This window comes from Anatilimnocola aggregata (genome assembly GCF_007747655.1).
Taxonomy (GTDB): Bacteria; Planctomycetota; Planctomycetia; order Pirellulales; family Pirellulaceae; genus Anatilimnocola; species Anatilimnocola aggregata.
Window position 1 is genome coordinate 7,034,346 of record NZ_CP036274.1, and the last position, 115,343, is coordinate 7,149,688.

General features: G+C 57.0%; 97 protein-coding genes and 4 tRNA genes (2 of these 101 cut by a window edge). 35 read left to right on the forward strand and 66 right to left on the reverse strand.

All coding sequences use genetic code 11. The features are described 5' to 3' along the window. On the reverse strand, positions 1-816 hold the start of the coding sequence (locus ETAA8_RS26505) for a PQQ-dependent sugar dehydrogenase (RefSeq protein WP_202921290.1). Its footprint begins 2,166 nt before the window's first position; only the first 816 of its 2,982 coding nucleotides appear in the window; its start codon is at positions 814-816; its stop codon lies beyond the left edge, outside the window. Positions 817-1,066: 250 nt separating this feature from the next. Between ETAA8_RS26505 and ETAA8_RS26510 the strand changes: the two genes are divergently transcribed. Together ETAA8_RS26510 and ETAA8_RS26515 are read left to right on the forward strand one after the other, a co-directional pair. After that, on the forward strand, positions 1,067-2,251 hold the full coding sequence (locus ETAA8_RS26510; RefSeq protein ID WP_145095794.1) for an aminotransferase class V-fold PLP-dependent enzyme: 1,185 nt from the start codon (positions 1,067-1,069) through the stop codon (positions 2,249-2,251). A gap of 10 nt (positions 2,252-2,261) precedes the next feature. Continuing rightward, positions 2,262-3,155 carry a carbon-nitrogen hydrolase family protein gene (locus ETAA8_RS26515; protein ID WP_145095797.1) on the forward strand — a complete coding sequence of 298 codons (894 nt, stop codon included), beginning with the start codon at positions 2,262-2,264 and terminating at the stop codon, positions 3,153-3,155. A gap of 190 nt (positions 3,156-3,345) precedes the next feature. Here the strand turns inward: ETAA8_RS26515 and ETAA8_RS26520 are convergent, their stop codons facing one another. The 5 genes from ETAA8_RS26520 to ETAA8_RS26540 all read right to left on the reverse strand — a co-directional run bounded on the left by ETAA8_RS26520 (position 3,346) and on the right by ETAA8_RS26540 (position 16,024). Then, positions 3,346-3,969 carry a response regulator transcription factor gene (locus ETAA8_RS26520; RefSeq protein ID WP_145095800.1) on the reverse strand — a complete coding sequence of 208 codons (624 nt, stop codon included), beginning with the start codon at positions 3,967-3,969 and terminating at the stop codon, positions 3,346-3,348. 2 nt (positions 3,970-3,971) lie between these two features. After that, on the reverse strand, positions 3,972-9,041 hold the full coding sequence (locus ETAA8_RS26525) for a PAS domain S-box protein (RefSeq protein WP_145095803.1): 5,070 nt from the start codon (positions 9,039-9,041) through the stop codon (positions 3,972-3,974). Between the two features lie 36 nt (positions 9,042-9,077). After that, positions 9,078-10,676: an NAD(P)/FAD-dependent oxidoreductase gene (locus tag ETAA8_RS26530; protein WP_145095806.1), complete on the reverse strand. Its 1,599-nt coding sequence runs from the start codon at positions 10,674-10,676 to the stop codon at positions 9,078-9,080. Between the two features lie 165 nt (positions 10,677-10,841). Continuing rightward, on the reverse strand, positions 10,842-14,681 hold the full coding sequence (locus ETAA8_RS26535) for a hypothetical protein (protein ID WP_145095810.1): 3,840 nt from the start codon (positions 14,679-14,681) through the stop codon (positions 10,842-10,844). Positions 14,682-14,935: 254 nt separating this feature from the next. Beyond that, positions 14,936-16,024 carry an alpha/beta hydrolase family protein gene (locus ETAA8_RS26540; protein ID WP_145095813.1) on the reverse strand — a complete coding sequence of 363 codons (1,089 nt, stop codon included), beginning with the start codon at positions 16,022-16,024 and terminating at the stop codon, positions 14,936-14,938. Between the two features lie 178 nt (positions 16,025-16,202). On the opposite strand from ETAA8_RS26540, the gene ETAA8_RS26545 reads away from it, so the two are divergent. Then, on the forward strand, positions 16,203-17,048 hold the full coding sequence (locus ETAA8_RS26545; RefSeq protein ID WP_145095816.1) for a tetratricopeptide repeat protein: 846 nt from the start codon (positions 16,203-16,205) through the stop codon (positions 17,046-17,048). 44 nt (positions 17,049-17,092) lie between these two features. Here the strand turns inward: ETAA8_RS26545 and ETAA8_RS26550 are convergent, their stop codons facing one another. The 4 genes from ETAA8_RS26550 to ETAA8_RS26565 all read right to left on the reverse strand — a co-directional run bounded on the left by ETAA8_RS26550 (position 17,093) and on the right by ETAA8_RS26565 (position 20,592). Next, positions 17,093-17,500 (reverse strand): hypothetical protein, encoded by a 408-nt coding sequence (locus ETAA8_RS26550; RefSeq protein ID WP_145095819.1) that lies wholly within the window; start codon positions 17,498-17,500, stop codon positions 17,093-17,095. A 23-nt stretch (positions 17,501-17,523) separates the two neighbouring features. Continuing rightward, positions 17,524-18,402 (reverse strand): hypothetical protein, encoded by an 879-nt coding sequence (locus ETAA8_RS26555; RefSeq protein WP_145095822.1) that lies wholly within the window; start codon positions 18,400-18,402, stop codon positions 17,524-17,526. Further along, positions 18,399-19,085 (reverse strand): metal-dependent hydrolase, encoded by a 687-nt coding sequence (locus ETAA8_RS26560; RefSeq protein ID WP_145095826.1) that lies wholly within the window; start codon positions 19,083-19,085, stop codon positions 18,399-18,401. Before ETAA8_RS26560 ends, ETAA8_RS26555 begins: the two co-directional genes overlap by 4 nt. An 82-nt stretch (positions 19,086-19,167) precedes the next feature. Beyond that, complete coding sequence (locus ETAA8_RS26565) at positions 19,168-20,592, reverse strand: glucose-6-phosphate isomerase (RefSeq protein WP_238397574.1); 1,425 nt, start codon at positions 20,590-20,592, stop codon at positions 19,168-19,170. A gap of 173 nt (positions 20,593-20,765) precedes the next feature. Here ETAA8_RS26565 and ETAA8_RS26570 point away from each other — a divergent pair, with 173 nt between their 5' ends. Beyond that, a complete protein-coding gene (locus ETAA8_RS26570) occupies positions 20,766-21,971 on the forward strand; it encodes a 2,3-bisphosphoglycerate-independent phosphoglycerate mutase (protein WP_145095829.1) in 1,206 nt (401 codons plus the stop codon). A 63-nt stretch (positions 21,972-22,034) separates the two neighbouring features. Here the strand turns inward: ETAA8_RS26570 and ETAA8_RS26575 are convergent, their stop codons facing one another. Continuing rightward, on the reverse strand, positions 22,035-23,108 hold the full coding sequence (locus tag ETAA8_RS26575; protein WP_238397575.1) for a DUF1207 domain-containing protein: 1,074 nt from the start codon (positions 23,106-23,108) through the stop codon (positions 22,035-22,037). A gap of 379 nt (positions 23,109-23,487) precedes the next feature. Here ETAA8_RS26575 and ETAA8_RS26580 point away from each other — a divergent pair, with 379 nt between their 5' ends. Next, positions 23,488-23,805, forward strand: coding sequence for an MTH1187 family thiamine-binding protein (locus tag ETAA8_RS26580; RefSeq protein WP_145095832.1), 318 nt, complete (start codon positions 23,488-23,490; stop codon positions 23,803-23,805). Between the two features lie 56 nt (positions 23,806-23,861). Continuing rightward, on the forward strand, positions 23,862-25,058 hold the full coding sequence (gene lhgO, locus ETAA8_RS26585) for an L-2-hydroxyglutarate oxidase (protein ID WP_145095835.1): 1,197 nt from the start codon (positions 23,862-23,864) through the stop codon (positions 25,056-25,058). A gap of 108 nt (positions 25,059-25,166) precedes the next feature. On the opposite strand, the gene mtnA is transcribed toward lhgO, so the two are convergent. The 3 genes from mtnA to ETAA8_RS26600 all read right to left on the reverse strand — a co-directional run bounded on the left by mtnA (position 25,167) and on the right by ETAA8_RS26600 (position 28,167). Beyond that, positions 25,167-26,228 (reverse strand): S-methyl-5-thioribose-1-phosphate isomerase, encoded by a 1,062-nt coding sequence (gene mtnA / locus ETAA8_RS26590; RefSeq protein WP_145095838.1) that lies wholly within the window; start codon positions 26,226-26,228, stop codon positions 25,167-25,169. Between the two features lie 101 nt (positions 26,229-26,329). After that, positions 26,330-27,427, reverse strand: coding sequence for an alanine dehydrogenase (gene ald / locus ETAA8_RS26595; RefSeq protein WP_145095842.1), 1,098 nt, complete (start codon positions 27,425-27,427; stop codon positions 26,330-26,332). A gap of 149 nt (positions 27,428-27,576) precedes the next feature. Continuing rightward, positions 27,577-28,167: a ClpP family protease gene (locus ETAA8_RS26600; RefSeq protein ID WP_238397576.1), complete on the reverse strand. Its 591-nt coding sequence runs from the start codon at positions 28,165-28,167 to the stop codon at positions 27,577-27,579. A 183-nt stretch (positions 28,168-28,350) separates the two neighbouring features. Between ETAA8_RS26600 and ETAA8_RS26605 the strand changes: the two genes are divergently transcribed. From ETAA8_RS26605 to ETAA8_RS26635, 7 genes are all read left to right on the forward strand, one after another. After that, positions 28,351-29,241 (forward strand): DUF4339 domain-containing protein, encoded by an 891-nt coding sequence (locus ETAA8_RS26605; RefSeq protein ID WP_145095845.1) that lies wholly within the window; start codon positions 28,351-28,353, stop codon positions 29,239-29,241. Between the two features lie 68 nt (positions 29,242-29,309). Next, positions 29,310-29,870, forward strand: coding sequence for a hypothetical protein (locus tag ETAA8_RS26610; protein WP_145095848.1), 561 nt, complete (start codon positions 29,310-29,312; stop codon positions 29,868-29,870). A 266-nt stretch (positions 29,871-30,136) separates the two neighbouring features. Then, the gene (tssE, locus tag ETAA8_RS26615; protein ID WP_145095851.1) at positions 30,137-30,616 is read left to right on the forward strand and encodes a type VI secretion system baseplate subunit TssE; all 480 of its coding nucleotides are present in this window, start codon (positions 30,137-30,139) and stop codon (positions 30,614-30,616) included. 13 nt (positions 30,617-30,629) lie between these two features. Further along, positions 30,630-32,486, forward strand: a complete 1,857-nt coding sequence (gene tssF / locus ETAA8_RS26620) for a type VI secretion system baseplate subunit TssF (RefSeq protein WP_145095854.1) — start codon at positions 30,630-30,632, stop codon at positions 32,484-32,486. After that, positions 32,450-33,721 (forward strand): type VI secretion system baseplate subunit TssG, encoded by a 1,272-nt coding sequence (gene tssG, locus ETAA8_RS26625; protein ID WP_145095857.1) that lies wholly within the window; start codon positions 32,450-32,452, stop codon positions 33,719-33,721. Before tssF ends, tssG begins: the two co-directional genes overlap by 37 nt. Before the next feature lie 136 nt (positions 33,722-33,857). After that, positions 33,858-36,671, forward strand: coding sequence for a type VI secretion system ATPase TssH (gene tssH / locus ETAA8_RS26630; RefSeq protein ID WP_145095860.1), 2,814 nt, complete (start codon positions 33,858-33,860; stop codon positions 36,669-36,671). A gap of 282 nt (positions 36,672-36,953) precedes the next feature. Continuing rightward, positions 36,954-38,981, forward strand: coding sequence for a type VI secretion system Vgr family protein (locus ETAA8_RS26635; protein ID WP_145095863.1), 2,028 nt, complete (start codon positions 36,954-36,956; stop codon positions 38,979-38,981). 23 nt (positions 38,982-39,004) lie between these two features. Here ETAA8_RS26635 and ETAA8_RS26640 read toward each other — a convergent pair whose 3' ends face one another. Both ETAA8_RS26640 and ETAA8_RS26645 read right to left on the reverse strand, forming a co-directional pair. Next, the gene (locus tag ETAA8_RS26640) at positions 39,005-42,088 is read right to left on the reverse strand and encodes a DEAD/DEAH box helicase family protein (RefSeq protein WP_145095865.1); all 3,084 of its coding nucleotides are present in this window, start codon (positions 42,086-42,088) and stop codon (positions 39,005-39,007) included. Between the two features lie 8 nt (positions 42,089-42,096). Continuing rightward, positions 42,097-43,149 carry an acyl-CoA desaturase gene (locus ETAA8_RS26645; protein ID WP_202921292.1) on the reverse strand — a complete coding sequence of 351 codons (1,053 nt, stop codon included), beginning with the start codon at positions 43,147-43,149 and terminating at the stop codon, positions 42,097-42,099. A 1,222-nt stretch (positions 43,150-44,371) separates the two neighbouring features. Here ETAA8_RS26645 and ETAA8_RS26650 point away from each other — a divergent pair. Then, on the forward strand, positions 44,372-45,838 hold the full coding sequence (locus ETAA8_RS26650; RefSeq protein ID WP_145095870.1) for a DUF1501 domain-containing protein: 1,467 nt from the start codon (positions 44,372-44,374) through the stop codon (positions 45,836-45,838). 135 nt (positions 45,839-45,973) lie between these two features. On the opposite strand, the gene ETAA8_RS26655 is transcribed toward ETAA8_RS26650, so the two are convergent. Further along, positions 45,974-46,453: a hemerythrin domain-containing protein gene (locus ETAA8_RS26655; RefSeq protein WP_145095873.1), complete on the reverse strand. Its 480-nt coding sequence runs from the start codon at positions 46,451-46,453 to the stop codon at positions 45,974-45,976. A gap of 488 nt (positions 46,454-46,941) precedes the next feature. Here ETAA8_RS26655 and ETAA8_RS26660 point away from each other — a divergent pair, with 488 nt between their 5' ends. Together ETAA8_RS26660 and ETAA8_RS26665 are read left to right on the forward strand one after the other, a co-directional pair. Next, positions 46,942-47,580 (forward strand): hypothetical protein, encoded by a 639-nt coding sequence (locus ETAA8_RS26660; RefSeq protein WP_145095878.1) that lies wholly within the window; start codon positions 46,942-46,944, stop codon positions 47,578-47,580. A 36-nt stretch (positions 47,581-47,616) separates the two neighbouring features. After that, entirely contained in the window at positions 47,617-49,413 is a 1,797-nt protein-coding gene (locus ETAA8_RS26665) for a hypothetical protein (RefSeq protein ID WP_145095881.1), read from the forward strand. Between the two features lie 11 nt (positions 49,414-49,424). On the opposite strand, the gene ETAA8_RS26670 is transcribed toward ETAA8_RS26665, so the two are convergent. The 7 genes from ETAA8_RS26670 to ETAA8_RS26700 all read right to left on the reverse strand — a co-directional run bounded on the left by ETAA8_RS26670 (position 49,425) and on the right by ETAA8_RS26700 (position 61,098). Continuing rightward, complete coding sequence (locus ETAA8_RS26670; protein ID WP_145095884.1) at positions 49,425-50,345, reverse strand: bestrophin family protein; 921 nt, start codon at positions 50,343-50,345, stop codon at positions 49,425-49,427. Between the two features lie 622 nt (positions 50,346-50,967). Continuing rightward, positions 50,968-53,931: a DUF1549 domain-containing protein gene (locus ETAA8_RS26675; RefSeq protein ID WP_145095887.1), complete on the reverse strand. Its 2,964-nt coding sequence runs from the start codon at positions 53,929-53,931 to the stop codon at positions 50,968-50,970. A gap of 11 nt (positions 53,932-53,942) precedes the next feature. Next, positions 53,943-54,434, reverse strand: coding sequence for a 2,4'-dihydroxyacetophenone dioxygenase family protein (locus tag ETAA8_RS26680; protein ID WP_145095890.1), 492 nt, complete (start codon positions 54,432-54,434; stop codon positions 53,943-53,945). Positions 54,435-54,479: 45 nt separating this feature from the next. Continuing rightward, a complete protein-coding gene (locus ETAA8_RS26685) occupies positions 54,480-55,817 on the reverse strand; it encodes a sigma-54-dependent transcriptional regulator (protein ID WP_145095892.1) in 1,338 nt (445 codons plus the stop codon). Between the two features lie 14 nt (positions 55,818-55,831). Then, complete coding sequence (locus ETAA8_RS26690; RefSeq protein WP_145095895.1) at positions 55,832-57,301, reverse strand: sensor histidine kinase; 1,470 nt, start codon at positions 57,299-57,301, stop codon at positions 55,832-55,834. Positions 57,302-57,370: 69 nt separating this feature from the next. Next, positions 57,371-58,726: a DUF1552 domain-containing protein gene (locus ETAA8_RS26695; protein WP_145095898.1), complete on the reverse strand. Its 1,356-nt coding sequence runs from the start codon at positions 58,724-58,726 to the stop codon at positions 57,371-57,373. Next, positions 58,723-61,098 (reverse strand): DUF1592 domain-containing protein, encoded by a 2,376-nt coding sequence (locus tag ETAA8_RS26700; RefSeq protein ID WP_202921293.1) that lies wholly within the window; start codon positions 61,096-61,098, stop codon positions 58,723-58,725. The genes ETAA8_RS26695 and ETAA8_RS26700 overlap by 4 nt, the downstream gene beginning before the upstream one ends. A 199-nt stretch (positions 61,099-61,297) precedes the next feature. On the opposite strand from ETAA8_RS26700, the gene ETAA8_RS26705 reads away from it, so the two are divergent. Genes ETAA8_RS26705 through ETAA8_RS26715 form a run of 3 tightly spaced genes read left to right on the forward strand, consistent with a single transcriptional unit; the run spans position 61,298 to position 64,918 of the window. After that, positions 61,298-62,704, forward strand: a complete 1,407-nt coding sequence (locus ETAA8_RS26705; protein WP_145095904.1) for a sensor histidine kinase — start codon at positions 61,298-61,300, stop codon at positions 62,702-62,704. After that, positions 62,682-64,094, forward strand: a complete 1,413-nt coding sequence (locus ETAA8_RS26710; protein WP_145095907.1) for a sigma-54-dependent transcriptional regulator — start codon at positions 62,682-62,684, stop codon at positions 64,092-64,094. The genes ETAA8_RS26705 and ETAA8_RS26710 overlap by 23 nt, the downstream gene beginning before the upstream one ends. A 59-nt stretch (positions 64,095-64,153) precedes the next feature. Then, positions 64,154-64,918: a TIGR02117 family protein gene (locus ETAA8_RS26715; protein WP_145095910.1), complete on the forward strand. Its 765-nt coding sequence runs from the start codon at positions 64,154-64,156 to the stop codon at positions 64,916-64,918. Here ETAA8_RS26715 and ETAA8_RS26720 read toward each other — a convergent pair. The 7 genes from ETAA8_RS26720 to ETAA8_RS26750 all read right to left on the reverse strand — a co-directional run bounded on the left by ETAA8_RS26720 (position 64,894) and on the right by ETAA8_RS26750 (position 72,903). Further along, positions 64,894-65,487 (reverse strand): DUF447 domain-containing protein, encoded by a 594-nt coding sequence (locus ETAA8_RS26720; RefSeq protein WP_145095913.1) that lies wholly within the window; start codon positions 65,485-65,487, stop codon positions 64,894-64,896. The genes ETAA8_RS26715 and ETAA8_RS26720 overlap by 25 nt on opposite strands. A gap of 9 nt (positions 65,488-65,496) precedes the next feature. Next, positions 65,497-66,153, reverse strand: coding sequence for an anthranilate synthase component II (locus ETAA8_RS26725; protein ID WP_145095916.1), 657 nt, complete (start codon positions 66,151-66,153; stop codon positions 65,497-65,499). A gap of 2 nt (positions 66,154-66,155) precedes the next feature. Continuing rightward, complete coding sequence (locus tag ETAA8_RS26730; protein WP_238397577.1) at positions 66,156-67,574, reverse strand: anthranilate synthase component I family protein; 1,419 nt, start codon at positions 67,572-67,574, stop codon at positions 66,156-66,158. Further along, complete coding sequence (locus tag ETAA8_RS26735) at positions 67,571-69,010, reverse strand: DUF6513 domain-containing protein (protein ID WP_145095919.1); 1,440 nt, start codon at positions 69,008-69,010, stop codon at positions 67,571-67,573. The genes ETAA8_RS26730 and ETAA8_RS26735 overlap by 4 nt, the downstream gene beginning before the upstream one ends. A 77-nt stretch (positions 69,011-69,087) precedes the next feature. Continuing rightward, positions 69,088-69,873, reverse strand: a complete 786-nt coding sequence (locus tag ETAA8_RS26740) for an SDR family NAD(P)-dependent oxidoreductase (protein WP_145095922.1) — start codon at positions 69,871-69,873, stop codon at positions 69,088-69,090. Between the two features lie 24 nt (positions 69,874-69,897). Next, positions 69,898-71,601 carry a PQQ-binding-like beta-propeller repeat protein gene (locus ETAA8_RS26745; protein ID WP_145095925.1) on the reverse strand — a complete coding sequence of 568 codons (1,704 nt, stop codon included), beginning with the start codon at positions 71,599-71,601 and terminating at the stop codon, positions 69,898-69,900. 624 nt (positions 71,602-72,225) lie between these two features. Further along, positions 72,226-72,903: a glycine zipper domain-containing protein gene (locus tag ETAA8_RS26750; protein ID WP_145095928.1), complete on the reverse strand. Its 678-nt coding sequence runs from the start codon at positions 72,901-72,903 to the stop codon at positions 72,226-72,228. 419 nt (positions 72,904-73,322) lie between these two features. Here ETAA8_RS26750 and ETAA8_RS26755 point away from each other — a divergent pair, with 419 nt between their 5' ends. The 3 genes from ETAA8_RS26755 to ETAA8_RS26765 all read left to right on the forward strand — a co-directional run bounded on the left by ETAA8_RS26755 (position 73,323) and on the right by ETAA8_RS26765 (position 76,743). Beyond that, complete coding sequence (locus ETAA8_RS26755; protein WP_238397578.1) at positions 73,323-74,087, forward strand: endonuclease NucS domain-containing protein; 765 nt, start codon at positions 73,323-73,325, stop codon at positions 74,085-74,087. A gap of 257 nt (positions 74,088-74,344) precedes the next feature. Continuing rightward, positions 74,345-74,761: a BlaI/MecI/CopY family transcriptional regulator gene (locus tag ETAA8_RS26760; protein ID WP_145095934.1), complete on the forward strand. Its 417-nt coding sequence runs from the start codon at positions 74,345-74,347 to the stop codon at positions 74,759-74,761. Next, the gene (locus tag ETAA8_RS26765) at positions 74,758-76,743 is read left to right on the forward strand and encodes a M56 family metallopeptidase (protein WP_145095937.1); all 1,986 of its coding nucleotides are present in this window, start codon (positions 74,758-74,760) and stop codon (positions 76,741-76,743) included. The genes ETAA8_RS26760 and ETAA8_RS26765 overlap by 4 nt, the downstream gene beginning before the upstream one ends. Positions 76,744-76,845: 102 nt before the next feature. Here the strand turns inward: ETAA8_RS26765 and ETAA8_RS26770 are convergent, their stop codons facing one another. The 26 genes from ETAA8_RS26770 to ETAA8_RS26895 all read right to left on the reverse strand — a co-directional run bounded on the left by ETAA8_RS26770 (position 76,846) and on the right by ETAA8_RS26895 (position 92,816). Then, on the reverse strand, positions 76,846-77,442 hold the full coding sequence (locus ETAA8_RS26770) for a hypothetical protein (RefSeq protein ID WP_145095940.1): 597 nt from the start codon (positions 77,440-77,442) through the stop codon (positions 76,846-76,848). A 75-nt stretch (positions 77,443-77,517) separates the two neighbouring features. Then, positions 77,518-78,927, reverse strand: coding sequence for a HEAT repeat domain-containing protein (locus ETAA8_RS26775; protein WP_145095943.1), 1,410 nt, complete (start codon positions 78,925-78,927; stop codon positions 77,518-77,520). Between the two features lie 202 nt (positions 78,928-79,129). Further along, a complete protein-coding gene (locus tag ETAA8_RS26780; protein ID WP_145095946.1) occupies positions 79,130-79,732 on the reverse strand; it encodes an adenylate kinase in 603 nt (200 codons plus the stop codon). Positions 79,733-79,832: 100 nt separating this feature from the next. After that, the gene (gene secY, locus ETAA8_RS26785; protein ID WP_145095949.1) at positions 79,833-81,230 is read right to left on the reverse strand and encodes a preprotein translocase subunit SecY; all 1,398 of its coding nucleotides are present in this window, start codon (positions 81,228-81,230) and stop codon (positions 79,833-79,835) included. Between the two features lie 175 nt (positions 81,231-81,405). After that, a complete protein-coding gene (rplO, locus tag ETAA8_RS26790) occupies positions 81,406-81,948 on the reverse strand; it encodes a 50S ribosomal protein L15 (RefSeq protein ID WP_145095952.1) in 543 nt (180 codons plus the stop codon). Beyond that, complete coding sequence (rpsE, locus tag ETAA8_RS26795) at positions 81,945-82,472, reverse strand: 30S ribosomal protein S5 (protein ID WP_145095955.1); 528 nt, start codon at positions 82,470-82,472, stop codon at positions 81,945-81,947. Before rpsE ends, rplO begins: the two co-directional genes overlap by 4 nt. Positions 82,473-82,514: 42 nt before the next feature. Further along, complete coding sequence (rplR, locus tag ETAA8_RS26800) at positions 82,515-82,883, reverse strand: 50S ribosomal protein L18 (protein WP_145095958.1); 369 nt, start codon at positions 82,881-82,883, stop codon at positions 82,515-82,517. Positions 82,884-82,991: 108 nt separating this feature from the next. Then, entirely contained in the window at positions 82,992-83,537 is a 546-nt protein-coding gene (gene rplF, locus ETAA8_RS26805; RefSeq protein WP_145095961.1) for a 50S ribosomal protein L6, read from the reverse strand. 116 nt (positions 83,538-83,653) lie between these two features. Then, entirely contained in the window at positions 83,654-84,049 is a 396-nt protein-coding gene (rpsH, locus tag ETAA8_RS26810) for a 30S ribosomal protein S8 (protein ID WP_145095964.1), read from the reverse strand. An 18-nt stretch (positions 84,050-84,067) separates the two neighbouring features. Then, positions 84,068-84,253: a type Z 30S ribosomal protein S14 gene (locus tag ETAA8_RS26815; RefSeq protein ID WP_145095967.1), complete on the reverse strand. Its 186-nt coding sequence runs from the start codon at positions 84,251-84,253 to the stop codon at positions 84,068-84,070. Positions 84,254-84,343: 90 nt separating this feature from the next. Beyond that, a complete protein-coding gene (rplE, locus tag ETAA8_RS26820) occupies positions 84,344-84,892 on the reverse strand; it encodes a 50S ribosomal protein L5 (RefSeq protein WP_145100998.1) in 549 nt (182 codons plus the stop codon). A 108-nt stretch (positions 84,893-85,000) separates the two neighbouring features. Beyond that, positions 85,001-85,348, reverse strand: coding sequence for a 50S ribosomal protein L24 (gene rplX, locus ETAA8_RS26825; RefSeq protein WP_145095970.1), 348 nt, complete (start codon positions 85,346-85,348; stop codon positions 85,001-85,003). Beyond that, positions 85,348-85,716, reverse strand: coding sequence for a 50S ribosomal protein L14 (gene rplN / locus ETAA8_RS26830; RefSeq protein WP_145095973.1), 369 nt, complete (start codon positions 85,714-85,716; stop codon positions 85,348-85,350). Before rplN ends, rplX begins: the two co-directional genes overlap by 1 nt. A 66-nt stretch (positions 85,717-85,782) precedes the next feature. After that, positions 85,783-86,067: a 30S ribosomal protein S17 gene (gene rpsQ, locus ETAA8_RS26835; RefSeq protein WP_145095976.1), complete on the reverse strand. Its 285-nt coding sequence runs from the start codon at positions 86,065-86,067 to the stop codon at positions 85,783-85,785. 61 nt (positions 86,068-86,128) lie between these two features. After that, complete coding sequence (rpmC, locus tag ETAA8_RS26840; RefSeq protein WP_145095979.1) at positions 86,129-86,332, reverse strand: 50S ribosomal protein L29; 204 nt, start codon at positions 86,330-86,332, stop codon at positions 86,129-86,131. 85 nt (positions 86,333-86,417) lie between these two features. Further along, positions 86,418-86,834 carry a 50S ribosomal protein L16 gene (gene rplP, locus ETAA8_RS26845; RefSeq protein WP_145095982.1) on the reverse strand — a complete coding sequence of 139 codons (417 nt, stop codon included), beginning with the start codon at positions 86,832-86,834 and terminating at the stop codon, positions 86,418-86,420. After that, positions 86,773-87,483, reverse strand: coding sequence for a 30S ribosomal protein S3 (gene rpsC, locus ETAA8_RS26850; RefSeq protein ID WP_145095987.1), 711 nt, complete (start codon positions 87,481-87,483; stop codon positions 86,773-86,775). The genes rplP and rpsC overlap by 62 nt, the downstream gene beginning before the upstream one ends. A 51-nt stretch (positions 87,484-87,534) precedes the next feature. Next, a complete protein-coding gene (gene rplV / locus ETAA8_RS26855) occupies positions 87,535-87,891 on the reverse strand; it encodes a 50S ribosomal protein L22 (protein ID WP_145095990.1) in 357 nt (118 codons plus the stop codon). A 69-nt stretch (positions 87,892-87,960) separates the two neighbouring features. Beyond that, a complete protein-coding gene (rpsS, locus tag ETAA8_RS26860) occupies positions 87,961-88,230 on the reverse strand; it encodes a 30S ribosomal protein S19 (RefSeq protein ID WP_145095993.1) in 270 nt (89 codons plus the stop codon). A gap of 50 nt (positions 88,231-88,280) precedes the next feature. Further along, positions 88,281-89,138, reverse strand: a complete 858-nt coding sequence (gene rplB / locus ETAA8_RS26865) for a 50S ribosomal protein L2 (RefSeq protein ID WP_145095996.1) — start codon at positions 89,136-89,138, stop codon at positions 88,281-88,283. A gap of 69 nt (positions 89,139-89,207) precedes the next feature. Further along, complete coding sequence (gene rplW, locus ETAA8_RS26870) at positions 89,208-89,525, reverse strand: 50S ribosomal protein L23 (protein ID WP_145095998.1); 318 nt, start codon at positions 89,523-89,525, stop codon at positions 89,208-89,210. A 64-nt stretch (positions 89,526-89,589) separates the two neighbouring features. Further along, the gene (gene rplD / locus ETAA8_RS26875; protein ID WP_145096001.1) at positions 89,590-90,225 is read right to left on the reverse strand and encodes a 50S ribosomal protein L4; all 636 of its coding nucleotides are present in this window, start codon (positions 90,223-90,225) and stop codon (positions 89,590-89,592) included. A gap of 57 nt (positions 90,226-90,282) precedes the next feature. After that, positions 90,283-90,981 (reverse strand): 50S ribosomal protein L3, encoded by a 699-nt coding sequence (gene rplC, locus ETAA8_RS26880; RefSeq protein WP_145096004.1) that lies wholly within the window; start codon positions 90,979-90,981, stop codon positions 90,283-90,285. A gap of 172 nt (positions 90,982-91,153) precedes the next feature. Beyond that, positions 91,154-91,477: a 30S ribosomal protein S10 gene (gene rpsJ / locus ETAA8_RS26885; RefSeq protein WP_145096007.1), complete on the reverse strand. Its 324-nt coding sequence runs from the start codon at positions 91,475-91,477 to the stop codon at positions 91,154-91,156. A 325-nt stretch (positions 91,478-91,802) separates the two neighbouring features. Further along, the gene (locus ETAA8_RS26890) at positions 91,803-92,231 is read right to left on the reverse strand and encodes a universal stress protein (protein ID WP_145096010.1); all 429 of its coding nucleotides are present in this window, start codon (positions 92,229-92,231) and stop codon (positions 91,803-91,805) included. Between the two features lie 66 nt (positions 92,232-92,297). Continuing rightward, a complete protein-coding gene (locus ETAA8_RS26895; RefSeq protein WP_145096013.1) occupies positions 92,298-92,816 on the reverse strand; it encodes a hypothetical protein in 519 nt (172 codons plus the stop codon). Positions 92,817-93,228: 412 nt separating this feature from the next. Between ETAA8_RS26895 and ETAA8_RS26900 the strand changes: the two genes are divergently transcribed. Next, on the forward strand, positions 93,229-95,400 hold the full coding sequence (locus tag ETAA8_RS26900) for a CARDB domain-containing protein (protein ID WP_145096016.1): 2,172 nt from the start codon (positions 93,229-93,231) through the stop codon (positions 95,398-95,400). Positions 95,401-95,412: 12 nt separating this feature from the next. On the opposite strand, the gene ETAA8_RS26905 is transcribed toward ETAA8_RS26900, so the two are convergent. The 4 genes from ETAA8_RS26905 to ETAA8_RS26920 form a co-directional block, all read right to left on the reverse strand. After that, on the reverse strand, positions 95,413-96,129 hold the full coding sequence (locus ETAA8_RS26905) for a hypothetical protein (protein ID WP_145096019.1): 717 nt from the start codon (positions 96,127-96,129) through the stop codon (positions 95,413-95,415). A gap of 233 nt (positions 96,130-96,362) precedes the next feature. After that, positions 96,363-96,806 carry a peptidylprolyl isomerase gene (locus ETAA8_RS26910; protein WP_145096022.1) on the reverse strand — a complete coding sequence of 148 codons (444 nt, stop codon included), beginning with the start codon at positions 96,804-96,806 and terminating at the stop codon, positions 96,363-96,365. A gap of 214 nt (positions 96,807-97,020) precedes the next feature. Then, positions 97,021-98,979, reverse strand: coding sequence for a S9 family peptidase (locus ETAA8_RS26915; RefSeq protein ID WP_145096025.1), 1,959 nt, complete (start codon positions 98,977-98,979; stop codon positions 97,021-97,023). Then, positions 98,976-100,349 carry an amidase gene (locus ETAA8_RS26920; protein ID WP_145096028.1) on the reverse strand — a complete coding sequence of 458 codons (1,374 nt, stop codon included), beginning with the start codon at positions 100,347-100,349 and terminating at the stop codon, positions 98,976-98,978. Before ETAA8_RS26920 ends, ETAA8_RS26915 begins: the two co-directional genes overlap by 4 nt. 178 nt (positions 100,350-100,527) lie before the next feature. Between ETAA8_RS26920 and ETAA8_RS26925 the strand changes: the two genes are divergently transcribed. Next, a complete protein-coding gene (locus ETAA8_RS26925; RefSeq protein ID WP_145096031.1) occupies positions 100,528-101,037 on the forward strand; it encodes a gamma carbonic anhydrase family protein in 510 nt (169 codons plus the stop codon). A 2-nt stretch (positions 101,038-101,039) separates the two neighbouring features. On the opposite strand, the gene ETAA8_RS26930 is transcribed toward ETAA8_RS26925, so the two are convergent. The 3 genes from ETAA8_RS26930 to ETAA8_RS26940 form a co-directional block, all read right to left on the reverse strand. Beyond that, on the reverse strand, positions 101,040-102,569 hold the full coding sequence (locus ETAA8_RS26930) for an FAD-dependent oxidoreductase (protein ID WP_145096034.1): 1,530 nt from the start codon (positions 102,567-102,569) through the stop codon (positions 101,040-101,042). A gap of 99 nt (positions 102,570-102,668) precedes the next feature. Then, positions 102,669-103,112, reverse strand: a complete 444-nt coding sequence (locus ETAA8_RS26935) for a DUF2383 domain-containing protein (protein ID WP_202921295.1) — start codon at positions 103,110-103,112, stop codon at positions 102,669-102,671. Between the two features lie 226 nt (positions 103,113-103,338). After that, complete coding sequence (locus ETAA8_RS26940; protein ID WP_145096040.1) at positions 103,339-104,820, reverse strand: twin-arginine translocation signal domain-containing protein; 1,482 nt, start codon at positions 104,818-104,820, stop codon at positions 103,339-103,341. A 675-nt stretch (positions 104,821-105,495) separates the two neighbouring features. Between ETAA8_RS26940 and ETAA8_RS26945 the strand changes: the two genes are divergently transcribed. The 3 genes from ETAA8_RS26945 (at position 105,496) to ETAA8_RS26955 (ending at position 108,869) form a co-directional block, all read left to right on the forward strand. Next, positions 105,496-107,163, forward strand: coding sequence for a sigma-70 family RNA polymerase sigma factor (locus ETAA8_RS26945; RefSeq protein ID WP_145096043.1), 1,668 nt, complete (start codon positions 105,496-105,498; stop codon positions 107,161-107,163). 260 nt (positions 107,164-107,423) lie between these two features. Continuing rightward, the gene (locus ETAA8_RS26950) at positions 107,424-107,942 is read left to right on the forward strand and encodes a hypothetical protein (RefSeq protein ID WP_145096046.1); all 519 of its coding nucleotides are present in this window, start codon (positions 107,424-107,426) and stop codon (positions 107,940-107,942) included. A gap of 39 nt (positions 107,943-107,981) precedes the next feature. Further along, positions 107,982-108,869, forward strand: a complete 888-nt coding sequence (locus ETAA8_RS26955) for a hypothetical protein (protein ID WP_145096049.1) — start codon at positions 107,982-107,984, stop codon at positions 108,867-108,869. A gap of 392 nt (positions 108,870-109,261) precedes the next feature. Here ETAA8_RS26955 and ETAA8_RS26960 read toward each other — a convergent pair whose 3' ends face one another. Both ETAA8_RS26960 and ETAA8_RS26965 read right to left on the reverse strand, forming a co-directional pair. After that, positions 109,262-110,698: a tetratricopeptide repeat protein gene (locus ETAA8_RS26960; RefSeq protein ID WP_145096052.1), complete on the reverse strand. Its 1,437-nt coding sequence runs from the start codon at positions 110,696-110,698 to the stop codon at positions 109,262-109,264. 13 nt (positions 110,699-110,711) lie between these two features. Continuing rightward, entirely contained in the window at positions 110,712-111,647 is a 936-nt protein-coding gene (locus ETAA8_RS26965; protein ID WP_145096055.1) for a YybH family protein, read from the reverse strand. Positions 111,648-111,817: 170 nt separating this feature from the next. Between ETAA8_RS26965 and ETAA8_RS26970 the strand changes: the two genes are divergently transcribed. The 8 genes from ETAA8_RS26970 to tuf all read left to right on the forward strand — a co-directional run. Beyond that, complete coding sequence (locus ETAA8_RS26970) at positions 111,818-112,237, forward strand: hypothetical protein (protein WP_145096058.1); 420 nt, start codon at positions 111,818-111,820, stop codon at positions 112,235-112,237. Between the two features lie 3 nt (positions 112,238-112,240). Then, complete coding sequence (locus ETAA8_RS26975; protein ID WP_145096061.1) at positions 112,241-112,846, forward strand: hypothetical protein; 606 nt, start codon at positions 112,241-112,243, stop codon at positions 112,844-112,846. A 54-nt stretch (positions 112,847-112,900) separates the two neighbouring features. Next, on the forward strand, positions 112,901-114,133 hold the full coding sequence (locus tag ETAA8_RS26980; RefSeq protein ID WP_145096064.1) for an NAD(P)/FAD-dependent oxidoreductase: 1,233 nt from the start codon (positions 112,901-112,903) through the stop codon (positions 114,131-114,133). Between the two features lie 264 nt (positions 114,134-114,397). Continuing rightward, a tRNA-Thr gene (locus tag ETAA8_RS26985) sits at positions 114,398-114,470 on the forward strand. Between the two features lie 96 nt (positions 114,471-114,566). Beyond that, a tRNA-Tyr gene (locus ETAA8_RS26990) sits at positions 114,567-114,649 on the forward strand. A gap of 128 nt (positions 114,650-114,777) precedes the next feature. Beyond that, a tRNA-Gly gene (locus tag ETAA8_RS26995) sits at positions 114,778-114,848 on the forward strand. A gap of 79 nt (positions 114,849-114,927) precedes the next feature. Then, positions 114,928-115,000: transfer RNA gene (locus ETAA8_RS27000), tRNA-Thr, on the forward strand. Positions 115,001-115,084: 84 nt separating this feature from the next. Continuing rightward, positions 115,085-115,343, forward strand: partial view of an elongation factor Tu gene (tuf, locus tag ETAA8_RS27005; RefSeq protein WP_145096067.1) — the beginning only. It continues 938 nt past the right edge of the window; only the first 259 of its 1,197 coding nucleotides appear in the window; its start codon is at positions 115,085-115,087; its stop codon lies off the right edge, out of view.

Consider the following 115,343-nt stretch of genomic DNA (forward strand, 5'->3'; position numbering starts at 1 on the left):
ATCGAAACACATTTTCCACGGATTGCGCACGCCATACGCCCAAATCTCACCACGGGCATTGGGTGTGTTCACCAGCGGATTGTCTGCGGGAATGCGATAAGCCTTCCCTTCGTCCGCCTGATCGACGTCGATTCGCAAAATCGAAGCGAGCAGGTCGCTCACATCCTGCCCCGTGTTGTGGCCGTCCGGCGGAAAGCTGTCGCCACCATCGCCGGTCGAGATATAGAGCATGCCATCGGGGCCGAAGTGCATGTGCGCACCGTTGTGCCCACCGCCGAGCCAAGTAATGACAGTCTGCTCGGACTTAGGATCGAGCTTTGGTGGATCGGTGTCGGTCACCTTGAACCGCGACACGCGAGAACCCTCGGGTGTGCGTCCGTTGAGCACGTACGAAATGTAGCAGTACCGATTTTTGGTGAACTGCGGATGAAAGGCGATTCCATAGACGCGAAAGAAGTTCTTGTCGAACTGCGTGACATCGGCAAACAGGTCGGGCGTCAGCTTCTCATCGGTGGGCTTGTTCTCGAAGGTGAAGATTTTGCCTTTCACTTCAATGAGGGCTAGGCGGTTGGTGCCAGGTATCGCCACCATTTCGCAAGGCTCATTGAACGACAACGAGGGAAACACTCGCTCGACGAGATAAGGCGACGGTGGCTGCGGCGCGCCAGTCAGACGCGATGTTGTCCATGGAACTCGCTTTTCGAGTCCGAACTCACTTTTTTTCGCTGCTGCTGGCTGAGCGACTGCCATGCAGCAGTTGATGAACGAAACGATCATCGCCAGCGTATATGGCAAGCCAACAAGAGAAAATCGCAAGCTGGGCATCGTAGGTCGTCCGTCCAGGCGGGAGGTGAGTTGCGGGGCAGGTCATAATCTTAATTGACTTCGCGCACCAATTGAAACTCGGGGTAGAGGCAAGCAGCGGAATTCTCTGCCGATTAAATTGCGAATAGTCGCAGCGGCACTCATCCGAGACCGTTGAATTTGGTACGGACTGGTGCTGTCGAGAATTTCCAATAGGCGAATCCACTCTGCCAAGCCGTCATTTGAAAGTGCGCGGACTCCCATGTCGACACCGATCGATGTTCAACGTGCCCGTCGCGAAACGCCGGGCTGCGAGCACGTCTTGCATTTGAACAATGCCGGCGCGGCGCTGATGCCACACCTTGTGCTCGCGGCAATGACGCAGCACTTGCAGCTTGAAGCGAACATTGGCGGCTATGAGGCGGCCCGACAAGAAGAAGCTCGCATCGAGCGGTTTTATACAGCTACGGCTGCGCTTCTGAACTGCCTGCCCGAGGAAGTCGCCTTCGTCGAGAATGCCACGCGCGCCTGGGATCAAGCGTTTTATAGCATCCCCTTCCAACCGGGCGACCGGATCCTCACCGCGCAGGCTGAATACGCGAGCAACTTCATTGCGTTCTTGCAAGTCGCCAAACGAACTGGTGCTAAGGTTGAGGTCATTCCCAGCGATGAATGGGGGCAAGTTTCGGTGGCTGCACTCGAAGAAATGCTGGATGAGCGAGTGAAGCTGATTGCCATCACCCATGTACCCACCAACGGCGGGCTGGTGAATCCAGCAGCAATGGTCGGAGCACTAGCGAGGGCTCGGGGCATTCTGTATTTGCTGGATGCTTGCCAATCAGTCGGGCAGATGCCCATCGACGTGCAACAGATCGGCTGCGACTTTCTTTCCGCTACAGGCAGGAAGTTCCTCCGTGGTCCGCGCGGGACGGGATTGCTGTACGTCAGGAGAGAAATCTGCCAGCAGTTGGAGCCGCCACTCCTCGACTTGCACGCGGCAACTTGGACTTCGCCAACATCCTATGTCGTCCGACCCGATGCCCGCCGATTCGAAAACTGGGAGATGAACTACGCTGGCAAGTTGGGCCTGACCGCCGCAATCGACTACGCCTTGAGTTGGGACCCTGGCGAAATCGAACGTCGCAATCGGCAATTGGCAACACTGCTGCGTGAAGGACTGCGGGCGATCAAAGGGTGCCGAGTGTTGGATTTGGGGCAGCAACCCTGCGCCATCGTGAGCTTTGTGATGGGCAACATTCCACCTTGCGAGATTCAACACAGATTGCACTCACTGCAGATCAATGTCAGTGTCTCGCCGCGAGAGTACACGCTCCTTGATATGGACCAGCGCGAACTTGCTAGTGTCGTGCGAGCTTCGGTTCACTATTACAATACTGAAGCGGAAATCGAACGAGCCTTAGCAGCCTTGCACGAACTTTGTGAATGACATTGCAACCATGCCTGCCAAATCAAAAAACCGTTTGCGCGTCGCCACGTGCCAGTTCCCTGTCGAAGCCGAAATTGCGAAAAACCGGCGTTGGGCGCTCAAGCAGATTGAACAAGCGAGCGCTGCAGGAGCCGACGTTGTGCACTTTTCCGAGTGCGCTCTCTCTGGTTATGCAGGTGTCGAGTTTCCAACAATTCGCGATCTGAATGTTGACGAACTGCAGGCCGCGACGCGCGACGTCATGGCAGCGGCTAAGCAACATGGCGTGTGGGTAATTCTTGGCTCGACCCACTATCTCGACCTGCAAACGAAGCCTCACAACTGCTTGTACATCATCAATGCTGCTGGGGAAATCGTTGATCGCTACGACAAACGATTCTGCACTGGGCAGGATGGCAAGAATCCCACGCTCGATCTTTGCCACTACACGCCAGGCAATCGTCCCGTCACATTTCAGATCAAGGGCATCACTTGTGGCGTAGGTATTTGCTACGACTATCGATTTCCGGAGTTATACCGCGAACTGAAGCAACTGGGCGTGCAAGTTCTGTTTCAGTCGTTTCACAATGCTCGACAAAGCGTGGTGAGCGATCGGAGGTACAACATCTGGAAAGAGATTGTTCCCGCAACGATGCAGTGCCGGGCAGCCGAGAACCACTTTTGGGTAAGCGCCAACAATAGTACTGCACGACCGTCAATGTGGGGCAGCTTCACCGTTCAGCCCGATGGTGCATTGGTGCACAAACTCCCGGTTCACAAGCCGGGCGTACTTCTGACCGACATGCAACTCGATCATGCATATTTCGATGCGGCCGCACTGTGGCGCGAGTCTGCGATGAAGAATACACTCCATAGCGGGAAATTAGTTGCCCACCCGCGGTCGAAAAAAGTGACGTCGCTCTAGGAACGCCACTTAATCTGCGGTGAGAACAATCGCCTGTGATTTGCAGATGGTGTGAACAAGAGTTCAAAACTGCAAGTGCTGCCCCAGCACCCGAAGCTATCACGATCCAAAGAGTTAATTCGGCCAAACAGGTCAGGTTTGCTCAGTCGCACCTACGCCAAATCGGCACGACTTGGCTTCAACACCACTTTTATGTTACGGGGTGACGAACGACGGCTTGCGCGGTGCGCAAGGGACCAACCATTAGGGCCATTTCCGGAACCGACCCCACACCAAGCTTCTCTAAGACGGATTGCCGCCGCCGATCGACGGTTCGCAGGCTTAAGTGAAGCTCTGCCGCAATTGACTTGTTGGGCTTATCGGCCAGCAGTCGATCCATCACGCTGCGCTCTTCATCGGTCAGTTGGTTGAGCCGCCGCTGAACTTCTTGCTCGCGCTGGAACTGCTCGGACTGTTGATTGCTCAGAGTCAGGCCGCGATTAACGGCCTGTAACAACTGCTGAGCATCGTAGGGTTTCTCAAGCAGCGTTAGCGCGCCGAACTCCATCAGCTTCACAGCCATTGGAACGTTGGCCACACCGGTCACAACGACGACCGAAAGAGGACTTTTCGCTTCGTAAATTTTTCGTACCAACTCTACGCCGGTTACCCCTGGCATCGCGACATCCGTCACTACGCAACCGCGCCGATGCAAGGAAACCTCTTGCAAAAACTGCTCTGCAGAGGCAAAACACTGCACCTGATAATTGTGGGCAATCAGCAGTGCCTGCAACGAGGTCAAAACAGCAACATCATCATCGACGACGTAAATCATTTTCAATTCTTTCTCGTTTCCTCAGCCACATGACTTGCCAGTTGAATGCGGAATCGAGTGCCACCTTTTGCTAACGGTTGACAACTGATTTCGCCGTCGTGGTCATGCATGATCGAACGACAAATGCTTAAACCAATTCCAATTCCATGTGGTTTCGTAGAAACAAATGGCTCAAACAACCGATTCGCTACCTCTTCGGTTAGTCCTACACCATTGTCTTCAATATCAATGAAGTGGTGAGTTTGCTCGGAGCCAGAGCGGAGGGTGATTCGGCGGGTGCGGGCGGGAGTTTCAAGGAGCGCGTCACGAGCATTAAGTAGTAGGTTAACAAATACCTGCTGCAGCTGAATGGCATCCGCCGAAATTGCGGGAATTCCCGCTCTCCAATCCCAGACAATTGCCACCTCATCACGACGTAATTCGTGGGCAAGCATATCGACAGAATCGTTCAGCAACTCGCGCAAGTCACATAGCTTCCGTTGAGGAGGTGCCTTCCGGCTGAAGTCTCGCAGCCGCCTAATAATGTCGGCAGCGCGTCGGCTTTGCTGATTGATCTGGTCGATATGCTTGCAAATGGAAGGCTTATCTAAACTCTCAGCCGACAATAAGGCGGTACTCGACGCCGCAAAGTTAGAGATAGCGGCGAGTGGTTGCGCTACTTCGTGCGCAATGACAGCGACCAGCTGCCCCACCGAGTTCAATCGCGACGCATGCCGCAGTTCGGCTTGCCGCATTGCCAGTTCCTCAGCACTGCGTCGGCGGTCTGTAATATCCTGCATCAATGCGACAAAAACAGGTGCAGATTCGTCGGCTTCAATGATCGAAGACGAAACGGAGATCGCCCGCAAATCACCATCCTTGCGGCAAACCTCCAGTTCCTCTCGCTGCATGACTTCCCCGGCTAGCAGTCGGCGGAAGCGTTGCTGAGCTTCAAATTGGTTGGGCAGACCCCGGAAGACAGTTTGCACCCAACCCAGCCGATTGATTTCGTCGCGTGAATAGCCAGTGATTGAAGTCATCTGGTCGTTCCAAACCGAGAAAGTGGCCTCGAGGTTATCGCTCGTTGGGGTAAACAGGCAAATGCCTTCGACCGCGGTGCGGATGATCTTTTCGTGGAAGGCACTTACTTTGCGAAAGGCTTCTTCAGCTTGCCTGCGTTCCGTCACGTCGGACAGTACGGAGAGATGCAGCCCCGGTAAGACGTTGGCAACGGCGCTGAATTCCGCGTCGATGGTGGCTCCATTCTTGCGACGTAGTTGCAACATGCCATGCTGGTTCCCATCGCGGCGAAAGGGTTCCCAATAGTCAGAGTCGCTGGAGGGAGCCTTGTCGATACCCAAAATCGATGAGATCGGGGTTGTCAGCAGTTCTTCGCGTGAAAAGCCCAGCATCGTGCAAGCAGCTGGGTTGGCGTCGACAAAAGTTCCCTCGTCGGTCACCAGAAAGATGGCATTCAGGGCATGATTGAACAGTGCTTGCAACCGCTGCTGACTCTCCTTGATTAAACGTTCGGCCTGCTTGCTGGCGGTAATATCGCGAGAGATACCAATGGTGCCGACAATTTCACCATTGCCGTCGCGATAGGGCCCCTTGGTTGCCAGATAGGTGCGGGTGACTCCGGCCGCTGTCAGAATTTCTTCGTTGGTTTCGGTTTGGGCCGACTCCATGACACGCAAATCGGAGTTGCGGATCTGCGCGGCATCGGCAGGGGCAAAGAGTTGCGTATCGTCCTTGCCAAGCACCTCTTCCACCGTTCGACCGACGAAGTTTGCCGCCGCCGGGTTAAAGAGCAGATAGCGCCCTTCGCGGTCTTTGACGAAGACCGCATCGGGAGTCTCGTCGGTGACTACCTTGAGCAGTTCCGTCGTGCGGCGCAACTCTGCTTCCGCTCGCTGACGGGCGGTGACATCGTGAGCCAGCACGATGCAGGCTGGCTTGCCGTCGAGTTGCAGCGAATGTGCCGTTACTTCGACATCGATGAGCTCGCCATTCTTTTTGCAGTGCTTCCAAAAGCCTCGATTCTCGAAAACCGGCTTGGAATCTTTGAGCATTTCAAGCAGCGGAGCGATGTATTCTGCGGGTCGTAGGTCCGTGATTTTCATTCGCAAGAACTCTTCGCGCGAATAACCGTACTTCTGCACGGCGGCGTCATTCACGGCCAGATACTGCAAAGTGCTCGGATCATAGACGAACATGGGATCGGGGATGCTGTGGAACAGCGTGCGATAGCGCTCTTCGCTGGAGCGGAGCGCTTCCTCGACTTTGCTTTGAGAAGTAATGTCGATGGCCACTCCGCCGATGAGCGTCCTCGATTTGTCGGGCCCCGGAATCACGAACTTGCTGACCAGTGAAGAATGGACAATGCCATCGTCGTGGGTCAGCGTTTCGACACACAGAATCGCACCCCCTTTCTCCAGCGCTAGTCGATCGTTGCGACGGAATTGCTCGGCCACTGCTGAATCGAAGAAGTCTTCGTCGGTTCGGCCCATGAGACCGTCGGTGGTTACTTGAAAGACCTTCAGCGTTGTTTCGTTACCAAAGACATACCTACCGTCCAGGTCTTTGATCCAAGCCAGTCCAGGCAAGTGCTTCATGAACTCGGTAAAGCGCTGCTGAGATTCTCTGAGGGCTGATTCGACCCGTTTGTAGTCCTCGATATCGGTACAGGTTCCATACCAATGCAGAATATTGCCGCTCTGGTCGCGGCTCGCGACTTGCCGGGTTATGTGCCAGCGGTACTCACCGTCGGCCCGGCGAATTCGAAACTCCAGCGGTTTAGGAATTCCCGTGCGCAGGATCTCGCCCCAATCGTGCAAAGTCGCAGGTAAGTCGTCCGGATGAATCACTTGCTCCCAAGACCATTCCGACAAATCCTGCAACCCCAGGCCCGTGTATTGCGTTGACCGCGCGTTCAAGTGATCCAGTCCACCATCTGGCCGCGCAGTCCAGACAATTTGCGGAATCGCGTCGGCCAGGTCTCGAAATCGCCGTTCGCTGGCGCGCAAATCTGCTTCCGCTCGCTTCAGCGTTGAGATATCCATCATCGCACCAAACATGCGGACCGCGTGGCCAGTTTCGTCGCGCATGATCTGCCCACGATCGTAAACGTCGACGTAGGTCCCATCGCGCCGCTGAAAACGATACTCTCCCGACCAAACCAGTCCCGTGCCGTGGAGAATCGTATAGAAACTCTGCTGCACGCGCTCACGATCATCGGGATGAATGTGGCTCAACCACCATTCGGGGTCAGCCCGATCGCTGTCGTGGTGATAGCCAAACAGCTCGTTCAGCCCTTCGCTCCACCAGACATCGGTGGTCCCCGGCACCCAATCCCAAACTGCATCGTTGGTGGCCCGCATTACGAGGCGAATGCGCTCGTTGGAGGCGAGTAGTTCATTGGCAATTTTTTGGCGATGGGTAATATCCGTCGCGAGCGCCAAACTCATGCGCTGTCCATTCTCGGTGAACGGACGGACGCGAACTTCAACCGGGAACTCACTGCCGTCACTTCGCTTGTGGCGAGTTTCAAAGCAAAGGATTTGCCCCCGATCAAGGTCCTGGCGGAGAACTTCCATCTGTTCCGGAGTGATCGCAGGATCAAATACATAAGGCAGTTGCCCAATGAGTTGCTCGCGAGTGCGACCCAAACTTTCACAGGCCTGACGATTCACGTCGAGCACAGTGGCGTTGGCATCGTGCAGAAAGAGCCCGTCCGACACGTGATCCACGAATGTACGGTAGCGAGCTTCGCTGGCCCGCAGGGCCAGTTCATTCTGCTTCTGGTGCGTGATATCGGTAAAGGTCGCCACCACTGCCACTTCATTCGCTTCGCCCGCGAGCTTCGAAGTTGAAATGAGAATCGTGCGCTTCGATCCATCCTTGCGAGTGATCTCCCGCTCTTCCCCCCGGACATCGTCGTGCCAAATACGTTGCAGAAGTGCAAGTGCTTGCTGCTGGTCGACTCGATCGGGGTAAAGCTGCTGAATGAAGTCGAGTTGATTAATCTCTTCGCAGGTGTAGCCCGTCAGTTCGACCATCTGCTCGTTCCAGATCGTGAACCGCGTGAAAGGAAATGTCTCAGTTTGATAGCAGACACAAACGCCCTGCCCGATTGAGCGGATCAAAGCATCTTGAAAGCCAATGCTCTGGCGAAGTGTCTCAGCGGCTTGCTTGCGAACAGAAGTATTGCGGTTGATCCCCAAGATGGCCGAGCGCCCTTCCCATGGAATAGCGACCGCGCGCACTTCATAGGGAACGATATGACCCAAGCGATGCTGATGTTCCACCTCAAATTCAATGATTTCTCCGGCCGTAATCCGAATCTGACGTTCTGTGGAGCTGACCGCGCTCGCTGGTGAATCGAGCATCAGCGACATCGATTGGCCGAGAATCTCTGCTGCGGTGTAGCCATCACTTTCGGCCGCCGCTCGATTGGCATAGAGAATTTTCAGCGGTACCTTTGCATCGGCCGGGTCGAGCACGTACAAACCATCCGGCAGATTTTCGGCGAGCGTGCGGAATTGCAATTCGCTTTCCTGCAACTTGGCCTCGGCAGCGCGCACTGCCGTGACATCGCGAGCAATGCCTACCACCCCCGCGAATTGCCCGTCCTGAAAAAGCGGAGACTTGGTTGTCCAGTAGGTCCGCTGTTTGCCCCCGCTGAACAGCGTTTGCTCAAAGGCAACAGCCTCGCCCCGTTCACGTGTCGCGCGATCATGCTCCATTACTTCGGCGGCGCTGTGTTCATCAAACAACGACCGGTCGTCTTGACCCAGTAACTGTTCAATCGGCTTGCCAGCGAAATTAACCGCCGCTTGATTCAGCAGCACGTACTTTCCTTCAGCGTCTTTGACAAACAAGGCATCGGGCGATACATCGACGGCGGTTGCCAACAGAGAATTCACTCGTTCGAGTTCAGCGACGCGCAGTTCCAATTCGCACTTTTGCAGTTGCAGTTCCCGAATGCGATTTTCGTCGGTCAGAGCCAAGGCAGATCCGTTCTGCCGAGCAAGTCGCGCAGCGGCCAGTTGCCGCAGCGCTAAAGGATCGGAGGGAAGTTGACTTTGATACATGCTGGCTCACCATCGCTGACAGACTGACAAAATCCTCTACGAAACCGGAGCAAACCTGGCCACGATACTCGCCGCAGTGCGCAGACCGTCGACCGCCGCACTAATGATGCCTCCGGCATAGCCAGCGCCTTCGCCGACAGGAAATAGCCCGCGAAAACCGGGAGTCTCGCGCGAGGCTTGATCGCGCGCGATGCGCACCGGCGAACTGCCACGCATTTCCGGCCCCACCAGAATGGCGTTCTTCAAAAAATCTCCTCGCCATTGACGATCCATCACAGGCAGTCCCGCGCGAATTGCCTGGGATATGACTGGCGGCAAGATTACATCGAGCGCTGCGGGAACCACACCGCGCGGATACGAACATTTCAGCGTTTGCCCGCCTATCGGTGCGCGACCCGCGACAAAATCACTGGCTCGCTGAATCGGTGAGAAGTACGTCCCACGCCCAACTTCGTAGGCTAGCGCTTCGTACTTTCGCTGAATCTCGACTCCAGCCAACGGATGATCGCTGCCGAATTCTGCGGGCTGCAAGGTCACCATCAGCCCGCTATTGGCGAAGGGAGTATCGCGACGGGAATTGCTCATGCCGTTGGTGCAGAAGCGAGCAGGCTCCGAAATGCTGGGAATGATATGCCCGCCGGCGCACATGCAGAACGTGAACACATCGCGCTGGCCGCGACCGACGAGCGTGTAATCTGCCGCACCGAGCTGGGCCAGGTAAGTACTGCGGCCATACTTGTGCTGATTCACTTGCTCTTGCGGCTGCTCGATTCGTAAACCGAGTTGAAAAGCCTTGGCTTGCATCGGTACGCCCAACTGATGCAGCATGGTGTAAGTGTCGCGCGCACTATGACCAATCGCGAGGACAACCGTGGACGAACGGAAGTAGCCGCTGGAGGTTGCCACGCCGCGAATCTCTCCTTCGCTGACATCAAGGCCTTCCAGCCGGCAGCGGAATCGATACTCGCCGCCCAGCGCTTCAATTTGCCGGCGCAAGTTGCGCACAATCAGCGGCAGGCGATTGCTGCCCAAGTGCGGCCGATGTTCGTAGCGAATGGTAGGCTTGCCACCGCAGGCGACAAACTGCTCCAGCACCCAATCGACATCCGGCCCACTCATGCGACAAGTCAGCTTGCCGTCACTGAACGTGCCGGCACCACCTTCGCCAAACAGGTAATTGTTTTCCGGATCGAGTGGCCCGCCTGAATCGAACGAACGAATCGCAGGGACGCGCTCTTTCACTTCGTCGCCGCGTTCGATCACTACCGGTCGATAACCGCGACGAGCCAGGTAATAGGCGGCGAGCAATCCACCGGGTCCCGAACCGACCACGATGGGACGTTCGGATAGTGGTTCGTGGCCCGTGGGAGGTTCGAAAAAAGATGCGGCTTCGTAATGCTCGACGCCGGGAATTCGTTGCCAGCGATCTGCCAGGCCCGCTTCACCCACAGGTTGGACCATGACGGTGTAAATGAACTTGATGGCATCGCGCGAACGGGCATCGAGACTTTTGCGCAGAATCCGCCAATGCTGCACGTCGCGTTCGGCGATTCGCAGTCGCCGGGCGATCTCACCTGGCAGCGTTTCTTCGGGCTGTTCAACGGGTAGTGCAAGCTGCGTCAGACGGAGGGGCATAACGGTCTCGATGGGGAGTGGCGCATGTACGATACGACCACATGGTCCATAGAGCCAGTGCTCTTGCCGGTGGAATTTCTAACAGGCAACTGTCCTGCCTTAATGCCGGATTATGGTGGCTCATTTACGCCATCCCCAGGCAACAGATGAATCAGTACTCAGAGCTTACTGTCCGCTGGTCTTCCGGAATTGATCGAATTGCTGGCGGTACTTACTAGGCGCTTGGGTGCGACCACCGGTATCGCGCAGGTCGCGTTGCTTGTCGTTAACGATGCCGCCAGCGCGACGTTTCGTCTTGGGATCGCGCAAACCGAGGCTGCGGAAGGCCTCATCGAGCTCGCGAGCCTTGTTGGGATCAGCTTCCGCGTCCTTCTTCAACTGGTTCCAACGACGGGCGAATTCCTGCAATTCTTGCGGCGTCAATTGCAGCTTCTTAGCCAACTCTGGGTCAGGATTGTGCTCTTGATTGCGCAACTGCTGCAGCACCAGGTCTGTCGCTTTGCGAGTGTAGTTTTCATTGGCTTCGTCGGCAGCATCGGCACTTCGATTCGTAATGCCTTGCCCAGCGCGGTCAGCTGCGGTGCCACCACCAGTGGGATTTCCCTTGCCAACCTCGCTGCCACCGGCATTCGCGCCGCCTGGCTCCTTGCCCCCCTTATCGCTTGGCTTACCTTGCTTGTCGCCCTTGCCGGGCTCGTTTCCTTTTTCGCTAGTTCGAGTCGAGCTTCCTTGTCCGGGCTGCTTGCCGCTTTCACCGGTCTTGCCGGCAGCCTGTTGGCCTTGGCCTGCTTTCGAGCCGGTCTCGCCCTTGCCTTGTTCTTTGGCTGCGCCCGCACCTTCATCGCCAGCGCTGCTGCCACCAGCCGAGTCGTTTCCTTGTTGACCGCCGGATTGGCCAGCACCTTGTTTGCCCCCTCCACTCTGGTCGCCCGAAGTGCCACCCTTGGAATCGGACTGCTTCTTGCTGGTACTCGGGCCGCTGGTTTCGCTCCCTTCGGACTGCTTGCCGTCTGAGCCCATTTCTTTTTTCGTGTCACGATTCTGTTCTTGACCCTGGCCCGAACCGGTCAGATCCTTCGATTGCTCACCAGCGCCAGAATCTCCGTTCTGACCCGCACCAGGCTTCTTTTGCTCGCCAGTTTTGGGCGTGGGCTGTTGTCCCTCGCCCAGGGGCGGAGCACCTTGAGGGGAACCACTTTTTCCGTCGTTGGTTTTTTGGTTCTCGCCACCCTGCGGTGAACCGGGCTTGGCACCCGATTGCTGATTCATTGGCTGCTGACCAGCTTGTGGATTTTGCCCGGGCATCGGTTGCCCCTGACCGTTGGGTTGCTGATTGGGCGCTGGTGTCTGCTGACCGTTGGCTCCCTGTTCGCCCGGCTGCTGATCACCACCTTGCTTGCCGAACTGCTCGAGCAACTTTTCAAGCTCTTCGGCCGTTACCTCGCCACCTTGCTCTGGCTTGCCCGCTTGCTGATCGCCGGGCTGAGGTTTGCCGGTTCCTTTTTCTGTTTCGTTGGGTTTGTTCTGCCCAGGCTGTTGATTGCCCGGCTCTTGCCCCGCATCGGGCTGGCCAGCATTCTGACCACCTTGCTGGTTATTGCCCGCTTGCTTTGCCTTGTCACGCGTGTGCTTGAGGACTTCTTCGAACCTCTGGCCATCATGTTCGGGCTTGCCACCTCCGGCGCCGGGACGAGCGTTTGCGCCACCGGGTTGGCCGGTTGCTTCACCAGGGTTTCCTTGATCGCCCGATTCGTTGCCTGAATCGTTCAGCGGGTTCTGGCCTTGGCCAGTTGGATTACCTGGCGCTCCGCCTTGTCCGTTTTGTGGCTGCTGGCCGTTGGGTTTTGCCGCCTGCGAATTGCCCGAGCCGCTATCTCCCTCGCCCGATTCGCCCGAGTTTGGATCATTCTGACCAGTGCCACTTTGGCCTGAGTTGTTCGGCGGTTGTTGTTCGCCGGGCATCGGTGGTTCTTTGCCCGCTTGGCCTTGCTGGCCCTGACCATTTTGTCCTTGCCCGGACTGTGGAGTATTGCCTTGACCTTGCCCCGCCTGCCCCTGCTGACCCTGGCCAGACGATTCGCCACCTTGTTGGCCACCTTGCATCGGCTGCTGATCTTCGGGCTTGTTGGGCTTTTTGTTCTCGTCGCCGCTCTTTGGTTCCATTGGTTTCGAGTCGGCCGGGTTCGGTGGCTGATTTGCACCGTCCGGCTTTTGATCGCCCGGCATCGGTGGCTGCGGTTGGTTCCCGTGATTCATGGGCTGCTGATCATTGTTGGCAGCGGGGTTGTTCGCTGGAGGCTGCTCGCCCCCTTGGCCACCGTTGTTGCCGTTGGGCTTGCGAGCCGGCACGATGTGAATCGTGTAATCGGCAGTTTCTGCCCGCCCCGGTTGTGGCTGACCAGTGAGTGGATGATGACGATTGTCGACGGCAACTGCCTGATAGGTGACCACCGTTCCCGCCTTGAGCTTTTGGTCGCTCGGGCGAAATACGAACTTGCCGCTGGCCTGCGACGGTTGATCGCCGGCCAGCAGCAGAGATTGTTCAAACAGCGGCTGGTCTTTTGTCTTGCCGGCAACTAACAGCTTGGACAGGGCAAAATCGGGATCGACGCCACGCACTTCAATTGCCAGTTGGCCATCTTCGGCGACGTCGACTCGCTGCGTGCGCGGCGAAAGGATTTGCGCCTCGGGCGGCAGGTCGGCCTGCACTTGCAATTTGTGAATAACGGGCTGTTCGCTGAGTTCTCCCTGTTCGTTTGCAAAACGCACCTGATACGTATCGCGCCAGGGAGTAACCCGGTCGGGCTTCAATTGCAACGTGAATGTCCCGCGCGCTAGTTGACCTTCGACACTCAGAGGAATGCTTTCGGCAGCGCCGCCAGTGCGCGGATCGAATTCCAAAAAGGCACGCTTGATCGGCTGGTTGGCCCGTGCCTGAATGGTGACCCGTGTTCCCTCGAGTGAACTGATCTCGCCGGTCTCTTGCGTTTGCAATGGCCTGCGCGTGTAAGCAGGGAAGGTAAGTTCCGCTCGCTCAACGGCAATGGTGGGAGCCATGCGCACGCGAATTTCGTAGATCGACGAGACTGCGTCCCCCGCTTCGATGTGATATTGAACGCCTTGCTGCAAACCCGCCTTGGTCTTGAGCGATTCCCCTTGCTGCCCTGGTTCAGGCGCAGGCAGAGTGGCCGAGAACTTGCGTCCACCAGCGACCGACTTCATCGGCACTTCGCGGTTCCGAACCTGGCCATCGGCAGACGTGTAGATCAGGCGAACATCGTCGCTGCCACTCACACCTTGCACCTCGGCAGTCACTTCAACCTGCGAACCCAAATAAACCGAAGTATGCCCGGGCTGAACTTCGTGAATGATGACACGCGAAGGGCGGGCAAGGTCGGCCCACGGTGCCACGACACGCGCAGCGGTTTGGAAGGGATCTTTGGGCGACGCAATCTTATAGAGCGCTGCAATCGCCATAACGCCGCAAAGGACGTAGCCCAGGCGAATAAGGGGCGTACGGTCAATGGCCGTATCGACTTCGATGGCCGAGATATCGGTGGCGGCCCGCTGTTCGAGCGCGTCGAGGACCGATTGTTTGACGCCGGCATGATCTTGCTTCAAGAACAGAAAATTCACCAGGCTATTCTTGAGCGTGGGAGTCGCTTCTTCAATAGCCCGCGCAGAGTAGGCGGGATTCACCACTCGCAACAGCAGCGGGAGCATACGAGTGGCGACAAACCAACCGCTAGCCACGACATAGGCAATGAGTGACAGCCAACGACCGAACCAGCCCAGCGGCATGATCCAGTGATCGATCAAGGCTGCCAGCAAAAAGAAGATGAGGGTGCCGATGACGAGCGTAAGGAGTTGGCTGCCCGCTTCGATCCACTTCACGTACGAGCCGGCGCGGCCCAGTTGTTGATGAATCACGCGCTCGGCGGCATGTTCGTCGCGCACACCAGCTGATTTCGGCAGGCTTGTCGAGTTCGCAAGTCCAGTGGCCATCGCTCGTGCCTACTTCCATCCGAAAAGAGTTCTGCCCCAACCTCAGTCTAACCAGTTGCGGACCACATTGCACAAGTTCAGGGCTTAAGTCCAAACCCGGCGCGCAGCACAGCCTTGATTCCGTAAGTATAGACGAGCCAGCAGACTTGGCAGTTCTTTGAAATGGGCGGTGAAGCTCCATTCGGGCCGATTTATCCCGCCAATCGTCACAGCTCGCGCAGTTTGGCGCAGAACGCCAGGCGTTAGGCGAAAATTTAGTGCACCGCGAATTCGTAACTACTCAGACGGTCGTGCTTTCGATCGAGGAGTGGACACTCGTCCGCCCCCCGCAGGTGGCGGTCGAAAAAGGCCGCCGTATATCCCAGCATGAGTTCGGCATTGCCGCCGGCAACGCACTCCGTAGTGGTTTTGCCCAAGCTGATGAAGTTCGTCCAACCCAGGTGCGTTTCGTTCTTCAGCACCAGATAGTACTTCGGCCCCGCGAGCTTCTTGTAAACACCGGGAAGAAGCGGCGTGATGCCCCAGTCGAGAGTGCCGCCTTGCAGCATGACGGGGGTCTTCACCTCGCCGATATTCCCTTGCGAGTGATACGGAAGTGTATAGGCGGAAAGGGCGACGGCTGCCTTGATTCGTGGGTCACGCGATTTCTCCCAAGCGCCAATCAATCCCAACGATGTATAGCCACCGAGTGAGTGCCCCGAAATGCCGATGGCTGCGGAATCAATGCGCTGATGCAAGTCATCGTCCGCCTGGTTGTTGGCGGCCAGCAAGTGATCGAGCAGCGCGACTACATCTTCACGCCGGTCACGAAACTTGTCTTCGTTCCAACTGCGAGCGTCCGCAAAGTTTGGCACCGTGAGCGGCTTCTCACGCTTGTTGAGCAAGCCATCGGCATGGGCAATGGCTGCCACCATGTAACCCTTGCGCGCCAATCCTTCTAGCAGAAAGATCGATTGATCCGCTGATCCGAGAAAGCCATGAGAAAAGAGAATGAGAGCATGCTTGGCTGGAGAAATTTCGGCATCGGGCGCGACGAATCCAACCTGGCCGCGATAGCTGTGCAACCGTGCTGGTGCGGTCGTCGGATACCACAGCAGAACTACTCGTTCGCGGTCGGTCATGTCGGTACCGCGGTACTTGACTATCAGTTTGCGATAGCCGACGTGATTCTCTCCTGCCTGCGGCAGGTACGCTTCCGCTGCGCCGGCATAGGCGAGCCAGGATTGACTTGTTAGGCCCGCTGCTGCAAAGCCGAGCACTACGCGGCGAGTGAGATTGAAGCCACCCAGCCAACGCCTCGGCGGCAGGTTCGCTGCAGCAACTATTTCGTTTTTTTCGTTCATCGCAGTTCCCTCGTGAATATCTTACCCGCCCGGCAACGAACAAGTTTTATCCAGGCAGAAGGTGCGGGCTTTGCGGCCTCTTTTGCTTGCTTGACACCTCCTCTACTGCAGTCCAAACTGCGATGAGAAGTTTGTTTTTCTTGTTTGCCAATCTGATGCCCAGAAAGACCACTTGCTCATGCCTTCTCCTGATCCGCTGATTGGCTTGCAAAAAGCGGCGGAAGAGGCGTCCAGCGAGCAAACATCGCTCCGGTCACGGAGTGCCAAGGGTCAGGCCAATCGGGGTTGGGCAGCCATTGAACGGGGCGATCCCGAGGCCGCAATTCCCTGCTTTCGCGAAGCCCTCCGCTTGCAACCCGATTTACCCGTCGCTCGCGCCGGAATTGTCGAAGCACTCAAAGCGCGGCATCCACTCTATCGCTGGCTGCTGCAAGGTTGCTCTTGGCTGGCTTCGTTGCCAGCTTCCACTCAAGTTGCAGTGATGCTTGCCGTCTATTGCGGCAGCCGGCTCATCAGTTCGCTTGCCGAACAAACGAACGATGGAACGTCGCTTTTGTGGCCGCTGTTGATGCTCGTCTTCGGCCTCAGCGCGCTGGTGGGAATTGCCTCACCGCTCTTCAACCTGCTGTTGCGCTGGGATCCCTTGGGCCGGCAATTGCTGGACGAAGATCAGCAGCGCGGAACAAGTTTGCTGCTGGTCAATTTGCTCCTACCCCTGCCCTTGCTGGTTTGGGCCGTGTACTCGCAGGATGGCATGAGCCTTGTTGTTTGGCTGCTGCTCAGTCTGATTTCGCTCCCCTCTTCCGCCATCTTTCGTTGCGCACCCGGTTGGACGCGCTGGGTAATGGCCACCCTGACGATCGCGTTGGCCGCGATTGCCCTGCCACTGCTGGCCGGCATCTTTGTGGAGTTGCCAGCTTGGCTCGCGCAAGAACGCCTGGGCCTGATCGCGCTCTTCGTCTACGCCCTGATCGGTTCCCAAGTAGCCGCCACCGTCCTGATGGCGTTCAGCGTGCGACGATAACGGGTTGCATTCTGGTAGGTCACATCGGCCCGATGTGACCTGATTCAGCGGACTTGGCTTCGCCATGTGCCAAACATTTTGAATAGGCCGACGAAGACGAGGCCGATCACGCCCCCAACTATCGCGTGTATGGCGACGATGCGGCAGAAGATTGAAAAGTCGCTCGCCCAATTCCAATACTTCATTCGACGCAGTTCTTCCGCAATTTCAATTGCGAGCGCAGCAGCTACTACTGTCGACACACATGCACCCAGTACCGCAAACGACACGAAACTCGCTGCAGAAGATCGCTTTAAGCCAATCGCAACCGCTATGGCTGTGAGTAGCGGAGGCAATAGATGTGCACGACCAATTGGGTTTGGCGATTCAATCACCAATGACTGTCGCAAGGCAAAAAACAATCCGACCAACGCGATGAGTATGAGCAGCGTTTGCAGAGAAAACTGCCGCATCCTCGGTTCGCCTAAACAATGGTCTACTCGCGCGGCGTAAGTGTCGACGTAATCGTCGTCGTCAGATCGACGTTGATCGTCGAATCGCGATAAGCGCTTTCGGTCACAAGCCGCTGTTTCGTTTCTGAGGTCAACAGCCGGCCAGCTTCGCGCGAGAACCAAATCGTGCCGCTAAAACTTTGGTCCTTCAGTTTGGGCGAGCCCTTGCGGTCGGCAACTGGTGTCAGCTCTAGTTCGCCGGTGACAGTGATTTTCGCGGCTGGCTGTCCGGCGCGATCTTCCATTCCCGCCAGGGTGAACGTTCGTTTCTGCTTTACCACACCGAGGGCTGCAGTGGCTTGACGCTCGTCGGTCCAAGCGGGAGTGCTCCCTTCAAACGACTTCGGGAGTGGCAGCAGCGATTGCTTCAATAGTTGGTTAATTGACTCTTGATTGAGGCCGGGAATTCCCGCGCCCCCTTCGACAGAAACCTGATCCGCCGCAGCGACTTCACCCAGCGGAGTCATAGTGAATGTGAACTTTGCTCCCAGCAGTGGGGCAACAGCAGCAGCAAGATCTTTGGCAGCGCCCACGACCGCCTTTCGTTCGCGCGAGTCGTAAACCGTGGCATTATCTCCCTGGCCTTTCATTTCAATTCGCACGGAATCGATCGTTTGGGCGACGACAAACTTTTCCGCGGCCGCTTCCTGAACCTCCCAACTGACATGAAGCAGCAAGTTCACACTCGAAGGGAGCTTCTTGGTGGCATAACTGACTTGAGACTCGGTCTGCTGCTGCGTTTGCAGTTGAAACCGCTGACCTTTTTCCAATTTCCAACGCAGTGGTTCCTCAGCTATTCCAGCCAGGGATAGCAGGCTGATGACCAGCGCTGAACATAAGGCCAAGGAAGAAAAAGGTTTCATACGGAAAAACTCTCTCCGGCACGCAGAACCCGGGGCTGTGACTTGGTTTCTTTGCTGACGCGAGCTGCCCAGCCTGCACCGTCCTGCTCGATCGGCGGCCAGGTGCCAAAGTGCGATGGAGCGACGATCCGCGGATTGAGGAGCTTGATGGCGGCAAGCGAATCGTCAATTCCCATCGTATACAAATCGCCAATGGGTAGTACGGCCAGATCGAGCGTTGGTTCGGCAAACAGGCGCATATCGCTGAATAGTGCCGTATCGCAGGCAAAATAGAGGCGCTGTCCTTCGTTCAGTTGCAATATAAAGCCTGCTGGTGCTCCGCCGTACGAACCGTCCGGCAGCATCGACGAATGCCAGGCTGGAACCATCTTCACGCTGCCGAACGTCGCCTGGTACGAACCGCCTAGGTTCATCCCCACGGTATTTTTCACGCCCTGCTTGGCTTCGAACCAAGTCGCGATTTCGAAATTGGCGATGAGAGTGGCATTGCACTGATTGGCAATAGCCGCTGCGTCGAGGCAATGATCGAAGTGGCCGTGCGAGACCAGTACGAAGTCAGCTCGCACATCCTTGGCTTTGCACGAGGCCGCGGGATTGGTGTCCAAGTAAGGATCGAGCACGATCGAGTGGTCGCCGGACTGAATTAACCAGCACGCGTGTCCGAGCCAGGTGATCGTGGCCATGATTGTTCTCGGTAGCGTGAGCTTTTGCCCACAGGTGTTTCGGGTTACTCGTGGGCTAAAGCCCACGCTACGAGAAGGCGAATTATCGCCCGAGGATTCGCTTCATGGCACCCTTGTACATTTGCACGCCGGGTTGGCCGTAGGGATTTATGCCGAGCAGGCGACCTTCGACCACGTTGGCGATCATCAGCCATTGAAAGTATTGCCCCATCACCGTCACATCGGTTGTGGGCAAGTGCAAATCGATCGTGGGTCGGCCGTCACTCTTGTAGGCTTCGTTCGTCCCTTGAATGGCCGCGGTCATCAGTTCGGGCATCGTCTTGCCCGCAATGTCGTTGAGCTTGTCTTGATCGAAATCGCTCTTGCCGACGGGCAGGGCGTCGAAACGCCATTTATCGACAATCACGTTGACGAACAACTTATCGCGACGGCCCTGTTGATGCTGCTGTGCGCGGCTGTGTAAGTCGCGCGTGTTCACGGTGGTCAGCGGCGTGGCGCCGAGCAATCGCTTGCCCAAGCTTTCGGCCAGCAACTGGTCGTACCACAGTCCAGCGCATTCAAGAGCCTTCGACCACATGCAAAGGATGCGCAGGTTCGCCATCCGTCGCGTTTCCATGAGATGGCAGACCGAAACAAACTGCAGCACGAGGTTCTCGTCCGGTTTGGCTTCGCGAAAGTGCTTCGTCATCAACGATGCACCCTGCAGCAGGCGAAGGATATCGAGCCCCATCAATGCTGCAGGAACAAGACCAACGGCCGAAAGAATGGAGAATCGTCCGCCGACTCCGTCGGGTACAGGGAACGTCACCTCCGGCTTGCAGCCGAGCGCCAGCGACAAATCGGCCAGGCGGCCGGTGACTCCTGTGACAGGAATGATTAACTCTGCAGCCTTAGCCAAGTCGCCACCGCACGACTTTACGAGTGCAGCAGTAAATTGGCGAAAGGCGACGGCTGTTTCCAGTGTTTCGCCACTCTTGCTGATGACGACGATGCCCCAGCGCGTTTCCGGTGTTGTTCCTTGCTGTGTACCAAGCAAGTGCAACAGGCCTTGCGAGGCATCGTTGTCGATGTTGTTGCCTTCGAAATAAATGCGGGGATAGCCGCCCCGTTCCGCGCGGGTCAATTCGTTGTAATAAGGCTGGCAACAGGCATCCATCAACGCCTTGGCACCCATGTAGGAGCCGCCAATTCCCAGCACAACGACGCGGTCGACCTTTTCCCGCAGCTTGGCGGCGGCGGTCATGATCCGGCCCAGTTCGCTTTCAGCCCGCTTCTCTTGATACTCGGCCAAAAGGCGATCGGGCAGATCGAGAAAACCGTGATCGAGCGGGTCTTTTTCAGCGGGAACCTTACCACTCGAATAGGCCTTGGCATCGGCCTCCAATACTTCTTTTTGAGCCTGAACAACGGCAGGCTGCAGGGCAGCCAGTTCCGTTTCGGTGACGCCAAATTCAGAATGCATGGCCCCGTTCAGGTCGAGTTTCATGGTAACAATTGCCGCAGCCATGGCGAGACTACCTTGCGCAAATCGAGTGGCGGAAAGCGAATGGAGAGCGTGCGGTTGAAGATACTGGCTCGACGCCACCTTGTGAACGGGCCATTTTTTGTTACCACAAAGTACTCCTCACCCGCCGCGTGATGACTACGTTCGAGTTGGTAACATTAACTGCCGAGGCCGCCATGGATATTCATGCTTTGACCCGAGAGTTGCAGGTCAAGAACGATTCGAAAATTGTGATGCTCGTTGCCGATGGCTTGGGTGGTTTGCCAATGCAGCCCGGTGGCAAGACGGAACTCGAAACAGCGAAAAAGCCCAACCTGGACGCACTTGCAAAAATCGGTGTCCAAGGTGCCAGTTTGCCGGTTTGTCCCGGCATCGCCCCCGGCAGTGGCCCAGGCCATCTCGGGTTGTTTGGTTACGATCCGATTCAATATGTCATCGGTCGCGGCGCCCTCGAAGCAACGGGTATCGGCTTTGCCATGCAGCCTGGTGATGTTGCCGCGCGTGGCAACTACTGCACGCTTGACGCCAATGGTCTGATCAGCGATCGCCGCGCGGGACGCATTGCATCGGATGAGAGCGCTCCGTTGGCGATCAAACTTCGGGAAGTGAAGATTCCGGGTGTCGAAGTGTTTGTGGAACCGGTGAAAGAACACCGCTTTGTCGTGGTCTTTCGCGCACCAGGTTTGGCCGGCAATGTGAAAGACACCGATCCTCAGGCCGTTGGTAAGGCTCCGCTTCAAGCGCTCGGTCTTGATGCCCCCAGCGAGAAAGCGGCGGCCATCGCCAATGAGTTCATCAAACAAGCGACCAAGATTCTCGCTGGCCACCCCAAGGCCAACGGTCTTACCCTGCGTGGGTTTAGCGGCCGGCCAGCTTTGCCGAGCTACGAAGAAGTGTACGGCCTGCGTGCCGGCGCGATTGCCGTTTATCCCATGTACAAGGGTCTGGCTCAGCTGGTGGGCATGAAGATTCTCGGCAAGGCTCAGACGTTGAACGAGCAAGTCGATGTGATGACGCAGTACTGGAAAGATTTCGATTTCTTCTTCCTGCACTACAAATACACAGATAGCACTGGCGAAGACGGCAACTTCAATGAGAAGGTAAAGAAGATCGAAGAGTTCGACGCCGTGCTGCCACGCATCCAAGCGCTCAATCCCACGGTGCTGATCGTCACTGGCGATCACAGCACTCCCAGCTATCTGAAGGCACACAGCTGGCATCCGGTGCCGACGCTGCTGGTGAGTGATTGCTGCCGGCCCGACGGGCACACGACCTATGGTGAGAACACAGCTATTCGCGGTGGTCTGGGCCAATTCGAAGCAAAATTCTTAATGACGCTGGCACTAGCGAATGCCGGTCGGCTGCAGAAGTACGGCGCGTAACCCGTAGCCCACGTAATCCTGAGACCAAGGTTCGACGTGGGCTAAAGCCCACGCTACTTTTGCTTAATAGTCGTACCAGAGCCCGAAGCCGAGTTGCTGCTCGTGCTCTTGGTAGAACGAGAACTGGCTGCTGCCACCGTTGAAGTAGTGCAACCCTGCGCGGAGCAGATGGCTGTTCTCATCGCCGACCCAAGCCCAGCCGGTTTGCACGGTCAGGTTGCCACCGAAGTTCAATTCTTCGCGCAAGTGGCCATTGATCGCGAAGAAGGGTTCACCAGCCCAACCCGTGGGGCGCGTCGGGGCCCAATCGATTCCGAATTGAAATTCCCACGGTTCGCTGACGTCCGTATAGAACGCCCAACCAACTTCGCTGTAAAGCCGTAGCTTCTCGGTCCAATAAAACGAGTGCCCCAGTACGAATACATCGCGGGCAAAATTAAGCCGGGGGTAAGTCGGATTTTCGATGAGAAACTCATCGCCCAGGTGCGAGCTGAGGTGATAGTAGGCGAACTTGAAGCGGTGCTGGCCAATGCCATAGGTCAACGGCATACCACCGCGAAAGTCGACCGCTTGCACGTCGACGTTGTTCTGAATGTCCAGTCGCACTTGGGCCGAGCCTTCGACATCGACCTGAAAACCTTCTGGGTTGATGCGCGAGGAATTGCCGTATCGCCAAATGCCCACGCGACCACCCAGTGTCGCATCCCACAAGGCATAGTGGTCGGTCTCGTGAATGATGTGGGCCGAGAGACGCGATTCCTTCGCGCCAGCTAAGTACGACTTATAAATGAGGCCGTCGGGAAGCAAGTGCCAAGACCAGGGCTCGCACGGCGCAGAAATGTGAGGATGTGAATCAAGGTATTGATCCATATCGAAATACTGCTGCGTTGGCGACTCGGTAACAGGTGGTTGTTCGGTGACCGTCGTCAGCGGCAGTTCATCGGGGCCAAACTGATTCGTCCCCATCGGCGGCTGCAACAGCGAGGCATTCGAAAACAGCAGCGATTGGTTGACGATGCTACCATCCTGTCCGACCGCAGGAACGGTTGCCAGCAGCAGCAGCGACAGCACCAACCCGCACGGGGCGAGCTGAAGTCGATCGCTGTTTGGGCGGGATTTTGACAAGGGGAGCAACACGGGCGGGCTATCCTGATGAGACGGGCAGGAGCGATCGCGTGGATGCGAACGTCTGCCCGTTTTCATTTCGACCAACTACAATCGATTTCTGCGTTATGAGCCAAACCTGCGGAACGGACTACCGAGTCCATAGAAGGTCCGCGGGCGGCAGAGTTTACCGGGCTACCCCATTTCGCTCCAGGGCGATCCACGCCAAAGTAATCTACTTGCGGGTAATCACTTACGACCGCTGGTCGGGCACGGCTGGGAGCTAAAAGTGTTTCAGCGACAGTGGTTAAGCTGGTGACAGCTAACGGGTGGTAGTGCTGCTAGCGGTTGAAAATCAATTTCTAACAAGTTATTCATCAAGCCCCCGCCTGCACGGAGAGGACAATCAGCGATGGTCTTACTCGAGTTCAGCATTGCACCCTTGGAAAAAGGACCGAGCGTGGGCAGCTATGTTGCTCGTAGCTTGGAGATCATCGCCGCCAGCGGTCTCGACTATCGCCTACATGCGATGGGTACGATCATCGAAGGTGAAGTCGACCAGGTCCTCGACGTCTTCAAGCAATGCCTGGCCGCCATGACTGCCGACTGCGAACGAGTCAGCTGCACCATGAAACTCGACCACCGCGCCGGCGCTGTTGGCAGGCTGAATTCGAAAGTAACCAGCGTTGAAGAAAAGCTCGGACACAAACTGAAGACCATTGCCGATTGAAAGTAATTGATTGCTCCTCGTCTTCACTTCTGCCTTCTTACTTCTACATTTTCCCCATGCTCACCACCGACGTCGCCATTGTTGGAGGAGGAATTGTCGGGCTGGCCACCGCCTGGCAATTGCTCCATCGCTATCCTCAACTCCGAGTTACGGTTTTAGAGAAGGAAGCGAACGTCGGCGGGCATCAGACCGGGCATAACTCCGGCGTTTTGCATTCGGGCATTTACTACAAGCCGGGCTCGCTGCGGGCACTCAATTGCCGCACTGGCAAAGCTGCGATGGAGCAATTTTGTCAGGAGCACGGAGTTCCGTACGACATTTGCGGCAAGGTGATTGTCGCCGTCAACGAACAGGAACTGCCGCGGCTCGATACGATCTTCGAGCGCGGGCAACAAAATGGCGTCCGCTGCGAAGTGATCAGCCGCGAGCGACTGCTGGAACTCGAACCGCACACCGCGGGAATCAAGGCGATTCATGTTCCTGAAGCGGGCATCGTGAATTACGCAGCAGTCACTCGCAAACTGGCGGAATTGCTCCCAGCGCGTAATGGCCAGGTTCTAACCGGCTGGCGCGTGACCAAGATGCACGGCGAGAGTGAAGGGGTCGTGATTGTTTCCGATGCTGGTGAAATCATGGCGCGTCACGTGGTTACCTGCGGCGGACTGCACAGCGATCGCCTGGCGAAGCTAACAGGCCATCCAACCGCCAATCGCATCGTCCCATTCCGTGGTGAGTACTACGACCTTAAACCCAACGTGCAACATCTCTGCCGGAACCTTATCTATCCGGTGCCTGATCCCAACTTCCCGTTCCTCGGTGTCCACTTCACGCGGATGATCGAAGGGGGCGTGGAGTGCGGCCCTAACGCGGTCCTCGCTTTCGCCCGTGAAGGATATCGCAAGCTCGATATCAACATGGCGGACCTGCTTGAAACGCTCACCTACGGCGGCTTCCTCAAATTAGCCGCCAAATACTGGCGAACTGGCGCGGGAGAAATGTGGCGATCCTGGAGCAAAGCAGCTTTCGTCCGCGCGTTGCAGCATTTGATTCCGGAGATCAAAAGCGAAGACCTCGTCGCCGCGCGCACCGGCGTTCGCGCCCAGGCTATCGCCCCCGATGGAATGATGATCGACGACTTCCTCATCGAAGCCAGTGGCCGTTACGTCAACGTGCTCAACGCTCCCTCGCCAGCCGCGACATCATCGCTGAACGTCGGCAAGTTAATTGTCGATAAACTGGCCGAGCGGCTGTAGTCATCATCTGTAGTCATCACGCTCCGCGTGATGTCAAATCGCCGTTTGGTACGGTTGAAGTCGTTCCTCGCCAAGCAAGGTTATCGATCATCACGCGGAGCGTGATGACTACATTAGCACCTTACGAATATTTTCTTCATTCACCGGGTCGATGACGCCACGTTCAGTGATGATGCCGCGGATGAGACGCGCTGGAGTGACGTCGAACGCAGGGTTATAGACGCTAATGCCGTCGGGAGCAGTCTGGCGGCCGAAGCCGTGTGTGATTTCGGTCGCTGCCCGCTGTTCGATGGGAATGAGGTCACCCGTGGGGAGCGTGAGATCAAACGTGGTGGTCGGTGCCGCAACATAGAACGGAATCCCGTGCGCATGGGCGAGGACGGCCACGCTATAAGTGCCGATCTTGTTCGCGGTATCACCGTTCGCCGTGATCCGGTCGGCACCAACGACCACTGCCTGGATCTTGCCTTCGCGCATCACTTGCCCGGCCATGTTGTCGCAAATGAGGGTGGCGTCGATACCGCGCTGAGCAAGTTCCCAGGCGGTTAATCGCGCGCCCTGCAGCAGCGGGCGCGTTTCGTCGACAAAGACCTTCAGTGACTTCCCTTGATCCTGGCAAGTAAAGAAAACCGAGAGCGCGGTACCGTATTCCGCCGTCGCCAAGCCCCCCGCATTGCAGTGCGTGAGAACTCCACTGCCGCTCGCAATGAGCTCCGCACCAAAGCGGCCAATCGCCCGGCACAGCTGGCGGTCTTCGTCGTGAATGGCTTTGGCTTCTTTCAGGAGCAGCGCTGGAATTTGCTGCGGCAAGTGTTCTGCCCGCAATTTATTGGCTAATCGACGCATGCGATCGAGCGCCCAGAAGAGATTCACCGCGGTTGGCCGGCTGCCGGCGAGATACTCGATCGTCTTCGTCAGGTGAGCATCGAACGCCTCTGGAGTCGATCCGGTCACTTGTTGCATACCAAGCACCACGCCATAAGCGGCAGCAATGCCAATGGCAGGAGCGCCGCGGACACGCAGTTGCTTGATGGCTTCCCAAACCATTCCAACATCGGTGCAATTTAGCTCGACTAGCTCGAGAGGGAGGCGGGTTTGGTCGATCAGCGAAAGGCTACCGGTGACATGGTCGCCGAGCCAACGCATGGTTTCTACAGGGATTTTGGTCATTGTTGTCGCGTGGGCTTTAGCCCACTTAGGAATCGAAATAAACGCAAGTGAAAATTCAAAGAGGACGTCTGACGTCGGCTAAAGCCCACGCGACAGAATGATCAATTTGCGAACGGCAAGCCGAATGTCTCGGCCACCGCGCGGTAAGTGACCTGCCCACGCCGGATATTGACGGCGGTGGCGAGTGGGGGAAGTTCTTGGCAGGCGTCGTCGATGCCGCGCTCGGCCAGTTGCATGACCCACGGCAGTGTGACATTGCACAAGGCGAACGTGCTGGTGCGGCCAACCGCGCCGGGCATGTTGGTAACGCAATAGTGGAGCACGTCTTCGTCCATGTAAGTTGGGTCGCTGTGGGTCGTGGGGCGGCTGGTTTCGATGCAGCCCCCTTGGTCGATGGCAACGTCGATGATCACGCTGCCGGGCTTCATTACCTTCAGGTCTTGCCGCGTGACGAGTTTGGGGGCGCGAGCGCCGGGAATGAGGACTGCGCCGATGACGAGGTCGGCTAATTTCAACTGAGCGCGAATGGTGTGGCGGTCGCTATAGAGGACGTTGACGTTCGGCGGCATGATGTCGTCGAGATAGCGGAGGCGATCCATGTTCACGTCGAGGATGGCAATATCTGCTTGAAAGCCGGCAGCGATCTTCGCCGCGTTCGCGCCGACAATTCCGCCGCCGAGAATCGTGATATGAGCAGGTGCCACGCCAGGAACACCTGCGAGCAAAATGCCGCGGCCCATTTGCGGCTTCTCCAGGTACTTGGCCCCTTCCTGAATGCTCATCCGCCCGGCCACTTCGCTCATCGGCGTAAGAAGCGGCAAGCGGCCTTGAGGATCGCGGAGCGTTTCATAAGCGAGACAGGTCGCGCCGCTGGCGAGCATGGCGTCGGTCAATTCGCGGCTGGCGGCGAAGTGAAAATAGGTAAATAGTGCCTGCCCGGGACGAATGAGAGGCCATTCCTGTGGCAGTGGTTCTTTCACCTTCACGATCAGTTCGGCCTGGCCAAAAACATCGGCAGCTGTCGGCACAATTCGAGCGCCTTGCTCTTGGTACTCGGCATCGGTAATGCCACTGCCCAGGCCAGCGCCCGCTTCGAACAACACCTGGTGCCCCGCGCGAACGAGTTCATCCACGCCGACCGGTAGCATCGCCACCCGATACTCGTCCCGTTTAATCTCGCGCGGTACGCCAACGATCATTAGTTTGGTTCCTGGGAGAGGTTTCGTGGCAAATTACAATTCGTTCAGGCGGAAGGTCAGGGGTCGGGAGTCTTTGGCGAGCAACGAGTAACCACGTGATTAAGTCGGTTTTCGCCAAAGACTCCCGACCCCGATGCACAAAGCCCACGCTACGAACGAAAACCGGGTTTTTGCTTCTGGGGTTTCTCTGCGGGCGGCAGCAAGTCGCTGAGCGGAGAGAGTTCAATTAACTCGGCCAACCCCGCAGCCACCAGTTCGCGGCCGGTTACGTAGCGACCAGGATGCAGCCAAGGGCGAAGCTTTTCGAGGGGCACATTGAATTGCCGGGCCAGGAGTTCGTCCATATCTCGTTCCAGATGTTCAAAATGGCGTGCCCATTCCGCTGCTTCCGAAATCAGAACATGCTCTTCGCTCTGCCATTTCATGGGGTGAAACAGCAGGACGCTATGGGGTGTGACGAGGCGGCGGGTACAGGCTGCGAACAGCCAGAGCGCTGCTGAGGAGCATTCGCCAGTGACAACACCCGTGGCCTTTAGCCCGCGAAGAGCAATCAGCCCAGACAGGGCCAGGGCGACATAGGCACTGCCGCCGGGAGAATTGAAGTACAGCACGCACTCGCTCCCCGGCGGGACGCTAAGGAGTTTGTCGCTGAGGTCCCCCTCCCGCTCGGTCAGGTCGCCGCAGATGGCGAGTTCGAGCGGGCCTTCGTCGTGTTCCATTGGTTCGTCTGTAGGGGGCATGCCGGTTGGGCCGTCCTCAATTAAGTAGCGGTTGAGTGCAAGACTGTTTTCATTTCTGGGGGGCAAGCATCTATAATAGCAATTGCGAGTCGACAGGCGGCAACGGGACAACGGGTCATTACAGCGGGCTGAATTTTGTGGCCTGCCTTTGCAGGCACGGAATAGAGACGACAGGCAGCGATTATGGGCATTCGTTTTCATTGTCCGAACGGCCACAAGCTGAACGTAAAATCGTTCTTGGCTGGCAAGAAGGGGGTCTGCCCCGATTGCAGTGCGAAGTTTCGCATTCCCGAGCGCTCGGAACCAGGGCTCGATAGCGACCTGGAAGATGCCGATGAACATGCCGCGCCCGCGCAAGGCGCGCATCAACCGGCCGCAGTGAGTGCTGCCCCAGTGGCTGTGGCAGCCGCCATCCAAGCCCCCGTGCAGCCGATGCCAGCCAAAATGCCTGCCCCAGTCGCGGCGGTTTCAGTAGCACCTTATGCGACCACTGCCGCCGCAATCGCTGCCCCGGCAGGAGCAATTCCCAGTGGTGTGCCTCTGCCAAGTATGAAGGCCGGAGCTCAGCCGGTGACAGCAACCGCGCCACCTTTTGCAATGCCTGCAGCACCTATACATCCGGCGGCCATGTCGGCCGCCCCCCTGGCGATGCCTCCCCCGCCGCCGATGACTGCAAGTGGAATGGGCGGGCGCGATGCAATCGCCGAGAATCCGCTGGCGACCTGGTTCGTTCGGCCCCCTTCGGGCGGTCAGTTTGGGCCCGCGCGGGGCGAGGTGATGCGCAAATGGCTGACCGAGGGGCGAGTGACGGCCGATTCGCTCGTCTGGCGTGAAGGGTGGACCGATTGGTTAGCGGCGACCGAGGTTTTCCCTTCTCTGGGCAAAGCTGCGGTGGCCATGTTTGGGGCACCGACTGTCGCCACGAAGGCCGCTTCCCCTTCAGCCGCAATCGTGGGGCGTAAGAAGTCAAGTGGCGCACTCGGTGCCACGATACTGGTTCTCTTGGCCATTATCTGCGTAATCCTGGTCGGTGTTTTGGCATTCGTTCTTTCCGGCGGCACGGCGAGCACGTAGAATAACGGCGACCGTTTATTCGATTTCAGCTCTCACCCACCTAGCAATTTCCTTCGAAGGACCTACCTATGCGCAGCGGTTTGTGGACGTCGGCAGCCATGTTTTCTTGCCTCGCCTTTTGCTCATCTGCCATGGCACAAGAGGCCACCAAGTTCACGGTGGGCGAAGGCAAGTTGGAATTCAAAGCTCCTGCTTCTTGGAACAAGAAGACCCCCAAGGTGCGAATCATTGAAGTCGAGTACGAAGTGCCGGCGGCCAAGGGTGACGAGTTGGCCGGCCGCATGACGGTGATGGGCGCGGGTGGCACCGTCGAAGCCAACATTGATCGCTGGATTGGCCAGTTCGATCAACCGGGCGGCGGCGACACCAAGGACAAAGCCAAGATCGAAAAGTTGAAGGTCAGCGGCCAGGATGTGCAGTGGGTCGACCTCTCGGGTACTTACAAAGACAATCCGGCTCCTTTTGCCGGTGGCAAACCAGTACTGCGTGAGAATTATCGCATGCTGGCCGCCATTGTGCAGACCAAGGAATCGGGCAACTACTTTTTGAAGTTCTATGGGCCGAAGGCGACCGTCACGGAAAACGAAAAGGCGTTCCGCGATCTCGTCGACAGCATGCAGGTCAAGTAAGCTTCACGAATTAAGAACAATTTGAAAAACCTCTCAGCCCTGGGCAGCGATGCTCTGGGCTGATTTCGTATCGGCAGCAACTTGCCGGTGATAACGGCCTTCTGTTGTCGGCACAGTCGGCACGCGTGGTTTGAGCGATTCGATTGGCAAAGTTTCCAGTGGGGCTATGTGGCGGGCCGAAAGAAATCCGATGCGGCCGCATGTTACAATTCCGACGCTAGTCCGCTGAAGTTCTGACCACGCACAACTGAGGGCAGCAACGATTCATGTCCCGCGTTCCGTCTCACCATCGACTGCTGGCTTCGTTGCTCGATCGGCTGATCGAGATTCAGCCCAACGAAGAAGCCACGTCGCACAATCCGCAGGGATTGTCGTTGAGCGAGATGCAGGCCAATGTGCTGCGCGATGTGCAGTCTCTCTTGAATACGCGGCAAACTCTGACCGAACCGACCGACGACGAGTCGCACCTGCGGCAATCGGTCGTCTCGTTCGGGCTGCCCGATATTTCGAACGTGAATCCAGATAACCTCGACCAGCGCGACGCGATTCGAAGTTCGGTCGAAGAGGCGATTCGACAATTCGAACCACGTTTAGCCAATATTCGCGTGCAGGCGCATGAAACGTCGAATGCCGATCGCAGCTTGCGTTTGACCGTCGATGCGCTACTGAAGGTGGAACCGAATCCGGTGCCGGTGCAGTTCGACACGGTAATCGAAAGTGGCACGAGTCAGTGGAAGGTGAAATAAGGATCTCGCCCGCATGGCAACCCGGTTGGAGCGCGAGTACGAAAACGAACTGGTATTCATTCGCCAGTTTGCGACCGAATTTGCGCGCGAACGTCCCGGCATTGCCGGCCGGCTCATGCTCAGCGAGGACACAGGCTTTTCGCAAGACCCGCACGTCGAACGGCTCATCGAAGCATTCGCCTTTCTCACCGCCCGCGTGCAGGTCAAGCTCAAAGACGAGTTTCCCGAACTGACCGATGCGCTGCTGAACATTCTCTATCCGCATTACCTGGCCCCGATTCCATCAATGGCCATTGCCCAGCTGCATCTCGACCGCGCGCAAGGGAATCTCACTACGGGACAGGTGATTAAGCGGCATACCGAAGTCTATTCGCGCGAGATCAATGGGCTCCCCTGTCGCTTTCGCACGACGGCCGACACGGAACTGTGGCCCATCGAAGTGACCAAGGCCCGCTATGAAAGCGCGCCCTTCGGCCGCGAGATTAGCGATATTGTCGACCCGCGCCGCCTGCGCGATGCCGAGTCGGCCATTCGGATCGAACTGAAATCGTGGAGCGCTCATCCGCTCAAAAAGTTGGACCTTTCGCAGCTGAGGTTTTTTCTCAGCGGCGATATGCCGACGACCAATCAGTTGTACGAACTGATTTTTAATCACGCGGTCAGCGTAGTGATTCGCGTGCCCGATGTGATGCCGAAAGAAAGCTATGCCTTTCTGCCGGCCAGTGGTTTACATCCGGTTGGCTTTGACCCCGACGAAGGAATGCTGCCGTATGGGCCGCGCTCGTTGCCTGGCTATCGGCTGTTAACAGAATTCTTCACGTTCCCGCACAAGTTCCTGTTCTTCGATGCCACAGGCCTCGCAGCGCTAAAGAACTTGCCGGTGACCGATCAATTCGAGTTGGTCATCTTCCTGAACAAGACCGCGCCCCAGTTAGAGACACGAATCAAGGCCGACACCTTCCGTCTCGGCTGCACGCCTATTGTCAATCTGTTCAAACAATCGGCAGAGCCCATTCGCCTGACGCGCACGAAGATGCAGTATCCGCTCTATCCGGATGTGCGACGCATGAGCGCGATGGAGGTCTACTCCATCGATGAAGTCGAGAGCATTCATCCGGAAACGAAAGAATCGATCACTTATCGGCCTTTCTTTTCCTTTCAGCACGATACCGAATCAGCTGGCGAGCGCGCATATTGGGCCCATCATCGCGTACCGTCGATCAAGGCGGACGATCAAGGAACCGATATTTTCCTCTCGCTCGTCGATTTGAATTTCAATCCCACGCTACCTGCGGCCGAAGTGCTGCTCATTACTACCACCTGCACCAATCGCGACATTCCCGCCGACGCTCAAAAGACCGGCAATGCCGAGTGGGGTTTTCAACTCACGGGGCAATCGCCGGTGCGAAAGATCACGACGCCAGTCGAACCGACTCGCCCGTTACGCTTGAAAGAGGCCGCCAATCGCTGGCGACTCATTTCGCATTTATCGCTCAATCACTTGTCAATCACCGGTGGCCCCGATGGCGCCGCGGCACTGCGCGAACTGCTGCGGCTATACGACTACACTTCGTCGCAAACAACGGCCCAGTTGATCGAGGGCATCACTTCAATTAGCAGCGAGCGGAGCGTCGCGCCGATTCAAGATGCCAAAACGCGCGGCTTTTGCCGCGGTCTCGATGTGACCGTTACGTTCGACGACGAAAAATATCCGGGCACGGGCTTTTATCTGTTAGCCTGCGTCCTCGAACATTTCCTGGGGCAATACTCCACGATCAATTCGTTCACGCGGATGATTGCGAAATCGAAACAGCGCGAATTCTGGGAGCGAAAATGGGCACCGAGGACCGGCAATCTGACGCTGGCTTGAGCCAATGGCTCGGCGTCACGCCGACCAGCCGGGCCGCCGTCCACACCGGCCTCCCGGGGCTCGATCACCTGCTGCGCGAAGAACCGTATCGCTTTGAATTCTTCGCGGCGATGCACCTGCTTACGCGCATTCGGCTGATGCGTCCCGACTTCGACCTCGATGGCCAGGCCGAGCTTCTGCCCATTCGCTTTCGCGCCCATCAGTCGCTGGCGTTTCCGCCCAGCGAAATTCACGACCTAAGGGTGCTTCCAAATTCGAAGCGCCCGATCGAGATGCTGGTCACGTTCTTCGGGCTGACTGGGCCGATGGGGGCCCTGCCGCGGCACTACACCGAGATTGTCATGGAGCGGATACGCAAGCGCGATCACGTGCTGCGCGACTTTCTCGACCTGTTCAATCATCGGCTGATCATGCTGTTTGCCGAAGCCGGGCATAAATATCGCTTCTGGTTTTCCTACGAGCAGGCCGTGCAGATTGGCCGGATTCGTAAGACGCAGGGTTCGCAGAAATTTCGCGGCTTCGTACTGGAAGATCGCCCACGCATCGATCACGTCTCTCAAAATCTGCTCGATCTTGTCGGTCTCGGCAATTCGCTTCAGCGGTACAAAGACATTGTGCGCGGTGCATTAGCGAACCGCGTCGATATCGCCGACGAGACCTTTCGGCATTATGCGGGCTTGCTGTCGCAATCGCATCGCAGCGGGTTGGGGCTCGAACAAATCCTCAGCGGATATTTTGCAACGCCGGTCAAGATTCAGCAGTTTGTCGGCCAGTGGCTGCAACTGCCGGCCGAATATCGAACTGGTTTGCCCATTCGCGAAGAAATTATCGCCCCGGGCGCAAGCAAGCCGACCACCGTGCCAAAGGCTCCGGTTGCCCATGCAGCGCCCCGTTTGGGACAGAATACAGTCATTGGGTCGAGAATCTGGGAGGTCCAGGGGAAGTTTCGTGTCACCTTGGGACCCCTCACTTATCAGCGGTTCTTAGACTACTTGCCGGTGGGCAACGCATTTCGCAAACTGGCACAACTCACGCGAATTTACGTTCGAGGCGGTTTCGACTTCGATGTGCAGCCGACACTGCTGGGGCACGAGGTTCCCTGGTGCCGGCTGGGCGGCAACGAAACACCCGGTGCCCGGCTGGGCTGGAACACGTGGATTCGCAACGAGCCGTTTCGCAAGCCCGTCGACGATGCGGTGTTCCAGGTCGAAAACAAGGTCTCGTTCGGTTCGTAAAGTCACATTGCAGAACGATTGTCAGGAACCGGCTGTAACATTTCGTCTTCGTTGCCGCTAATGATCTTTTAGCTTTGAGTGTTGCTCTTCTATCTACTTTCACCGAATGCGGGGCGTCCCTTTGGGGACGAAAATCGTGGCGCACAACTTGAAATCGCTGCTCGGCAAGCTCAATGAATATTGTCACCGCGCGTTGCTCAGTGGAGCTGCGGTCGCTGCTTCCAAAAGCAACTTCGAAGTCGAACTCGAGCATTGGTTCTTTCAACTGCTGGAAGCTCCGAACACCGACATCAGCCGCCTGCTCCGGCACTTCGAGATTGACCAGTCGCGACTCGTCGGCGAACTGGCCAAAGCCATCGAGAAATTCAAGACGGGCAATCCGCGCGCGGTGGCTGGCTTCTCGATCAAGATCGTCGACCTCCTGCGCGAAGCCTGGCTGATTGCGTCGGTCGAGTTTGGTGCTAATAAAATTCGCTCGGGGCACTTGTTGCAAGCCGTACTCGCCACGCCGGACCTAGCCACACTCATTTTGAGCAGCTTGCCCAAGCTGGGTACGATCGACGTCGCACAGTTGCAAAAAGACATGCGCGACGTCGTTTCGGGCTCGATCGAAGACGTAGCCAGCGCCAAAGATGCCGCCACCAGCGGTGGCGATGGTGGTCCGCAACTTGCCTCGGGTGGCAAGACACCAGCCCTCGATCAATTCACCATCGACCTCACCGCGCGGGCTCGCGAGGGCAAGGTCGACCCGGTACTTGGCCGCGATTTCGAGATTCGACAACTCGTCGATATCCTGATGCGTCGTCGCCAGAACAACCCGATTCTCACGGGCGAAGCGGGGGTTGGCAAAACGGCCGTTGTTGAAGGCTTTGCCATTCGCATTGCATCTGGCGATGTGCCGCCAATTCTGCAGAACGTCTCGCTCCGCTCGCTCGACCTCGGCCTGTTACAAGCGGGCGCGGGAGTGAAGGGCGAATTCGAAAATCGCTTGAAGCAGGTGATTGCAGAAGTCAAGGCTTCGCCGCAGCCCATCATTCTGTTCATCGACGAAGCTCATACTCTAATTGGTGCCGGTGGTGCTGCGGGGCAAGGTGACGCGGCGAACATGCTCAAGCCGGCACTGGCCCGCGGTGAACTGCGCACCATCGCGGCGACGACCTGGTCGGAATACAAAAAGTACTTCGAAAAAGATGCGGCCCTCGCGCGGCGGTTCCAAGTGGTAAAGGTGGAAGAGCCCGGTGAAGAGCAGGCCATTAACATGATGCGCGGCTTCACGCCGACCCTTGAGGACCATCACGGTCTGCAAGTGCTCGACGAAGCGATTCGCGATGCCGTCAAACTATCGAGCCGCTATATCACCGGTCGTCAGCTGCCCGATAAATCGGTCAGCTTGCTCGATACAGCAGCCGCGCGCGTGGCGATCAGTCACAACGCCACGCCTGGGCAGGTCGAAGACACACGCCGTCGCACCGAGCAACTTGTTCGGCAAATTGAAGGCATCTCGCGCGAACATGCCATCGGCGGCGGGCACGACGAGCACCTGCAGCAGCTCAAAGAAGAGTTGACGCAGACCGAAGCCAAACTGAAATTACTCGACGAGCGTTGGCAGAAAGAACTGGAGCTAGTGAAAGCGATTCGAGAGATTCGCTCCAAAATCGCAGCTGCGGTGTTGCCCCCAAAGCCGAGCAAGAGCAAAGATGCCAAGGGAAATGGTCAAGCGCCTGCTGCAGCTACTGCACCGGCCGTTGCTTCCGCCACGACTGGCCCGGCTGCAAAGGTGACCGTCGGCGGTGCCGTGGGTCCGCAAGCAGCCGTCGTTGCCGAAACCGCTGCGGCTACGCCACCCACTGCAGAAGAGCTCGCGCAGCTACGAAAAGATCTCGATACCAAGAATGCCGAATTGAAGGCCCTGCAAGGCGAGAATCCGCTGATGCAGGTTTGTGTCGATTCGCAAACAATTGCCGAAGTGGTGTCGGGCTGGACCGGCATTCCGATTGGCAAGATGTTCACCGACGAAATCAAAACGGTCCTCAAACTGAAAGAAAAGCTTGAAGAGCGCGTGATTGGCCAGTCGCACGCGCTTGATGCGCTAGGTCAACGCATTCGCACCGCCCGCGCGGGACTTGTCGACCCAAACCGCCCGATTGGCGTGTTCATGATGGTGGGCCCCAGCGGCGTCGGCAAAACCGAAACCGCGATGGCGCTTGCCGATATTCTGTACGGTGGTGACAAAAACATGGTCATCATCAACATGTCGGAGTATCAGGAGGCTCATACCGTTTCGAGCCTCAAGGGTTCCCCTCCCGGTTATGTCGGCTATGGCGAAGGTGGCGTGCTGACCGAAGCTGTTCGCCGCAAGCCTTACAGCGTGGTGCTACTCGACGAAGTCGAAAAAGCTCACAATGACGTGATGGAATTGTTCTACCAGGTCTTCGATAAAGGGATGCTCGAAGATGCCGAAGGTCGCGAGATCGATTTTAAGAACACCGTCATCCTGCTGACTTCCAACGTCGGCACCGATGCGATTGCCAAGATGTGTGCCGATCCAGAAACACGCCCCGATCCGACAGCACTTGCCGAAGCACTTCGTCCTGAATTGCTGAAGGTCTTCAAGCCGGCGTTTCTCGGCCGTATGGTCGTCTGTCCCTACTATCCACTGGCGGACGACGTGATGCGTGACATCATCAAGTTGAAACTCGGACACATTGGCAAACGACTGGCAGAGAACCATAAAGCCAAGTTCACCTACGATGACTCAGTCGTCGAAGCGGTACGCGAACGCTGCCGAGAGGTCGAAAGCGGAGCCCGCAACGTCGACCATATTCTCACCGGTTCAATGCTGCCCGAGATTTCTCGCGAAGTCCTGGCGCGGATGGCCGAGGGAACATCGATCAAGCGAGTCCACATCAAGATCGACGACAAATCTCAGTTTGCCTACGAACTTGAATAATCCGCGCAAGAAGGACATCCAGCCTGTCATTCCCGGCCATCGCAGGCTGGATGCCTATGCCACGAACTTGCGGACGAGCACCCGAAAACCCGCTTAAAAACCACGATTTCGCGGTTTTTACCCAAAAATCGGGCAACCGGGCGAGCTCAGCCGGCGAGAATAGTGGGTGAAGGTGTGCGCAGTCGCATGACCGCGATTGCGCACTACGGCAACGATTATTAAGCAACCTGCTGCCAATAAACATCGAATCGCTCCACGATTGGTGAGAAGGATTGACGCCTCATGTCGAAATTAAGTCAAAAAGACCGCTGCCTCGGCATCACCACGGCTGCTGGCGAAGATGTGCTGGTCATCGAATCGTTCACGATGACCGAGAAGATGTCGGAACTCTTCACGCTGCAAGCCGACCTCTATTCGGAAGAGCGGGAGATCAAACCCGAAGCGATCATCGGCAAGCCGGTGACGCTGCGGGTCACGTCGCACGACAAAGACACGGAGCGGTTCTTTCACGGCATCTGCAAGCGCTTCTCACAAGGTCCCGAAGACGACCGGGTCCGCTCGTATCAACTCGAAGCGGTGCCGTGGCTCTGGATGCTGACGCAAACGTCCGACTGCCGCATTTTTCAAGACAAGTCGGTTCCCGAAATCATTAAGAAGGTCTTCAGCGACCTGGGCTTCTCGGACTTCAAAGACGAACTGACCGGCAGCTACACCAAGTGGGACTACTGCGTGCAGTATCGCGAGACCGATTTCAATTTCATCTCGCGGCTGATGGAGCACGAAGGGATTTTTTACTTCTTCAAGCACGAGAAAGACAAGCACACGCTGGTGCTCGCCGACTCGCCGGATGCCCACAAGCCCTGCCCCGTTGCCGCCGAAGCGCAGTACATTCCTGAGATTGGCGAAGGGAAGAAGAGTCACGGCGTGGTCGATTGGCAACTGTCGCAGGAAATGCGGCCGGGCAAGTTCGTCTCGCGCGATTTCAACTTCCAAATGCCCGATAAGACGCTTGATGCCAACGCCACCACGCAGGTGAAAGTAGGGGGGAACGACAAACTCGAAATCTACGACTTTCCCGGCTATCATGCCCAGCAATTCAATAAGCCCGATCAGCGGATGGGCGACGTCGAGCAACTCGGCAAGAGCCTGGCCAAGATTCGCATGGAAGAAGAGGAAGCGGCCCATCAGCTGGCTTCCGGCACTTCCACCATGCGGGGCTTCTCGCCCGGTTTTCAGTTCACGCTCAAAGATAAAGAAGGGCGGCGCACCAAGGGAAATCCCTACGTACTGACGGCTGTGCAACACTCGGCTGTGCAAAGCCCGTCGTACTTCTCGGACGAGTCGAACGAGAACGCTTATCAAAATTCGTTCGTCTGCATTCCTAAGAAGGTGAAGTTCCGGCCGTCGCGCACCGCAGCCAAGCCGGTGATTCACGGCATGCATACAGCGGTCGTGGTCGGTCCCAGCGGCGAAGAGATTTATACTGACAAGTACGGCCGGATCAAAGTTCAGTTTCCATGGGACCGCGAAGGTAAGAAGGACGAGAGTAGCAGCTGCTGGCTGCGAGTCTCGCAGCCCTGGTCGGGCAAACAATGGGGCGCGTTCTGTTGGCCGCGCATCGGGCACGAAGTGCTCGTCGGCTTTATGGAAGGCGATCCCGATCAGCCGTTGTGCGTCGGTAGCGTCTACAACCACGACAACATGCCTCCCTACACGATGCCCGACAATCAAACCCGCTCGGGGTTTAAAAGTCGCAGCTCGAAGGACGGCAGCACCGACAATTTCAACGAGTTGCGGTTCGAAGATAAGAAGGACAAGGAAGAGATTTACTTCCACGCCGAGAAGGACTTCAATCGCGTCGTCGAGAACAACGATACGCTTAAGGTCGGCTTCGAGAAGAAAGACGACGGCGATCAGAAGATTGAGATCTTCAATACGCAAACGGTGAAGATCGGCACGCCACAGGCCAAGGAAGGAAGTCAGAAAATCGAGATCTATAAGGACCGCGACGCCAAGCTTAAGATGGGCAATGACTCGCTGAAGATCGAGATGGGCAATCGCGAAACCAAGCTCTCGCTCGGCAACGACACGACCAAACTCGACCTCGGCAAGAGCGAGACCGAAGCGATGCAGTCGATCGAGTTCAAGGTCGGCCAGAGTAGCATCAAGATCGACCAGATGGGGGTCACCATCAAAGGAATGATGATCAAGATCGAAGGCCAGGTGATGACCGACGTCAAAGGCCTGATGACCACTGTCCAAGGCTCTGCGATGGCCACCATCAAGGGCGGCATTTTGATGATCAATTAAATCATCAGGAATACCAAAGCAGACTACAAGAACACATCCTTCTCATGAATAAACGCGCTGGGTGCCTGGCCGCCAGTGCGGGCTGATTGGGCGAGGTCTTCGCCAGCACCGCGGAGGGCGAAGATGGCTTCGCCGGGACTGACATGCTGGTTCCAATAGCGCTCGTAAATGGCGACGAGGTCTTTGTTGCGGGCAAGCTGCGAAGGAACTGCGTGCAGCATCACTTGTTCGCGCCGCCGCCGCTGAAAATATTGCCCGACAATGGACGGAAGCAGCTTCGAGAGCCAGGTTGCTTCCAGGCGGTCGATCTGCCGCGGAATCACATAGCGGGGTTCATGCAGCGGGCCGAGCGCTTCGTGCAGGGCCTGCGTAAAGAGCCGGCTGTCGGCTTCGTTGGCCTCTTCGAGAAACACGCGCACGTAACCGCCCACGCGGTCTACGGCTTGCGGAGTGGAATTGATGACGGGGTCAGTCAGCAGGCGGGCCTCGGTCAGCGAATGAAGGACGGCCAGACCGATGGCCTGCGCGAGCGACTTTGTAGTCCACGCCTGCTTGGCACCTTTGAACGGCGGGAATTCGTCAGCGCCGGGCTCCTTCGCCAATTTGATTTCGAGCGTACGCAGGGGCTGATTTCGATACGGGCTGCCGACCTTCCATAACTCTCGGCACGATTGCCGGCGGGCCGCGCGGGCCAGCATATCGGCATTCAAAAGGGCAGTGGAACCTTCGAGCCCCTCGGGCCGCAGTTGCGTGAACGCAGGGTGGACGTGGCCCACTCCTTTTTCAATTGCGCCGTCGTCGGTCACGCCATACAACCGTTGATGCTTGAGCCGAAAGCGGCGGTAATCGTCGAGCCCTTTGCTGAACTCCGGCGCGAGGCAGACCACGTCCCAGTTGTTCGCCACCTTCAAGGGCTCGGCAGGGTCGAGGCGAATCGACCGCCCGCGCAACTGATTTACAGTCATCGACGTGGTAACGGTTGTGAGATCAATCAGCACGTTGATCTTGTTCGCATCCCAGCCTTCACCCAGCAGTCCGCGCGTGCCGACGAGGCACTTGGTAACGCCCCGCTGAAACATCTCGGTAATCATCTCGACGTACACGCGCGGGGCCCAATCCCTGCCGCGGCCGCGCAAAGCACGGAAACCTTCGTCCTGCCCCAGTTCGAGTTCCACTTCGTACTTCTCGGCAGTCAGCCACTCTTCGCAGCTTTGCTTGAGCAGCACGGCGATATCGTCATCGATCAGCACGCTGGAGCCGGTCAACAGCACGGGGTGGAGCGCGTCGGTCGTGGCGTTTTGCGTGAGCGTTTTGAACGCGGCAATCGCGCCACCCGCTTCGTCGTCGAGCAGGTTCTCGGCCGCGCCACTCGTGGCGGACGTTTTTTCATAATCGGCAATCACGACAGCCCGCAGCTTGTCGCCGAGCAATTGATATTCGGCCTGTAAGATCGGCACGAGCGCTTGCGACTTGCCGCGCGAGTAAGCCATCACCCGGCCGACCGGCGAAGCGCAAGGCTGCCAACCCGTATCGGTGATTTGAATGCCCAGGATGCGCAGTCGCTGGATGACGCGCTGGGCCAGCGCATGATCGCGGGGATCTTTCGAGCGTCTAAGACGATGCCTTACGTAGCGATCGAGCACCGGCGCGAGAAGTTCCATCTCGGGAACCTCTTGTGGCGCGACGTCGTCCTCGGGGAGCGGCACATCGTCGGGAAGTTTGATTCTCCGTCGCAGCAGGAACACGCGCGCGGCCCATGCCAGATCGGGATCGCGTTTGGCAAACGCGTTCCAATCTTTCGCCAGGCCAGTCGGCAACCGCTTTTCGAGCAAAATGCGAGATAACCATTCGAGCAGCGATTCGCGCAGTGGCGACTGTGCGCGAACAAAGTCTTTTTGCTTTACGGGAACGGCTTCCTCCGCGGGCTCGGGCTCGGGCTCGGCCAGTTTGCGAATGATGCCGCTGCCGGTGATCTCGGCCGCCTGTACCGAAATGAAGTCGCCATCGTTCTCGTCAGTCACTTCGACGGCCGATTCCACATCGGCAGGGAGTTCTTCTTCGTCCGTATCCTCAACAGTCTCAATCGCCTCGGCAGTTTCCTCCTCTTGCGGCAACGGCTGGCACAACTCAGCAACCAACTCATGCAACTGTTCATCGGCGTTAGCAATGAAGGTGAGTTCATCGGGCGCGGGACGCACGAAGTAAGCCAGGTCCTGATAGGGAGCGAGAAAGCCGTCCTTCACTACCGCCGGAACTGGCACTTCGTAGTCGATCTCGCCCAGGTAGCGATCGTACCGTTGCACGTCGGCCGGCAACTTGCCATCGCGATCGGGCGGGGTCGCGGTGAGCGCAATGACGATGGGCCCCGCAAGCAGGTCGTGAGCCGCTTCGAGCACTCGCCCCCAGTGACCGAGCAAGTGATGGCACTCGTCGACAATGACCAGGCCCACGCCGCGGTCGCGCAGGCGGGCGAGCGTATCGAGCGCAGAGACGTGCAGCGTTTGTAAAGCGTCACCGGCGATCGCCATCGCATCGCGGGCCTGCTTGCGATAGGCAGACAAACGCTGGTCATAGTAGTCGCGATTGTGTCGCTTGAGATCGGCCAGCCAGAACTTCGCCTCCTCCACCGTCTGGGCCTGTTCGCTGCCAATCAAGCGTTCGAGCCACAAGCTGCGTGCTTGCTCATCGAGGTCGTCGCTGCCGCGGCCCGGAAGCGTGACCGACTGATAAGTCAGGCTCGTGAGCCAGGCGGGCTTGTCCGGCTTGGTGCTGATCCATTCGGCTGGCACGTTGGCGGGTTCGGGATCACCATTTTGCCACGAGAATTGATCGACCTTAGCAGCCCACTGCGCTTGAATGGCGGAGTTCGGCGAGAGGACCACGGCCGGCAAGCGAACGCACTCGGCCCACAGATACAGCCCCAGAATCGTCTTGCCCGAACCGGGGGGCGCGACAATATGCAACTGCCTCGCACCATCGGCCAGTTTTTGTCGCGCGAGCTTAACGACATCGGCCTGCGAAGGACGCAATTGGCCGCGGAACCGCAATTGCGGAAATGGCTCGCGCTGGTCGGCCCGCTGTTCAAACTGTTCTTCACGCAGTGGCATCGGACCAATTATGCCGCATCGCGGGCACTCGTCCCAGACTGTCGTTCGCTGGCCTCTTCTTCATTGAAGTCGGCGAGTGGCTTGGGGCGGACGACATTCTTCGCCAGACCGACGCACTCCAGGGCTTGAATCGCCACGTACGTCAAATCGATCTCGTACCAGCGGTGACCGTGAGCGGCCGCGCGAGGCTGAGCATGGTGGTTGTTGTGCCAGCCTTCACCATTGGTAGCCAGGGCGCAGAGAACATTGTTGCGGCTGTCCTCGCGGGTTGCATAGTTGCGATAGCCCCACATGTGCGTGATGGAATTAATGGCCCAGGTTGTGTGCCAGGTATACAGGGTGCGGATCACCACCCCCCACAGCAGAATGCTCAGGCCGAACTGCACGCCACCCAGGTAGGTGCCGGTGTAGATCCACCCGATCGCCATGCCCACCAGATAAAACGCCAGCGCATGAGCCGCGAAGATCCAGCCCCACAGCACGTTTCGCTCGAGCCGCAGATAGAACGGATCTTGCAGAATGTCGCGCGCATAGCGCTCGTACATGTTAATACCGACCAGTTGCCGGTTTTCGATAAACAGCCAGCCGATGTGCGACCAAAACCAGGTGACACGCGGCGTATGCGGGTCGGGCTGTTGATCGGAATGCTGATGGTGCAGGCGATGGACGGCGACCCAGCGAGCGGGTGTATCTTGCAACGTGCAGACGCCCAAAATCGCCAGCGTGTGTTCGACCCATTTGGGGCAAGTATAGCCGCGATGCGTGAGCAGGCGGTGATAGCCGGCACCAATGCCCATCGAGCAGAAGATGAAGTTGCCGATCGGAATCAGTGCCAGACCGGTCCAGCTGAAGAGCCAAGGAACGAAGGCGAGGGGGAGCAGCAGGTGAAAGCCAACAATCGGAATGATGTACGACCAGATCAAGCGGCCGTTCTTCGTCGATTCCGGGTGCGGAACGCGAGTCGGCACGCGCACCGGCAGCACGTCGGCGGCTGGCTCGGTGTCCACTTCGCCGCGCTCTTCGGTGAGCACGCCCAACCGAGGACTATTCGTAATCGACAAGGTAGAACCCTCGAACAAGTGACCCGGTAAAAAACTGTCGCGGCCAGGCCGTTAGTGCGAGATGGGTATATACGGCAGCAGGAGTGCCTTATATCACGCGGTGCAGGCAAGCACCCAGATCATTTTTGCTGGCAAGTTCCATCAGCTAGCAGGAGACTGGCGGGAGGCGCCATCGCTGGAACCGGACGTTTAGTTTTACACCAAATCGGCGCGCTTACCATTCACCCGCTTTGGATTTGCCGATTGCCTGCGTAATAGTTGCGTTTGCGGGGTGCAAATCTCGTGGCAACTGCCAGGGAGTATTCGGGGAACCCGAGTAGAGAGTAGTCTGTGGCGATGGACGAATCGTTGTACGACGAATTTGAAATCGGCAGGTCAGACGCAGTCTGGGTGCCGTTTGACGAAGACTGTAGGACGTTCCTTCGGACTGCCGTCGCTGAAGGGTTTCGACCGGGCACTAGCAAGAATGGGAACTTGGTCACGGCAGATGCGCCATCTGGACGAATCATCGATTTGATTTGGCGTGGGCCAAAGAATGGCTGGGAGGTCGTTCCGGGGAATCTCGAAGGTGATTGTCGACTGGGTACTTATTACGAATTGCCAGATCACGCGTGTATCTGCATTCGGCCACCGTTTAGGAATGGGGGCTATTTCGCGTTGGAATGGCTACGCGGGCGCGAGCTCACTTCGTTGTTGACCGAGTATGAATTTGTTGGCGGTTATCCGCCCGGGATCGTGTGCCGGCAAATTCAATCTGCTTCAGATTAGTAATCGGCAGACTCAATCGACTTCGGCGACACGCGATCTTCGAGCGACCGCTTACTGCGCAACCGCAAAAGGGGGGTGTCCAACAATCGGGCCTATTGTTGGACAGCAGATCGCGCAACTCTCGGGTTTCCGGCAGATTGGTGTCCAACAATCGAGAGTATTGTTGGACGTTTAGGGTGAAATTGAGCGCTGAGATCTCGCGGCGAACTGCCGAGTTGTGGTGAACCATTATCTCTCGGTGGTGGCGGTCGACTGGGATGCTTGCTTAGTTCGATTGCAAGCAAACCCAAGACTTTGAAGGACAATCACACTGATGCACAATCAAATCCATCAAAACATTGACATCGGTCAGCCGATGTACCTATATTGGCGTATTGGATTTGCGCCCGGGGTGCTTGCCGGGGACTGCGAATCTCCCTCCCCCGCTCTGCCGACTCGCCGCTAGGAGTTTTCGATGCTGTGCATCCCTGGTCAACCGGGCAAGGATCTGTGCGATAAGAACCTGGGCGTCACGCGTCGCGATATTCTCCGCGTCGGTGGCTCCGGCATTCTTGGTCTCTCACTGGGTGGCATGCTGAAGACGCAAGCGGCTCAAGGGGCAACCGCTGGTGGCGGCCCAGGCTGGGGCAAAGCCAAAAGCGTGATCATGATCTACCTGCAAGGTGGCCCGAGCCATCTTGATCTGTGGGATCCTAAAGAAAACGTGCCCGACAACGTGAAGAGCGTGTTTAAGACCATCTCGAGCAAAGTGCCGGGAATGGAATTGACCGAACTGCTGCCGAACTTGTCGAAAGTGACCGACAAGCTGTCGCTGATTCGCTCGATGAGTTACACGCCCGTCGGCCTGTTCAATCACACGGCCGCCATTTATCAGATTCACACTGGCTACACCGCCGACAAGGTGAGCCCGTCGGGGCAGTTGGAACCTCCCTCGCCCAAAGATTATCCCACTTTCGGCAGCAACATCGTCCGGCTCAAGCCGCCAGAAACGCCAATGCTCCCCTTCGTGATGATGCCTCGCCCGCTCCAAGAGAGCAACGTGGTGAACAAGGCGGGAACCGCCGGCTTTTTGGGCCGCGCGTTCGACCCGTACTACTTGTTTCCACCAGGCGATGACATGGACATGGCCAAGATGGAAAAGATCCGTGTCGACGACCTGACCCTGCGGCCGGAAGTTTCCGAGGCTCGTCTCGATCGCCGCGCTCGCCTTCGCGACCTGGTGAATCAAGGGATGCCGGAAATCGACAAGGCTGTCGCCAAGTACGATCTCGACAAGTACTACGATTCGGCCCTGAATCTGATCATGTCGGGCAAGGCGCGCGAAGCGTTTTCGATCAACAAGGAAACTGCCGACGTTCGCGACAAGTACGGCCGCAACACGTTCGGCCAATGCTGCTTGCTCGCCCGCCGCCTGGTCGAAGCCGGCACCCGCGTGGTCGAAGTAATTTGGCCCAAAGTGGCCAATAGCGACAATCACTCGTGGGACGTTCACGTCGGCTTGCCGGACCGGATGAAGAAGCAATCGGCACCAATGCTCGATGCGGGCCTCAGCACGTTGCTGGAAGATCTCGATCAACGTGGCTTGCTCGACGAAACGCTGGTGGTCGCACTGGGCGAGTTCGGCCGCAGTCCGAACCGGGGCGTTAGTACGTCTGGCAACAATAACAGCGCCGACGGTCGCGATCACTGGCCCTACTGCTATACCGCAGTCGTCGCCGGTGCCGGCATCAAGCGCGGCGAAGTGTACGGCAAGAGCGACAAAACCGCTTCTGCCCCGCTCGAAACGCCGGTCCATCCGATCGATCTGCTCGCCACGATCTATCATGCGGTCGGCATCAACCCGCAGACCATCGTTTACAACCACCTGAATCAGCCCCGCGAATTGGTGAAGGCCGATCCCGTGACGAAGTTGTTCGGTTAGGTTGACCGCCGTGTAGCGTGGGCTTTAGCCCACGTTGCGCCAAACCGAAACTCGTGGGCTATAGTCCACGCTCCAGCAAGCCGTCTAAATCAGGCGGCTTGCTTTTTTACGTCGTTGCCGGGCAACGATCAGGCGCTAATCGCCTGTGCCGAGGTCGGTATCATAGGCCTCGAAAATGAGGTCGTTCTCGCGCGATTCGTGATCGCGGAGGGCAGCATCGAAGTGCAGGTACTCACGGCCCAGCCAAAGAGCCAGCGTGGTGAGTTGCTCGCTATGGAGCAGGCTTTCGCTCCGCTCGACGATGCCCGTCAGCCGCATGTATAGCTGGCGATGCTCGCTGCGGAGTTGATCGGCCGCGTAGCTGAGCCGCGGGGCAACATCGACCGGGTCTTCGAAATAGCCGTAAGCTTCTTCGAGGGCAAAGTGGAGCGCCAGCTGATCGCGCAACTGCGAGAGGAGTTGGACGAAGTGGCGGCACGAAGCGGGAGCGATGGGACGCTGGCAACGGTGACGCATGTCTTGCAGTCGTTGCCAAAGCTCCTTGTTGACTTCTTTGATTTCTTGCAGAAAGGCCGCGTTCACCGTGACGGTGCGGGTAAGCAACACGCTGCTCATGACAACCTCCTTCTCGCAGCGGCTCGAACGAACTCGCAGCGACTATGGGGCTGAGGTGCAGACTGCCCAGACAGGAAGAGACAAACTGGCAAGCCGCAATCTCGGCCCAACCCAAAACAGGCTTTGCGAGCGTGGCCGACCCAGAGAAGTGGACGGGCTGCCACTACCAGCAAAGCTGGACAACGCAAATTCAGGCCGCGAACTGGTTCGCTTCGTCACGCCTACCAGGCAGGTACTATGCGGAGCCGTTCACGGCCACTTTCGAGGTGGTGCGGAGAATTGAACCACCATTTGAAAATCTATTCCTGTCAGGCTGGCGAGTCAAATTCTTTCCTTTCCGATTCTTGGCCGAGAAATGCCAAGCTGCATAGAGTCTTTGGCAACCGCAGCTTATAAAAGCAGCGAGGGATTGCGGGCACCTCATTTCGTATTTTCATTTCGATCGCTCGCGCATGCGTGGCCGTAGCGACAAGGCCAGAGGAGTTTCGATGAATCAATTTCTTCGCCCAAGCGAGTGGCCCTGGGCCGCAGCGCTGCTGTTCCTACTGTGGCTAGGGACAGGCATTGGCTGCGGCAACAAGCAGCTGGAAGAACTGGCAGCCAAGGCTCAGGAAGGGTTGGACCAGGCCAAGCAAACGGCCAGCGATGCCGCCAAGCAAGCTGAAGAGGGAATGAAACAGGCCGAACAAGGGCTCAAGCAATTGCCGAGCGCGGTCAGCTCCGTCACGGCGGGCGAGATTAAGTTAACCCTCGATGCGCCGGTGAACTGTTCGATCTGCTCCGCTCACTTCACGCCCCCCACAAATGGCCGCGCCGGACTGCTGCAGATCGGCACTTCGGTCACAACGGGACCGCAAAGTTTTCCCGCGGTCTATCTGCATGCTCCAACCGATGCTGCCACTCTGCCAGCGCTGGTGGGGCAGACCGTGTATGGCAAGCTGTTTGTGGCAAAGAGCGAAGCAAATGGACACTATGAATCGACCATCAGCAATCCGGTGGCCGTGCAAGTAATGAAGATCGAAAAAAATGTCCTAACTTGTCAGCTTCAGAATGCGGAGCTTGTCAACCTCGAGCAGCAAGCGACTGTGCCAGTCGCGGGAACACTCGTGGGGGCAATCCGTCCGTAGCGTCGTTCATCCGTTACTAAGTCTGGAACTGCTTCCATGAAGATTTATTGCGCACTACTCTGCGCTCTGTTCATTGCCTTTGTCGCCACCGTGCAACCGGCGCTAGCCAATCCTTCGACCAAAGATCCGGAAGCGTTGCTACGCATTCGCCCCGGCGAAGCAATTCCTGGCGATTTTCTCCGCCCCGACTATCAGGCGATCAATCAGCGCTATCAACGGGCCAAGATTGCCATCGATGAGCTTTGGGACAGAAATGTGGCCAAGAAGCTGACGCTCGCCGATGCCCGCAAGGTTGGACCCGCGCATTTGCTAACACAGCAACTACGACGTGATGCAGAGTTTCTCAAACTGCGAGCCGAAGCAGCCGGCTGGGACTTGGCTGTGCGGTTGGACGATCTGGGGAGTCGTTTGTCGGGAGTTATTAATTCAATCATCAACCTACCGGGATTTCCGAGCAATGTACTGAGTGAGCAAATCAATCGGGACACTCAGATTGGCTTGAAGCGACTGCCGCAAATTGACGGCCTGATTAAACGGAATGAAGTTTGTCGGGCAGAAGGAGAATTGGCCGAGATTGTCGACTCGTTGAGTCGTAACACCATCTGGTTTCCTGGCACCAACTTCAACGAGACCTATCGCCCGTTTCAAAGAAACGTCGAAGCTGCCAATCAATTGCGCCGTGAGCAGGCGTCGAAAGAGCTGAAGGAAGTCGTAGCGCAAAGTCCCGACTTGGCTCAGCTGCAGGCGGAATTAACCGCCGCTGCCGCCAGCATTGGGAGTAGTGGTCAGGCAATGTTCGGCAGCCAAATGCTCGCTGGTCCTGAGTTGATTCTGGCCTGGCACGAGCGCTGGCCGAAGGTACAAGCTGCCGCGCAGCGGGGGGTAATGGCGCAAATCGCCATCGAACGGATCAATCCAGCGGAAGAAAACCTGAGTGCGACGATGTTCGCGGCTCGTCAGAAGTTCATTGCGGACTTGCCGAAGACGATGGCAGGCATCATTCAAGCCGATGCCCAACGTACGAGTGGTGCCGATGCTGCCGGGCTTTATTCACGGTATGTGGCCAGTTGCGCTCAACTATGTTCGACGGGGCCACGTCGAGAGTTGCAGGCTGCGCTTGAGCCGGCATTGCAAAGCCTGGCAGCGAAGGGAGGCCGCGAGACGGAAGTCGTTGCCTATCGCAATGCAACGGAACCACTGTTGGCCTGGCAACGGTTATTGGCCCGCGCTCGGGCGAAGTCGTTAGCTAAGGCCAGTCCACCAGTCAGTGACTGGTGCACGCGCATGCTATCGACGTTCACCCAGCAAGGGACAATCATTCCCGATGCCAACAAAACAATCGGCGCCGCTCAAGTCATCAGCAGCGCGAATGCAGTGCTGCCCCCTGTGCTTCCCCAAGGACCATCAGAACCAGTCGTCTTCGCCGACTTGGTGCCAGTGAATTCCACGCAGCAGCGCTGGGTCGCCCGCTATCGTACGCGTGTCTTCGGTTTGGTTGCAGCGCCGCCTGCCGAGGCCTGGAAAGCAGAGACCGATCGGCTGGAGCAATTGTTACTCGCATCAGCCCAGGCATTACCGATCACGCTGGATGCGGCGACTGCCCTCGCGACTGCCAAGCTGGGAGCGTTCGAGAGTGCTGGGGGGCCAATCGATCAAGTAACGCTGGAGCCGCTATTAACTCGGTTCATCACTTTGCCGGATGAAGCGGCTTCGTTGCTGCCGCGCGATGAAATTTCCGAGAGCGCAGGAATGGAAGTTAGCTCGCTGGCAGTGCGCTTCGATCTGTTGAAGCCGCAGTGGTTTCAGCACGACTGCTTTGTGCTCGTCCCTTGATGGGGTGTAACTCAGCGACCGTCGCCAGTGGCATCAACGGGCGCGGCGACTTGACTTGAATTCAGGACCGCCAACAAGTTGGCTTCGATCGTGTGGCAGTATCGTTCGAGTGGCAGGTCGTTTTCGTCGAAGCCAAACGGATCCTCGATTTCGACACCGATTTCTTCGATGCCAAAGAAAATGTAAGCCACCATGAATGTGCCGCCAATCGTCCACCAATGGAGGTCACCCACCATCGCAAACGGAATGGTTAAGCAGTACAGAAACAAAGCCCGGCGCAAATGCACGACGTAGGCATACGGGACTGGTGTGCGATGGATTCGTTCGCAGGCGCCGATATAGTCGATCAGTAAATTGATGTTGTGGTCCACCATGCCAACCAGATAGTCGCTGATGATCTGTTGATCGCGCGCGGACAGAATTTGCGCAGTGATTTTGGCGGTAATTGCCGAGGGCAAGTGTTGAGCGGCGAGCACCTCTTCGACTTCGTGCTTGGGAAGGTCGCTACTGCTCGGTGAAAGGCCACGCGTTCCGCGCAGCGCCGACATGGCGGCGTAAGGAAAAGCAGCGGTCCACAAAATGGTGTGTTTTCGCAGTTCGGGTGCAGCACCAAGCAGTGCATTGGCCTGACGGGCGATGTTACGACACTCGTTCACCATGCCGCCCCATAGCTTGCGGCCTTCCCAGAACTTGTCATACGACGCGTTGGTGCGAAACACGAGCAGTAAACCGAGTGCAGTCCCAACCAACGTGTGTACCATCACCGGCACTGCCAGCGAAATCTGATAGCGACTGTCGAGGAACTCGTGTGCGACAGTCACGATAACTGACCAGCCCACGCAGGTGGCCACCCGCCCGACGATTTCCGGCAAGAGCGAACCGCGAATATCCAGCAGGTGAGAACGCCAATTGTGCGGATCGTATTCAATCATGGAGTTGCAGCTGCAGCAGAGATTGTTCAGCAGAGCCCCCAATTTACGCTGGCCTGCTCCAACCGCCAATGCCAAGCCGATCGATCCGGCAGCCTGCCATCTGCAGGCTGAGCGACCGAGGAGTGCAACCTCGGAAGAGAAACGTGATCGCCTGCAGAACAACTAAATCTGGCGAGAGGAAAATATCAATCATAGTTACTTGACAACTATTCACTATGTCTACATAATAAAGACAGCTATTTGACAACCTGGTGAAAGAGGCGCGCCGCTACTGCAGGAGTACTTCGCGCCGGCGCAAAGAACCGCCTCTTGGAATTGCCGGGGCTTCACCCTATACGACGAGCTGTTTCCGAGAGCTCCCCACTGGGTTTATCAACAAATAGGATGATTTCAGAATTAGAATCTGGGGCGCAATTCGTTGCCGCCAAACTACTTACCTGCGATGCACGCAAAAGGGGGGGGTGTTGATAAACCGGTCGATACGAAACCTCCGAATACCACGCGATTAAGACCGGGCAACTGCAATTTGCGAGAATGAACTACTACGGTCGTCTTGTTGATCTGAGTGGCTGCAGAACATCGCCACCTAGCTAACACCAGGAACGAAACTCGCACGCATTCGTTACCGCACGAACAAGAACTCACTGCTGTTGAGAAGTGCCCAAGCCAGCTCGCGCAGGCCGTGTTCGTCGACCAGAGCGCGGGCCGCTGAGGTTTCAGCAGGCAATGCTTCTCGACCGAGGGCAACCAAATAAAGCTGGCTGATTTGCTCATTGACGGGTAAAAGTTTGGCGGCAATGCGGGCCGCTAACTCTGCTGCTTGACGCTGCACGAACGCGTCGTTCATCAGCCCCAAGGCCTGCAAGGGCGTGACCGTCTCTTGCCGCTTGGGGGCAGCCAGCGACGGTGCAGGGCAATCGAGCGCCGAAAGTAAGGGATCGCGCCCCGTCACGACTGCTGCGCGATAAATGGTGCGGCGTTGAAACTCGGGACGATCCTGCTCCTGCAAGTGATAGAAGTGAGTATTGAAGACTGTCACCGTAAAGGGCTTGAAACTGGGGCCGCCCTGCTGACGGTTTAACTGCCCGCTGACCGTCAACATCGCGTCGCGGACGATTTCAGCCTCGAGGCGGCGAGCGGAGTATCGCCAAAGTAGCCGATTGTCGGCATCGATTCGATGGGCGCGCTGGGCAACTGGTCCGGCGGCGATTTCGCTGGCTTGCTGATAGACTCGTGAAGTCATGATATGGCGATGCAATTGCTTGAGGCTACCCGACCGCTGCAACTCACCAGCCAGATGGTCCAGCAACTCAGGATGCGAAGGCTGGCCGCCACTAAAGCCGAAGTCGCTGGAGTTATCAACGAACCCTCGGCCAAAGTGATACTGCCAGACTCGGTTCGCCATTACGCGCCAAGGAAGTGGATTGTGCTGATGTGCAATCCACTCGGCGAGTTTCAAACGGCGCTGTGCTTCGGGAGCATCGGCCGGCAACTGCCAAAAGCCGGCAACCGTTCTGACACCACTCAAAACGCCTGACGGAATGAGGGGACCAGGCTTGGTCAGATCGCCGCGTATCAATAGCACCGTTGGCTCGGGTTGACGCCGCACGCCGGCATACAATTTCGGCTGTTGCTGCCGCGCGATGCTTGCTTCCAGCTGTTCAATCTTCTGGCGAGTCTCGGCTTGCTGCCGACGAATGGCCTCAACCGAGCGGTCGGCCGGTGGCGGAACTGCATCGGCAAACAGCCCACCAGTAGCTTCATCGAAGTGCCAGAGCGCGAGCGTATCGGCATCGACAGTGAAAGGAGCTGCAGGTAGGTGATCGATCGTCCGCAATCCGCGACTGAGGCGAACTTCGTCAACCAGTCCCGCGCAGCCAAGTTTTTGCTCGGCGATGGCGGCGAACTGCAAAGCACCTTGTTTGCCTCCGCGCTTCGGACGCGTAATGCCTGCCGCGTGGACCAGCTTGCCGTCGACAAAAAGTTGAACCTTTCCTTCGTCGATGGTGGCCGCCACATAATGCCACTCATTATCGCAGATGTCGACTCCCGAGCGGATCTCGGCCGGTTTGCAGCCCGGCATGTACAGGCTTAGCTCACCGGTCGCCGCGTATGTATAGAGTTCCCAGTGGTCGCCCGAATCTTTCGGGTTGCAGGCCACCAGAATATTGAAGTTACTCTTGCTATTCAGCCGGGTCCAACACTCGACCGTTAGAGGCGGCACATCGTAGGCGGGGGAATGAGCGGCTGCGACCTGCGCATGCTGAGGAGAGAATGTCTGGCCGAAACGCCCTGCCACCAAGGGCTGGTCTGCGCCCCGTTCCAACCGCGCATCGCTCGGCAATTGCTTACTCACGTCGACGAGCAGGGACTTGGCCGCGACAAGTTCAGCGGCCAGTGGCTTTAGTTTTGCATCCCAGGTTCGTTGTTCTTCAGCAGTTAACCAGGGACGATTGCCATGATCGACACCATCGAGAGTTGCCTTCAGACGGTAGTAGTCGGATTGCGTAATTGGATCGAACTTATGATCGTGGCAGCGAGCACAGTTTACGGTGAGCCCGAGAAATGTCTGCGAAACGGCAGCGACTAGCTCTTCCTGCTGTTCCTCACGAGCACGGCGCTTCTCCGTCGGACTTGCACCGACATTCTGAATCTCGTCCCACGGCCCGGCAACTAAAAAGCCGGTGGCGGCCATCGTTTCGTGCGTAACGCCAGGTAGTGCATCCCCTGCTATCTGCTCGGTCATGAACGCCGCATAAGGCTTGTCTGAATTCAAGCTGCGAATCACATAGTCGCGATATGGCCAGGAATGCTCACGATACTTGTCGTGCTCAAAGCCGTCGCTCTCTCCATAGCGAACTACATCGAGCCAATGCCGCCCCCAACGTTCGCCATAGTGGGGCGACGCAAGCAAGCGGTCCACAAGTCGATCCATCGCATCGGGAGCAATGTCGGTCAAGAACTGCTCGATCTCCGACGGCGATGGGGGCAGGCCGATGAGATCGAAACAAGCCCGTCGAACAAACGTAACGCGATCAGCGGGCGCGGCCAGTTGCAGGCCCTCGGTTTGTAGCCGCATGCCGACAAAGGCATCAATGGCCGAATTTGCAGTTGCTCTGGCAGCAACGGGGATTGCCGGTGGGCGGATAGGTTGCAGCGACCACCAGTCGTAGCCAGCACGGCGTTCGGTGGTGAATTCAAACTGGCTCAGTGTTTTCGTAGCCGGCCAGGCTGCACCTTGTTCAATCCAACTTTTGACGGCAGATACTTCGTCCCCGGTCAGGCGGCGACCGTCATGCTCGGGGGGCATCGAGCCATCGGCGATACGCTCCAACAGCAGACTGTCGCTCGGCTTGCCGGCAACAATGACCGTGCCACTGTCACCACCTTTAAGTGCGCTTTCCGCCTGACTTAGGTCGAGCCCAGCTTTGGGATCGGACGTGTTGTGGCAAGTAACGCAATGGCGGGCAAAAAGTTCGAGTGGCTCAATTTTCGGCGGTGCCGCAACAAGGGGAACCGTCGTAGAACTACCGACGAACACTAACGCGACGAACCAGGGAATCTTGCCGCAGCAGGAATAGTGCATTGCTAGAGCTTTCAACGCACGAATTGATCGACGTAATCTTCGCCTAGACCAGTCTCGGCAAAATGCCGGCGGCACATCTCCAACTTGGTATGCACATCATCGTGCCCGCAGGGTTGCCCGTCTTCTGTGTAGTAGATGAGAGCGCCGCAGACGTGAAAGAGCGTGATCATTTCTTCGGTATCATTATCGACGACCAGCGTGTGAACCTCGCCTGGCGGCTCGAAAACGTACATACCCTCGCGCGCGATCCATTCGTGCTCTAGATAACGCCACGATCCCTTCAGGACAAAACCGTGCACCGGGGCGGGATGGCGATGACGGCTCAACACTCCGCTGCGCCGCACACGGAGCAGATTCACCCATTCGCCGTTCACTGTGTTCAACAGAAGTGGCCGGAACCACACACCTTTGGCCTGAGGAACCCACAATCGTTCGTCTTCGGGAATTGCCGTGATGACCAGATCGGAGATCATGCGGCTGGCGGCCATAGCAGAGACGTTCATGATAAGATCCTGGCAGGGACCAGCGGGGCATTTGAGACTTAGGTCTTACTCGATCTGTTGCTGCTCGACATCGCCCCAGTCGCGCAGGCGGCGCTGCAAGGTGCGAACCGAAATCCCCAGCGCCTCGGCCGCACGGGTGCGATTGCCATCGTGCCGCCGCAACGTATCGAGAATCGCTGATCGTTCTAGCGCTCGCAGGTCGCCCGTCGCTGTTGGTTCGTCTTCGCCTACTTCGTTCGGCAAATCGGACAGTGTAAGTTCAGAGGTCGAGGTCATCACGCACATCCGCTCTAGGCAATTTCGCAACTGCCGAATATTGCCAGGCCACGGCAGGCTTTCCAGGCGTTGCATTAATTCGGGTGTAACACCACGAACTTCCAGCGCTGGATTCACGGCAAACTGCTGGAGGAAGTGCTCGACCAGGGGAGCAATGTCTTCGCGCCTCTGGCGCAGCGGGGGCAAATCGATGGCGATGACATTCAGGCGATAGTACAGGTCTTCGCGAAACTCTCCTGCTCGCACCAACTTGGCAAGAGGTCGGCTGGTCGCGGCAACCAGGCGAACATCCACTTGAATATCGTTCTCGCTCCCCAGCGGCGAAACCAGGCCGTCTTCCACAACACGCAGTAACTTGGGTTGCATATGCAGCGGAAAGTCGCCAATTTCGTCGATGAACAGAGTGCCTTGATTGGCTTGCTCAAAACGGCCAATGCGAGGTTGCACAGCGCTAGTGAAGGCACCTTTCGAGTGGCCGAAGAGTTCGCTTTCTACGAGTGTTTCGGGAACTGCGGCCATATTGATCACGACCAGTGGCTCACTTGCCCGCGGACTCGAAGCGTGAATGGCCCGCGCCACGAGTTCTTTGCCAGTGCCCGATTCACCCATGATCAGTACGGTACTATTCGTAGCCGCCGCTCGGCGAATGTTTTGCCGAATGGCATTCACGGCAGAAGACTTTCCGACGATCGCTGCCAGGCTGGCAGTGTCACCGGTTGCGAGTGAACATGGTTTGCGACGTTGTAGCAAGCGTTGCACTTGTTCCAGCAATTGCACCGGATCGACGGGCTTCAGTAAGAAGTCATCAGCACCCAACTTGATGGCGTCGACAGCGGTTTGAATCGTTCCAAAAGCCGTAACGAGAAGAAACGGAGTCTGTGGACTACGCGACTTCCAGCGACGCAGCAAATCGATTCCCGACTCGCGACGCAAACAAAGATCACTAATGACCAGGTCTGCACCGCCATCCACGGTGAGTTCAAGTGCCTCCGCTGGCGAACGGGCCGCGATCACCTGATATCGCTCGAGCCTAAGAACTCGTGCTAGTGCGTCGCGTTCGCTATCGTCGTCCTCAACAATCAGGATGCGTGAAGCTTGTTCGGGCATGAGGGCGCTCCGTACTAAGTGGTCGGGGGAGAAAGTTGAGCCAGTGGCGTAACGGAGGTTGGCGTAGGTGCGACAAACTTCAGGCGAAACACGGCACCTTGAGGTTGGTTGCTACCGCAAGCAATGGATCCTCCACCTTCTTCGACAAAACGGCGAACAATTGCCAGTCCCAATCCGGTACCGAGTTCCTTCGTTGAGTAAAAAGGTTCGAAGATCCTTTCTCGCTGGGAGTGCGGCACCCCTGGGCCATCGTCAGCAACCAGAAGTTCCACGCGATCTCCCTGCTGCTTGACTTGAATTTGGATGCAGCCGCCGGTTTCCATTGCTTCGCGAGCATTGTTGATGAGATTGAGCAAAATCTGGCGAAAGCGATCACGATCCATCACAACCAGGGCGGGCTGTTCCGGGAAAGTAGCCTTTACCAAGATATCGGCTCGTTCCAGGAGGGGGCGCAAAAACGTCAGTGTCGCCTGAACTTCGCTTCGCACATCGAGGTTCTCATTACGTGGATTATCGGGGCGAGCGTAGCCCAGCAAGATCCGGAGTAAACCTTCGACGCGTTCGATTTCGTAGTTCGTCTCACGAATGATTTCGGAATGTTCATGTCCCGCAGGATCACCTTCTTCAAACTGCGGCCCCCTTCGCGATAGCACGTGCAAGTTCAACCGCATTGCGTTGAGGGGATTGCGTATTTCGTGCACGATGCCAGCCATGAGTTGACCGAGTTCAGCAAAACGACGAGTGCGGGTCAACTTGATGGACTCATTCAAGACTGCCAGTCTGCGGCTAATAAAGAAGAGCGAAAATCCCGAAACACCGACGATCATTCCGATTATCGACAAGAGATAGAGCCAGACTTGCTTAGTGGAAGCTTGTCGCTCTATCAGAGTTTTTTCAACCCAGTCCTTACTCAAGGCGCTGTGGTACATTCCAATCAGTTTGTTATTGACGTAGATCGGCGAGCTAACGCTGTATCCCGTCTGGCCGCCGGTCAGTGCATGGGACTGAGTTTGGACGACGTCGTCACCCGCTTCCGCGATAATCCGGTCGTACCAGGCACTTTCTAACTGGCGACCCTCGTGTGCTGGATTGCTGTGTGCCATCACTCGGCCGTCGGTGTCGAGCACAGCGGCATACAGGCGGGACCGATCAGTCAAGACGGAACGCGCCCAATGTTTGCGCAGAAAAGTGTCGTCGTCGAGGTCCGAAAGTGATTCACTTTTCTTCTGGTGAAGCTCGTCTTGAACGATGCCCGCCGTGCGCAGCGCGTGCGTCCGCAAGCGATTCATTTCGGAAATCAGCAGCGTCGTGCGAACCTGATTCAAGTCGTGATAAACACCCCAGATGGCCACCGCGAGCACGAAGCACAAGGTGGCACCGACTCCCACATACGCAGCAACCATCCAACGGAACACTCGGTGGTCGTGATCGCGCTGCTGATATGGAACCGGTGGGGGCGTGAAATGATCTTTTGATTCAGGCATACGTCAACCAGTTCAACCGAGAGAGGAAAGCTTCGACGATGCAAGTCAGGAAGTGCGGTGGTAGTGAATCTAGGTATCGAGCAAAGTCAATCGACCGCTACTGTCCCCCAGTGCGGCGATTCCAGCGTCCATGCGGTCCAGCATCGAGAGAAATAGGTTATTGAGCGGGATCTCGCGATCGGTCTGCAAGTGTTGGCCCGTCTTGATCGTACCGCCGGCACGGCCCGCAAGTACCACCGGCAGATCGTCGTGTCGATGGCGATTGCCGTCGCTCAAGCCGCTACCGTACATGATCATGCAATTATCAAGTAACGTGCCATTGGCTTCCTTAATGCCGCGCAGATTCTTTACGAACCGGGCGAATTCATCAGCCAGAAAGCGATCGATCTTCTTGATCTGCTTAATTTTGTCTTCATCGTTGCGATGATGCGACAACTCGTGATGGCCGCTGTTGACGCCCACCGAACGATAGCTTCGATTGCTTCCCTCATTGGCGAGCATGAAAGTCGCAACGCGAGTGGAATCGGTTTGAAACGCGATCGCCAGCAGGTCGTACATCAGCCGGATGTGTTCGCTTAGGTCGCTAGGAGCGCTCTCGGGCGTCTTAAATTCCGGGATTTCTTTGGCTGCAACTTGTTCGGCCCGCTCAATTCGCTGCTCGATCTCGCGGACACTCGTAAAGTACTCGTCGATCTTATGCTGATCGGTCTGACCCAAGTCCTTTCGTAGGGATGCAGCCTGTTCACCGACGAGGTCGAGTACACTGCGGCGGATCTTGTTGCGGCGCGCCTGATCGACCGTTTGCTCCTTGGTGCCAAACAATCGCTCGAAGGCAGCTCGTGGATTAATCTCTTTGGCCATCGGTGTCGATTCAGTCTTCCACGAGATGTTGTTGCTATAGCTGCAAGCGTAACCACTATCGCAACCGCCGGCATCGCGGCCCCGTTCAATTCCAAGTTCCAAAGAAGGAAGGCGGGTGTATTGTCCCGTCTTCATGGCCGCTGCCTGATCGACCGACATGCCGACCTTGATATTCGCGGCAGTCGTTTTTACCGGATGAGCCCCCGTCAGGAAGGAGGCAGCCGAGCGAGCATGATCGCCCGGGCCGTCACCCTTGGCGCGACCATTGTCCTGGGCTAATCCACTGATGATGGTGATCTCGCTTTGCACTTCCTTTAGAGACTGCAACGTTTCGGGCAGCTCATAGCTCTTGCCAGCTTCTTTGGGTTTCCACGCGGGCATAATCGCGCCGTTTGGAAAGAAGACAAAGCCCATACGAACCGGAGGCTTGACGGTGGCCACCCTGGCTGCGTAACCGATACCCGGTAGCATTGCTTCTAGGAGCGGAAGGCCGAGTGTGCAGCCGAGTCCGCTCAGTACGGTACGCCGATCAAGCAGGCCATTGCTCACGATTCTGTTACTCATGGTTTTCCTCCGTCACCCCGGCGTTTGCGAAACGGATCGCTTAATACGATCTGTGTCACCACCGTAGAAATGCGAAACTGATCCTGTTCGATCGCCTTAACGATTTTATCGGTTGCACAGCGGTCGTATGGTGCCAGCCCCCGCCCCAGGGCGTACACCATCATTTTTTCGGTAAAGCAGCGGGCAAACTCCTGCTTCCGTTGCACTAAGACGTCCAGCAATTCCGTGGGACCGCTGAATCGCTCGCCGCCGGGCAACACACCGGAAGGATCGATGACATCCTTACCATCCCGCTCACGCCACTGGCCGACACCATCGAAGTTTTCCAACCCGAAGCCTAAAGCGTCCATTGTCTTGTGGCAAGAAGCGCAGACAGCATTCTGCCGATGCACTTCTAACTGCTGCCGCAACGAAAGATTCGGCTGAGCCTTTTGCGTAGCATCAAGCTGTGGCACATCTGGCGGCGGATCGGGTGGGGGAGCGCCGAGAATGTTCTCTAAGATCCACTTGCCGCGCTTTACCGGCGAAGTTCGCTCAGGATTTGACGTCAGCGTCAACACACTTCCTTGCGAGAGGACTCCTCGGCGAGGAAGGCCAGTCAAACTTACCCGGCGAAACTCATCGCCGACGACCTTTTCAATCCCGTAGTGCCTGGCCAAACGCTCGTTGACGTAAGTGAAGTCGCCCCGCAAAAAATCGAGAATGCTGCGATCTTCCTTCACGATAGTGGAGAAGAACAGCTCAGTCTCACGCCGCATGTCGCTCTTAAGCTTGTCGTCGAAGCCGGTAAAGACTTTGGGATCGGGAGATGTCCCGTCGAGCAAACGGAGATTCAGCCATTGCAAGGCGAAGTTTTGCGTGAGTGCTTCTGCCCGCGTGTCTTGCAGCATCCGTCTTACCTGCTCGCGGAGCACACTTTCCTGATTCAGTTGCCCCTTCGTTGCGAGTATGAATAGCTCGTCGTCTGGCATGCTGCTCCAAAGAAAGTAGGAGATGCGCGAAGCGAATTCATACTGACTCAATTCATGCGATTGCGAAGAATCGTTGGGCTTCGCATCTCGCTCAATACGAAACAAAAAGTGCGGTGAAACCAAAATCCCCTGCAAGGCAATCTGCATTGCAGCTGCAAACGATTCGCCCTCGGCTACCGACTGATTCACTAGTTCCGCATACGGTCGAACTTCCGCTTCGATAACCTTACGCCGAAATGCTCGCTGCATGAGCGGACGCAAATTAGCGAGCGCCGCCTGGCTGGCGGAAGTGGTGCCGTTTGGCACGCTGACGATCAGATTGCGGTGCGACTCTGGATAGTCTACCGCTGAGATATCGAGCGGACCGCGAACTTCCAGGGCGGTTACATACAAGTTTCGGTCGCGGCGGCGAGAATCGGCTGCCTTCTCATCATAAAAGTCGTTCAGGAAGTGTGCCGAGAGTTCGAGCTTTCCCTTCGGCAAATGGATCTTGATCTCGTAGTTCTTTTGCTTGTCGGCGGGGGCGTAGACATCGAATATCTTCAACGCCTTCGTGCCGTGCCGCAATTCCAGTTCCGCAGGTTCTCGGTTGATATTCTGCGCACCGGCAATTGCTCGTAGGGTGTACTCTCCCGCGCGAGCGATTTCGAACTGAGCTTTCACACCGCCATTGGAGAGAATTCCCCAGCCGTCACGACCGTACTTCCACTCGCCATCCACCGATTGCAGCTTTCGATCAATCCGCTGTTTCTTAACTAACGACTCGGGATCGGCCACAATCGCTGTGGCTGAAATCTTCTCGGCCGCCGCCAGATACTTTTCGAGAAGCAATGTGGGAAGTGTAAGGACGTCTCCCTGGTTATCAAAGCCGCTGCCAACGTCATCCGAAGGAAAGTCGTCAGCTGGACGAAACGCCACCCCGAGCAGATCCCGAACTGTGTTGTTGTATTCCGCTCGATTTAAACGACGAATGGTGACTCGCCCCGGGTCGGGTGCCGAATCGCAATCGAAGTGATAAATCGTCTTTTCAATCCAGCCGATGACGAACTTTCTCTGAGCTTCCGTCGGTTGCGGACGATCATCGGGGGGCATCGCAGAGGACTGCAACATCTCTAAAATGTGTTGCCAAGTCTTAGCGTCGTCTTCGACCATCGCCGGATCTTTGTAGCGGTCGAGTTGAATGCCCCCTTCAGGCTTTTTGGTGCTGTGGCATTCCAGGCAATACTGCTTGACGAAGGGGACGATCTGCTTGAGATAGACGTCGGTGTTTTTGGCAGCAGCGCCTGCGGTTTTTGCACCCGGAGGCTGCGCCTGTGCAGTGGCAAATATCGCCCCGAGCAACATGCCCCCTACAAGCATACTGCAGACGTGATTCAATCGCACAGGAAGCGGGAAATGCATCGTTACTGACCAGTCAAAATCCAGGCGAGCTCTGAGTCCGTTCGATAGCATTTCATTCTAACAGAACGGCCCGCGTTTTCCCGCTGAAATCGCGGCAAATTCCTTGCGGGACCGCGCAGGAGATAGGACTGGATTAAGCTATGGTGCTGCGACGGTTACTCATCCCGCAAACGTTCGCTCATCGTCCAAGTGTTGCCCTATGCGTTGGCCCCTTCGGCTCCAAATTCTGACTCCCATGGCCGTCATCTTGTTGGTGACCGTCGGCAGCGTCAGCGTACTCAATGCGTGGTTGGCTGCGACCCGCGTGCGAACTGAAGTCGAGACTCAGTTACGCGCTGTCGCCCGCACTCTGGAGGAAGGGAACTTCCCGCTCGAATCGAACGTGCTGCGGCAGACAAGTGGGCTCTCCGGCGCAGAATTGCTGGTGGTAAATGAAGTGGGCGAAACGACGGCCGCTAGCTTTTCCGCGACGTTTCCTCGGACGAAGTTCAGCGCAATAACCGACTGGAGAGAGCTGCAGCTAAGTGAGACATTCGAACTGCAAGGGCAGACTTACTTTCATACGGGCGTAAAGCTGGATCGCCGGCCGGTCGGCGGGGGCCTCGTAGAACTCCACATCTTCTATCCCGAACGCGCCTGGCAACAAGCAACGCGGCAAGCATCCCTTGGGCCGCTGTTGATTGGCGGTGTGGCCCTGGTTGTCGTCAGCCTGGCAGCATGGGTAGTAGCCGCATCATTGACTCACCCGGTACGAATGTTGCAAACTCAAGTCCAAGAAATTGCCCGCGGCAACTATGAGTCGCTACCACTTCCTGTTCGCAACGATGAAGTTCGTGACCTGGCCACGGCAGTCAATCAGCTGGCGGTTCGGCTCTCTCAATATGAAGCAGAAGTTCGCGGGAACGAACGACTCCGCACGCTGTCGCAACTTGGCAGCGGGATTGCCCACCAGGTTCGAAATGCCGCGACTGGCTGCCGGATCGCCATCGACTTGCATCAACGCGAGTGTCCGCTGACCCGCGACGACCAAAACAGCGACCGCCTGCAGATTGCCAAACGGCAGTTGACGTTAATAGAGACCCATGTGCAGAGATTGCTTGCACTCGGAAAACCGAGCGAGCAGCTGCATGAGCGGATTGAACTTGGCGCCCTTCTCGACGATACCTTGGAACTCGTTCGCCCCACGGCAACGCACTTAGGTGCTGAGTTGCAAGTTTCTACTGCTTGGCCCAATGCAGCGACGGAAGGCGATGGCGAAGCCTTGCAGCAGATGCTGGTGAATGTGCTGATTAATGCAATCCAGGCCACAACCAACGGTGGTAAGCAAGAGACGCACTCGGCGCGTGTCATCTTGGAAGCCACGCTGATTGGCTCTACGCTTACGATTGCAGTTGGCGACAACGGCCCGGGGCTGCCAGACCACGTGGCCGAGAGACTGTTTCAACCTTTTCAATCCGACAAGCCAGGCGGAACCGGCCTGGGGCTGAGTGTGGCCAGGCATACTGCCAGATTGCATGGCGGCGATGTTCGTTGGTCCCGGATTGGCGATCTGACTTGGTTCTATTTGGAGTTACCGAACTGGCATGGCTGGAATTCTGATCGTTGATGATGAGCAGGCAATCAGTTGGGGCCTTGCTGAATTGTCGCGGCAATTGGGACACGAGCCCCATACCGCATCTTCTGCCGAGCAGGCCATTAGCTTGGCGGCAAAGACGGATGTGGCCGTTATTCTGCTCGATGTTCGCCTGCCAGGCATGGATGGGATTGCCGCCATATCTCGCTTGCGCGAGTTGCTGCCGGCGGCCAAGATAATTGTAATGACTGCTCATGGGGATCTCAGCACGGCGGTGGAGGCCGTCCGTCAAGGTGCTTTTGACTACATCGTAAAGCCATTTGACACGACACAGATCGAGCGGCTCATCGAGCGCGCCTTGACGCAAATTGCCGTCGTACCAGTAGATGCTGTCCCGTCGCTCAGTTCGGCTTCCAATCCGCTGATCGGCAAAACGCCGGTGATGCAAGAGATCTTCAAGCGAATTGCTCTCGTCTCGGCCAGTGAGGCCTGTGTCTTCATTTCTGGCGAAAGTGGAACGGGCAAGGAGCTTGTGGCCCGAGCCATACATCAATACAGCAAACGAGCAAGCGCGCCTTTCGTGGCCGTCAATGTCGCGGCACTCAGCCCCTCGCTTGCCGAGAGTGAACTCTTTGGTCACGTGAGAGGTGCCTTCACGGGAGCTGAACAATCTCGCGCGGGTCTGCTTGCCGACGCGGATGGTGGCACGCTGTTTCTTGACGAAGTGGCCGATATTCCGTTGCCGGTGCAAGTGAAGCTCTTGCGCGCGCTAGAGCACGGCGAAGTCATGCCCGTCGGTTCTGGCCGAACGACGCGCACGAACTTTCGCCTGATCTCGGCGACTCACCAGGATCTGCTTGCCAAGGTACGTGAAGGGACGTTTCGCCACGATCTCTATTTCCGGCTTTGCACGTTCCAAGTCCCATTGCCTCCGCTGCGCGAACGTAAGGAAGATCTGCCTCTGCTAGTAAATCACTTTCTGCAACAGCTTGCGCCGGGCAAATCGCCGGGCAGTTTTACCTCGGTTGCACTCGCTGAAGCCCAGCGGCGACCGTGGCATGGGAATGTGCGGGAACTTCGCAATGCAGTCGAACATGCCCTGATCGTAGCGCGCGAAGGTCCGATTCTTCCCGAGCATTGGCCACCGGCAATGCAGCCGATTCAAGCGCCAGATCCTAACAGCGAATCGCTTGAGGGCCGCTTGAAAAAGCTTGTTCGAGAATGGGCTGAAGGAAAGCTCCAGTCTGACGCCGACATGAAAACCCTCTACGACGAAATGCTGCAACAGGTCGAACCGCCGCTGCTAGCTGCGGCCCTCGAGCGAAGCAAAGGGGAATGCCTGGCAGCCTCGCGCTGGCTGGGCATGCATCGAACCACTTTGCGAAAAAAGCTCGATCAGTATGGACTGCATGGCGAAGAGTAGCTTGGGAATAACGCGAACTGGAATGGGCTCTAGCTTGTGCAGTTAAGACTGGAGCCTCAATGAACGACGTTACTCCAACTTCGCAATTCGCTAGTATTCGCAACTGGACCTTTCGCTGGCTCGGTCGCTGCTTGGCGGCCTTCGCTGGCGTTTATGCGGGTTTTCTCTTGCTTGGCTGCGTACCCGTGAATCACAACTACCAGATTCCTGCGGCCGATAACTGTGTCGTCATTTTCGTACGGAGCAATGAGATCCATGCTGATCTGGTGCTGCCCGTTACTAACCAGCACACCTCTCAAAACTGGCACGATCGATTTCCACCGGAGCACTTTCAGCATCGCAATGTGGCGGGCGATGAGTACGTGGCCGTTGGCTGGGGCAATCGAGCCTTTTTCGTAGAAACACCGACCTGGGAGGACTTCAAACTCACTACGGCGCTGCGTGGGCTGTTCACACCCAGCGAGTCGGTCTTACATGTTGAATATGTTCCCTTGGCTGAGACCCGCGAGTATCACGAAGTTCGCATCACTCCCTCGCAGTATGCAATTATGTGTCAGCATATCGAAGAAACGATTGGCAACCGTGACGAGCACGGCCATGCCGTTCCGGCCACACCAAAAACGTTTGGTGACAGCGACCGCTTTTACAATTCAACGGGCACTTATCATCTCTTCAGCACTTGCAATCAATGGGTGGGGCGTGGACTAAAGCGCGCTGGAGTGCCGACCGGTCTGTGGACTCCTTTGCAGCAGCATGTGTTGTTCTGGCTTCCGAAAAGAAGTGCTGCAGAAACACTGCATCACTCGGGTTCCAACTTGCCTTGAATGTGTGCGCACAACAATTCCCAACCAATCCGCTCTTGCTCGCCCGCGGTCTTTTGCACAAGCGATTCCAGCCGTGCCATTTCGGTACGAATATCAGCGGCTGGGAGTATTCCAATTCGCGTGGCAAGGATCGCCGCTTCTACGACCGCGTGCTTCGCACGATTGAAGCCAAACCAGTCACGCACATGTTGGCTTTGAATGACTTCGCAATGAAACGTGGCTCGCGGTGGCCCTAAATCGGCTGTTGTTGCCCGTAAGGCAAACCAGCGGCAGCAGTCAGCGAGCGCGTAGCCGGGAGAGACATCAATCGTCTGATATTCGGGCAGTTGAACCATCCGACCAATGGCTGACCGCGCAATTAACTCTACATTGTCCGTTACGTGAAAGACTGCAGTTCGGGTCCGTTCGAAGTTTGCAAAGGTTTGAGAAGTGCAAAACGGGCGCAAGGTAAACGATTGGAATTGACGATCGACTTGGGGGCCCATTGGTGCCAGATGGGGTGAACCGTCGGCAGCGGTGGTAAGGACCAATCCTTCCACAATCAGTCGATCCGTTTGCGTGGGCTCCATCGGCACCTTTCAAAACGTGACAGGGCGAGACGGCAGTACGTATTCAATTGCTGCTGGAGGATGCTCGTCTGTCTTCGCAGCTAACAAAGCGGGTTCGATGCCAGCCATGCGCAAAAAATTAGCCAGTAGCGCGTAGCCCCCTTCGGTCAAAATCGACTCGGGGTGAAATTGCACACCCCATATCGGCAAAACACGGTGGGCCACGGCCATGATTACACCGTCAACAGTCCGTGCGGTTACTTCCAACTGTTTCGGCAACGTGCCCGGCTCAATGACGAGTGAGTGATATCGGCCTACATTCAACGGCGACGGTAAGCCGGCAAATAGTCCTGCTCCGTCGTGTTCAATCAAGCTTGTTCGGCCGTGCATGGGCTCGGGAGCTGGCACGATCTTGCCCCCGAGTGCCGCGCCAATGGCTTGATGCCCGAGGCAGACACCCAGGATTGGAACCTCCCCGCCAAGCTCGCGGACTACTTCTAGTGAACAGCCCGCCTGCGTCGGCGTGCATGGTCCCGGCGAGAGGACAATCGCGTGTGGCTGCAGTTTGCGAATCGTCGGTAGATCGACGGCATCATTACGGACAACATGCGCAGTGGTCCCCAACCGGCGAAAGTGCCGAGCCAGATTATGCACAAAGCTATCGTAATTATCGATCAACAGAATCATTGTCAGTCCACAATTGCCTTCAGCAGCCCCGCTGCCTTTGTCCAGGTTTCGTCGTATTCTCGCTGTGGCGATGACTGCGCTACAATGCCGCCGCCAACCGGAAATTGCCACCAACCTCGACCGGCGGTAATGGTCCGAATCAGGATGTTCAAGTCCAGCGAACCATCGAAGCCAAAATAGCCGAGGCAACCGCAATAAGGACCGCGGGCAGTCGGTTCGAGTTCGCTGATAATCTCCATCGCTCGCACTTTCGGGGCACCGGTGATGGAACCACCAGGAAACGCCGCCCTGACTAAGTCCAGCGGCGACATTCCAGCTGCCAATTTTCCCTCAACGACCGAGACCAGGTGCTGCACGAACTGATAGCTTTCTAAGCCACAAAGCTGCGTCACCCGCACACTATCTGGTTGGCAAACTCGCGATAAATCGTTACGGAGAAGATCAACAATCATCACATTTTCCGCACGATCTTTTTCACTCTCCTGAAGTTCGTCCCCGGCAAACAGATCGGCCTCCGCGCGCGACGTCCGCGGCCGCGTCCCTTTGATTGGCCGAGCCTCCACGTGTTGATCTCTCACCTGCACAAACCGCTCGGGCGAGGCACTGGCAATTTGAAAATCGCCAAGGTCAAAATAAGCTGAAAATGTTGCAGGGTTCCGTTCGCGCAGTCGCAAGTAAAGCGGGATGGAGTCGCAGGCGGCTGGAAATAATAGTCGCTGTGCCAGATTTACTTGGAACACATCTCCCGCATAGATGTAGTCGATGGCTCGCTGCACGGTTGCGAGATACTTTTCGGCGGAGAAGTTGCTGGCGAGCCCAGCGGGACCGGGAACCGAGTAGCTCGGAGCCAGTTGGTCACGGCGGATTACTTCCGTACGTTTCGCCTTCGGCTCAGCGACTGGCGAATTCAACAGCTTACGAAACTGCTCTAAACGCGCCGCCGCGCGAATCTGCCGCGATTGCGCCGATGCCTCCGGAAAGCCCTGCGATATAAGCCACGCCCGCTGCTGCAGATGGTCGTAGGCGAGCACGATGTCGTAAAAGCCAATCGCTAGTGCAGGTAGCCCAAATTCATCGAACTTTGGCAGCGGTACGCGTTCCAGACTGCGCCCCAGGTCATAACTGAGCAGGCCAGCTGCGCCGCCTTGAAAGGGTGGCAACCCTTCAATCGTCGGTGCCTGCCATTTGCGCAGTTCATCGTTCAGCCGCGAAAGCCCATCACTGCCATCGGCCGGCACTCGCAGGAACGTAAACGGATCGGCCGCCACGAACGAATACCGTCCAAGCTTTTCATTCTGCAGCGCGCTATCCAAAAATAGCACGTGTGGCAATGCAGCCAGTCGGCGAAAAGCCTCGGCGGGAAGTGGCGGCCGCTGAAATTCCTCCACTACGGGAATTGACTGACACGGCAAGTCACTCACGACTCGCCTCCCAGTCGTGCAGCCTTCGCGTTCTTCTTCTGCAGCCGATGACTCTCCTCTTCCTGAGTCAGATAACCCCAGTCGAGCGCTTCGTCCTGGCGATACTGCTTGCTCAGCGTCAGGGCGATCGCAGCCTTGCACATCTCATAGCCCAAATAAAACGCGTGTCCGGAATCAATCTGCACGGCCTGATGCGAATCACGAGCACCGCCGAAACCGGGATTCAGCAGTCGTTCGAAGAGCATAAACGGATCAGCGTCCGCCAAGTGCAACCCGGCACTCACCACGTGAACTTCGCCCTCTTCCGCAAAGATTCGATAGTTATTGTCCTTAATCGCTTCGGCCAGTCGAGCCAAATTTTCAACGCCAGTCGGCGTTAGCTTGGGGTCTCGCAGCGTAACCAGCCGAGGCTCCAGTCGCTTTGGCGGCACCTTCTGCCGGACAGAATGCCGTACCAGTCGCCGCGCTAAATCACACTCTTGTACGCTCGTACGTGCCCAGTTAATTACTTGCGTCGTCAGCACACTGCGAATGCCTAGCTCCTGACAAAAACCAAGGAGCAGCGTGTTGATGCCCGCGGAATCGCAGTCGGTCAGTTCGGTGAGATTGCCGATTCCCATTATCATTTCGACATCGGGGTACTGTCGACGCACTTCCAGGTATCGCCCCAAACTGGCCGCGAAGCCGAAACCGATTGGTTCCAGCACAGCATCTATCCGCAGCGGCACCTTGGCTTGAGCCAACTGTTCGATCGTCTCCGCCAAACCGCCGAGCGTGGGAAAATCGTCAGGGATGACAATTACTTCGCAGCCCCAATCGACTGCTGCGTCGCGATTGGTGGAATTCACCGAGAGGACCAACTCCGCACCAGCCTTGACCGCTGGTGCAATCTCGCGGGGATCGAGGCTATCGATCGAAACTCGCAACCCTTCGTCTCGCAGCGCACGCACGCAGTCAGCCACGCCCAGCCATGGCCCACTCGGATCGCACCCCACATCGATCAGGTTCGCACCATCCGCAGCCAGGCGTTTCGCATGAACGATGATCTCCGCCAGTGACTGCCGTGGCGCGTGATTGATCTCAGCAATGATCTGAATGTCGTACTCGCCATACTCTGCTGGCCGCTGATTTTTGCCGCCGAGAAACTCGGGCAATTGTTGCAAATCGCGCGGGCCGACTTGAATCGGCACATTGATGATATTGGCAAGCGGAGCCAAGTCGCCGTGGCAATAACCGGGCAGTATCACTCGCGTCGCAGCAGCGGGAACTTGAATGTGGCGAGCAATCCAGGCGGGAGACATGAGCGCGGCAACTGTGATTGGCAGCACGTCAATCGAATAGCTGAAGGCCTGTTCGACAGCGACCTTCGCCACCACGGTGCGCAGCGCGAACTCGGCCAAACGCCCGGTGACAAAATGCAAATGTTCGCCGGACATACAGGCCTGAAACGAAGTACGACTACTGGATGCAAGAGCGAGAATTCAACCCGTGCAGCATACCATCGGCCCGCCCATCATGCCGAGCCAAACCGAAAGCCACCGTTCACGGCGAGCACCTGTCCCGTGATGAAATCGGCACCCGGCGAGGCCAAAAACCTCACCGCCGCAGCCACGTCTGCCGGTGTCCCCCACCGCTCGCGGAGCGACTCATTGGTCGCCCGCTGTTGCCAATAGTCAGAAGTCTGCTCGCCCCAGGCGGTGCGAATCCAACCCAGGGCCAGGCAGTTCACGCGCACTTGAGGAGCCAACGATTGCGCCAAGCTGCGCGTGTAGGCCATCACTGCCCCTTTGATTGTGCCGAACATTTCGCCACTATCGCCGGCCATGCCACGCTCCGCCTGGTCCCAACCAATGTTGATGATGCTGCCACCACCGCGCTCGCTCATCTGTTGGCCAAGATGGCGTGACAGCGCGATACATGCCTGCACGTCAACTTTCCACAGTTGTTCTAATTTCTGGTCGAACGACCACTTGGCCGCAGCACCAGTGAGGACATCGGCCCCGGCATTGTTCACCAGCAAGTCGAGCTTACCTTGCCATTGCCAGGCCTCGGTTGCCAGGCGAGTTACTTCCGCAGCATCTGCCAGATTCGCGCAAGTGGCCAAGACGTTCCGCCCGAGGGCACGAATCTCAGCGGCCACCTGCTCTCGGGCTTGCTTATTGTGAAATCCGTGCACGACCACGTCTGCCCCTGCGCGGGCCAGGGTCTTTGCAATCTCGCGACCGATACCCCCACTCGAGCCCGTGACCAGCGCGGTCAGGCCGGTCAGGTCAAGCGAACTCGCGGGCTCGGGTTTCAACTTCGGTTTCTTTCGTCGCGTCGATTACGGGATTTCGTAACAGGCCGCTTCTTGCCCATTGCGAATCAGCAGTAGCTTGCCAGTCACACACAGGTTATTCCAAGTCTTACCATCGAAAGCTTGAATCTTGCCGCGGACTTCAGCCTTCTCTGGATTAGCAGCCAATAATACTAACTCACCGTCTTCGCCGAGCACTAAAAACTGGTCCCCAATTCCCAGAACCTGACCGTGACCGTAGCGGCCACTCTTCCATTGCGACTTGCCCGATTCAACGTGTACACACTCCAAAATCCCGTCGCTCAGGCCATAGGCATAGTCGCCAATAATGGTGACATTGGTGAACTTCGTCTTCAGCACGCGGCGACTTTCCCAAATCATGTTCACCGCCAGCTTGTCACCCTCAGGAACTAATTTCAACAGCGATGAGCCCTGACCATATCCCTTGCTGATAAACAATTGATCGCTCCCCACAGGGAAGGCCTGCGAAACGTTCGCATCCGCTGAACTATTACCCGACCAATCGTATTGCCAAAGTTGCTGGCCGTCGCGCGGGTCGTAAGCGGCCAGGGTCTTCTCGTTGACCGATACGATTTGATCGACCCCCGCCACAGTGCAGCGAATCGGCGAGGCGTAACTTATCTGATCGGTCCCCGCTTCCCAAGCTACTTTGCCCGTCTCTTTGTCATAAGCAATCAGCGAACGGACGTTGCTGTCATAGCCGCCAGCTGGCACCACCACGAGGTTGTCGACAATGAGGGGCGAGCCGCTGCGGCCCCATTTCACCAGCCCTTCGCTCGTGGCTTGTGTCAGGTCGTATCGCTTGAGCAGATCGTCTTCCCACAGCAACTTGCCGGTCTCACCATCCAGGCATTGCACGCGCCCGGTGCCACTTTGGGCATAGACGCGGCCCCCATCGATGGTTGGCGTCGCTCGCGGGCCCAGCCCACCCAGCGGATCATAATGTCGAGACTCGCACGCATGGTGCCAAACTGGCTGACCGTCCGACACGCGATAGCAGCTGACCCATTCTTCGGGCCCGCGTTGTTCCAGCGTCACTGCATAGCCATTTCGCACGGCAAAGCCCGACCAGCCTGGCCCGATGTTGCGTCGCCACACTTCACGCGGCCCCTGCGGTTCCCACCTGTCGGCAAACTTCGCCTCCGGCAGCCAGTTGTTTCGCTGTGGTCCCAGGAACTGAGCAAAGTCCTCGGGCGTTTCCGTCTTCAGGTCGATACCGGCAATTTCCGTTTTGACATTCTCGCTGGCTGGCGATTCCGTTGTCTTCTCCGGCACGACCACCGCGGGAGCCATTGCCGTTGGGCGATCGAGTTCGTTCTCGTGCTGGGGATACCAACGCGGGACGAACGTCGGCTTCATGTAACCATCGACCCCTTCGAACCGCAGCAAGGCCACTGCCATCAGCACGCCGGCCAGCGGAGCCGCGAAAACCGCGCGGCGGCTCCCAAACGAGTAAGCACTCTTCCAACAGAACCAAATCCACAGCGTCATGAAGGCGATGAACGCCAGAATCAGCGACACGATGTTGGCCACGGCCCCATCGAACACTTTGACGACCGAGGCAATCTCTTCGACATAGATCTGCACCAGCGGAATCAACGTCAGGCAGATCAGCACCGTCAGGCAGGTGCCAATCGGAGGAAATTGCCGCACCGCAGTGTGTCGTTTCAAGGCGGTGGTCGTTGTCGTCGAATTCGGCGCAGTGGACATGCAGCTTTCCTCAATCAGACCAGTCAGTTCACCAGCGGAGTTGCCCCACAGGGACTAGCGCACAACAGGGGCGGCATGTTTCAACCGCACACCCGGGCCGGAAATCACTCCCCGGCCCCCCGCACTTAGTTTACCCGACGGACAAGAAGGTCCTTCTGGACCACTGTCGCCGGCTCACAACCCGTCCAGGTATGCTACCGAACTGGCTTCCAATCGCGTAGGCGAACAATTCACTTAGCGGCCAACCGAACGACTATTTTACCGGTCTCTGTCGACGTAACTCACAATGCCGCACGTGCCCAAAACATCCTATTTGTTGATAAACCACCAGGACAAACAACCCAAAACATTCGCCAAACACGGGAAAAACACAAAACCCAGCTGAAATGCCCCTGCCATTTATCAACACCCCCCTTTTGCGGTCACACCAACTTACGTCGATCCTCGGCCCAAGTCTCCTGGCAATTTCGCGCCCGCACGCGGCACCCGATTTAATTGCCACTTCAATGCTTCACTTTCGGCCGGAAAATGATCGCGCACCCCCGGCCTGACTCATTCAACGAAACAGCCGTGACACGTTAGGTCACGGCTGAAAAGTTATTCAAGATTTTCTTCCGACCGGCTTTACCGCCCGAACGAGAAGCCCCAATGAACATGGCTTGGCCCGCGGGCATGGTGATGGCCGTGGTAGTGCGGGCCATGATAGCCGTGCCAGTAGTACGGCGGCGGGGCATAGTACCGCGGGCCATACACGTGTTCGACGATGACCGGAGTCGGTGGTGGCGGCGGAATGGCGGCGGTGTAGGCCGATTGATAGCGAGCTTGCGAAGTCGGCGCTTGTTGCATGGCTTGCAGCACCGAATCGGGCACGCCTTGATTCCGCAGGTAAATGAGATCGTTCACTTGTAGGGTTTGCGTCACGCCGTTCGTCCGCACATGCGTGACGATCACGTCTTCGCTCAGCCCGGCGCGGCACATGGCCACGACGTCTTGCGGAGCCACGGCCCCCTTCACCGCTTGCTGGGCCGAACCCGCGGCATAAGCCTGCTGTTGAGCTTGGGCCCGATCGTTGTCGATCCCTTCGCCGATGGCATTGCCCGTGATGGCACCGACCGCACCACCGATCAGACCGCCGGCCAGCGCGTTTTGGCTCTTGTTGCCAATTGCAGCCCCCAGCCCCGCGCCGGTGAGACCACCGAGCACGGTGCCGTTGCGCTGATAGTTCGGCGTCTGGCATCCACCCGAAACAACCGTCGTCAGCGTGACCGCCAGCGACAATACGATAATGACGAGCGACTTCATGTCTGGTTCTCGTTTGCGATTCGACTCAAATCCATCCACGTCGATAACCTGCACACTAGCCAACAGCTAAGAAACCTGGCTCTTCCAACGCCCCCGGCCATCTCCCTCCGATCCTTGAGAGAAATTCCACGGGCCGCCGATGTTCGTCTCTCTCGCCTGTAGCGTCAAGACGAACTCCGCGCCAGTCCCTAGCCATTTACCGCTGCTAGCAGGCGCATTTTCAACGCGCAGCGGAATGCTTCATTATCTTCATCGGCAAAAACAACGAATTGTCGCAGTTCAATTTCCGCCGCTAGCGTTGCAATTCAGATATGCGCGTCTACAACGTGAAATCCAGAGTTACATTGGGCAGTTGATCCATTCTGCATTTTCGAATTAGAGGCGAGTTCTATATGAGCGATCGGCCACCGGTTTGGCGCATGGTCCAAGAAGCAGTGGAGAAACTCGGATCGCCGACGACGAACAAGGCGATTCGCGACTACATCCTCGCCAAGTACGGTGAAGTAAACGAGAAAACGATTGCCTGCCAGATCATCATTTGCAGCGTGAACCACCCCTCGAGAGTTCACTATCCTGAAAACAAGCGGCCAAGAATCTGCAATTCTCGCTACGACTTCTTATTTCGAACGGGAACAGGTGAAGTAACTCGCTTTGATGCAACTATCCACGGGCAATGGGAGATGCGCCTAAATGCATTTGGAAAGCTCGAAGTCGGACAAGCTATATCTGGTCCACCCGACGACCCTGAAAACGATGACGACCCAACCGACGAAGCCGGACTTCCCTTTGCACTCGAATGTCATCTGCGAGATTTTTTGGAGAAGAACATCAGCATCATCAAGGTGGACAACTCGCCGCTGAAAATTTTCCGAGATCACGAAGGCAATGCCGGAATTGAGTACGACACAGACGTCGGACGAATCGATATCCTCGCAATAGACTCTGCAAACAACCTCGTTGTAATTGAACTCAAAGTTAGTCGTGGATCTGACCGCGTCATCGGACAGATTCTTCGATACATGGGCTGGGTGAAAAAGCACTTGGCGGGCGAAAGGAAAGTTGCCGGGATCATCGTGGCATGCAACATCGACGATAAGCTTCGATACGCTGCAAGTTTACTTACCGACGTCATGCTGTTTGAGTATCAACTAAAGTTCGATTTGGATCGAGTCGCGCTTAAGTAGTTCAACAAAACTTCCTGTTCTAAATGTGGCGGCACCCATCGGCAGATCGAGTTCTCATTTCATGTTGAAGTGACCCGGCGAGCGGGTGATTTCGCCCGCGCCCGAGCTTCGCTCAGTGTTGGCCAAGACGAAAATCGCAACAGGCGAGGCGATGCATCTCAACCGCGAAAAATCTCCTTGACCGATTACGACGACTGTCGTAATATGCTTACGACAAGAGTCGTATTCGCTTCGTTCGAGAGCACTGAAACGCGATCATGGCACGCAAGAAACCGACGGAACGTCTGGCGGCAGGAGAGATTAACATCCTGCGCCTGTTGTGGGATTTAGGGGCGAGCACGCTTTCGGCCGCTCATGCCGAGATGGTCCGCCGCGGCGAGCAAGTGGGGTACACCACGGTGCAAACGCGGCTGGAACGACTGGTGGCGAAGAACGTCGTCACCAAGACCAGCGATCGCCCGGCGAAGTACCAGGCGGCCATTGCCCCCGACGATGTCAGCGGCCCGCTCCTCGACTTGCTGCTGGAACGCGTGAGTGGCGCGGTCCCCCTCTTCGCCCAGCTGATTCAAGATCCGGCGCTGACCAGTGCCGACCTGGCCGAGATGAAGCGGCTGATTGCCGAGGCCGAACGAAACCGCGAACCGGAAGCACCAAAGCCGGAGAAAAAGCGATGAGTTCTCTGCCGGACCCGAGCTTGATTGCAGATGCATTGTTACCGCTGATCGCCCGCGCCGCAGTCGCCATGTTGCTGACGATGCTCGTCGTGCGCGGACTGTTGTGGCTGCTGGCCATTCGCTCGCCTCACCTTCATCGCTGGTCCAGCCTGTTAGTACTGGCGCAAGGTTGGCTCATTGCCCCGCTGGTGATTTCGATTCCCTGGTACGATCCGCCGACCACAACTACCGCACCCGTGACAGCAGCAGCGAACATTGAACTGCCCCCGGTTGATGCCACTCCCCGCACCGAACAACAGACAGCCGCAATTGACAATTCACTTCATCGTCACGAGCCAGTGGCAACCGCTCCGGCGCTCGATCTGGCCGAGCTGCTGCCCTTCATTCGTCGGTCTTTAGCCACTATTTGGCTCTGTGGCGTGAGTGGTCTGCTGCTATTGGCCGTTGCCCTGTACGGCCGGCATTGCCGGCAAGCGGCTTATCATCACAGGCTCGATTCCACCACTGCCGCCCAGTGGCAAGCGCTGTTGCAACAAACCCAAGGCCCGCCGCAGTTGCCGCTGCGCCTGACAACCGCGATCGGTCCGCTACTTTGCTTGCTCCCCCGCGGTTACGAAGTGTGGGTGCCACAGCGGTTCTGGCTCGCTTGCACGACGGCCGAGCAAGCAGCGATTGTGCGGCACGAACTTTCGCACTATCGCCGAGGCGATCTCTGGAAGAGTTGGCTGGTATATGCCCTGGCCCTGCCGCAGTGGTTCAATCCGGCTGCCTGGTGGGCTGTGCGAAATTTTCTGCAGGCTGGCGAATGGCTTTGCGATCTGGAAGCCGCTGGCTCACCCCCGCAACGGGCCGAGTATCTGCAGGCCTTGTTGCGGCTGGTCGAACTTCAACCCCCGAGAACCACAGTGGCTGGGCAATGCGCGCACGCTCATCCTCTGCTTGTTCGTGTGCGTCGATTGTTGTCCCCTTCTCTTTGTCAGGACTCGTCAATGAACAAGGTTATTATCTGCGGTGCGCTGCTCGTGGCAGCTGTCGTGCCGCTCGTCCGTTTGGAATTCGTCGCGCGGGCCGCGGAGCCGCCAGCCGCGCTCGTGGCAGTGAAGGACCGCATGCAAACGATGGACGGCCAGCTTGCCAAGGTGAAAGAAGCCGTCGAAGCGCTTAAAGAGCGTGGCAGCGAAATCAAAACCAGCATCGATAGTAAGGTCAGCGACTTGAAGAAGTTGGCCGAAAATAAAGACCAACTGAGCGAAGAATTAAAAGCCAAAGCCCAGGTCTTTATGACCGGCGATGAGCAGGCCCAACTGGGCATCGTGAAAGAAATCGACAAGCTGGCTAGCCAGGACGAGCAAGTCCTCGCGCTCGGCCGTATGGCCAAAGATTCGCCGCACGAAACAGTGCGCCGCGCTGCACTGTTGGCCGCGCTCGCGAAGGGCGAAGCTGGTTACCCGGCAGTTGCCTTGGCGTTCGAAGCGTTGAACTCGAAGGATCGAGGCTTTCTGGCCCAAGAGCTGAACAAGCAGACCAGCACCGACAAGCTGCTGATGTTTGTCGCCATGATGAAAAATGCCGACGACGAGCTGACGCAGACCTTGCTCGGCCTCGAGTTGCCCACCAGTCAGCGGTTGATCTTCCTCGGCGCGCTTGCCGACTCGCGCAAGGACGATGAGAAGTTCGCCGCGCAAGTGATGGAACTGGCGGACAAGACCACCGGCGATGGCGGGTTGTTGATCTTGTACGCGGCTGCCAAGGTTGGTTCCGGCAAAGTGGTAGCCGAGGCAGTGAAACTGGCCGTCAAGCGAAAACAAGACGCCTGGCCGGTTTTGGCGGCCGCCTACAAAAAGGAAGATAAGGAGTCTCGCGCGGCGGTCGTGCGAGCAGCGAAGGAACTGGGGGGCGAAGGGGGCGACTTCCTGGTGAAAACGGCCCTTGAAGAGAGCAACGAAGAGCTGCGGACTGCGGCCGAAGAAGCCGTGAAGTAACTCGCAGAAACTCGTCTCGACAGGCTGATTCCTCAACTGGCTGCAGGTTGCATATCATGATGCGACCTGCAGTTTTTTTTGCACCTGGTAGTCGCGGCAGCACTACAACAGCGTTGCAGCATGCTCGCGGGCCTTGGTGATTTGCTCCGCATCGAGCTTATCGGGATTGTGGCGTTTGGGGTGGCGAACGTCGAACATGAGATTCTTCGGCTCGTGCTCGCGATGCTCGTGGCCGAGCAAGCAGTGCCCCAGTTCATGCGCAAGAATGCTCGGGAAATAGCTGGCGACCGCATCGTTGCCTTTCTTGAGTGCGATCACAGCAGCGCGGCCGCCGCCAACGCCACCCTCGCTGCCGGGCAAGTCGTAGACAAAGCCAACACCGACTCCTTTGCCACCGGGCGCGGGGGAAAGATTGTTGGTGAACTCGATCCACATGCCGTTGTCGTCGGCGGGAACGAGCATTTCCTTTTCGCCGATGGTGACAGGCGAAAACTCGATCTTGGCCTGTTCCCAGATTTTGTTCGCACCCTGGAAGGCGCTGTTGATTTGCTGGTTGGTCCAGAACGACGGAATCGCCAGGCCGCCGGCAATGCTCTTCAGCTTGGGATTATTTGGACTGTCCGGCTTTGCTGGAGTTGAAGCTGGATAAAGATCGAGAATCCAGGCCTGGACGGGGATCTTAATGACCGACATCGACATGATTGCGCAGCCTCGTGCCAAGGCGACCAAGAACCTGGTCGCAACAACTGGCTAAGCGCAGAAAGTTCGCCGATGTTACCGAGTTCGCGGAACGGCATTCATTGGCACAGCAGGAGCAGCCCCCTTCTTGGCAGCTGCTTCCTTCTTCGCGGCCTCTGCTTTGGCGGCAGCTTCTTTCGCGACGGCAGCAGTGGCCACATCGGCTTCGGCCTTGGCGGCGGCCTCCTTGGCAGCAGTGTCACCGGCCGGGGCTTCTTTGCCGTCGTTCTTTGCGCCGTCTTCTTTGGCGGGAGCCGCCCCTGGGTTCTTCGCCCGGTATTCGGCCCACTTCTTAAACGTTTCTGCCCGTTTGGCTTCTTCAGCAAAGCCGATGATCCGTGGATTCGTCAGCACTTGCTGCGGATCCCCCACGGTCTGCCCTTCGCGAACGGGAAAGTAGCTCTTCAGGTCTTGCTTAGTCAGGAAGAGAGCCGTGGCGAGGGCGGCATCGCGGACTTCGATCTTGTAAATGACCTTGTCCTTCTCGTGCATCTGCGTGACGACGTTTTGATCGGTAAGCAGCTTTTCGACCAGCGGAATGTGTGAGTCGTTGCCCATCGCGGCGATGGTGGCCAGCGCATAGTACGCCATGTGCGGCTGGCGATTCCCCTTCAAAATTTTCTCGGCCGGAATCAGCCCTTCCTTCATGCTAAAGCGACGGGCCAGCGACATGGCCTGGTAAGCGGCCCAGTCTTCGCTGCGGACAATCACACGGACGAGCATCTGGCGGGGAATTTCGCGCCGGCTGCCATTGCTGATGGCGTCGGCCATGCCCTGCTGGTTGCAAAAGTTGAATACCGCTTGCGACGATTGCTGATTGAGCGTGACGTCTTCTTCGCCGGCAACGAACAGGAGCGTGGCGATCTGGCCGAAGTTGAGTTGCAGGCCCGCATTGCCACCAAACTGCTGCATTTGAGCCAGCTGCTGATATTGCGTGACTCGAGTGGCGGCAACATCCGCCGCTGCCTTGGGGCTGTTCTCAATCGCTTGCAGTAACTCCGCATCGGCTTTGGTCAGGTCGACAAAAACCGCGCGCGAATGCGTGTCATCGCCATAGACCTTCTTAAAGCGAGCCCAACCGGGCAACGTGTAATCGTCGCTCTCTTCACTGCCGCGGAGAAAACTATCGAGCCGCCGCTGCAAGTCGAGCTGGCGAATGCGCCCCAGAATCCGTTCAGCCCGATAGCGAACTTCGCGATCGGGATGTTGGACCGCATCTTCCACCGCCTTGTAGGCGGGCAAACCGATACGGGCCAGTTGCTCGGTGGCCGCTTCGCGCGCCGAGAATTCATCGGCACCCAGTTCGTCGATCAATTGCTTGATTGCCGTGGCGTCGGGCTTGGCCGCGGGTTTTCCTTCCGCGGCTGTGACCATGCCAAGGGGCAGCACAACCAGCGAAAGAAAGGAAGCAACGGTAAACCAACGAAATGGGCGTGCGGATTTCATTTCCGACCCTTTCTCGCGCAAACAACAATCACTGACATGCGGCCGCGGAGAGACAGCCACCCAGTGTGCGAAACAGCTCACCGATTATATCCGTGCGCCGGCGCAGTTCGCGAGCGTCTGACGGGCAAATTTGGACGAAATGTCGTTCGTCGATCAGCAGGGGAGCGTTTGCGGCGGGAGCCATTACGGGCGGGCGAACTTGTTACGAGGCCGAAACCTGGCTGACGGCTTGATGGCGGTTAGCTTTTTTTTTGTCCACAGCATCGCGAATGCTGTCGAACACCTCGTCGGCCGAACGCATGGCGTCGATCGTGGTGAGGAGCCCTTGATGGCGGTAATAATCGAGCAGCGGCGAAGTCTGACGATGATAGACTTCCATCCGGCGACCGATGGTTTCTGGCGTATCATCCGGGCGATTCTCGGCTGTCGCGCGCCGGAGCATGCGACTGACCAGTTCGGCCTCATCGGCCCGCAGCTCAAGCACAATATCGAGCGGCGTGCCCCGCTGGCGCAGCGAATCATCCAGCGATTTCGCCTGCTGAATGGTGCGCGGAAAGCCGTCGAACATGCAGCCGCGGCAAAAGGCGGGCTTGTCGAGTTCTTCGCCCACCATGCTCAGCACAATGGGATCAGGAACGAGCTGCCCCTTGTCCATGTATTGGGCTGCCAGGCGGCCCAGTGGCGACGCTTGCTTGCCACGGAGCAGTTCCCCCGTCGACAGGTGCGGAATCTGCAGATACTCGAGCAGTCGTTTCGACTGTGTACCTTTGCCGGCACCAGGCGGGCCGATGAACACGATCAGCATCGTAACCTCGCGGCCGGTGCCCCCATTGGTAACATCTCCCGATCGATGCTAGGAGGGCCGCGCCCCGCCTCAAAAGCGCGGCCCATCGTTCAAATTTTCATCACGCTTCCAGCAAACCACGATAATCACGCATCACCAGATGGCTATCGATCTTCTGAATCAAATCGAATGCCACACTCACCGCAATCAGCAAGCCCGTACCGCCGTAAAAGCTCGCGATGCCTGCATCGACACCCAGTGAACTCGAAATAATCGTGGGCACAATCGCAACCAAAGAAAGAAACGCAGCACCGACGTAGGTAATGCGGACCATCACCTTTTCTAAGTGCTCGGCTGTTCGTCGGCCGGGGCGATAACCGGGAATGAACGTGCCGAAGTCCTTCAGGTTCTCGGCCATTTCCTTCGGATTGAAGGTAATCGCCATCCAGAAGTAGCTGAAGAAGTAAATCAGGGCGACGTATAGCAGGTTATAGATGAACGAGGTGCCGCTGCTGAGCGCATCGCCCAGATACTTGATCGAGCCGGCAAACCCAGGAGCTGCCGAATCGAGCGACGAAGCCAAAAACTGGAGCAGGAACGCGGGCAGCATGAGCATGCTGCTGGCGAAGATAATCGGCATCACGCCCGATTGATTGAGCTTGAGCGGCAAGTACTGACGGGATCCACCATACACACGGCGACCGCGCACATGCTTGGCACTTTGCGTCGGAATTTGTCGCTGACCGAGCGTGATGAAGCAGACGCCCATCACCACGATGACGAACAAAAACATCAAGATGACTAAGTGATCGACACCCACCTGACCAGAAGCATCCGAACCAACGAGCTGCCACTTCATAGTGCTGAAAAAGCGACGCATGGCCAGCGGCATTTGAGCCAGAATGCCGGCCATGATCAGCAAGCTAATACCGTTGCCGATGCCAAACTCGTCGATTTGCTCGCCGATCCACATTACAAACATCGTGCCGCAGGTCATAATCAACAGCGAGGTAAAGAACCAGGCTGGAGCCAGGTGGGCCCCCGCACCGGTCGAAACCATGAAGCTGTCGAAAATGGGAACGGAGTTACTTGTCCCCTGCCTCACCATGCTCTGCAGGTAGAAAATGCTCTGAATAATGCAGATCGCGATCGTTAGATAGCGCGTGTACTCGTTGATCTTTTTCCGGCCGGTTTCGCCTTCTTTGCGCAGCTCTTCCAGCGGCTTATAGACACTGCCGAGCAACTGCAAAATAATCGAAGCCGAAATGTACGGCATGATGCCGAGGCCCAGAATTGTCATCTGGCGCAAGTCGGATGCACTAAACACCGCAACCTTGGCAAGCAGATTCCCCAGCGGGCTATCGCTTTGTTGCGCTGTCCGCTTGGCCATCTCGACCTGATCGACGAATGGCAGCGGAATCTGATAGCCGACCCGAAACACGGCCAATAAGATCAACGTGAAGAAGATCTTCTGTCGTAGTTCAGGAATGGTGAAGATTGCTCGGAATTTCTCCCACATGGCATCCATCCAGATTTTTGTTGCGAGCGAGCGTTAGCTACCAAGACAGCCGGTCAGCTGAAAACGGGCGATACCCAAGTTACCAGAAAGCAAGGTAGCAAAAAAAGAGCAGCGCCACGATGCCGCTGCTCTTAAAAACTGTCGTTAGGTGGGAATTGCAGGCACGCGAGCCGACTTAGGACTTCTTAGCACCCGATTTCTTACCGGCATTCTTCGGATCCGCCTTCTTCGCGGCCCGAGTGGCAGCCTGCTTTTCAGCAACCGGAGTGCGACCGGGAACAACCGTAGCCGTACCCCCAGCCTTTTCGATCTTTTCCTTGGCCGCTTCGCTGAAGCGGTGGGCCGAAACGTTGAGCTTCTTGGTCAGTTCACCGTTACCGAGCACCTTTAAAAGGTCGAACCGCTTCTTGAGCAAGCCTTTGCCCTGCAGCGTTTCGATGGAGACTTCTTCGCCCGCCTCGAACAAATCTTGGAACTCGCTGATGTTAACGTTGGCAATCGTCAAGGCGAATGAATTGGTGAAACCACGCTTGGGAACGCGGCGAACGAGCGGGCTACCACCACCTTGAAAGATCGATAGACCCTTCCAACCGGCGCGGGCCAACTGGCCCTTGTGACCCTTGCCCGATGTCTTGCCCTTGCCCGAGCCCACACCGCGGCCGATCCGCATCGTCTTCTTGTGTTTGTGGATGCCTTGATTAACTTCGTGCAAACTCATGACAAGGTAACTCCCCGCAAGCGTTCCGTATCTTGGATCGTGCGCAGTTGCTTCAGCGCCTTGATGGCCGCTTTGACGACGGTGATCTGGTTGCTGGTGCCCATGCTCTTCGTAATGATGTTCTTAATGCCTGCGGCTTCGCAAACCGAGCGAACAGCGGCTCCGGCGATTACGCCCGTACCAGCACCGGCCGGCATCAGCAGCACGTCGGCCGAACCGAACTTGGCTCGCACGGCGTGCGGAATGGTGTCGTTAATCAACGGCACGCTGACCAGACTGCGCGTGGCCTGCTTCTGACCTTTTTCGACGGCGGGTGGAACTTCGTTGGCTTTGCCATAGCCCCAACCCACGCGACCGCGGCCATCGCCGACAACGACCATCGCGGCAAAACTAAAGCGACGACCACCCTTGACCACTGCGGCGCACCGCTTGATCTGGACGGTCTTATCGATGAATTCGCCGCGATTCGATTCGTTAGAGGCGTTCGAATTTCTCCGACCGCCGTCGGACTGTTGTGCTGCCATATAGTCCCGACCTGTACCAATTCTCGAAATTGCTATTGAAAACTAGAAGCTCAAACCGCCTTCACGTGCAGCATCGGCCAGCGATGCTACCCGGCCATGATAACGCAAATGACCGCGGTCGAAGGCGACCTCTTTGATTCCCTTGGCGATGGCTCGCTCGGCAATGATCTTGCCCAACTTGATCGCCGCTTCTTTATTGCCGCCGTACTTGATCTCGGAGCGTAAATCCTTGTCGATGGTGCTGGCCGAAACCAGGGTCTGGCCAGTCGAGTCGTCGATGATCTGCACGGCCAGGTTCTTATGGCTGCGATTGATCGACAGACGGGGGCGTTCGGCACCATGGCCGAATTTCTTCCGCACGCGGAACGACCGTCGTACGCGGCGTCCACCCAGTGTTCGTTGCTTGTCCATTGCCGTCTTTCCCTTCTCGCGTTGGGCATCCGCTTATTAGATGCCGCCGAGAAAACCAATCTAAAAGTGAGCTGAAAACGATGTATGTGCGTTGATTGTGGGGCGAGCTTACTTCGAAGCGGCCTTACCTGGCTTGAGCTTGATCTGCTCGCCTTGGTAACGGACACCCTTGCCCTTGTATGGTTCTGGCTTACGGAGTTGACGCAACTCGGCAGCGAACTGACCAACCTTTTGCTTGTCGGCACCCTGAATCACCACGTGAGTGGCATCCGGGCAAGTGACGGTGAGACCTTCGGGAACCTGCCGTTGCAATTCATTGGCATAGCCAACACGCATGGCCAATACCTTGCCCTTGAGCGTGGCCTGATAACCGACGCCGATGATCTCGAGCCTTTTTTCGTAGCCGTTCTTCACGCCGAAGATCATATTGTTAATCAGCGCGCGGGTCAGGCCGTGAAACGACCGAGCTTCGCGCTCATCGTTTTGGCGAGCGACGACAATTTGCTTGCCACCGGCATCGACCGTGACCGAAACTTCCGGCCGGTGTTCCCAGCTGAGCTTGCCCTTAGGCCCTTCGACGTTGACCTGGCGGCCAGACACCGAGACCTTAACGCCGTCGATGATGGCGATTGGCTTATTTCCGATTCGAGACATGGTACTTACCTCAAAAAACTCGCACGCCGTTGATCGACAGCTGATCTAGGGCCTCAATAACTGCGAACAGTATCACTGCGAACAGGCCGCGCAACTCGCCGCAGCAAGCTGGTTGGCTACCAGATTTCGCACAGCACTTCACCGCCGATGTTCCGCTGCCGAGCTTCGCGATCGCTGACGACACCGCCGCTGGTGCTCAGAATCGTAATCCCTTGTCCGTTCAACACGGGGCGCAGCTCCTTGGCCCGACGAAACACTCGTCGGCCGGGTGAGCTCACCCGTTTAATGTGCTGAATGACATGCTCGCCGTTAGGACCGTACTTCAGTTCCAGGCGGATCTGATGTACGGGATCCAATTCGACTACCTGCCAGTCCCAGATGTAGCCTTCGCGCTTGAGCACATCGGCCAAGCCTCGCTTCACCAAGGATAGGGGCACATCTACGTGAGGCCGCTCTACCGAGACGGCGTTCCGGATGCGAGTCAACATATCTGCGATTGGGTCAGTCAACATGGCTACAGAGGACCCCTCTTACCAACTGGCCTTACGAACGCCGGGAATCAACCCCGAGTCCGCGAGCTTACGAAAACAAATACGACAGATGCCGAACTTCCGATACACGGCCCGCGGGCGACCGCACATTTGACAACGCCGCTTGAACCGAGTTGGAAACTTCGGTGCTTGCTTGGCTTTGGCAATCTTCGATTTGCTTGCCACTGGAATTACTCACTGCAAAAAATGGATATCTCAGCACTAGTGCGGCCGAGCTACGAACAGCTGACCGAACTAAGCAAACGACTTCAGTACTTACTTCTTCGGTGCAACTTCCGCTTGGAACGGAATGCCCATAATCTTTAGCAACTCGCGCGATTCGTCATCCGAAGCGTTGCGAACTACGAACGTAATGTTCATCCCCTGCACTCGCAGGAACTTGTCCGGATTCAACTCCGGAAACACCAATTGCTCGGCCAGGCCCATGCTATAGCTGCCATTGCCGTCGAACGCCTTACGGCTCACACCGCGAAAGTCGCGGACGCGAGGCAGGGCGATCGAAACCAAGCGATCAAAAAATTCGTACATCTTCCGGCCACGCAGGGTAACCTTGCAGCCGATCGGCATATCTTCGCGAAGCTTGAACGCCGAGATGGCCTTCCGCGACTTGGTGATGATCGGCTTTTGGCCGGTGATCAAACCCATCGCTTCGACCGCAGTCTCGAGGTGCTTCTTTTCTTGTGTCGCAATGCCGACACCCATATTCACGACAATCTTTTCCAACTTGGGCAAAGACATCGGATTGCTGCGACCCAGTTTCTCGGCCAGCGCGGGGAGCGCCTCCTTGAGATACTTGGTATGCAGGCGTGGAGTCGGTGCCGGCCCGCTCGAGGCCGTTTCGGTCTCTGCTGCTTCGGCTTTTGCTTTCTTGGCCACTTGTTCGTACCCCTGTCGTTGGCTTTACTACTGGCCCTACTTGGCCGCGGCCGTCTTCTTGGACTTGGAAATATCACCGAGCGAAGCGTCGCACTTGCGACAAACCCGCTGCTTGGTACCGTTCTCCAGCACCTTCACGCCAGTTCGCACGCCCTTGTTGCACTTGGGGCAAACCAGCAGAACATTCGAAATCTGAACGGGCATCTCTTTCGAGAGGCGACCACCTTGTGGGTTCCGTTGGCTGCGGCGAACGTGCTTGTAAACACGATTCACGCCCTCCACCGTAATCCGGCCCGCTTCGCGGTCGATGTGCAGGACCTTACCTTTGACGTCTTTCTCGTCGCCGGCGATGACTTGTACGATATCGTTGGTTCGAATGTGCATTAGACCACCTCACTCGCCAGGCTGACGATCTTCATGAAGCTCATTTCACGCAGCTCGCGAGCGACAGCTCCGAAGATGCGAGTTCCACGCGGATTGTTATCTGCGTCGATCAGCACCACGGCATTGCTATCAAACTTGACATAACTGCCATCCGCTCGGCGATTCGGGCTCTTGGTCCGCACCACCACACCACGCACCACAGCCTTCTTCTTGATTTCGCTGCCGGCGATCACGCTCTTCACGCTACAAATGATGATGTCGCCGATGCCAGCGGTTCGCTTCTTCGAACCACCCAGCACCTTGATGCACATCACCTCTTTGGCGCCCGTGTTGTCGGCAACCGCCAGTCTGGTTTCTTGTTGAATCATGTTCCTATCCTCCAGTTGCCGGCCAGGTGCTCACTTCGCACGCCGATCACAGCGACGAAAAGCGGCCTATGTGGTGGGAGTATCAACAGCTGGAGCGGTCGTCGAGGCAGTTGCCTGACTGATCACTCGCTTGAGCACCCACCGCTTGAGTTTGGACAGCGGACGAGATTCTTCAATCTCCACCGTGTCGCCATTGTGCGAGATGCCGTCCGCGTCGTGAGCGTAGCAAATCGTTCGTCGTCGCATGGTCTTGCCGTAGACTTCGTGCATTACCAGACGAGGAACTTCCACGCGACGAGTCGTCGAGGACTTATCGCGAGTCACTTTACCGATCAATAAACGCTTAGGCATAATCCACTTCCGTCTGCTACTGTCAAACTCGGTTGACTGACTCTCTCGCTTCGTTGCGAACTTACTTGGCTACCGTGGCAATTTGCCGCTGTGACTGGATCGTCTTGACGCGAGCAATCAGCCGGCGCTGCCGACGGAGTTCGCTAGGAACGTCCAACCGCTCGGTCGAAGCTTGCATCCGCAGCTTGAACAGTGACTTCTCGGTTTCTTCGATGGTGAGCCGCAATTGCTCATCGCTCATCTGTCGCAGTTCCGCAGCTTTCATCCCAGCAATCCTCAGCAAATCATCAAAACGTTGGTACTAATCTGCAGTCTTCTAACTACGCACTGTCTCGAACTACATTTAGCAACTAGGCGGGCCGACGGCGAACCATGCGGCATGGAATCGGCATCTTGTGGGCAAGGCGAGCGAAGCAGAGCTTGGCTTGAGCCTCAGTCACACCGGCCAATTCAAACAACACAGTACCTTCCTTCACCACGGCAACCCAGTGATCCGGTTCGCCCTTACCCTTACCCATGCGGGTTTCGAGCGGTCGAGACGTCACCGACTTGTGTGGGAAGATGCGGATATACAGCCGACCTTCGCCGCGGATGTATTGCTGGGCAGCAATACGCCCGGACTCGATCGTGGTGGCCTTGATCCAGCCACCCATCGTTGCCTGCAGTCCGAAATCACCAAATACGACGCGGTTGCCACGAGTGGCCTTACCTTTTATACGTCCTCTTTGGCTTTTTCGGTGCTTCACTCGCTTGGGCATCAGGGCCATTTGTCGCGTCTCCCTCGTGCATTCCTTGATTCACCCAGACCTGTACGCCGATGTTGCCCTGGGCGGTGGCGGCCTCGGTAAAGCCGTAATCGATCTTCGCTCGCAACGTGCTGAGCGGCAGCGAACCAGCCGAAGCCTTTTCGCAGCGCGCCATTTCTGCCCCGCCAAGTCGGCCGGCCAGTTGAATCTTCACACCCCGAGCACCCGAATCCATAACGGATTCAATCGCTCGCTTAATGGTCCGGCGAAAACTGGCCCGCTTGGCTAATTGCTGAGCGATTTCCTCAGCAATCAGCTGAGCCATTATTTCCGGACGAGCAATTTCTTCAATCTTCAAATTGACGCGGCGGCCGGTGAGGTTTTGCAGTTCTTCCTGCAGAATCTCGACCTCCTGCCCCTTCTTACCAATGATCAAACCTGGTCGAGCGACGTGCAGGACGACCTTGACTTCGTCACGTGTCCGCTCGACTTCGATGCGGTCGATACCGGCGCTTTTGTATTCGCGACGTGGATGGTTCTTGATGAACTTGCGAATCTTGGAGTCTTCGAGCAGAAGTTGCGAGAACTCCTTCTTCGAAGCATACCAGCGACTCTTCCAGCCGATCATGATCCCGACGCGAAAGGCGACCGGATTCACTTTTTGACCCATAAATATTCCTCATCTACACAAGCTGACGGGCGTTGCGATTTCCGCACTCGCTTACAACTCGGAGATTTCCTCGAGTGCCACAGAAATATGAGCCGAACGCCGCTTGATCATGTAGGCCATGCCGCGCGACACAGGGCGAATCCGCTTGAACATCGGGCCGCCATCGACCCGTGCATCGGTTACGACCAACTGTTCGACGCGAACCGTCTTGCCCGGGTTTTGTTCGGGGTCTTGAGCATTGCCGAGGGCGCTCTTCAGCACCTTCTCGAGCAAGCGAGCACCACGATCGGGCTGAAACTTCAAAATGTCGAGCGCTTCGTCAGCGAACTTGCCACGAATCATCGTGGCGAGCGGGCGCACCTTGCGGGCGCTGATCCGGCTGAATCGATGCGATGCTTTGTATGCCATGTTGAATCCCTTAAGGAAACCGACCTGCGAGGCGAACCCGGCAGCCGACTTCACTCACCTTTTGTCCGCTTACTTCTTGGTCTTGCCGCCGTGTCCCTTGAACGTCCGAGTTGGAGCAAATTCCCCCAAGCGATGGCCGACCATTTCTTCCGAAACGAACACCTTCAAGTGAGCCTTGCCGTTATGAACCATGAAGGTCAAACCGACGAACTCAGGCACAATCGTGCAAGCACGAGCCCAAGTCTTGATCGGCTCCTTCGAACCGCCGCCCAATTGAGCTTGCACCTTCTTGTACACGTTGGGGTCGACGTACGGCCCCTTTTTGCTGGAACGGCCCATGAACAATTCTCACTAAGTAAACAAACCTGGCAGCAATTCCGAACCAACAATTATTTCAACTTCAGCTGACCGTAGCGACGCGACTTGCGGCGGCGCACGATAGCCGAATTCGATGGCTTACGACGCTTGCGGGTCGAACCACCCTTGGCCAACTTGCCTTCTGGACTCACCGGGTGACGACCACCCTTGGTGCGACCCTCACCACCACCGTGCGGGTGATCGATCGGATTCATCGCAGTACCGCGAACGGTTGGACGAATACCCTTCCAGCGATTACGACCAGCTTTGCCGATCACGATGTTCATCTGATCGGAGTTACCGACCATACCGATCGTGGCGCGACAAGTAGCAGGAACCTTGCGGATTTCGCCGCTCGGCAGAGAGATCTGAGCCCAGTCACCATCGCGGGCCATCAGGACTGCGTTACTACCGGCACTACGGCACATCTTGGCACCGGTACCAGGCAGGAACTCAATCGCATGAATTTGCGTGCTGAGGGGAATATTGCTGAGCGGCATGCAGTTGCCGACGGTCGGCGTGGCATCTGGCCCGTTCTCGACCATCTGACCGGCCTTCAAGCCGTCTGGAGCGAGAATGTACCGCTTCTCACCGTCAACATAGTGCAGCAGCGCGATGCGGCAGTTACGGTTTGGATCGTATTGAATCGAATCGACCTTGGCGGGAATGCCGTCCTTGTTCCGCAGAAAGTCGACGACGCGATAAAGTTGCTTATGACCACCACCACGATGCCGGGCGGTGATGCGGCCCTGATTATTGCGACCACCGGTCTTTTGCTTTGGCCGGAGAAGTGACTTTTCCGGCTTGGCGCCGGGAGTCAATTCAGCAAAGTCGCTCACGCTTGCGCCGCGGCGTCCTGCGGTAACCGGATTGTATTGCTTAATTCCCATGACTGACCTTATTCCTATCGCACTTGCTCACGACACAGCAGCGAAACCTTCCCAGCAACCATTGGTCGCTTAGAAGAAGTCGATGCGATGCTCCTCGTTCAACGTGACCAGGGCCTTCTTCCAACCCTTTGTCGAACCAGCCTTGAACTTGTGCCGGCGAGCCTTGCCCAGACGGTTTTGAGTGCGGACCTTCTCGACCTTGACGTTGAACAAATCTTCAACTGCGCGCTTGATGTCTTCTTTGCTGGCCAGCGAATTCACTTCGAACGCGTATTGGTTATAGCGTGTCGAGCGGTGCATCCCCTTTTCCGTGACCAATGGACGCACGATGACCTGGTAGCTCGGCAGGTTGGCCGGCGAATACTCGGTATTTGCATCTGTGCTCATGTGTTACCCTTCCGCAATCTCAATCAAACCAACCAATCACGCCGACAACTGCTCTGAATGCGAACTACTCAGGCTTCTTAGCCCGATCGCGAATCACATCCAACGCGGCCCGCGTGAGGACGAGCTTCTTTGGCACTAGCACCGACAGGGCATTCAGGTCGCTCACTGGAGCCACCGAAACCTTGTCGATATTGCGAGCACTTTTGTAAACCATCGGATCGAGTGCCGCGGTTGCCAACATCAGCGACACACCCTGCAACTGCAGAGCCCTGAGGATGGCAGCGACTTCTTGTGTTTTGGGGGCCGACAGCGACAACTCGTCGAGCACAACCACATCTTGCGACTGCAACTTGCTAGCGATGGCCATGCGAGTGGCAGACTGAATCGCCTTCTTAGGCAAACGATAGGAGTAATCGCGATTTCGCAACGCGAACACGTGACCACCACCACGACGCTGAGCGGCCTGCTTCGAGCCTGCACGCGCGTTACCGGTGCCCTTCTGGCGATACATTTTCTTGGTCGTACCACGGACTTCACTGCGAGTCTTGGTCTTGTGAGTACCCATCCGGCGAGAAGCCTGGTACATCACCACCACATCATGCAGCAATTGCTTATTGATAGACGGAGCGATTTGCGCGGGGTCGATTTCATACTTACCGACCTCCTTGCCTGCTCGATCGAATACCGGAAGACTTACCATGATTATTTCCAACGATCTTGATTGCTGCGTGATTGACCTGAACTACAACCGCCGAGACTAACCAACCTTGTTTGTCTCGCGAATGATCAGGTACGTTCCCGGCGGACCAGGAACTGCGCCATTGATCAGGAGCAAGTTCTTTTCTTTGTCGAGTTTCACGAGCCGCATATTGCGAATCGTCACTTGTTCGTTGCCATAGCGGCCGGGCATCTTCTTGCCCTTCTTCATACGACCACCACCGCGGTTCGCAGCGAGAGCGCCAGTGCCACCCATGTGACGATGCACCTTCTTCACACCGTGCGTCGCACGTTGACCGGCGAAATTCCAACGCTTCATCGCACCCGTGAAGCCGCGACCCTTCGTAAAGCCGGTAACATCAACGGCTTTTACACCATCCAGCGAACCAACATCGACGGTGCCACCCACGGCAAGAGCGCCCGGAGCACCACGGAGTTCGCGAACAAAACGCTGCGGCTCACAATTAGCCTTAGCCTCAACCTGAACACCAGCGGCCTTGAGCCTCTTGGAGCGACGGCTGCCGATATCGGCAACATGGCCACTTTCACTGCGACTGGCGAGGCGGCGGGGCTTATCGAGAAAACCCAACTGCACTGCTTCATAGCCATCGCGCTCAGCCGTACGAACCTGGAGCACGCGACAAGGGCCGGCCAAAACTACGGTAACGGGCAAGCAAGCCCCGTTCTCATCAAATATTTGCGTCATCCCGACCTTGCGGCCGAGTATTCCCTTGGTCATCGCGATATTCCTATGGTCCGTTGCCTGCCGAGAACACAACAGCCCTGAAGTCTTCAGAGCCCTGCTTTACCCGGACGGCTTCCCGTCAATATAAAACGGCTCGCGGCTAGGTTTAGAAAAACAATTCCAACAAACACTCAACTTGACTTAACAGGCCCCGCTTGGCCATTTACTAGCGAGTCGTGGCCTTAATCTTGATATCCACACCAGCGGGCAGGCTCAGCTTATTGAGCGCCTCGATGGTCTTGGCAGTTGCCTGCACGATATCAATCAAACGCTTATGGGTCCGAATCTCGTATTGCTGACGAGCCTTCTTATCGATCGTTGGGCCCGACAGGACCGTATAACGCTCGACGCGGGTCGGCAATGGAATTGGACCATGCACTTCGCTATGGGTGCGCTTCGCGGTATCCACGATCTCTTGGGCACTTTGGTCCAAGATCGCGTGGTCGTAAGCTTCCATGCGAATTCGAATTACTTCTTTCTGACCAGCCACTGAGGCATTCTCCTATCGAGCTGCGGTTCCATAGGAGCGATGCCTTCAAGCAACTCGGCTCCTAAGCCAGCGGCTCAATCCGATCACGCAATGATCGGTTTTGTGCTGCTACTAACTTCACTTTGGCCGGGGTCGGCCAATTGGGAAGCGACTAAGGTTAGCAAAGGGGGAGCGACTCAGTCAATTGGGTCCGCTGCGAAAAATCACGAATCCCGAGAAGTATTTGCTCGCAGCAGCTCGCTAGCCCCCTCATCAAGGCCTTTTGACTGCCAAGCGCTGGCTCGATTGGTGGGATTGCGTGAGCTGACCAAACTTTGCCGCGCAACTACTGCCGGAGGACGAGAACGGGGCAGTGAGCGAGGCGGACGACCCGTTCCGCAGTCGAGCCCATCAGCAATCTGGTGAGCCCGCGTCGTCCGTGCGATGGAATGACGACTAAATCGGCCCCTGTTTGCTGGGCATATTCTGCGATTGCCTCAGCAGGATCCCCGAGCACAACTTCCAACTGCACCGAACTGTACTTCTCGTCGGTCAATCGTTCGCGCAGCGCTCGCCGCGCGCTTTCGATGCGCGCTGTAGGGTCGACAACGCCCCAAACTTCCCCTGCTTCGAGCGGAGTGAGATCTTGAATGACGTGAATAATCGAGACTTGATTAGGCCGTTCGACCACTTGCAGCCCAACATCGAGCGCTGCAAATGATTCCGAGGAGAAATCGATGGGCACAATCACACGCTGCTTCGGAAACCACGGCATGGAGTCAATTCCTTCAGGTGAGAGGATGCCGCATCGTACGACAGTTTCGGTCCCAATTCAAAGCGGCTAACGAGTCGTCCGCGCTTCGTCAGGAACGTCCCGAACGCGGACGACAGGCTGCACGAGCGACTCCAGCGTGATACTTGCCTTGCCGGGGTTGGGTATGGCTGCCATTTTGGTGTGACGCACGTATTTGTGGCATTTCACGCACTTCATCGTCATGTCGACATAGGCGAGTGCGGCACGATCGAGATCTTTTTCTTTGGCCGCTGCCATCATTTCATCTGCTGACCGGCGAAAGGCATCACTTTCAAATAAATAGTCCGGAGTCTGGAGCAGTTGCCACTGTTCGGCTCGTGTTAGCAGGCTCATTTCCTGGGCACTCTTGGCCATCGTGCCGTAGTCCTCGAGAGCAAGCGCTTCGATCAGCTTTTGCGAGTGCTGCAGCTTGGCGCGCATAAACTTGGAAATGGTGGGCTCGTTCTCGTCCATGATGCGAGGTTTGGTCTGAGCCATCACATTTCCCACAGTGAAGATCAATACAAACAAGAGGCAAGCAAGCAGTAGTTTGGCCGACTGGGTCATGGCATGGTCCCTTTTCGAGGTTTTCCGCATTGAGTTAGCACCACCGCACATCTCTTATTGCAAAGGGAGTTCCATAGTCACAAAACGGGCAGAGGGGCGATTTCACGGCGTAAATGGCGGGTGTTTCGATGTGCGATTCAGCCGGCATGTGCCAAACCGCACGCTTTCGCACAGTATGCGTGTGCGGTCGTGATGTTATGAATTGCGGGCAGCGGACGCTGCTCGGCAGCAACGGCCAGGTGATGCCGCGTGCTAGCTGCCGGCACGCTGAGATCTCGTCCTACAGCCGGAAAACTCCGCCTATTCGCCCAATTCGGCGGTTGTCGTCAAAGTCGGCTAAACCAGCACGACCCGCGCAGCCGATATCTACGGCGAATAGAGTTTTTCTCGCGTCCGTAGAAGGGGATCGGCGATGCCTCGCAAGGCAACTTGGGTATCAGCCCTACTGCTCACTGCCATCTGTGTTGTGGCCATCGTTCGCGCTCAGGACGCAAGCTGGCGACCAGCCAATAGCCGGCCACCTGCAGCGCCGGCGTTTCTGCCAGCCAGCACCACCGCGGACGCAATGCCCGTGGCGATGCAAGTTGACGCAGATGACGAGGAAACGCAGCAGGCTGTGTTTGGCCGGGCAACCCGGCGACTCGGGGGATCGTTGGCGAATCAGCCACCACAACCGCAGGGGTTCGTTCCCGCGGTCGAACAGGCATACGAAGAACCTCGACCGCTACCGATGGGCGAAGCTGCTGCTCCACCACCCGATGCCTGGCAACAACCGGGCCCGCTGCCAACCCGCAGCGTGCTCCGCCGCCCGGGTCAACCAGCCTCCCAGGGAATTGTGCCAGCACAAGAAATGTCTCCGCCCGCTACCCAACAACCTTCTACCCAACAAATGGTTAGCGATAGCGAGCCAAGTCATTCCGATCAAGTGCCGCCGCGTTCTGTCCTGAAGCGACCCAATGGCCCCGTTGTCGATGAAGCAGCACCGCCGATAATTCCGTTCGATGCTGCCGCGCCACAGGCCGCAGTCCCGAACAATTCATCGCGCCGTGTCTATGACCCAGAAGCGGCACTGCGCCCTCGTCCTTCGATCAGTTCCACAGGTCGTGCACCTGCAGGCCTCACTAGTGGCGATTTAGTGGTTGTCGCTCCGGGACCGAAGCTCCGGGCCGAACTCGCCGGTCCACAAGCACTGATGGTGGGCAAGCCTGCTCGCTACGTGATCAATCTCGTTAACGAAGGTGACGCCCCGGCCGAGGAGGTTCAACTTCGTTTGAATCTGCCTGCCTGGATCAGCGTGGAATCGGGTGAGTCGACTTCGGGTGAAGCCAACGCACAGGCCGACGCCCAAGGCTCTACTCGCATGGTCTGGAACCTGCCTCGCGTCAAAGCGAATTCGCAAGAGACCTTGCGGCTGCAAGTCGTCGCACAAGAAGGACAAGCATTCGAAATCACCGCCGATTGGAGTTGCAAGCCGACGGGGTTGAAGGCTGCAATTGCCGTACGTCAGCCGCAACTCGAACTTTCGCTCGCTGGTCCCAGTGACATGCTCTATGGCGAAGAGAAGCCGTTCACAATCACGGTCAGCAATCCCGGCAGCGGCGATGCAGACCACGTCGTTGTGCAGCTAATCGCCGGCGGCAATGCTCCTCAGCAAATCGAAGTCGGCACCGTTCCGGCGGGGAAGACTCGCGAAGTGAACGTGAAGGTTGCTGCGAATCAACAGAACGCGATGGACCTAAAATTGAGTGCCACGGCCGATGGCAATCTCCGCGCCGAAGCTGCGGGGCGCATCGTCGTGAAGCAGGCTGTCATCGAAGTGGTTGTCGAAGGCCCTCCGATGAAATTCGCTGGGGCTGAAGCGACCTATGCAGTCACCGTTTCGAATCGTGGCAATGCAGCTGCCGACGATCTCACTCTCTCGGTTACGCTCCCCACCGGAGCCAAGTACCTGGGGGGAATCGACGGCGCTACCTTCGCCGGCAGCGTGCTGAAGTGGAAGGCGGGATTACTGCCACCTGAAACCGAGCGGACATACGACGTTCGCTGCCAACTGAATGCACCAGGTGCCCATCGCGTGGTCGTGCAAGCTCACGGACCGCGGTCAGGTGCTTCGACTCACGAAGTCGAAACCGGAGTCGAAGCTGTTTCGCAGCTCAAACTTGCCGTCAACGATCCCGCTGGACCTGCTCCCGTTGGCGACGACATTACCTACGAAGTGCAGCTAATGAACCGTGGCACCCAAGCCGCCAAGAACGTGAAGGTGGTAATGCAGTTCTCTGAAGGGCTGGAGCCAGTCACGCTCGCCGGTGCTGAAGGACGCGTTGTGCCTGGCCAGGTGCTATTCGATGCCCTTCCAGAACTGGGCGCTGGAGAGCAAGTTGTCATTCACGTGAAGGCCCGGGCCGATAAGGTGGGTGCCCATCGCTTCCGTGTGGAGGTGGTCAGCACCGATAACGATACTCGCCTCGTTTCGGAAGGAACCACGCGGTTCTTCGCCGATGGTCGCACCACTTCGGCAGCGGCTCGCACGGCCACCAAGCCCCGCGTGCTGCCCGCCGCACCAGATGGAACACTGCAGCGGTAGGAGAAGACTGGACTACGATTCATCCACTCGGTTCTGCAAAGTTTGCAGAACACCAATAGATTCGATTCCGGTCAAGCCGAAGCATTCGAACAATAGCACGAGCGAGCCGTTATATGAACCACTCGTGACTTCAGTCCGCAATTGCATTGCCCGGGTAATAAAATCGGGATCGCGCCGCCAGCGTTCGGCAAACGTCGCTGCGCACATCAGGGCGCGACTCTCAGGCAGGGCGAACAAGACCGCTAACGTTCGCCCCGCAGCTCGTACATCACCGGCCTGCACTTGCAGAACGAAGTGCTGAAACGACGGCTCGTCAGTCGGCGAGTGCGACGTCTCGATCTTGGGTGCCGGCAGTGCCGGGGCAGAAACGTACATCGGGCCGACGAGCGCTGGGCGCGGCGTTGTCGCAACCAGATCGTGACTGGTCCCTTCTTCGGCCACTACCGAATAATCCTGCGGACCAACATCGTCGGTGCGAAATTGATTCGTTGCGGGCTGGACTTCTTCAGCAGGCATGTTGGCGAGCATCTGCGTGATGTGCGATAACTTCACGCCAACTTGTTCGTAGACCGCATCGATGTCGTTCATATACGACTCGCCGCGGGCGTCGCTCAAGATCTCCTCCGCAGAGTCGAGCACACGCTCGGTTAATCGCTCGGCCAGAATTTCACGAGCTTCTGTCAGGATTGCAATCGCGCGATTGCGCGGAGGCTGGTTGCTGTCGACCATGGTGTTGCACAACTCGATGCGAAGTGGCAGGCACAAGGCGGGAAGCAGGGGGACGATGAGCCGAGGGAGAAGAACTACGGACTCTACCGATCCTTACACCTCTAGCTTATTCAGACCGCGGTCCAAAGAAAAGTATTTTGAGAAAATCGCTGTCTTCTAAGTGAAAACACCCGGTTTTGATCACTTAACGACTGGGGGCAGATGCCCCAGTCGTGAGCGTATTGGCAGTTGGACTACTTCTTCTCGGCAACTTCCGCAACGGTGACGCTCTTCATCACGTCGCCTTGCTTGATGCTGTTGACGACATCCATGCCTTCAATCACTTTGCCGAACACACTGTGCTTGCCATCGAGCCACGGCGTGGCAACGTGGGTGATGAAAAACTGCGAACCGTTGGTGTTCGGGCCAGCGTTGGCCATCGAGAGAATGCCCGGGCCGCTGTGCTTCAGATCCTTGTGAAACTCGTCTTTGAACTTGTAGCCAGCGTCGCCGGTGCCGTTCCCTTTGGGGCAGCCGGTTTGGATCATGAAATCCTCGATGACGCGATGGAACTTGATGCCGTCGTAGAACTTCTTGCCAATCAGCGTTTCAAAATTCTCGACGGTCTTCGGCACCTTGTCGCCGAATAGTTCCAGCTTGATGGTGCCTTTGTTGGTTTCGATCGTGGCGACTTTCATGGTTTGCTCGTTGAGGGAGGGGCTGGTGTCTAGTGGCTAAGGAAAACGCAGTCCGCTTGAGGAACTGCCTCCACTTATTAGGCCCGGCTCAGGCAGTTTCGACAAGGGGCAGGACGAGTGAGGCAGGGTTAACGAGACGAAGCGATAAAGAGAAAGTAAATCGACGCTCAAGGGTATTCTCTTTGCAGCCCTTTATCCGTTCCTCGCTCCGTCCCTACTTCTTCAGCTTCAATTGCTCGGACAAGAACATCACTTCGACCGCGCGCAGATAGTCGGCGTTGTCCTTCTTGCCGAAGCCATGACCTTCGTTGTCGGCGTACACCGTCCACACCGATTTTCCTTGGCCACGTACTTTGGCGGCGATCTGCTCGGCTTCACTAAAGGGAACTCGCGGATCGTTCTTGCCGTGAGCCACGAGCAGGGCCGAGCGGATTTTCTCCGCATGGTTGGCAGGGCTGATCTTATCGAAAACAGCCTTCATCGCGGGATCGCGCTCGTCGCCATATTCCACTCGGCGCAAGTCTTGACGATAGGCGGCCGTCGTTTGCAGGAAGGTATTGAAGTTGGCAATGCCCACGTTATCGATCCCCGCGCGAATGCGGTCGCCGTAGTGCACCAGCGAAGCTAGGACCATGTAGCCGCCATACGAACCGCCACTTACTGCGACCCGATCGGCATCGAGTTCAGGCTGGGTTTTAATCCAATCGAGCAGCGCGCCAATATCGCGCACGCTGTCTTCCCGCTTCTCGGCATTATCGAGCTTGAGGTAGGTTTTCCCATAGCCATTGCTGCCGCGTACGTTGGGCAGAATCACGGCAACGCCCAATTCGTTCAGATAAAACTGCGTGCTACCCGTAAAATAGGGCTGCGACTGACTCTCTGGCCCGCCGTGAATGCTGATAACCACCGGGACCTTGTTGTCTGCCGAGGCTGTTCGCGGCTTGTAGAACCAGGCGGGGATTTGCCGGCCATCGAACGAGGGAAACCGGATTGCAGTCGGCTTGATGAACGTTGCGGGATTGAGTCCACCGACTTCGCTCATCGTCCAGCGAGTCAGATTACCCGACTCGAGTTCCAGCGAATACGCATCGGCAGGTGCATCGGGCCGCGCGAGTGTCATCCCCACGTGTTTGCCGTCGGGCGAGAACTCAAGGCTGCTCACAATGCCGAGCGGCAGCTTAAGCTCCCTCTTTGCCAATGTTCCGCCCGCCTTAGGAGTCAGCAGAAAAACCTGGCTGGCACCATCGGCATTTACCGCAAAGACCACCGCGCCGGACTTTGGCTCCACTTCGATATCGGTCACATCCCATTCGATCTCAGGAGCCAGCCATTCGTACTTGCCACTAGCGAGGTCAAGTCGCGCTAGCTGAGCGAACTCTCCTTGGGTATCCGTAGCCAGATAGACGTTCTTACCATCGGGCGAGAACGCGAGCGGCCCGAAGGCACCTTTCTCTTTGCCAGGCAGCGGCAAATCGCTTCGCTTGTTGGTGCTCAGATTGAAGATTGCCGGATAGGACTCATTAACCGAGACATACTTCAGCAGTAGTAGTTGTTTGCCGTCTTGCGACCAATCGACGGCCGACCAGAATTCCTTCTCGGTCTCCATCAGCATTTGCAACTCGCCGCCGCGGCAATTAGCGATATAAAGATCGGTATCGCGGCCGTTGCGTTTGTTGCTGCCAACAATCATTTGCGAGCCGTCGGGCGAAACTGCACCGAGATTATTGCGGCTCTTGCCATCGGTGAGCAGCTTGGTTTCAAATCGCTGCCGATCGAGGAGATAAACCTGGTTGTTCTCACTGCCGCCGCTGCTCATTGAGAGAAGCACGGCTTCGTCCTTGGCCTGTGGGATAAAGCCGCCACTCACTGGCTCATCGAAAAAAGTGATCTGTTCGCGACGTCCACCCGGTTCATAAACGCGGTGCAATTGCAAGGAATTGCCAAACCGCGTGCGGATCAGAATTCCCTTCCCTGCTGGATCCCAGCCAGCAAATCCCGCGGCCCTCAGGCTCTGATATTGCTGCAACCGCCTGGCAAGCGAGGGGGGAACTACCGGCACTTCTTCGGTTTGAATGGCTCCGGGGCGCAGCGGGTCCGCTGGTTCGTCCGCCGAGACGGCAAACTGCGCGGCAACGCTGAGCATGCCGGCTACAACGAGATTTCGGCAATTCATCGAGGAGTCTCCAGCAAGGGAGGTCGAGCGTATTGATGCAAGATTCGTTCGCACATGCCTGCCATCGCAAACACCTGGGGACTGGTGAACGCGATGAATTGCAAGCCGCAGGGCAAGCCATTGGCTGCCAGGCCACAGGGGATGGTGATGGTCGGCAAACCCAAGAAGCTCCAGGGAGCGTTGAAGGCCGGATTGCCAGTGGTTGACGCATCGGGAGCGGGCGTAGTTGTCGCCGGCATCACCAGGCAACCGAGCAAGTCGCCTTGCGAATGAAGCAATTGAGCGAGTTCATTGCGCACCTGATTCTGCATCCGCAGCGCTTCGCAGTAGTCGACGGCGCTGACACCGAGTCCCTCTTGAATGAGGGTGGTAATGCATGGGCCGAACTTTTCGGCTGCGGCCTTAAACTCAGCCCGATGATGTTCGGCTGCTTCCACCACCATGATTCGCTTGTGCCAGGTGAGCACACTATTGAACGATGCGGGGAGCGAAAGTTTTCGCACTTCAAACGACGCCCGCAGCCGTTCGAGTGCGGCCGCTGTAGTGGCCTGTACGAGCGGATCGGCCTGCTCGAGCAGCGGGCTATCGACCACAAACAGCGTCCGATAAACGCCGTAACAATCGAGCCAATACTCAAGGTCGTGCTCGGCCCAGGGCCGAGTGACAGAAGCGTCCACTCCGCCGCTGGCCCGGGCGGCTAATTGCTGCCAGACGAGATACAGGTCACTCACCCGTCGCGCGATCGGCCCCACATGATCGAGATGAAAACTGAGTGGCTCGACTTGTTCCAAACTCACTTCGCCCCACGGCGGCTTGAATCCCGCGACGCCGCAATATGAGGCAGGACGCGTGATCGAACCGCCCGTCTGCGTGCCCAGCGCGGCGAAGCACATTTCCATGGCAACCGCGGCAGCACTGCCACTGCTGCTGCCGCCAGGAGTGTGAGCCGCGTTCCACGGATTCTTCGTGGGAGGTGGATCGAAGGCAGCGAACTGCGTGGTGACTGTTTTGCCGAGTAAGATTGCCCCAGCTTCTCGAAGTGCAGCAACAACCGGAGCATCTTTGGTCGCCGGTAACTTTCCACGCAGTGGCGAACCGCAGCGGGTAGGCATGCCAGCGACATCAATGATGTCTTTAATGCCAATCGGAATGCCGAACAACGGGCTAGCTGGTTCTTCTCCATCGGCCAGCGTCGCCCCCAGTCGCTTGGCCTCTTTCAATGCGCCCGCTCGATCCACCGTCACCCACGCTTGCACCGCAGGTTCGTACTGGTCGATGTTCGCCAGGCACTGCTCCACCAAATCAAGCGGACGAAGCACCCCGTCGCGAATCAATTCAGCAGCACGGGCAATGGTGGGAAGGTCGGGCATGGGGGAAGGCAGGGTGGAAGGGAGAAAGGGTGGAAGGGATGAGGAGTTACGGACTAGGTTATCATTTTCGAAAGGCGAACGGCACTGGCGAATGGTGAAGGAACCTCGCAGAATGATTGGGTGATTCAACTGGATTATCGCTTCGTCCCTACCACCCTTTCTCCCTTGATCCCCCTCAATGCGCACCACGTTCCAGCCCGAGCTAGTTCATCCCAGTGCTTTCATTGCCGCGGGCGCAGTGGTACTGGGCGACGTATCACTGGCCGAAGATAGCAGCGTGTGGTTCAACGCGGTCATTCGCGGCGATACCGAAGCGATTCGGATTGGGGTCGGCTCGAACGTGCAAGATGGCTGTATTTTGCACGCCGATCCCGGTCGGCCCTGCATCTTGGGAGACCGCGTAACACTCGGTCATGGTGCCATCGTGCATGGCGCCATCGTCGAAGACGATTGCCTGATCGGCATGCGGGCGGTCGTTATGAATGGGGCCAAGATCGGCCGCGGCAGCATCGTGGGCGTGGGTGCCGTCGTCATGGAAAACATAGACGTGCCGCCGGGAAGCATCGTGCTAGGCGTGCCCGGCAAAGTGATTCGGCAGGCATCCGAAAAAGACTTCGCCAAGATTCGACATGCGGCAGATCACTATGTTGCCGCCGCGAAGGCTTACCAGTCCACATCGTCGCGCTAGTGCTAGGAGTGCTTTACAGGCGGCAAGTTCACGTTCGCCGGACCGCTGATGACTTCGCCATGCTGGTTGAAACGGCTGCCGTGACAAGGGCAATCGAAGGTGCAATCGCCGTGGTTCCATTGCACGATGCAGCCCAGATGCGGGCAGACTGCCGAGTACTCATGTATCAGACCAGACTGATCGCGGTAAGCAGCGATTTTCTGCAATCCGCGCCGCACAATGGCTCCCTGTGACGGCGGAATGTCATCGACAGAACTGACATCTCCCGGCGTAACCCAAGCCGCGTATTGCGAAGCAACATTCAGGTTCTCTTTGACGAAATCGGTGAATCCGCCGACCGGCTTGCGCGACGGATCGTAAAGACTCGTCCAAGGATTTTCTCTGCCCACAATCAGATCGGTGATGAGCATGCCAGCAATCGTACCGTGCGTCAGCCCCATGCCTGAATCACCAGTCGCAACGTAGATCTCCGGGTCATCTCCCGGATTACGACCGATATACGCGAGCCCATCGAGCGTTTCCATCACCTGCCCCGACCAACGGTACTTCAGTTCTTGGGCTTGGGGGAAGTGAATGCGAGCCCAACTTTCCAGCCTGGCATAGCGGGCTTCTGCATCGTCATGCTGACCTGTTTTTGCATCCTCGCCCCCCACAATAAGCAAGCACTCATCCGCCGCCGGTGACGAGCGGTCTTCAATGCGAACATAGTGGTAAGGATCAAGCGTGTCCCACAGCAGGGCCCGCGCGACAGCGTTCCGCGGTGCTCGTAAGGCAACGACATAGCTCAGGTAGGCCGCCTGCTTTAAGTGGATAGCAAAGATGTCATTCACGGGAATGTTCGTCGCCACGACGACTGACCTGGCACGCACTTCGGTTCCGGACGGGCTGACTACTCGCTTGACTTCGCCGGGCTTAATCGATTCTGCGTGGCACTGTGAGACGATTCGGCCGCCAGATTTTTGAATTGCCGTCGCCAGAGCATTGAGGTATTTCAGCGGCTGAAACTGAGCCTGCCTGGTAAATCGCAAACAGGGTCCCGTATCGAACGCAGGAAACGGAGCTTTGGGAACTCGCTCAACTTCCACGCCAGCTTTCCTTGCCGCCACCAGTTCTGCGTCGAGATTGTCCCACGACTTGTCGGGCGGATTGAACAGATAGCCGTCAACGCGGCTAAAATCGCACCAGATGCTCCGCTCTCGAACGATACTCTCGATTCGCGAAATGGCAGCGGTGTGACTTTCCGCCGCTAAGCGGCAGGCCTCTTCACCACGCCGCATCGCCAGTTCAGTAAACCGATCGTCGAGCACACTCGATAAATGAGCGCTGGTTTTTTGAGTCTGACCGCCGCCCACGCTTCCGTCGTCCAACACCACTACCGAACGTCCCTCGCGCAATAGGTGATATGCAGTCGACAGCCCCGCTATACCGGCGCCAATCACGCAGACATCGGCATCGACATCACTCGTCAGCCCCGATTCGCCCAGTTGATGAGGAATATCTTGCCAACAGGACTTGTGATTGGGACGAGTCATGTGTCACCGTTCAGAGACAGGGAAACATTCGGCAGCAACTGCGTGCTGACAGGCGCTCTCCCGGCAATGAGATAAAGGAAGTGGTCTTTAAACAAGCGATTAGGAAGCATGTTGCAGTGATTGCAACCGCTCGAGCGTTGCTATGTGGGCCCTGGTTTGAGGTAGTAGCACGCCGTTAATCAACGATTGGGTCAAAGCTGGCAGTTCGTGCGATTGAACTGCAGATTCATAAGTGCTGAGGCCGGTTTCTTCGCCTTGCTTCAAGGCTGTTAGAGCAGGACCGTTACCAAACAATTGGGCCGTCGATTCGATTGCCTTCGCGAACGTTCCCCAACTGCCAGAGCTAGTTTCCGGATCGCCACCAAACTCGCGAATCTGTTTTCGTAGCAGTGAAACAGCTTCACTATGCTCGTCACGAATTTGTGCAAGCTGTAGCGCGCCATGTTCGCTATCGACCTTGCGCAATGCTTGCTGATAAGTCTCAGTGGCCGCCAATTCGCCACGGAGCAAACCGTTCAATGTGTCCAAATGGGGTGTAGCCATTGTTCGTATCTCCCACGCTGGCATGATCCTTAAATTGCTTACCTAAGTTCTCGCCCGCTGCCGCTATTAGCTGGCAAGCACTCAGTGCAAGGTTCATGCCGTCAAGTATCTGAGATAGATGCTATCCAATTGAAAGGATAGAGCCTGCACGAGATGCCCACTCGGGCCGTGCAGCTTGCGAGATGCCGAAATCACCGCTGAGGTGTTTAGTAGTGCCAGCTCAGAATTAGCGAGCATCTTTATCACCCGGCTTCTTCGCCGTTTCGTCCTTGGGCTTGGCGGCAGCTGGCGTTGGTTCGCTCTTGTCGTCGCGCGGTGGATCGAAGAAGCGGCAGCCGGCGATGATTTCCTGGTCGATATGAGCGTACTTCTCGACGAGGCGTTGGTCGATGGTGAACACCACCGAGGCTCGCCGGCCAGCGGAATCGGACAAGTGATAATAGGTCCACTGAATCGGCAGTTCGGAGGCGAAGCCAGCGACGAGGAGCCGTTGCACCTTGATGCCGGCGTCGTTTACGTTTTCGCTGGCCTCGGTTATTTGTGCTTTCTGTTTCTCGAGCGCGGTTTTGACGTCGCCTTGAAACGTATCGAGCGCCAGCTTCTCGTCTTTGCTGAAGGACTTGAGTTTAGAAATATTGCATTGGGCCACGAGCTCGCCACGGTCGACCATCCGCAGGATGGCAGCGTCGTAGCGTTCGTTCATTACCCGCCAGCGGCGATCGTGAACGAGTTCGAAGCCACCTTTTTCGGAACGGAACGATAAGAGCGTTTCACCTGCTTTGGCCACGAGCGGCAATTTGCTGATCGATTCCTCACTGATTTCCGCCGCGCTGTCGGTAAGGGCGGTGAGCATGCGAATTCGCGAGGTTACGTCGTAACCGGGTTGGGCGTGGCCAATGGCGCGGTTCTCGTTGAGCGACAGGGCCAGCCAGGTAAGTAGCTGTTGCTTAGGATCGACGTTAAGCTTCGCGCGGATCGCGCATTCCGATGCCACGCCGCCGACAGCGCCAGACGCCTTCCCTTCCAGCGACAGAATCGCAATCCCATCACGCAACTCGTCGAACTTGCCGGTAATGTCCTGTTTGTGGACCGCGTCGAGGCTGAGAAGACGAACGACGGCCGCGTCGGTCAGGTTCCAAGTTTCGCCGACTTTCAACGCTTTGCCGGGGAGCAACAGTTCCGGCAGCACACCAGCGCCCGGCACATCGAGCAGTTCGAGTTCTTCGCGGCTGAGTGGACCAAGGGGCGAGAAGTAAGTGCCCGCATCACCTTCGGCCTGTAATACAACCAGTCGCCGATCGTCACGCAGTGAGTGTGAAAACTCAGTGTTCTTCAAATTGAATTTGGTTTGGGCAGTCGAGTAATTGCGGACTAGCCGGACTGCGGCGGAATCTTTCACTGCGGGCAATCGTCGTTGCAAGAAGTCCAGTTCAGCGGTTACCGACATGGGGAGGAACTTCACCTCCCGGCTGTCCGGGTTCATTTTCATTTGGCCGGAGGCTTCCACTGCCACTTTGACGTGCTGCGGGCGAGCCTCATTCGAGTTCACCGCCAGCATTACCGCTTCGTCAGCGGCGTAGAGCGGGAGGCCGCCTGCGGCGAGAGCCGCAGTGATCGCCGATTGCCGCAAAAACGATCGTCGCGTGCAACCAAGAAACAAGTTGGGTACCGAAGGCACGAAAGACTGGTGTTGGCGGAGGTGCGTCATCTCGAATCCCTTCTTGAGACGAAATTCTCAAATTGAGATCGTCCCGTGTTTCCTGAATTACCCAAGTACCCATGCGACCGTTGTAATCGACCTGGGCGCATCGCAATCATCGGTAGTCGGACCTGCGGGGATGCAACAAAACCAAACTGTCTGCGGTGGTCGTTCTGCTAGCAGACTGGCAGTTGTTTGAACGGCAATCGATGTGATCGACGGCCGTACAAACTTAATGGTTCTCGGTGTTTAGTGGTAATTTTCGCGTCGCCAGGTTCTGAGTAGTTGCAGTTGATTCGTCTTGCTCCTCAATTCCAAACACTATGCGCGAACATGAGTTAGGACAAACGTGACTTACCCTTAGCTGGCGGTTTGCCGCGTTACATCGTCCAAGGTGTCCACCGCGGCACGTCAAATGCTCCCCTCTAAAGAGTCGCTCGCGTGAGTGTCATGCGGGCGGAGAAAACAACGAGGGTGATGGGGGATCGAAATTCCGAGTGTCTTGTAAGACTGCGGCATTTACCCAGGTATAGAGAGTTGCATCTAAAGAACAATTCACCCATTGCAAGCGTAGAGAGTGCAGGCAGTTAGCGAGTAAGATGCTCGCTGGCCACAGGCGACCCGGATCGGACGGGGAAGGGATTCCAGGAACAGCCGGCTGATCGGGTAGGAAAGAGGCTTATCATGCATGCCAGTTATGTCAACCCAGTGCTCAAGCAACTTCGCGATCAGCAAGTTCGTTTTGCTCCTCGCGATAAGAAAATCGAGCAAGTCAATCGCGCCGAGCGTCTGCTCGCCGAAATGGAAAAAGAACGCACTTACTCCTACGAGTATCTGTGCTATCGCATTACCGATTATCGCCCCGATTCGACGCAGCCCGTCGTGATGCAGGGGAGCGATGCCATTCACGACCTGCGCTTGTTCGTTGAAGACGTCTCGGACGCGGCGAACATTCCGGTCCAAGATGCTGGCGAGCCCGTCCACACCGTCGAAGAACTGAGCAAGCTGTTCAAGGTTTCGACCAAGACCATCGCGCGGTGGCGCGAACAAGGCCTCGTGAGCCGCCGCTTCGTCTTCGAAGGCCGGCGCAAGCGGGTCGGGTTCTTGCGCTCCAGCGTTGAGCGTTTCATGAACCAGAACGAAGAAAAAATCAAGCGCGGCGAACGCTTCAGCCAACTGACGGACGTCGAGAAGGTCGAAATTGTCGACCGTGCTCGTCGTTTGGCTGCGGCTGGCGGTTGCCCGTCGGAAGTGGCTCGTCGTGTTGCCAAGCGGATGAACCGGAGCGTTGAGACAATTCGCTACACCCTGCGCAATTTCGATCAGCAGAATCCCCACGAAGCCGTGTTTCCGGATCAAACCGGGCTGTTGTCGGACGAGCAGAAGCAGCGGATCTATCAGCAGTCGAAGCGCGGTGACTCGGTCGACGTGCTCGCAAAGCGGTATTGCCGTACGAGGACCACCGTTTATCGCGTGCTGAACGAAGTGCGCGCGAAGCGGATTTTGGAACTGCCTTTGGAATACATGCATCACGAAAGCTTTGACGTTGCGTCGAACGAGAAGGAGTTTCTCGGCCCAACACCAATGCCGGAAACGCCAACCCGCAAGTTGCGCAGCCCGAGTGGATTGCCGCCGTACCTGGCTGCACTCTACGAAGTGCCACTACTTGCTCGCGAGCAGGAAGCACACTTGTTCCGCAAGTTCAACTTCCTCAAGCACAAGGCCAGCAAGCTGCGTGAGCAGTTGCACCCGACTTCGGCTCGCACCACCGAGATGAACGAAATCGAGCAACTGTACGAAGAAGCAGTCAAGGTGAAGAACGAAATCGTGCAGGCTAACTTGCGTCTGGTGGTCTCGATCGCCAAGCGTCACGTCAGTGGCACGGAAGACTTCTTCAGCCTGGTTTCGGATGGCAACATGTCGCTGATTCGTGCCGTCGAGAAGTTCGACTACTCGCGCGGCAACAAGTTCAGCACGTACGCCAGCTGGGCCATTATGAAGAACTTCGCCCGGACCATTCCGGAGGAATACAAACGACGCGACCGGTTCCGCACTAGCCAGGACGAGCTCTTCGTCGCCCAAGCCGATCAGCGGCCCGATTCGCTCGGTCAGGAAGTCGTGCAGAATACGCTCGAAAAGCAGGTGGAGAAGATTCTCTCCCAACTCGACGAGCGGGAACGGCAGATCATCATCAGCCGTTTCGGCCTCGATCACAGCCAAGAACCGCTGACTCTGAAAGAAGTCGGCGAAGAAATGGGTGTGACCAAGGAACGTGTTCGTCAGATCGAATCGCGAGCCCTCACGAAGGCCCGCCAAGTCGCCCTGACCGAACACATTGAACTGCCAGACTAAGCTTGGCTGTCAATCACAAACGACAACCTTCGGGGGATGAGCGAAAGCTCATCCCTTTTTTCGTATTCCCCTTTCGCCAGTGACTAGCATTCCCGCATCAGCGAGCAGTAGACTAACGCCTGCTCATCTTCGGCGTGTCCACTTTCATGGACCGCTGGTCATTGTTCCACTCTCTTTCTCCAGGGCAAACGCTCGCGCTGGTTCACCAATAGCCGAGTGCGCTTCAACTGGCGATTCTTTCTCTCATTAAGGATTCAACCATGCCAAACCGATTGTCGTGGATCACCTGCGCATTGATGCTAACGGCACTTTGTTGTGGTTGTTATCAGCAGCAGCCCGATCGCTGGGCGGAGGCTGATAAAGCGTCGAAGCAAAATCCTCATGCCGTCGTGCAGGAATCGGTCGCTGGCAACGAGTTCAATCGTTTTTTCCCGCAGGTCGAAACTCCGTGGGACATTGTCTTCAAGCAAGAGAAGACGGGTTTTGCCCAGGCCAGCTTGCAAAAGAGTGGCCGCGAGTTGGCGGTCCTCTCGGTCTCTGACACGACCAACAATGTGGAAGCCGCGGCCAAGTTCAAAGAATCGACCAAGTCGCTAGGCGGCATGCCAATTGTCGAGATCGGCGAGCAAGCCACTGCGGTTCTCGTGGCTGATCGTTTTCAAGTGCAAGTCAGGTCGATGGATCCGGAAATTGGTCCTGCCGAAAGGCAAGCATGGATCGAAAAGTTTAACCTGCAAGCCATCGGCCGCATTCAGCCTCCCGCGGCAGCAGCGAAGTAAGCAAACAGCGCACTGAAATGACCTATAGGAACCAACGCCATGAGCAAATCCATCTATCAGATCGTCGACGACCTGCCCAAAATCAACATGACCGTCCGCATGCTGCATGCTCTCGATTGGGTTGTGCCTGGACAATGGCAGAACATCGTCGGCTTCGAGAATACGATCAAGGCTGTGACCGGCGAAACCGACCAAAAGCTCATTCAGAAGATCGGCGAGCGGGCGATCGCGCTCTACAACGACAAATCGCAAGGTTATCAGCGAGCCTTGTGGCTCTATCAAACCGTCGACTATGTGCAGGGGGTGGCCGGTTTCGGTGCCCTCCTTTCCAAATTGGGCGAGAGTTTCAGTTTCCTCTCGTTCCTCGATAAGCTCACACCCAAATCGGACACTACCCAGGCAGTCGACCTGGGATTGAAGGTCGTTACGGAAATCGCCTGCTTCTGCCAGGTGAATGGCATTCCTGGCGATAGCGTTGGCGACTTCGTCGAATCGCTGGCCGACTACAAGCACGAAGCCTTGATGCGAATGGCAGCAATGATTTGCGTCGACGGCCTGATTCCGCTCGGTCCCGACTTTCTCGACAAGGCCTTGGCATTGATCGACAAGACCGGGGCGTCTGGACTGGAAAGCAACAGCCGCTACAATCAAATCAAGGAGTACATCCCCGGCAAGAATACAGCCGAGCAAATCACCTTCATGCAAAAGGGACTATCCTCGGTCAAGGATTGGTCGAAGTCGTTCGTCTCGTCGCATAACCTGGGAGTCGACAAGGTCGTGGCCAGCTTGCGCGGCACGTTGCCCGGCGTCGAGAGCCATTTGGACTATCTGGGCGCGTTCCTCGATATGAGCGTGAATTACTACGAACACACCGGCACGCAATCGATTGCCCGCAGTCTCATTTCGCGGGCTGCGGCAGAGATCTAAGCATCGAACCTAAACGTCCGGCAATTGATCTCGCTGGGTGATTGATCAACACCCCCCTTTTGCGGACATCACAGTTAACCCATTTCGCGGCAACGCTTTGCATCCAACTTTTCGAACTCGAAAACATCCTATCTGTTGAAAAACCCTCCCGGCACACCTCTGCCGCGATTCGTTTGTTGCCAGAAAAACCCACAAACGCTACACAGCCTGCACGCAGAACGTCCCGCGGGGCAGTGCACTATTCGTCCACCAGATTGCCAAAACATACGCTCTTATTTATCGCTAAGTAGTGACTATTTGTCAATAACATTCGCTGCAGATTTGCACTGCTTTTCCTGACCCGGTCCGAGTGAAACCACTCCGCCCGCTGCCAAAAAGTTCGTAGCAAGGATTTAACCGGGATCGGCCGGGACTGCCGCGCCGATTCTCCCCTGCAGCGCAGTCAGCAGGTTCTGCATCACGCGGTCGTCCGGCTGAGCGGCAACACAACTGGCGAGCAACTTTTCGGCCCGCTCTTGATCGCCGCGGACCAGATCGTGATAGACGAGCAAGAACCGCGCATCCATCGCTTCGCGATTGGCTTTCGCGAACTCCTCCAAATCGGCCGCTTGCTGCAAATAGACCTGCGGATCGTCGTAGAGCCTGGCAAGGGTTCCGGCATCCCAGCCCGGGCTGACGGCCAACACCGAATAGAGCGCTGCTGCCGATTCCGAATAACGCCTGCGTGCAAACAGCACTAGCGAGCGGAACTCGTGCAAGTTGGGGTCGTTCGGCAGCAGCTGTATGGCTTCGTCGATCAGTTCGTTCGCCCGACCATACTCGCCCCGGCGGAACACCTCGCGAGCATCGTCAAACCGGCGAATCGCCCGCTCCGAGCGGACGAGCTCGTCCGACGACTCCTCGTAATTCGGCTCCGGCACGCGAATCGGCTGCGAGTAGTCATAGAGCACGGTGGTCGGCACCGCAGGTCGCACGTAATAGGGATTGCTGAAGGCGAAGTTCGTGGCGCTGAGCGTTATTCCACCGCTGGAATAACTGTAGTTGTAGTACGCGGGCCGGTAAGCGCCCGACCAGGTGGTCGGTTGCCAGTGATGGTGCAACTCGGGGTAATAAGCTCGCGGTGGGCGATAGCTGTTGCCCGCGTAGTTCCCCGGCCGGTTGAACGTGTTTTGATTGCCATAGTTTTTGTTGATGACGGTCGTATTCTTGTTGATCACCGTCTTGTTGACGGTGTTGTTGGTGACGTTGGTCACCGGTCGATTGACGATGGTCGTGTTGTTGTTCACCGGCCGATTGATGACTGGCCGATTAACGTTGATGTTGGTGCTATTGTTCGGACGATTGATTGTGGGCCGATTGAAGTTAATATCGGGACGATTCACCACCACGTCGGGACGATGATCGATCGGCCGGTTGAAGCCAGAACCATTGCTGCCCGGACGACTTCCCCCCGGACGATTAAATTCCGGGCGCGGGGTGACTGGTCGCTCATTGCCTGAGTTCCCAGGTCGATCGTTACTCGGTGGACGAAAGCTGCCAGGGAGGCGATTGCCGCTGCTGCTTGGCGGGCGCCCCGGAAGCATCGAAACGGTCGGCTTACGGCTAATTTCGCTGCTGCCACCTGGCCGGCCAAAACTGTTGCCGCCGGACTGCGGTCGGGCAGTGGGCCGCCCCGCAGAACTGAGTGAAGGACTGCCGACATTCGGCGTCGGCCGAGACGGCCTGCCGCTAGGCTGCTGCGGCTTTTTCGGGCCCTCGCGCGGCGGAACCGCCAGGGCAATCAGTGGCATGAGCAGCACGAAGCAAGCCCAGGAGATAGTCAGTTTCATCGCTGTCTCCTTTCTATTTAGTGCGTACATATTTCTGGGTGGCATCTGGTAGTGGTTCGCCGCCAACTTCGCGTTCGAGCGCCTGCCAGGCGAGCGTGTCGGCGTCGATCGACTCCCAAGTCATCAGCGAGGAGCCGATTTGTCCATCGGGCAAGACCGACACGATGGCCACGCGATAGACATTGCCACGCTTCGTCCAACTGCCGCCTCCAAAGCCGCTGCGGCTATCGAAAAACCACGACCGAAACCGTCCCTCGGCCGGATCGAAAGCAATGTAAGTCACCACGCGAAAGTCATCTTCGGCCGACTTCACGTGAAAGGTCTGCACAAGAAAGCTCTTGTCGAGTTGCCAATCGCAATCGAGCGTGATCTGGTGCTTTTCGGATTTCGCTTCCCATTTGCCGACCAGCCAGCCCAATTCCTCCAGCGGCGGCGATTGTTCCGCAGCGGCCGCTTCTTCAGCTTCGAGCGGTATATCGCGAGCGCTGCGAATCAGCCATTTGCCATTCACCTTGGTCCAAACCACGGTGTAGCGGCCGCTATCCTTGTCGCCGCTGGCGTCGATCAACTCCAGGATGCCGTCATCCATCGCCACATCCGGCGTTAAGAATTTGCGAGCCGCGGACTTCAGTTCCAACTTGCGGCCGGGATTGTTGGCGAAGCCCCGACGAAACAAAGCGGAAATCAAGTCCTTCCCTTCGTGAAATCGCCCGCGAATATCGACGAAGTCGGCGTCATCAGCCCAGTGGCTCATCACCGCGTCGATGGTACCGGCACTATAGGCCGCGACGTACTTGTCGATCGTAGCCTGCAGTTCAGCCACGTTGGCAGCGGCGGGCGCCGGCACAACCGGAGGAGCGGTCTCTTGTCCCCAGACTGCAGTTGACTGAACAGCTGAGCTCGATAGAAACAACGCCGCGAGCAAGAACCCGAACCCAAAGCGAGACATAGCGTGAGCCTCCGCGAGAAGAGTGGCAAGGGTCGGTCAGGATAGCACGCCGCAGTGTTGATTTGCTATTAGCTGCTGCTGCGTGCGACACTTTTTTGTCTAATGATTCACGGCGCCCAACTGTTGCTCAACCGCAGCTTGTTCTCTCAATCTCAACAGAGAAACCACAAATGGGATTTTCGACAGTCTACCTCCGTCCCTTTCATTTCGACCGACCGCTCGATCCGCAACATGCCGCCTCACTGCGGGAGTTCCATGAAACCGAGCACGAGTACGACGACGGCAATCCTGGCGGCGAGGGGATGCCACCCACCTATTACTGTCAGTGGATACCCAGCGCAGATGGTCGCCAGTTGGAGTGGGACAAGAATGAGAAGTTCTACTTCGGCAAGGAATGGCTGGAGTATCTCATCCAACGATTCATAGCGCCTTGGGGTTATCAACTTAACGGTGCCAGCCCTTGGTATATTGACGAGTTTGAGGCAGCTGGCATCCTCATGGTTACGGACAATGTCGTCTCGGATGAAGATCGGGACATTGGCTCCGTCAAACGCGAATTCGGCGAGTTTGACATCTACGGAATGGGGTAATCTATGTCGTCAATCGTCAGTAAGTCGGCGTTAGCAGTTGCCACTCTTTTTCTGGTTGCCCCCTCGGCCAACGCCGAGCAATTTGTCCTCTTCGACCAGACGTTCACCTTCACCAAGGAAGACGCCGATAATTCGAAGCCGAGCAAGTCGCACTTTTACGTGAAAGGAGACATGCTCAATCCGAAGCGGCCCAAGGATTGGACCGCGCCGGTCGATTATCGCAACGGCACCGTACATATCCGCTTGGAAGTGATCGAGAAGCCCGCCGGCGATGAGCCCACAACCTGGTCGTTGTGCTACATCCCCAACAAGGGACAAAAGAACGGCTATGGCTGCACCGGCACCAAGGTCTATAAAGAAAAGGGAGTCTACGAGCAGGATGTTTCCATGAAGACTTTTTGGCAAAACGATTCGATTGTCTGGTCCGAAGGGATCAAACAGATGGATCTGGTCATCAAAGACAACAGCGGTGGCGGTGGCCATGCGCACAAGCGAATGGATCACGAAAAATTCTTCCCAACGAAGGTGCGGATCACGATGATTCAAGTCGCCGCAGGCTCTAAGTACGACCCGACCCTGGTGCCTAGCCTGACAGCGAAACCGGACTAGCCGCAGGGCGGTAAACCTGAGTAAAGAACGAAACCGGCGGAGTTCGTCCTGCATATGAGCCCCAAGAAAATATTAGTCTTAGGCGGTGGTTTTGCTGGGCTCTGGGGTGCCGTCGGTGCAGCGCGAAAGCTCGCGGAATTGGGACTTGGCCCGGAGGCAGTAAACGTCACGCTGGTGAACCGAGATCCGTACCACAGCATTCGCGTGCGTAACTACGAAGCCGACTTAGGCGGAATTCGCATACCCTTGGATGATGTGCTTGAGCCAATAGGTGTGCAACGCATCGAAGGCGATGCTGGTCGAATCAATGTCGCCGCACAAACAGTCTTGGTGAAAGGAGCCAGCGGTTCGCACTGGCTCCCCTATGACCGGTTGGTGTTTGCCCTCGGTAGTCAACTCGTCAGGCCGGCCATTCCTGGCCTGGCTGAGTACTCCTTCGATGTCGACACCTACGACGGCGCGGCAAAACTTCAACAGCACATGCAAGCACTTTCGCAGCTGCCCGAATCGCCAGGGCGATATACCGTAGTCGTGGTTGGGGCAGGTTTGACCGGTATTGAAACGGTTGCGGAACTTCCCGCTCGACTGCGCAAAATCATGGCTGCGACGGGAACCGATCAGCACTGTCGTGTCATTTTGGCCGATCACAATCCGCATGTCGGTTCCGATATGGGGAACTCTGCGCTTCCGATCATCGAGGAGGCGCTAGCGAGCCTGGGGATCGAAACAATGCTGGGTGTGCAGATAGCAGGAGTTGGGCCAAACGGCGTCACCCTCGGCAGTGGCGAAGCAGTTCCCGCAGCGACGGTAGTCTGGTGTGCTGGCATGCGGGCCAATCCGCTGACGCAGCAGTTCGGCGTGGAGTTGAATCGCTTTGGGCAATTGGCCGTCGACGAGTTCCTGCGCGTCAAAAACGTGCCGCACGTATTTGCTGCTGGGGATTCGGCCACGGCAATGATGGACGAGCAACATGCGTCCGTTATGTCGTGCCAGCATGGGCGGCCGATGGGGCGATTTGCTGGGCACAACGTCGTCAGCGACCTGTTCGCCCAGCCGATGTTGCCCCTGCATATCGACTGGTATGTCACGGTGCTCGACCTCGGTTCTTGGGGAGCCGTTTATACCGAAGGCTGGGACCGCCATATGGTTGCTCAGGGGGCAGACGCCAAACAGACGAAACAGATCATCAATTGTCAGCGAATCTACCCGCCCCTCAATCGCAATCGCGATGAAATCCTGGCCGCGGCTGCTCCGGTTGTTCAGCGACCGCCGCAGTACCAACACTGAGAAATGTTCTGGAACCCCATGCATTTTGCCCGGCTTTCCATCCTTTGCGGAAGGATTGAATTACATGCTTGAGAGGGGCGCGAACCTGCGAATTTGGTCCGCGGTCCTGCTTAAGAGGCAGATAGGCAATGCCCAGAGATCCGATTTTGCGGATCGATTTCGGCAGGCGGGGTGTGGAAACTGCCCTAAGTCGTCTTGCGTACTCGGGAAGCGTCACTATATTAACTGGTTTTCGACACCGGAAAATCGCTACCGAGATAAGTGGCCAGCGTAGCTCAATTGGCAGAGCAACGGTTTTGTAAACCGTAGGTTGTGGGTTCAAGTCCCTCCGCTGGCTCTGCCGATCTAGTCCGATTTGGCACTTTTCGCAGTGTATTCAAGGTTTGTGGCCGGAAAGTTTGGTTTGCAGGTCTGTTGAAGTTGGTTCAAGTCTGGTGAGTTTCCCGAGCGGTCAAAGGGGACAGACTGTAAATCTGTTGACTTCGGTCTTCGGAGGTTCGAATCCTCCACTCACCACTGGCTGGCCTTGGTCGCGATGCAAGTCGCCGTCTGTGGGCCCGCAAGTGATGGAAAATTGGTAGATTGGTGCTAGTCGTCGCAGTTCGTGTCCGGCGAGCTTGGTTTTGCAGGTGCTGGGTTGAATCGCGGGTGTAGCTCAATGGTAGAGCAACAGCCTTCCAAGCTGATGACGAGGGTTCGATTCCCTTCACCCGCTTTGCTGCTATGCCTGGCCAAATGACATTGGCTGGTCGGCGGAGCAAGGCTGCTGAAGGTGTTTGGTCGGTTTGAAGTTGGCTGCTGTAGCTCAGTTGGTAGAGCACTTCCTTGGTAAGGAAGAGGTCTCGGGTTCAAGTCCCGACAGCAGCTCTAGTGATATGGCCGTTTAGTCCATATCCTGATGGAAGCAATGTTTCAGGCATCGATTCACAAGGTAACGTAGGTAAGAAAGCAATGGCCAAGGAAACTTTTCAGCGGACTAAGCCGCACTGCAACGTCGGCACGATCGGCCACATCGACCATGGCAAGACCACGACAACGGCAGCCTTGGTGTCGGTTCAGGCTGCAAAGGGCCTTGCTACAATCAAGTCGTATGCGGATATCGCCAAGGGCGGTACCGTTCGCGATGCCACGAAGACGGTGACGATCGCCGTGTCGCACGTCGAATACGAGACCGAAAAGCGTCACTACGCTCACATCGACTGCCCCGGAC

What these genes read in the sequence shown, in the direction of transcription:
- ETAA8_RS26510 (WP_145095794.1), top strand. Translation starts at nt 1,067, where the DNA reads ATGTCGACACCGATCGATGTTCAACGTGCCCGTCGCGAAACGCCGGGC.
- ETAA8_RS26515 (WP_145095797.1), top strand. Translation starts at nt 2,262, where the DNA reads ATGCCTGCCAAATCAAAAAACCGTTTGCGCGTCGCCACGTGCCAGTTC.
- ETAA8_RS26520 (WP_145095800.1), bottom strand. Translation starts at nt 3,969, where the DNA reads ATGATTTACGTCGTCGATGATGATGTTGCTGTTTTGACCTCGTTGCAG.
- ETAA8_RS26525 (WP_145095803.1), bottom strand. Translation starts at nt 9,041, where the DNA reads ATGTATCAAAGTCAACTTCCCTCCGATCCTTTAGCGCTGCGGCAACTG.
- ETAA8_RS26530 (WP_145095806.1), bottom strand. Translation starts at nt 10,676, where the DNA reads ATGCCCCTCCGTCTGACGCAGCTTGCACTACCCGTTGAACAGCCCGAA.
- ETAA8_RS26535 (WP_145095810.1), bottom strand. Translation starts at nt 14,681, where the DNA reads ATGGCCACTGGACTTGCGAACTCGACAAGCCTGCCGAAATCAGCTGGT.
- ETAA8_RS26540 (WP_145095813.1), bottom strand. Translation starts at nt 16,024, where the DNA reads ATGAACGAAAAAAACGAAATAGTTGCTGCAGCGAACCTGCCGCCGAGG.
- ETAA8_RS26545 (WP_145095816.1), top strand. Translation starts at nt 16,203, where the DNA reads ATGCCTTCTCCTGATCCGCTGATTGGCTTGCAAAAAGCGGCGGAAGAG.
- ETAA8_RS26550 (WP_145095819.1), bottom strand. Translation starts at nt 17,500, where the DNA reads ATGCGGCAGTTTTCTCTGCAAACGCTGCTCATACTCATCGCGTTGGTC.
- ETAA8_RS26555 (WP_145095822.1), bottom strand. Translation starts at nt 18,402, where the DNA reads ATGAAACCTTTTTCTTCCTTGGCCTTATGTTCAGCGCTGGTCATCAGC.
- ETAA8_RS26560 (WP_145095826.1), bottom strand. Translation starts at nt 19,085, where the DNA reads ATGGCCACGATCACCTGGCTCGGACACGCGTGCTGGTTAATTCAGTCC.
- ETAA8_RS26565 (WP_238397574.1), bottom strand. Translation starts at nt 20,592, where the DNA reads ATGGCTGCGGCAATTGTTACCATGAAACTCGACCTGAACGGGGCCATG.
- ETAA8_RS26570 (WP_145095829.1), top strand. Translation starts at nt 20,766, where the DNA reads ATGGATATTCATGCTTTGACCCGAGAGTTGCAGGTCAAGAACGATTCG.
- ETAA8_RS26580 (WP_145095832.1), top strand. Translation starts at nt 23,488, where the DNA reads ATGGTCTTACTCGAGTTCAGCATTGCACCCTTGGAAAAAGGACCGAGC.
- lhgO (WP_145095835.1), top strand. Translation starts at nt 23,862, where the DNA reads ATGCTCACCACCGACGTCGCCATTGTTGGAGGAGGAATTGTCGGGCTG.
- mtnA (WP_145095838.1), bottom strand. Translation starts at nt 26,228, where the DNA reads ATGACCAAAATCCCTGTAGAAACCATGCGTTGGCTCGGCGACCATGTC.
- ald (WP_145095842.1), bottom strand. Translation starts at nt 27,427, where the DNA reads ATGATCGTTGGCGTACCGCGCGAGATTAAACGGGACGAGTATCGGGTG.
- ETAA8_RS26600 (WP_238397576.1), bottom strand. Translation starts at nt 28,167, where the DNA reads ATGCCCCCTACAGACGAACCAATGGAACACGACGAAGGCCCGCTCGAA.
- ETAA8_RS26605 (WP_145095845.1), top strand. Translation starts at nt 28,351, where the DNA reads ATGGGCATTCGTTTTCATTGTCCGAACGGCCACAAGCTGAACGTAAAA.
- ETAA8_RS26610 (WP_145095848.1), top strand. Translation starts at nt 29,310, where the DNA reads ATGCGCAGCGGTTTGTGGACGTCGGCAGCCATGTTTTCTTGCCTCGCC.
- tssE (WP_145095851.1), top strand. Translation starts at nt 30,137, where the DNA reads ATGTCCCGCGTTCCGTCTCACCATCGACTGCTGGCTTCGTTGCTCGAT.
- tssF (WP_145095854.1), top strand. Translation starts at nt 30,630, where the DNA reads ATGGCAACCCGGTTGGAGCGCGAGTACGAAAACGAACTGGTATTCATT.
- tssG (WP_145095857.1), top strand. Translation starts at nt 32,450, where the DNA reads ATGGGCACCGAGGACCGGCAATCTGACGCTGGCTTGAGCCAATGGCTC.
- ETAA8_RS26635 (WP_145095863.1), top strand. Translation starts at nt 36,954, where the DNA reads ATGTCGAAATTAAGTCAAAAAGACCGCTGCCTCGGCATCACCACGGCT.
- ETAA8_RS26640 (WP_145095865.1), bottom strand. Translation starts at nt 42,088, where the DNA reads ATGCCACTGCGTGAAGAACAGTTTGAACAGCGGGCCGACCAGCGCGAG.
- ETAA8_RS26650 (WP_145095870.1), top strand. Translation starts at nt 44,372, where the DNA reads ATGCTGTGCATCCCTGGTCAACCGGGCAAGGATCTGTGCGATAAGAAC.
- ETAA8_RS26655 (WP_145095873.1), bottom strand. Translation starts at nt 46,453, where the DNA reads ATGAGCAGCGTGTTGCTTACCCGCACCGTCACGGTGAACGCGGCCTTT.
- ETAA8_RS26660 (WP_145095878.1), top strand. Translation starts at nt 46,942, where the DNA reads ATGAATCAATTTCTTCGCCCAAGCGAGTGGCCCTGGGCCGCAGCGCTG.
- ETAA8_RS26665 (WP_145095881.1), top strand. Translation starts at nt 47,617, where the DNA reads ATGAAGATTTATTGCGCACTACTCTGCGCTCTGTTCATTGCCTTTGTC.
- ETAA8_RS26670 (WP_145095884.1), bottom strand. Translation starts at nt 50,345, where the DNA reads ATGATTGAATACGATCCGCACAATTGGCGTTCTCACCTGCTGGATATT.
- ETAA8_RS26675 (WP_145095887.1), bottom strand. Translation starts at nt 53,931, where the DNA reads ATGCACTATTCCTGCTGCGGCAAGATTCCCTGGTTCGTCGCGTTAGTG.
- ETAA8_RS26680 (WP_145095890.1), bottom strand. Translation starts at nt 54,434, where the DNA reads ATGAACGTCTCTGCTATGGCCGCCAGCCGCATGATCTCCGATCTGGTC.
- ETAA8_RS26685 (WP_145095892.1), bottom strand. Translation starts at nt 55,817, where the DNA reads ATGCCCGAACAAGCTTCACGCATCCTGATTGTTGAGGACGACGATAGC.
- ETAA8_RS26690 (WP_145095895.1), bottom strand. Translation starts at nt 57,301, where the DNA reads ATGCCTGAATCAAAAGATCATTTCACGCCCCCACCGGTTCCATATCAG.
- ETAA8_RS26695 (WP_145095898.1), bottom strand. Translation starts at nt 58,726, where the DNA reads ATGAGTAACAGAATCGTGAGCAATGGCCTGCTTGATCGGCGTACCGTA.
- ETAA8_RS26700 (WP_202921293.1), bottom strand. Translation starts at nt 61,098, where the DNA reads ATGCATTTCCCGCTTCCTGTGCGATTGAATCACGTCTGCAGTATGCTT.
- ETAA8_RS26705 (WP_145095904.1), top strand. Translation starts at nt 61,298, where the DNA reads ATGCGTTGGCCCCTTCGGCTCCAAATTCTGACTCCCATGGCCGTCATC.
- ETAA8_RS26710 (WP_145095907.1), top strand. Translation starts at nt 62,682, where the DNA reads ATGGCTGGAATTCTGATCGTTGATGATGAGCAGGCAATCAGTTGGGGC.
- ETAA8_RS26715 (WP_145095910.1), top strand. Translation starts at nt 64,154, where the DNA reads ATGAACGACGTTACTCCAACTTCGCAATTCGCTAGTATTCGCAACTGG.
- ETAA8_RS26720 (WP_145095913.1), bottom strand. Translation starts at nt 65,487, where the DNA reads ATGGAGCCCACGCAAACGGATCGACTGATTGTGGAAGGATTGGTCCTT.
- ETAA8_RS26725 (WP_145095916.1), bottom strand. Translation starts at nt 66,153, where the DNA reads ATGATTCTGTTGATCGATAATTACGATAGCTTTGTGCATAATCTGGCT.
- ETAA8_RS26735 (WP_145095919.1), bottom strand. Translation starts at nt 69,010, where the DNA reads ATGTCCGGCGAACATTTGCATTTTGTCACCGGGCGTTTGGCCGAGTTC.
- ETAA8_RS26745 (WP_145095925.1), bottom strand. Translation starts at nt 71,601, where the DNA reads ATGTCCACTGCGCCGAATTCGACGACAACGACCACCGCCTTGAAACGA.
- ETAA8_RS26750 (WP_145095928.1), bottom strand. Translation starts at nt 72,903, where the DNA reads ATGAAGTCGCTCGTCATTATCGTATTGTCGCTGGCGGTCACGCTGACG.
- ETAA8_RS26755 (WP_238397578.1), top strand. Translation starts at nt 73,323, where the DNA reads ATGGTCCAAGAAGCAGTGGAGAAACTCGGATCGCCGACGACGAACAAG.
- ETAA8_RS26760 (WP_145095934.1), top strand. Translation starts at nt 74,345, where the DNA reads ATGGCACGCAAGAAACCGACGGAACGTCTGGCGGCAGGAGAGATTAAC.
- ETAA8_RS26765 (WP_145095937.1), top strand. Translation starts at nt 74,758, where the DNA reads ATGAGTTCTCTGCCGGACCCGAGCTTGATTGCAGATGCATTGTTACCG.
- ETAA8_RS26770 (WP_145095940.1), bottom strand. Translation starts at nt 77,442, where the DNA reads ATGTCGATGTCGGTCATTAAGATCCCCGTCCAGGCCTGGATTCTCGAT.
- ETAA8_RS26775 (WP_145095943.1), bottom strand. Translation starts at nt 78,927, where the DNA reads ATGAAATCCGCACGCCCATTTCGTTGGTTTACCGTTGCTTCCTTTCTT.
- ETAA8_RS26780 (WP_145095946.1), bottom strand. Translation starts at nt 79,732, where the DNA reads ATGCTGATCGTGTTCATCGGCCCGCCTGGTGCCGGCAAAGGTACACAG.
- secY (WP_145095949.1), bottom strand. Translation starts at nt 81,230, where the DNA reads ATGTGGGAGAAATTCCGAGCAATCTTCACCATTCCTGAACTACGACAG.
- rplO (WP_145095952.1), bottom strand. Translation starts at nt 81,948, where the DNA reads ATGAGTTTGCACGAAGTTAATCAAGGCATCCACAAACACAAGAAGACG.
- rpsE (WP_145095955.1), bottom strand. Translation starts at nt 82,472, where the DNA reads ATGGCAGCACAACAGTCCGACGGCGGTCGGAGAAATTCGAACGCCTCT.
- rplR (WP_145095958.1), bottom strand. Translation starts at nt 82,883, where the DNA reads ATGGACAAGCAACGAACACTGGGTGGACGCCGCGTACGACGGTCGTTC.
- rplF (WP_145095961.1), bottom strand. Translation starts at nt 83,537, where the DNA reads ATGTCTCGAATCGGAAATAAGCCAATCGCCATCATCGACGGCGTTAAG.
- rpsH (WP_145095964.1), bottom strand. Translation starts at nt 84,049, where the DNA reads ATGTTGACTGACCCAATCGCAGATATGTTGACTCGCATCCGGAACGCC.
- rplX (WP_145095970.1), bottom strand. Translation starts at nt 85,348, where the DNA reads ATGCACATTCGAACCAACGATATCGTACAAGTCATCGCCGGCGACGAG.
- rplN (WP_145095973.1), bottom strand. Translation starts at nt 85,716, where the DNA reads ATGATTCAACAAGAAACCAGACTGGCGGTTGCCGACAACACGGGCGCC.
- rpsQ (WP_145095976.1), bottom strand. Translation starts at nt 86,067, where the DNA reads ATGCCTAAGCGTTTATTGATCGGTAAAGTGACTCGCGATAAGTCCTCG.
- rpmC (WP_145095979.1), bottom strand. Translation starts at nt 86,332, where the DNA reads ATGAAAGCTGCGGAACTGCGACAGATGAGCGATGAGCAATTGCGGCTC.
- rplP (WP_145095982.1), bottom strand. Translation starts at nt 86,834, where the DNA reads ATGGCCCTGATGCCCAAGCGAGTGAAGCACCGAAAAAGCCAAAGAGGA.
- rpsC (WP_145095987.1), bottom strand. Translation starts at nt 87,483, where the DNA reads ATGGGTCAAAAAGTGAATCCGGTCGCCTTTCGCGTCGGGATCATGATC.
- rplV (WP_145095990.1), bottom strand. Translation starts at nt 87,891, where the DNA reads ATGGCATACAAAGCATCGCATCGATTCAGCCGGATCAGCGCCCGCAAG.
- rpsS (WP_145095993.1), bottom strand. Translation starts at nt 88,230, where the DNA reads ATGGGCCGTTCCAGCAAAAAGGGGCCGTACGTCGACCCCAACGTGTAC.
- rplB (WP_145095996.1), bottom strand. Translation starts at nt 89,138, where the DNA reads ATGGGAATTAAGCAATACAATCCGGTTACCGCAGGACGCCGCGGCGCA.
- rplW (WP_145095998.1), bottom strand. Translation starts at nt 89,525, where the DNA reads ATGAGCACAGATGCAAATACCGAGTATTCGCCGGCCAACCTGCCGAGC.
- rplD (WP_145096001.1), bottom strand. Translation starts at nt 90,225, where the DNA reads ATGGTAAGTCTTCCGGTATTCGATCGAGCAGGCAAGGAGGTCGGTAAG.
- rplC (WP_145096004.1), bottom strand. Translation starts at nt 90,981, where the DNA reads ATGACCAAGGGAATACTCGGCCGCAAGGTCGGGATGACGCAAATATTT.
- ETAA8_RS26890 (WP_145096010.1), bottom strand. Translation starts at nt 92,231, where the DNA reads ATGCCGTGGTTTCCGAAGCAGCGTGTGATTGTGCCCATCGATTTCTCC.
- ETAA8_RS26895 (WP_145096013.1), bottom strand. Translation starts at nt 92,816, where the DNA reads ATGACCCAGTCGGCCAAACTACTGCTTGCTTGCCTCTTGTTTGTATTG.
- ETAA8_RS26900 (WP_145096016.1), top strand. Translation starts at nt 93,229, where the DNA reads ATGCCTCGCAAGGCAACTTGGGTATCAGCCCTACTGCTCACTGCCATC.
- ETAA8_RS26905 (WP_145096019.1), bottom strand. Translation starts at nt 96,129, where the DNA reads ATGGTCGACAGCAACCAGCCTCCGCGCAATCGCGCGATTGCAATCCTG.
- ETAA8_RS26910 (WP_145096022.1), bottom strand. Translation starts at nt 96,806, where the DNA reads ATGAAAGTCGCCACGATCGAAACCAACAAAGGCACCATCAAGCTGGAA.
- ETAA8_RS26915 (WP_145096025.1), bottom strand. Translation starts at nt 98,979, where the DNA reads ATGAATTGCCGAAATCTCGTTGTAGCCGGCATGCTCAGCGTTGCCGCG.
- ETAA8_RS26920 (WP_145096028.1), bottom strand. Translation starts at nt 100,349, where the DNA reads ATGCCCGACCTTCCCACCATTGCCCGTGCTGCTGAATTGATTCGCGAC.
- ETAA8_RS26925 (WP_145096031.1), top strand. Translation starts at nt 100,528, where the DNA reads ATGCGCACCACGTTCCAGCCCGAGCTAGTTCATCCCAGTGCTTTCATT.
- ETAA8_RS26930 (WP_145096034.1), bottom strand. Translation starts at nt 102,569, where the DNA reads ATGACTCGTCCCAATCACAAGTCCTGTTGGCAAGATATTCCTCATCAA.
- ETAA8_RS26935 (WP_202921295.1), bottom strand. Translation starts at nt 103,112, where the DNA reads ATGGCTACACCCCATTTGGACACATTGAACGGTTTGCTCCGTGGCGAA.
- ETAA8_RS26940 (WP_145096040.1), bottom strand. Translation starts at nt 104,820, where the DNA reads ATGACGCACCTCCGCCAACACCAGTCTTTCGTGCCTTCGGTACCCAAC.
- ETAA8_RS26945 (WP_145096043.1), top strand. Translation starts at nt 105,496, where the DNA reads ATGCATGCCAGTTATGTCAACCCAGTGCTCAAGCAACTTCGCGATCAG.
- ETAA8_RS26950 (WP_145096046.1), top strand. Translation starts at nt 107,424, where the DNA reads ATGCCAAACCGATTGTCGTGGATCACCTGCGCATTGATGCTAACGGCA.
- ETAA8_RS26955 (WP_145096049.1), top strand. Translation starts at nt 107,982, where the DNA reads ATGAGCAAATCCATCTATCAGATCGTCGACGACCTGCCCAAAATCAAC.
- ETAA8_RS26960 (WP_145096052.1), bottom strand. Translation starts at nt 110,698, where the DNA reads ATGAAACTGACTATCTCCTGGGCTTGCTTCGTGCTGCTCATGCCACTG.
- ETAA8_RS26965 (WP_145096055.1), bottom strand. Translation starts at nt 111,647, where the DNA reads ATGTCTCGCTTTGGGTTCGGGTTCTTGCTCGCGGCGTTGTTTCTATCG.
- ETAA8_RS26970 (WP_145096058.1), top strand. Translation starts at nt 111,818, where the DNA reads ATGGGATTTTCGACAGTCTACCTCCGTCCCTTTCATTTCGACCGACCG.
- ETAA8_RS26975 (WP_145096061.1), top strand. Translation starts at nt 112,241, where the DNA reads ATGTCGTCAATCGTCAGTAAGTCGGCGTTAGCAGTTGCCACTCTTTTT.
- ETAA8_RS26980 (WP_145096064.1), top strand. Translation starts at nt 112,901, where the DNA reads ATGAGCCCCAAGAAAATATTAGTCTTAGGCGGTGGTTTTGCTGGGCTC.